We start from the raw sequence: 113,569 nt of genomic DNA on the forward strand, positions 1-113,569 counted from the left end.
CCATGCGTGAGCGTTCTTCCAAGGGCGGCCGCGGTGAGCGCGGGAGCGAAGAATCCCCCCAGCGCGCCAGCCGGGGCGAGCGGGGAGGCGGCGAAGCCTCCCGTTTTGTCTACGGGGTGAATCCAGTCCTGGCGGCTCTTCGGGCCCGGCCGGACGAGGTGGAGCGCTTGTTCCTGGTGGAGGGGCAGCTCGGCGCCCGAGCGGCGGGAGAGCTACTCAGCCGGGCTCGCGAGTTCGGCATTCGCGTGGAGAAGGTGACGCGCGAGCGCCTGGGTGCGCTGGCGGAGGGCGGCGTTCACCAGGGCGTGGTGGTGGAGCTTCGAGGCTTCAAGTACGCGGAGCTGGAGGACCTTCTGGAGGCCGCGAAGGCCCAGGGACAGCCTCCGCTGGTGGTCGTGCTGGACGGAATCCAGGACCCGCACAACCTGGGAGCCATCATCCGCTCCGCGGATGCACTGGGGGCTCATGGCGTGGTGATTGCCAAGGACCGGGCGGTGCAGGTGACGGGCACCGTGGCCAAGGCGTCCGCCGGGGCCGTGGAGCACAGCCGCATCGCGCGGGTGGTGAACATCTCCCGGGCCCTGGAGGAACTGAAGGAAGCCGGCCTGTGGGTCGCCGCGGCGGACGTCGACGCCAAGGAGCCCATGTGGAGTGCCCGGTTGGATGGGCCGTTGGCGCTCGTCGTGGGGGCCGAGGGGGCAGGCGTCCGGGACGGAGTGCTCAAGCACTGCGACTTCCGCCTCCGGATTCCGATGGCGGGTCAGGTCGGTTCATTGAATGCGTCCGTTTCGGCCGGCATTCTGCTATACGAGGTCGCCCGCCAGCGGGGCACCGTCTCCGGCCGGTAGTTGAAGTTTGGGATCAATCTCCTTGACTTGGGCGAACGGGAATTCTAGAAGGGCGCCCCTCTCAGGGCGGTGACGGGTGGTTGACGGAGTCGCTGGGGCGGGGTAGGGCGGCAGTCGCAGTACCGGATGAGTGCCGGTGTAGCTCAGCTGGTAGAGCAACTGATTTGTAATCAGTAGGTCGCGGGTTCAAATCCCGCCGCCGGCCAGGTAGGACGGGGCCGCGGATGAGGGCCCGGGATGTGGTAGTAGGACAAGTGAATATCTGGAGGGATACCCAAGCGGCCAAAGGGAGCAGACTGTAAATCTGCCGGCTCTACGCCTTCGATGGTTCGAATCCATCTCCCTCCACTCGGCAATTGCGGGAATAGCTCAGTTGGTAGAGCGTCAGCCTTCCAAGCTGAATGTCGTGGGTTCGAATCCCATTTCCCGCTCCAAATGTTGTAGTCACAGCATCGCCAAGCCCTGATAGCTCAGTTGGCAGAGCGCATCCTTGGTAAGGATGAGGTCACCAGTTCAATCCTGGTTCAGGGCTCCATTTATTTTTGAGGAGTGTCATGGCCAAGGAGAAGTTCGAGCGTAACAAGCCCCACGTGAACATCGGCACGATCGGACACGTGGACCACGGCAAGACGTCGCTGACGGCCGCCATCACCAAGGTGCTGGCGAAGACGGGCGGCGCCACGTTTCTGGCGTACGATCTGATTGACAAGGCGCCGGAGGAGCGTGAGCGCGGTATCACGATCTCCACCTCGCACGTGGAATATCAGACGGCGAGCCGGCACTATGCCCACGTCGACTGTCCGGGCCACGCCGACTACGTGAAGAACATGATCACGGGCGCGGCGCAGATGGACGGCGCCATCCTGGTGGTGTCGGCGGCGGACGGCCCGATGCCGCAGACCCGTGAGCACATCCTGCTGGCGCGCCAGGTCGGTGTTCCGTACATCGTGGTCTTCCTGAACAAGGTGGACATGCTGGACGACCCCGAGCTGCGCGAGCTCGTGGAGATGGAAGTCCGCGACCTGCTGAAGAAGTACGAGTTCCCTGGCGACGACATCCCCATCGTCCCGGGCTCGGCGCTCAAGGCGCTCGAGGGTGACACCAGCGACATCGGCGAGCCGGCCATCCTGAAGCTGATGGAGGCGGTGGACAGCTACATTCCGACGCCGCAGCGCGCGACGGACAAGCCCTTCCTGATGCCGGTGGAGGACGTGTTCTCCATCTCCGGCCGCGGCACGGTGGCCACGGGCCGCGTCGAGCGCGGTATCATCAAGGTCGGCGAGGAAGTGGAAGTCGTCGGTCTGCGGCCGACGCAGAAGACGGTTGTCACGGGCGTGGAGATGTTCCGCAAGCTGCTGGACATGGGCATGGCGGGCGACAACATCGGCGCGCTGGTGCGCGGACTGAAGCGCGAGGACATGGAGCGCGGTCAGGTGCTGGCCAAGCCGGGCAGCATCACCCCGCACACCAAGTTCAAGGCGCAGATCTACGTGCTCTCGAAGGAAGAGGGTGGTCGTCACACCCCGTTCTTCAAGGGGTACCGGCCGCAGTTCTACTTCCGCACCACGGACGTGACGGGCACGGTGAAGCTGCCGGAGAACGTCGAAATGGTGATGCCGGGCGACAACATTGCCATCGAGGTGGACCTCATCACCCCTGTGGCCATGGAGAAGGAGCTGCGCTTCGCTGTTCGCGAGGGTGGCCGCACCGTGGGCGCTGGCGTCGTGGCGGAAGTCATCGAGTAATGCCGGGTCGGCCGCAAGGCCGCCGGGCTCACTGTCCCGATTCCGAGGGGAGGGCTGCGTTGTGGTAGCCTTCCCTTCTCGTATCTGGTGAGGTAGGTCATGCCGAAGGGCAATCGTTCCATCATTTCGCTCGAGTGCACTGTGTGCAAGGAGCGGAACTACACGACCACGAAGAACAAGCGGAAGAGCCAGGACAAGCTTGAGCTGAGCAAGTTCTGTCCTCGTTGCCGCAAGCACCAGGACCACAAGGAAGGTAAGGTCTAGGTCGGTAGTTCAGGGAAGGTTCTAGGCCAGTAGCTCCAACGGTAGAGCAGCGGTCTCCAAATCCGCGTGTTGGGGGTTCGAATCCCTCCTGGCCTGCCAACTCTCAGTAGTCGCGGGGCCCCCGGTACCTGGAGGTGCCGGGGGTTCCTGTGTTTTCGCAGTTCCGCGAATTCGCATCCGCAGTACCTCGTGAGGCACCATGGCGACGGCATCAGAGGCCAGCCAGCAGGCTAACCGCTCGGCGATGGATCCGAAGCGGCTCGTGGTCATCTTCTATCTTCTCGTCGGCATCGTCCTGGCCCTCTTCCTGGAGCGCCTGCTCGGGTTGCTGTGGGCGAGGTTCAGCTGGAGCGACCCGGTCCTCATCGAGGGCTTGGACTGGAAGGTCTCCACCCTGGTGAGCTACGTGCTGTCCGTGGGATTGGCCGTGGGCGCGTACTTCCACCCGCGCACCCATGCGCTGTCCATCGACGTCGCTTCGGAGTTGATGAAGGTCACCTGGCCCACCTGGTCGGAGACCAAGGCGTCGACCATGGCCGTGGTCGTGGCGTCCCTGGTGGCCGCCGTCATCCTCTTCTGCATCGATACCGCCGCCTACAACCTGATGGTGGAGTGGCTGCCGGCCGTGTGGGGGAAGCTGTAATGGCGATGAAATGGTACGTGGTCCACACCTACTCGAACTTCGAGAACCAGGCGAAGAAGAGCCTGGAAGAGAAGGTTCGTCTGGAGGGCCTTCAGGACCAGTTCGGTGAAATCCTGATTCCGATGGAACAGGTCGTCGAAATGGTGAAGGGTGAGAAGAAGACCTCTCGCCGCAAGTTCTTCCCCGGCTACATCTTCGTGCAGATGGAGCTGAACGACCGGACGCTCCACCTGGTGAAGAACACGCCGAAGATCACCGGCTTTCCGGGAACGGCGCAGCACCAGAACCCGCTGCCCATCTCCGACCAGGAGGTTGCGCGGCTGACGTCCCAGATCTCCGAAGGCACGCTCAAGCCGAAGCCCAAGGTGCAGTTCGACGACGGCGACACGGTGCGCGTCATCGACGGTCCGTTCGCCAACTTCAACGGCACCGTGGAAGAGGTCAACGCCGAGAAGGGCAGGGTGAAGGTGCTGGTCAGCATCTTCGGCCGCGCCACCCCGGTGGAGCTCGACTTCATGCAGGTGGAGAAGACCACCGGCTAGCAGTTGATGCCACGCCGTGCACCCCTGTATGGAGTGCGCGGCGTTCGCATTTCTGGTCCCCGTATCGGGGCCGGACTCATGGGTGGGAGGGCTTCCCCGTCTGGTAGCCCGCTCGCACCACCCACTCGAAAGGCAGTTGTCGTTCGATGAAGAAGATCACAGGTCAGGTCAAGCTGCAGATTCCCGCCGGTAAGGCGAACCCCGCTCCGCCGATCGGCCCCGCGCTCGGTCAGCAGGGCGTGAACATCATGGAGTTCTGCAAGCAGTTCAACGCGAAGACCCAGGCGGAAGCCAAGGAAGGTCTCATCATCCCGGTGGTCATCACCGTGTATGCGGACCGCTCCTTCACCTTCATCCTGAAGACCCCGCCCGCCGCCGTCCTCATCAAGAAGGCCGCGGGTCTCCACACGGAGAAGAAGAAGGGTTCGGGCGCGAAGAAGCCGGGCAAGGAGAAGGTCGGGCAGATCACCCGCGCTCAGCTCGAGGAAATCGCGAAGAAGAAGATCCAGGACACCACCGCCGCGTCGCTCGAGGCCTGCATGAACACCATTGCTGGCACCGCACGCTCCATGGGCATCGACGTCGTCGGCTAGGCCGCCGCGCACCCACTCACGACAAGGATTTCTGTCATGGCTAAGACTGGGAAGAAGTTCCGTGCGGCCGCCGCTCTGGTTGACCGCGATAAGCGCTACGCCATCGGCGAGGGCTTTCAGCTCCTGAAGAAGACGGTGGAGGCTCGCTCCACCAAGTACGACCAGACGGTCGACGTCTCCATCAACCTGGGCGTGGACCCGAAGCACGCGGACCAGATGGTCCGTGGCGCCGTGGTGCTCCCGCACGGCACCGGCGCCACCGTGCGCGTGGCCGTGTTCGCCAAGGGCGAGAAGGCCACCGACGCGACCAACGCCGGCGCGGACGTGGTCGGCGCCGAGGACCTCCAGAAGCGTATCGAGGAGGGCTTCCTCGACTTCGACACCGTCATCGCCACCCCGGACATGATGGGTGTCGTCGGTCGCCTCGGTAAGGTGCTCGGTCCCCGTGGCCTGATGCCGAACCCGAAGGTCGGCACGGTGACCATGGACGTCGCGAAGGCCATTCGTGACGCCAAGGGTGGTAAGGTCGACTTCCGCGCCGAGAAGGCCGGTATCGTCCACGCGAAGCTGGGCAAGTCCTCCTTCGAGGTGGAGAAGCTCGAGGCCAACTTCAACGCCCTGGTGGACCTGGTGATGAAGCTGAAGCCGGCCGCCGCGAAGGGTGTGTACCTCCAGGGGATCGCCATCTCGTCCTCCATGGGCCCGGGCATCAAGCTCGACACCACGGAGATCAAGGTGCGCCACGGCTAATCGCCGCCCGGACGCACGGACAGGGGGGCGCAGCCCTGGCTTTGGGTCAGGGTTGTCACCTGTCTGACGTCACAGGTTCGAAAGTTCTGGATCTTTGCTGAAGCCGGGGGTATAGGCCCCCGGCTTTTGCAATTGGGGCGCCACGTCGTGAGGCGCGGCGTCCCGACACCTGGTTCATGACAGCAGGGACCTGGGTGGAGAGGGTGCATGTTCCGTTGGCAGCCGGGCAACCGGCCGGACGGCACCTTCGACCCCTGGTTCAAACGACCGCAAGGTCAGCCCTGCCGAGACTGGAGGTGCGGTGTGGTGCCTCTCGAGGCTCCTCTCGCTCTGCCACTTTGGCCCAGGCATCACGCCCGTCCTGAAAAGGCGGGCCCAGTAAGGAGGTGAGTCAAAGTGCTGAAGAGCGAGAAGGAAGAGATGATCAAGGAGCTCCACGAGAAGTTCTCGAGGACGACCTCCGCCGTCGTCGCCGAGTTCACCAAGGTGGACGTGGAGACGGTGACCAAGCTCCGCAAGAAGTTCCGCGAGGGCAACGTCGAGTACAAGGTCATCAAGAACACGCTGGCGCGCCGTGCCGCGCAGGGCACGTCCGTGTCGGTCATCGCTGATGACTTCACGGGCCCCGTGGCCCTGTGCATCAGCTACGGCGACGTGGTGGCTCCCGCGAAGATCCTGGTCGAGTTCACGAAGGACATCGAGGACAAGATCAAGATCCGCACCGCCGTCGTCGAAGGCCGCAAGGTCGACGTCGCTGGCGTGAAGGCCCTGGCGAAGCTGCCGGGTCTGCCCGAGCTTCGCGCGCAGCTGCTGGGCGTCATCAGCCAGCCCGCGAGCAAGCTGGTTCGGACCATCGCGGCTCCGGGTTCGCAGCTCGCCCGAGTCGTCCAGGCCAACGCGGACAAGGCGCAGGGCTGAGAAGCCCTCATCTGTTCGAGAAGTTTTTCTACCGCAACCTCTCCGGCCGGAACTCTCCAAAGGGGAGTTGGCCGTTAGTCGAAACCAGAAGGACACATTTCAATGGCTGACCTGAACGCGATTGTTGACCAGCTCTCCTCTCTGACCGTCCTCGAGGCGGCCGAGCTCGTGAAGCAGCTCGAGAGCAAGTGGGGCGTTTCCGCCGCCGCCGTGGCCGTTGCCGCGGGCCCGGCCGCCGCCGCCGCTCCTGTCGAGGAGAAGACGGAGTTCACGGTGGTGCTGGCCAACGCCGGCGCCAACAAGATCAACGTCATCAAGGAGATCCGCGCGATCACCGGCCTGGGCCTGAAGGAGGCCAAGGACCTGGTCGAGGGCGCTCCGAAGAACGTCAAGGAAGGCGTCAACAAGGACGACGCCAAGAAGATCAAGGACCAGCTCACCGCGGCTGGTGCGACCGTCGACATCAAGTAGTTTCTACAGGGACTGTCCGGTTTTCCGGGAAATTTCGGGCAGCCTCCTGACCGGATGTGCAGGCCGGCGCTCCCTGAGTGGGGGCGCCGGCTTTGCCCATTTGACCGTTGCAAATTTCCCGGCGCCGCCGCGCGTTACTGAAGTTTGCCCGCCCGAGCAGTCGTCCCCGGAGCCAGAATGCCGACGCAGATCCAGAACAATTTCCGCGTGCGGAAGACCTTCGCGAAGATCGCGAAGATCATCGACATTCCCAATCTTATCAACATCCAGAAGCAGTCCTACGAGAAGTTCCTCCAGGCGGACATTGCCGCCGACAAGCGCGAGGACCTCGGTCTTCAGGGCGTCTTCAAGTCGGTGTTCCCCATCCGCGACTTCAACGAGACCTCCTCGCTGGAGTTCGTGAGCTACCACCTGGAGCGCCCGAAGTACGACGTGGATGAGTGCCACCAGCGTGGCATGACGTATTCGGCGCCCATCAAGGTCGTCGTGCGCCTGGTCGTGTGGGACAAGGACGAGGAGACCGGCGCCCAGTCCATCCGCGACGTGAAGGAGCAGGAGGTCTACTTCGGCGAAATCCCGCTGATGACCCAGAACGGCACCTTCATCATCAACGGTACCGAGCGCGTCGTCGTCAGCCAACTGCACCGCAGCCCGGGCGCCTTCTTCGACCACGACAAGGGCAAGAGCCACTCGTCTGGCAAGCTGCTCTACAACGCCCGCATCATTCCCTACCGCGGTTCGTGGATCGACTTCGAGTTCGACCACAAGGACCTGCTGTACGTTCGCATTGACCGCCGCCGCAAGCTGCCGGCCACGGTGCTCATCCGCGCGCTCGGCGCCGTCCCGGACACCGCGAAGAAGAACCCGCTGGAGTTCAAGGGCTCCACCGAGGAAATCCTCAACTACTACTACGCGACGGAGACGATCTACCTCCACAGCGCGGAGGAGTTCGAGAAGAGCGTCGAACTCGAACTGCTGCCCGGTCAGCGCGCGACCCGCGACATCAAGACCAAGACGGGCGAGCTGATCGTCAAGAAGAACCGCAAGTTCACCCGCGCCGCCATCAAGAAGCTCGAAGCGGCGAAGATGAAGACGCTCCCGATCGATGCGGACGAGCTCTTCACCAAGGTGTCCGCCTACGACGTGGTCGAAGAGACCAACGGCGTGGTGCTCCTCGAGTGCAACGAGGAAGTCACCCAGGAGAAGGTCGACGAGCTCCTCAAGCACGGCATCAAGGAGTTCAAGGTCCTCTTCATCGACAACCTCAACGTGGGCCCGTACCTGCGTGAGACGTTGATGCTGGACAAGCTCGAGACCCCCGAGCAGTCCATCATGGAGATCTACCGCCGCCTGCGCCCTGGCGATCCGCCGACGCCGGAGACGGCCATCAACCTGTTCACCAACCTGTTCTTCAACCCGGAGCGCTACGACCTCTCCAAGGTCGGCCGCCTCAAGCTGAACTTCAAGTTCGGCCTCGAGGAGCCGCTCGACGGGCAGATCCTCACCAAGCGGGACATCCTCGAGGTGATCCGCTACCTGATCGATCTGAAGAACGGCAAGGGGACCATCGACGACATCGACCACCTGGGCAACCGCCGCGTCCGCGCGGTGGGCGAGCTGCTGGAGAACCAGTACCGCATCGGCCTGGTGCGCATGGAGCGGGCGATCAAGGAGCGCATGAGCCTCCAGGAGATCGAGACGCTCATGCCGCACGATCTCATCAACGCCAAGCCTGTCACGGCGGTCATCAAGGAGTTCTTCGGGTCCAGCCAGCTGTCGCAGTTCATGGACCAGACGAACCCCCTGTCCGAGGTCACGCACAAGCGGCGCCTTTCGGCGCTCGGGCCCGGCGGCCTCACCCGTGAGCGCGCCGGCTTCGAGGTGCGCGACGTGCACCCGACGCACTACGGCCGCATCTGCCCCATCGAGACGCCGGAAGGTCCGAACATCGGCCTCATCGCGTCGCTGTCCACCTACGCGCGCGTCAACGAGTTCGGCTTCGTGGAGACGCCGTACCGCAAGGTCGAGGCGGGCGTGGTGACGAACGACGTGGCCTTCTACTCCGCCCTTGAGGAGGAGAAGCACACGATCGCCCAGGCGAACGCGGAGACGGACAAGAAGGGCAAGTTCGCCAACGCACTGGTGTCCAGCCGCCGGGGTGGTGAGTTCGTCCAGGCGCGCGCCGAGGACGTCGACCTGATGGACGTGTCCCCGAAGCAGCTGGTGTCGGTGGCCGCGTCGCTCATCCCGTTCCTGGAGAACGACGACGCCAACCGCGCGCTCATGGGCTCGAACATGCAGCGCCAGGCCGTTCCGCTGCTGCGCACCGCGGCGCCGCTGGTGGGCACGGGCATCGAGGCCATTGTCGCCCGCGACTCCGGCGTCACCTGCGTGGCCCGGCGCGACGGCATCGTGGAGAGCGTGGACGCCGGCCGCATCGTGGTGAAGGCGGACGTGCCGGCCTCGCTGAGCGATGTCACGAGCGAGGTCGACATCTACAACCTGCTCAAGTACCAGCGCTCCAACCAGAACACCTGCCTCAACCAGAAGCCCATCATCAGCAAGGGCGACCGGGTGACGAAGGGTGACGTCATCGCCGACGGTCCGGCGACGGAAACGGGCGAGCTGGCGCTGGGGCAGAACGTGGTCGTCGCGTTCATGCCGTGGCAGGGCTACAACTTCGAGGACTCCATCCTCATCAGCGAGCGCATCCTCAAGGACGACGTCTTCACGTCGATCCACATCGAGGAGTTCGAGTGCATCGCGCGCGACACCAAGCTGGGCAAGGAGGAGATCACCCGCGACATCCCGAACGTGGGTGAGGAGGCCCTCAAGGACCTCGACGAGAGCGGCATCATCCGCATCGGCGCCGAGGTGAAGCCCGGCGACGTGCTGGTGGGCAAGATCACCCCGAAGGGCGAAACGCAGCTGTCTCCCGAAGAGAAGCTGCTGCGCGCCATCTTCGGCGAGAAGGCCGGCGACGTGCGTGACAGCTCGCTGCGCGTCCCGCCGGGCGTGGTGGGCACCGTCATCAACGCCAAGGTGTTCAGCCGCAAGGGCGTGGAGAAGGACGAGCGCGCCAAGCAGATCGAGTCCATGGAGGAGGCGAAGCTCCTCAAGGACCAGAACGACGAGATCAAGGTCCTCCAGGACAGCGCGTTCGGCCGCATCCGCGGCCTGGTGCGCACCAAGGAGGTCCAGGGCAAGCTCGTGGACGACAAGGGGAAGATCCTCCTGAAGAAGGGGGACATCCTCGACGACGAGCTGCTGTCCACGGTGCCCTACAAGTACTGGGGTGAGATCTCCGTCGGCGACCCGCTGGACTCCCGCCTGCGCGACATCCTCCGCAACCTGGAGGAGACGAAGGAGGCCGTGAAGCTGGCCTTCGGCGAGAAGATCGCCCGCATCAAGAAGGGCGACGAGCTGCCGCCGGGCGTCATCAAGATGGTGAAGGTGTACGTCGCCATCAAGCGCAAGCTGGCCGTGGGCGACAAGATGGCCGGCCGCCACGGAAACAAGGGCGTCGTGTCCCGCATCCTCCCCGAGGAGGACATGCCGTACCTGGAGGACGGGCGTCCGGTGGACATCGTCCTCAACCCGCTGGGCGTGCCCTCGCGCATGAACATCGGGCAGATCCTCGAGACGCACCTGGGCTGGGCCGCCAAGGGCACCGGCGAAGCGCTGCAGCGCTACGTCGAGTCCAACTGGAGCTCGGACGCCATCAAGGAGCGCCTCAAGGTCATCTACAGCGACCCGGCGTTCGGCGAGTTCCTCGACAAGCTCGACGACGAGGAGATCAAGCAGCTGTGCCGCCGCTCCAAGCGGGGCATCCACGTCGCCACGCCCGTCTTCGACGGCGCGCAGGAGACGGAGATCCACGCCTTGCTGGACGAGGGTCAGCTGCCCCGCACGGGCCAGATGGTGCTCTTCGACGGGCGCACCGGTGAGCCGTTCGACCAGAACGTCACCGTGGGCGTCATGTACATGCTGAAGCTGCACCACCTGGTGGACGAGAAGATCCACGCCCGCTCCATCGGGCCCTACTCGCTCGTCACGCAGCAGCCCCTGGGCGGCAAGGCGCAGTTCGGCGGTCAGCGTCTGGGCGAGATGGAAGTCTGGGCGATGGAGGCCTACGGCGCGGCGTACACGCTGCAGGAGTTCCTCACCGTCAAGTCGGACGACGTGGTGGGCCGCACGCGCATGTACGAGGCCATCGTCAAGGGCGACAACGTCCTGGAGAGCGGCCTGCCCGAGTCGTTCAACGTGCTCCTCAAGGAACTCCAGTCGCTCGCGCTCGACGTGGAGTTGCTGGAGAGCGCCCCGCCGGAGCGGCAGCGCAGCTTCGGAGGCGACTTCCTCGGCGGTGGTGACGGCGAGGAGCGCAAGACGGGAACCGAGGCCTGATTGCACGGAGCGCCCGCCTGACCGGCCGCCCGCCGTCCCGAAAGGGGCGGGCGCGGCCGGAACGGGGCGGGGGCCCGAATCAGCTGGCGGCCCCCCTTGGAAGAGGGGGGCGCCCAACGAGATTTCGGAGGCAACGTGAAGGACATTTTCAACTTCTTCGAGAAGCCGAAGGACCCGCTGTCGTTCAACGCCATCCGCATTGCGCTGGCGTCGCCCGACAAGATTCGCCAGTGGTCCCATGGCGAGGTGAAGAAGCCGGAGACGATCAACTACCGCACGTTCAAGCCGGAGCGGGATGGGCTCTTCTGCGCCCGCATCTTCGGACCGGTGAAGGACTACGAGTGCAACTGCGGCAAGTACAAGCGCATGAAGCACCGCGGCGTGGTGTGCGAGAAGTGCGGCGTGGAGGTCATCCAGTCCAAGGTGCGCCGTGAGCGCCTGGGCCACATCACCCTGGCCACGCCGGTGGCCCACATCTGGTTCCTCAAGTCGCTGCCGAGCCGCATCGGCAACCTGCTCGACATCACGCTGAAGGAGCTGGAGAAGGTCCTCTACTGCGAGAGCTACATCGTCCTCGATCCGAAGGCGACGCCGCTGCAGAAGGGCGAGCTCATCAGCGAGGACAAGATGCACCGGCTCTACCAGGAGCACGGTGAGGACTCCTTCACCACGGGCATGGGCGGCGAGGCCGTCCGCGAGATGCTCAAGTCGCTGGACGTGGAGAAGCTGTCCGAAGAGCTGCGCAAGGACATGCGTGAGACCACCAGCGAGGCGAAGCGGAAGAAGTACGCCAAGCGCCTGAAGGTGGCCGAGGCGTTCCGCGTTTCCGGCAACAAGCCGGAGTGGATGATGCTGGACGTGATTCCGGTGATTCCGCCGGACCTGCGTCCGCTCGTTCCCCTGGACGGTGGCCGCTTCGCGACCTCCGACCTGAACGACCTGTACCGCCGCGTCATCAACCGCAACAACCGTCTGAAGCGCCTCCAGGAGCTGAACGCTCCGGACATCATCATCCGCAACGAGAAGCGGATGCTGCAGGAGGCCGTGGACGCGCTGTTCGACAACGGCCGTCGCGGCAAGACGATCACGGGCCCCAACAAGCGCCCGCTGAAGTCGCTGTCCGACATGCTCAAGGGCAAGCAGGGCCGGTTCCGCCAGAACCTGCTCGGCAAGCGCGTGGACTACTCGGGCCGCTCCGTCATCGTGGTGGGCCCCGAGCTGCGCCTGCACCAGTGCGGTCTGCCGAAGATCATGGCGCTCGAACTCTTCAAGCCGTTCATCTACAACAAGCTCGAAGAGAAGGGTTACGTCACCACCATCAAGTCCGCGAAGAAGATGGTGGAGAAGGAGCGTCCCGAGGTCTGGGACATCCTCGAGGACGTCATCCGCGAGCACCCGGTGCTCCTCAACCGCGCCCCCACGCTGCACCGTCTGGGCATGCAGGCCTTCGAGCCCGTGCTGATTGAAGGCAAGGCCATCCAGCTGCACCCGCTGGTGTGCGCCGCCTTCAACGCCGACTTCGACGGCGACCAGATGGCCGTGCACGTGCCGCTCTCCATCGAGGCTCAGATGGAGGCCCGCGTGCTGATGATGTCGACGAACAACATCCTCAGCCCCGCGAACGGCAAGCCCATCATCGTCCCGACGCAGGACATGGTGCTCGGCATCTACTACATGACCCGCGCCCGCGAATTCGCCAACGGCGAGGGCCGCGTGTTCGCCTCGCCGGACGAGGTGCGTGCCGCGTACGACCACGGCGAAGTGCACCTCCAGGCGAAGGTCGTCTGCCGCATCGACGGCAAGCGCAAGGAGACCACCGTCGGCCGCGTCCTCCTGTGGGAGGTCGTCCCGCGCGCGGTGGGCTTCGACGCCATCAACAAGGTGCTCGACAAGAAGTCGCTCGGCGGCCTCATCGACCTCTGCTACCGCCTCACGGGTGAGAAGGAGACGGTGCTCCTCGCGGACCGCGTGCGCAGCCTCGGCTACTACAACGCCACCCGCGCCGGTATCTCCATCGCGCTCAAGGACATGATCATCCCTGCGAAGAAGCAGGAGTTCCTGGACTTCGCGCGCAAGGAAGTGTCGGAGATCGAGAACCAGTACCTCGAGGGCCTCATCACCGACGGCGAGCGCTACAACAAGGTCATCGATATCTGGGCGGAGATCACCGAGAAGGTCGCCCAGGAGATGATGCAGCAGATCTCCCAGGAGGAGACGTCCGGGGACCGCGACGGCAAGCGCGAGACGCGCAAGCAGCCGTCCTTCAACCCCATCTACATCATGGCCGACTCGGGCGCGCGTGGTAGCGCTCAGCAGATCCGTCAGCTGGCGGGTATGCGTGGCCTGATGGCGAAGCCCTCCGGCGAAATCATCGAGACGCCCATCACGGCCAACTTCCGTGAAGGCCTCTCCGTGCTGCAGTACTTCATCTCCACGCACGGCGCTCGTAAGGGTCTGGCGGACACGGCGCTCAAGACGGCCAACTCCGGTTACCTCACCCGCCGTCTCGTGGACGTGGCGCAGGACGCCATCATCAACGAGTACGACTGCGGCACCATGGACGGCCTGTTCATCGGCGCCCTGGTGGAGGGCGGCGAGATCATCGAGCCGCTCGGCGAGCGCATCCTGGGCCGCGTGGCCCTGGACGACATCCTCGACCCCGTGACGGGCGAGGTGCTGGTGCGCGCCAACGAGGAGATCGACGAGGACCGCGTCCGCCGCATCGAGAACAGCGGCATGGACAAGGTGAAGATCCGCTCGGTGCTCACCTGCCAGGCCAAGCGCGGCATCTGCGTGGAGTGCTACGGCCGTGACCTGGCCCGCGGCCGCAAGGTGTCCGTGGGTGAGGCGGTCGGCGTCATCGCGGCGCAGTCCATCGGTGAGCCGGGTACCCAGCTCACGATGCGCACCTTCCACATCGGTGGTGCGGCGACGCGGCGCGCGGAGCAGTCCAGCCTGGAGAACCGCTACGCGGGTAGCGTGAAGTTCGCGGGCCTCACCACCGTGCAGAAGACGGACGGCACGCTGGTGGCCATGAACCGCAACGGCGAAATCGTCGTCGTGGACGACTCGGGCCGCGAGCGCGAGCGTTACCAGGTCATCTACGGTGCCCGCATCCTCGTGAAGGAAGGCCAGCGCATCGAGCCGGGCGTCCTCATGGCGGAGTGGGACCCGTTCGCGATTCCGCTGCTGACCGAGGTCGGCGGTGTCGTGCGCTACGAGGACATCATCGAAGGCGTGACGATGTCCGAGGCGCTGGACGAGGTGACCGGTCTGTCGCGTAAGACGGTCATCGAGTCCAAGGACCCGGAGGCGCGTCCGCGCGTCACCATCCGCGACGCCAACGGCAACGTGAAGGACCTGCCCAGCTCCCGCAACCCGGCGAGCTACTTCCTGCCGCAGGGCTCCATCATCACCGTCAACGACGGCGATGAGATCCACCCGGGCGAGGTCATCGCCAAGGTGCCGCGCGAGACGACGAAGACCAAGGACATCACGGGCGGTCTGCCTCGCGTGGCCGAGCTCTTCGAGGCGCGCAAGCCGAAGGACGCGGCGGCGATCGCGGAGATCGACGGCGTGGTGTCGTTCGGCAAGGACACCAAGGGCAAGCGCAAGCTCATCATCACCCCCGAGGTGAACGGTGAGCAGCGCACGGACCTGGCCAAGGAGTACCTGATCTCCAAGGGCAAGAACATCAGCGTCCACTCCGGCGACCGCGTGAAGGCCGGCGAGGCGATGATGGACGGCTCGGCGAACCCGCACGACATCCTCAAGGTGCTCGGAGAGAAGGAACTCGCGCGCTACCTGGTGGACGAAGTGCAGGAGGTCTACCGACTGCAGGGCGTGAAGATCAACGACAAGCACATCGAGACCATCGTGCGGCAGATGCTCCGCCGCGTGCGCGTCACCGATGTGGGTGACACCAACTTCCTGGTCGACGAGCAGGTCGAGAAGTGGGTGTTCGAGGAGGAGAACGAAAAGGTCATGTCGGAAGGCAAGCGTCCCGCCGTTGGCGAGCCGCTGCTGCTCGGCATCACCAAGGCCTCGCTCTCCACCGAGTCCTTCATCTCCGCGTCGTCCTTCCAGGAGACCACCAAGGTGCTCACCGAGGCCGCCATCAACGGCAAGGTGGACTACCTGCGCGGCCTCAAGGAGAACGTCATCATGGGCCGGCTCATCCCCGCCGGCACGGGTCTGCCGAACTACAAGCACCTGGACATCGCGGTGGAGAGCCCCACCGACGAGGTCAACGAGATGGAGGCCGCCCTGGCCGCCACTCACGGCGACACCGGCCCCCTGGGCGAGCCTTCCCGCCCGGTAGGCGCGCAGACGACCGGCGCGGCCTAATCCGCGCCCCAGCCGTCCTCAAAGCGTTCGCTGAGAGACAACCGCCGCTCCCAGAGCTTTCTCTGGGGCGGCGGTTTTCCTTTGTTTATGGCTAATCGCGTTATGGGCTCGTCGTTGGCTTGACGCTTATGGCGCGCTGCGTTAGCTGTTGAACGTTGAAGTGACGCACCTGGTTACCGCCCGGCGAAAGCCGGGATAGGGGAGGACGGTATGGCCACGACGAAGACCGAGACCGAGGCGACGCAGAACGAAGTTCAGAGCTCCGAGGCCGCTGCAAAGAGCGGACTGGCGCAGAACGTGGAGAGCTTTCTGAAGGCCCAGCTTTCCCAGGCGCAGAAGCGCATCGAGGAACTGGAAGGCGAAGCGGGCAAGGTGGTGAAGACCTTGGAGTCCCGTGGGCAGGAGGCCGCCAAGGAGGCCCAGGCGCTGTGGACGAAGTTCCAGGCCGGTGAGCTGCTGACAGACCCCCGCGTGCAGGAGCTGAGCAAGCGCGCCAACGAGGCCAGCACCGAGCTGGGCCGGCGCGTGGACGCCGCGGGCACCGAGCTGCGCAAGCGCTTTGACGGTATCCAGACGCGCGTCGTCGAGGCCGTGGGCGTGGCCAGCCAGGCGCAGCTGAAGGACCTCAACAAGGAGCTGGCGAAGCTGTCCCGCAAGGTGGACTCGCTCCTGAAGCCGGTCCGCCGGGTGAACGGCGCGAAGCCCGCGAGCAGCCCCTCGTCCTCGCCGCGCGCCTGAAGTCCCGTCGAATCCCGACAGATAGTGCGACCTCTCCCCTTCTCGGAGTACGAAAGAGAAGGGGGAGGCACATCGCCGTCGTTCCCTTCACATCGGGGGTGTGCTTATTTCGGCCGTTCCCCGACCGGGTCGGGCCTGAACGTCTGGCCCGTACACCTCCCGGAGAGACCCCATGGACAACAAGCCCGAGGCCCCCCGAGAGAAGCACCCTGTGACGGAGACGTTCGAGCGTCTCTGGAGCCAGGCCCTGCTGGCGGTGAATACGGCCGAGGAAGAAGCCTCGCGGGCCGTGCAGCGCGTGGCCGCGGTGGCGGGTTGGAGCCAGGACGAGGTGAAGCGCCAGGCCCGGGAGTTCAGTGAGCGGCTGGTGGGCCACCGCAAGGACCTGGAGCACAACGTGGAAGAGCGGGTGCGCCAGGCCCTGACGAAGATGAAGCTGCCCCGCCGCGAGGAGCTGTCGGCGTTTGGAACCCGGCTGGACAAGCTGGCCGAGCGCATCCAGGCCCTGGAGCACCGGAAGTGAAAGCTCCCGCCCCCTCGGGCGGGAGGTCTTTCGGTACGCGGCTCTTCGAACGTCTCCACGCCTTCAGCTCGGGTTGTTCCCGGCTCCCGCTGCTCGCGGGGGCCGCGCTCGTCGTGTCCGCGCGGCTGGTGCCGTTGCTGGAAGAGCGGCCGGTGCAGCCCGTCGTCCCGGGCGTCGTGGCGGCGGAGGTCATCTCCCCCGAGGCGTCGCTCATCGACGCGGTGCTGGCGCGCCGGGCCCCGGACCTGGGCCTGACGCTGCGCCGGCAGCTCATCCAGGCCATCGCCGAGGAGGCTGGGCGGCTCGCGTATGATCCGCTGCTGATCCTGGCCATCATCGACGTGGAGTCGGACTTCACGGAAGATGCAGTGTCCGTGAAGGGCGCGCGCGGGTTGATGCAGATCAAACCCAGCACGCTGCACTTCCTGGCGGAGAAGGAAGGCCTGCGCCTGTCCCGCGAGGAAGTGACTGCGGACACCGCGCTTTGCGTGCGGCTGGGCATCCGTTACCTGCGCTCGCTGCAGGAGCGCTTCGGTGGGGACCTGGACCTGGCCCTGATGGCCTACAACGCCGGCCCCACCCGCATCCGCAACGCCATCAAGCAGGGCGAACTGGAGCGCTTCCGGCGCTATCCGCGCGCCGTCCGCCGGGACTTCCGGCGCTTCCGTGAGGGCCACGGGCTGGGCGGTGACTGGGCCCTGGCGCAGCGCGAGGTGCCTCCCGAGCCGATGCCCTGAGTGGGTGGGGTGAATCTCCGGGCAGTTGGGACGCTCCAACGGGGTGTACGCGCGCCTTGTTCCGTCCCGCCGGGTGCGCTAAGCGTTCCAAGTGCCCGGGACTGTTGGAGATTCTCAGGAGTGACCCGCATGAAGAACCCCCTGTTCCCCAGCGCCGCGCTTGCCGCCGCCCTGACCCTGGCCCCTTTCGGGGTGCACGCCGGCTCCGTCTTCCTCAACGGCGTCAAGATTGACGGCGTCACCAACCAGAAGTTCGAGAAGGCCACCGTCCGCATCGACGAGGCCGGCAACGTGCACATCGACGCGCCTGGCTACGCGGCCCGCGTGACGGCGGTGACGCCTCCAGCGCCCTCGGCCCAGGCTCCGACGCCCGGTGCCGCCGCTCCAGGGACGGCCGCCCCCGTCGCGAAGGCGCCTCCCGCGGCGCAGCAGGCGCCTGGCACACCGACGGCCCCCGGGCGCCTCACCCAGCGCTACTGGCTGGTGACGGAGCAGACGGTGCCGGGGATGACGGGGTACGACATCGACGTGTTCATCAACTCCACGTGGCTGCGCAAGCTGCGCGGCAACGAGGACCAGGTGGTGGTGGACATCACCCGCAACCTGCAGCCGGGGGCGAACAAGGTGACGTTCATCGCCCGGAAGGGGAATGCCGGGGACGCGCGCAGCAGTTCGCCTGCCCACGTGTTTCGGGTCATCATTGGCGAGGGGAACGAGGGCGGCGGGAACGTGATGATCGACAATCCCATCCTCCGCTTCCAGAAGACGGCGGCGGACACGCAGGATGCGACGCAGGAGTTCACCCTCACCACGCGCTGACTGGTGCGGGGCTTCGGGTAACGGAGACAACCGTGTTCAACCTCGACGAGCGCTACCGCGGGCTGCCCGCCACGCGGGAACAAATCCTGGCGCTGCATACCTCCCTCAACACGCCGCACGTGGCCATTCCGGGCAAGCAGGCAGGTCCGGCGCAGGCCTTCGTCGTGGGCCTCCGGGGAGGGCAGGGGACCGCGGCTGTCTTCGTGTACCTGTATCTTGCGGAGGCCGCGGACTGCGCGGTGTACCTGTCCGGCCGGCGCAACGTGTCAGCGGATGAGTACCGCGACGACGAGGGGGACGCGCTGGCCTTCGTGGAGTCGCTCGGGTTCATGATGGACGACGCCAACTGGCGCGCGATGGCCCCCGAGCAGCAGGACGAGCAGCTCAAGACGTTGCCGGTGTTCTTCAAGGACCCGACGCTCGTGCCCGCCGTGGTGGCGCGCGCCGAGGAGAAGAAGAACGTCACCACCACCCTGGGCCGCTTCCTGGCCGCCTTCTGAGTCACCGCCCCCTCACCCTCGTCGAGAGCCGCTCCCCATGTTCCGCCTTTCCACCGCGTCCTGTTCGCTCGCGCTGCTGCTGGTGTCCTCCGGTTGCTCCCACACGCCCACGGAGAAGGAGAAGCGGAGCGCCGAGATTCACTACGACCTGGCGTTGCAGGCCCAGCAGGCCGGCGAGCTCCAGGAGGCGCTGCGCGAGCTGCAGCTGTCGCTGAAGAACGACCCGGACTACCCCGATGCGAACAACGCCATGGGCATCCTGCTGCACCTGGCGTTCCGCCGTCCCGACGAGGCCGTCAAGCACTACACCAAGGCGCTGGAGGTTCGCCCCGACTTCTCCGAGGCGCGCACCAACCTCGCCAACGTGCACCTGGACCAGGGCCGCTACGACGACGCCATCAAACTCTATGAGTTGGTCCTCAACGACATGCTCTACCCGACGCCCTTCATCGCCCAGGGAAACCTGGGGTGGGCGTACTACAAGAAGGGCGAGCCGGAGCGCGCGGTGGAGAGCATCAAGGCCGCGGTGACGACCAACCCCAACTTCTGTTTGGGCTACAAGAACCTGGGTCTCATCTACGACGAGACGGGGCGCACCTCCGAGGCGTGCCGCCAGTTCACGCACTACCGCGAGAATTGCCCGGACGTGGCGGAAGCGTACATGCGTGAGGGCGTCTGCCAGGCGAAGCTGGGGCAGGTCGATGCGGCGAAGGCAGCCTTCGCCACCTGTGAGACCAAGGCGAAAGCTGGTGAACAGGTGCTGAAGGACGACTGCCGGAGGCTGCTGGAAAAGCTCTAGCGCGTTGGGTATCTGGGGACCCGTGGACCACGTCGATTTCGGCAAATACCTGAGCCAGCAGCGAGAACTCCGAGGGCTCTCGCGTGACGACGTCGCGCGGGAGACCAAGATTCCTCCCACACTCATCACCGCGCTCGAGGCCGGTCAGGTGGAACGGCTGCCCTCGCGCATCTTCGTGGTGAACTACATCCGCGCGTACGCGCAGGTCATCGGCATGTCTCCGGAAGAGGCCGTGCTGCGCTACGAGGAGGTGGACAAGTCCGTCCCGGCGCCATCTCCCGTGCAGTTGGAGCAGGAGCGGCGCAAGCGGGCCTACGTGGGGCTGTCCGTGCTGCTGGCGGCCCTGCTCCTGGGCGTGTACCTGTTCCTGGTGCTGAGCGGAAAGCTTCCCAGTCCGCTCGCGCGTTGAAGCATCTCCATGGAGCGATACGACGACGACGCGCTCGTGCTGTCCTCGGTGGACTATGGCGAGTCCGACCGGCTCGTCACCTTGCTGACGCGCGAGCATGGGAAGCTGACGGCCTTCGCTGCGGGCGCACGCAAGAGCAAGCGGCGCTTCGCCGGCGCGCTGGAGCCGTTCATGCGGCTTCGCGTGCACATCGTCGAGACGCGCGGCAGCACGGTGCGGCTGGACGGCACGGACATCGTCGCGGGCTTCTATGCGGCGCGCGAGGACCTGTCCCTGATTGCCCGGGCCCTGTACGCGGTGGAGCTGTGCCGCGAGCTGACGCGGGACCATGAGCCGCAGCCGGAGCTGTTCGCCCTGCTGGAGTCGTACCTGACGCGACTGGATGCGAAGGAGGCCGGGCCCACGTCGCTCTTGGCTTTCGAGCTGTCCGCGCTGGCGCACGCGGGGTTGATGCCTCGGTTTGATTCGTGCTCGCTGTGTGGCGGCGCTCCAGGCGAGCGTCCTCGTTTCGACCAGGCCCATGGCGGCGCGGTGTGTGAGCCGTGTGGAGCCCGTGCGCGAGAGTCCGTGGCGGTGCCGCTGGCGCTGCTGTCGGGCCTGCGCGCGCTCCAGGAAGGGGCGCGCACGCCGCTGCCGCCGGACCTGCGCGCGCGTGCTCGCGGCCTGCTCAATGTCTTCATTGCCCATCACCTGGGTCGCCGCCTCAAGAGCGTGGACTTCATGGCCCAGGTGGGCCTGGATTGACGAAGTTCGGAAGCGAGGGGCTCATGCCGCCGCTGGATGTCGTGTGCTTTGGCGAGACGTTGGTTGACTTCCTCCCGGCGGCTCCAGGGCACCGCGTGCGTGACGTACCCGCGTGGCATCCGTGCCCCGGTGGCTCGCCGGCGAATGTCGCGGTGGGGCTGGCCCGGTTGGGGCTGCGTCCGGCCATGCTGGGCGTGGTGGGCGCGGATGAGTTCGGGCACTTCCTTCGCGAGCGATTGGCGGCGGAAGGCGTGGACGTGAGTCACCTGCGCCAGACGGCGGAGGCCCGCACCGGGCTGGTGTTCATCTCCCTGGATGGGAAGGGCGAGCGCAGCTTCACCTTCTTCCGGACACGCTCCGCTGAGTTCCTGCTGGGACAGGCGGATGTCGACGCGGCGTTCCTGTCGGGGGCGAAGGCAGTGCACTGTGGCTCCAACTCGCTCCAGTGGCCGGAGGCGCAGGAGGCCGCGGTGCGGATGCTGGGGCTGGCGCGCGACGCGGGGCTCATCGTGAGCTGTGACCCCAACTTGCGGCTGCATGCGTGGGAGGACACGTCTCTCCTGAAGGGCCTGCTGGCGCGGATGCTCCCGCTGTGCACCGTGGTGAAGCTCTCCGAGGAGGAGATTGGCTTCGTCACGGGGACGGAGGTGCCCCACGAAGCGCTGACGCGACTGGCCGCGATGGGCGTTCCGCTGCCCGTGGTGACGCTGGGCGAGCGTGGCGCGCTGCTGCTGTGGAAGGGGGAGCGCATCCACGTCGAGGCGCCGCAGACGCGCGTCGTCGACACCACCGGTGCTGGCGATGGTTTCGTCGCGGGCCTGTTGCAGGGGTTGGTGCGCTGGTACGGCGGCGCTGAGGGGCTGCGCGATGCGACAGGTGAGGAGTTGGTGGCGCTGGCCACGTTCGCGTGTGAGGTCGGGGCCCGTGTCGTGGAGAAGCTCGGTGCGGTGGATGGGCTTCCCCGGGCGGAAGTGCTGGCTCAGGTCATGCCGTCGCGTCCGGACAGTTCTCGCGCGTAGCGCCGTGACGGTGGTGTCGTCGCGTCCGACGAACAATCGTCTGTTGTCATGCACACGGTTTGACGCGGGCACTTGCTCGGTGCCCGCGCCCGCGCTCCTCGTTGGCGGTGCCTGGGAGAAGTCGCTCAGGGCGTCAGGGGCGTGAGCAGTTCGTAATCGAAGCGCTGGTACGGCGGCGTCACGGGCTGTCGACGCTGGTCGTATCGCTCCAGCACGTAGGCGGCAGGGTCTGAGCGCCTGCTTTCCGCCCGAAGCCAAGTCGCCAGCCGACCGTAGGCCGCGTTGATGGCGTCCGCCGTGCCCTGCACCGGCGTCATGGCGTAGTCGCGCGCGGGAATCGTCAGGGCCTTCAGGCCTTCTGGGACCGCGTCGAGGCCTCGGACCTCGGTGGTGACCCAGTACTGGTAGACGGGGTCATCGCCCGGTTGCTCGTGGTCGCTGCCCGGCACGCAGCCATGGAACACGTCGCGGTCGACCACTCCGGACAGCCCATCCATGCGAGAGAGGAGCTCCAGCCACGCCAGCGGGACGCGGTGGCTCAGTTCGCTGCGCCGGCCGACCACCTTGATGCCCACCAGCTTGATTTCACCTCGGGAGACGATGGAAACGTTCATGGTTTCCGAACCCTCCACCTTGAAGCTGGTTCAACCTCAAGGGAAAGCCGCCGGATGCTGACGATTTCCCAGTTCGCGGACCGCTGTGGCCTGGCACCGAGCGCGCTGCGCTTCTATGAGCGCAAGGGCCTGCTGCTGCCCTCCGCACGGCGTGCGAATGGCTACCGCGCCTATTCTCCCGGGCAGGTCGGCGAAGCACGCTTCATCAGCAGCCTGCGCGCCGCGGGCATCTCCCTCTCCGCCATCCGTGAGTTCCTCCGAAAGGACGCACGGACGCGCGAGACGATGCTCACGTCGTGGAGGCAGGACCTGTCCGCGCGGCTGCTCTCGCTCCAACTGGCTGACCAGTACCTCCGGGGGCTCGGCGCGTCGTCGGGGCCGCGGGTCCATCTGGAGCACTGGGCCGAGCCGTCCGTGCTCGCGTGGTTCCCCGTCACTGCTCCGCCCGGGCCCCCGGCGTTCCGCGCCGCGGTGCCGGGGTGGAAGAAGGAACTCGAGCGCCGCGGCATCCCCGTGCTGACGAGTGGTTACGTCCGCACGCTCGACGTGGTGGACGGGCAGCTCCTGGGCGAGGTGGGCTTCCGCATCAAACCCCGCAGGCGGCTGCCTCCCGGGAGCCGGCGGCAGGAGATGACGCCGACCCTGTTCGCGACGCTGGAGTGCGCCGTTCGCGATGACCAGCCGCGCACCGTGTGTTCCGCTTCCTGGCCGAGTTGGGATTCCGTCCCGATGGGCTTCACCTGGAGCGCTACCTGCCCGGTGTCGCCGACCGGTACCTCCTGATGCTGGGTGTACAGCGCCTGCGTCCCGTGGTGACGAATGGGGAAGGGGGCTCGTCCCCAATGGCCTCGGAATGAAAAGATGGAACGGCCCATGTCTCAGCCCGTCCCCCAAGCTGCCTCCGAGGAAGTGACACCGGCGCAGGCACCGCTGACGCTGCTGCGAATCCCGGGGGATTCCCCCGAGGCCCTGGACACCTTCTGGCTGCGCGAGGTCTTCCAGGGGGACCGGGTGCCGCAGCTCACCCTGCGGGCGGTGCTGCTCGGAAGTGGCATTGGTGCCATCACCTGCGCGACCAACCTCTACGCGGGCCTGAAGATGGCCGTGGCCTTTCCCGTGGCCATCACCGCCGCGTTGCTCGCGCACACGGCACACGGAGCGATGCGGCGCGTGGCGCCGGGCGTCGCGGGTGCTCCGCTTTCGCCGCTGGAGACGTGCTCCGCGCAGGCCGTGGCTTCGTCCGCGGGCTATGCGACAGGCGGCGCCCTGGTGTCCGTTCAGGGCGCGTGGTTGCTCACGACGGGCAGTCATCCCCCCGGGTGGGCGTTGCTCGCGTGGACCTTCCTCCTGTCCGCGCTGGGCGTGCTCTTCGCGGTGCCCCTCAAGCGCAAGTTGGTGGACCATGAGCAGCTTCCGTTCGCCACGGGCACGGCCGCGGCGGCGACCATCCGTGCTCTTCACACCACGGGCGCGTCGTCCCGTCCGCGGCTGTCGATGTTGGGTCTGGGCGGAGGTGTCGCCGCGCTCGTCACCCTGGTGAGGGATGGGCTGGGCCGCCTGCCCTACGTGTTTCCTTTCCCCGGAACGCTGAGCGGGATGTCACTGGAGCGCCTGGGCTTCGGCTTCGAGACGAGTCTGCTTCCGCTGGGCGCGGGCGCGCTGCTGGGACTGCGGCTCACGGCGTCCTGGTTCCTGGGCGCGCTGCTCATCCACGGAGTCGTGGCACCGCGCGTGTTCGCTTCGGGGCTGCTGCTTCCAGATGGAGACTTCCTCGCCTGGAGTCTCTGGCCCGGGACGGCGGCGCTCACCACCGCGTCGTTGCTGCACTTCGCGCTGGAGGGCCGCGTCCTGGGGCGCGCATTGAAGGGACTCTTCAAACGTCCCTCCGTGGCGCCCCATCCGGTGGACGCGCTTCAGGTGCCGGGACGCTGGCTGCTGGCGGGCCTGGTCGTGTTGATGCCCGCCACGCTCGCCGTGGCCAAGGTGGGCTTTGGCGTTCCGCTGCCACACGCCGCGCTCGCGGTGGCGTTGTCATTCGTGCTGTGTCTCATCGCCTGCCGCGTCACGGGGGAGACGGACGTCACGCCCGTGGGCCCGCTGGGGCAGGTGACGCAGATGACCTATGGCGTGCTGCTGCCGCGCAACGTGGAGGCGAACCTCGCCACCGCGGGCATCACCGTCAACGCTGCGTCGTCCGCGGCGGACCTCCTCAGTGATGTGAAGACGGGACACCTGCTGGGGGCCCATCCCCGCCGCGTGTTCCTGGCGCAGCTCGTGGGTTGCGCGGTGGGGGCCGCCGCGGTGGTGCCGCTGTTCTTCCTGTTGGTGCCGGACCGTTCGGCGCTGGGGGGCGAGCGCTTCCCCGCACCCGCCGCCACGGTCACCGCCAGCATCGCCCAGGTGCTAGCTTCGGGCCTCTCGGGGTTGGAGCCGGGCACGCGCGCGGCGCTCGGTTGGGCCGCGCTCGCCGCCGCTGTCCTCACACTGACGGAGCGACTGCTTCCCGAACGGGTGCGGCACTGGGTGCCGTCGCCCCTGGGCATGGGCCTGGCCTGCCTGTTGCCGGCGTCCACCGCGCTGGGGTTCTTGCTGGGCGGGGTGGCGGCGGCCTTGGCCCGCAGGGCGAATCCAGGGGCCCAGGAGGGGCGGGTGGTGACGCTGGCCGCCGGCCTCATCGCGGGCGAAGGGTTGATGGGGGTTGTCATCGTCCTGAGCCAGGCGCTCTGGTAACGTTCGTTTCACCCCATGCGCTGTCCGGTCTGCCACCGCCGTCTCGCCACCGGCGCGGTGTGTCCTGTGCATGGCCAGCGCGCTTCGTCGCCTGGCCCTGACGCGGAGCCCTTCCCGCTCCCGGACGTGCCAGGTTTGAGCCCCGCGGCCTTGCTGGGCTCGGGCGGCTTCTCACACGTCTTCACCGCCTACCGCGAGGAGGATGGCCGTGAGGTCGCGCTCAAGGTGGGACGGCCGCCTCACCGCGACCGCTTCGCCCGGGAGGCCGCCGCGCTCCGCCGCATCGGCGCGCCGACGACGCCCACGCTCCACCACTCGGGAGTTGTCCGAGGGCGGCCGTTCCTCGTCATGGAGCGGCTGCATGGCCAGACGCTCGCCGCGTGGATGGCGGCGTTGCCGGGCTCGGGCGCGGCGTCCGTGCCCAGCGTGCGCGAATTGCTCAGTGGCCTCTGCGCCGCCTTGGAGCGCGTCCATGCCGCGGGCGTGGCCCACCGCGACCTCAAGCCGGAGAACATCTTCCTGCGTGAGGGTGGGGCGCTCAGCCTGCTGGACCTCGGGCTCGCGCGCTTCCTGGACGCACCTGACGACGGAGAGCGCCCGGAGTCCGAGGGCTTGACGCTCGTGGGGCAGCGGCTGGGCACGCCATATTACATGGCACCTGAGCAGTGCCTGGACGCGCGCGAGGCCGGCGCCGCCGCGGATGTCTACGCACTGGGCGTCCTCCTGTACGAGTTGCTCACCGGCGCGCCGCCTTTCATCGGTGGCGCCGAGGAGATTCGCCACGGGCACGTCAGCCTTCGCCCAGCCCGGGTGTCGGAGCGCGCGACCGCGCCGACGGCGCTCGACGCGGTGCTGTCGCGGTGTCTGGCGAAGGCGCCCTCCGAACGTTTCTCGCGGGCTTCGGATGTGCTCGCCGCTTTCGATGCCGCGTGCAGCCAGTCCCTGTCCATGGCTCCACCGGAGGGCGCGCCCGCCGCGGTGCCCACGTCGTCCGGGCCGGGGGCCGGCGAGCGGTGGGTCGCGCTGCTGGGCGTCCGCGCGGACATACCGGTCGATGTGCTTCGGCTGACCTTCGAGCCTCAGGGCGGCACGCTCGCGCGCGTCCGCGCACGGGGCTATCTGGTCGCGTTCTCCGAGTCCCTGTCCGCCGAGGCCAACCTTCGCGCGGGCGCACTGGTGGCGCGCAAGCTGATGGAGGAGGGCAAGGCCGCCACCGTCCTGCACCTGTCGCGGCTGCACGTTCTTCCGGGCGCCACGACCACGCGGGTCGCGGGGCCTGCCTTGGAGTCCGCGGGAGACTGGTGGTCGGAAGACCTCGCCCTGGGAGAAGCGCGCGTCACTGCCTCCGCCGCGGCGAGGTTGGGGCCGGGCGCCACGGAGCACTCGCCCGATGGCGCGCGCCTGCGATTGCACGACGGGGGCGCGGCCACGTCCTCTGCGGATGCACCGCCCCTGTCCGGCCGCGATGCCGTCCTGGCGGCGCTGGAGGCCGAGGCATCACGCTGCATCGAGGAGGGTGTCCCAGGGCTGTGCGTCCTCACGGGTGACGTGGGGCACGGCACGTCCCGCGTCCTGGAGGCACTGGCCACCCGGCTGGAGGCCGCGGGGCGGTGTCTCGTGGTGCGGCTCCGTGCGCCCGCTCCGGACGCCGCGTCCTCGGAGTCGCTGCTGGACGCGCTGCGGGCCACCGCCGAGCCGGCCCGCGTTGTCCAGGCACCAACGCTTCCACTCGCGGATGAGCGACACGCAGCCGCGCGCTGCCTCGCCGAGGGACTCCAACGGCAGGCCCAGGCAGCCCCTCGCGTGTTGCTCGTCGACGACGCGCACCTGGCGGACCCCACCAGCCTGGATGCACTGGAGGTCGCCACCTTGGCGGGTGTGCGTGCACCGCTCTGGGTCTGCGTCGCCGCGAGACCCGCGTTGCTCGGGTTGCGACCGCACCTGGGCGAGCGCAGCGCCCGTGTCGCGCGAATCGCACTGCCGCCGCTGACGCCCGAGGCGAGCCGTTCCCTGTTGCTGCATCTGCTGCGCCCCGCCGAGCACGTCCCCGAGCCGGTGCTGGCGCGGTTGGAACAGCTGGCGCAGGGCGTCCCCTTGTCGTTGGTGGAACTCGCGGGCGCGCTGCGGGCCGCGGGGGCACTGCGGGCGTCTCCAGGAGGCGGGTGGTACATCGCGCCGGACGCGTTGCTGGACGTCTCCGTGACGCCGCTCTTCGAGCGACTCGCCGCGCGGGCGTTGGCCGGGCTCCCCGCGGCACACCGAATCCTGGCGCGGCTGTGCGCGGTGCTGGGCACGGAAGTGGAGGTGGCCCGTGTGGATGCCGCCCTGCGACACCTGGAGCCGAGCGAGGAGATGGCGCGCGTGACGTCGCTCGACGCGGGGGCCGGACTCCATCGGCTGGCGCGCTCGGGGCTGTTGCGGCCCACGGCTCCGGGCCACTTCGCCTTCCGTCACCCCTTGCTGCGCGAGGCGCTGGAGGCGTTGCTGCCGGCTTCCTCACGTCGCGTCCTCCACGCCGCGGCGCTGCGTGCCACGCCCCGGGACGGGATGGCCGAGCGCCGTCGCTGGGCCCACCATGCCGCGGCCTGTGGTGCTCATACGGAGGCCATCACCGCGTTCCTCTCGCTCGCGGAGTCCGCGCGCCGTGCGCACCTGTCTGTCGAGGCGGAGCAGCACTACACGCGCGCGCTCGCGTTGTTGCCGGAGGGAGATGTGGAGCGCCGGGCCCTGGCGTTGTCGGGACGTGGGCGCGTCCGTCACCGGCTTCAGCGCTTCCGGGAGGGGCTGGCGGACCTGGGCGCGGCGCGGGCACTGGCCGTGGCTCGCGGTGACGAGGCCCAGCAGGTGGAGTTGCTGCTGGAGGAAGCCACCGCGCGCGACTGGATGGAGGACGTGGAGGGCTCGTCGGCCTGTACACGTGAGGCTTTGGAACGCATCGAGCGGCTGGATGAGCCTCGCCTGTCCCTGCGCTGCTCGCTGGCCCGGGGCAGGCTCCACGTCCGGCTGGGGGAGTGGGGCGCCGCCGTGCGCGTTCTGACCGGCGTGGTGGAAGGCGCGGAGCGGGCGAAAGACCACGAGACGCTCGTGGTGTCGCTGGCGCTGCTGGGCTCGGCGCTCACGTTCCTGGACCAGACCGACGAAGCCGCGACCCGCTTCGACATGGCACTGCTGCGCTGCGAGCAGGCCGGGGACGCGCTGCACCGGGCCGCTACGCTCATCAACCGTGTGCTGCTGTGGTTGCGCCTGGGGAATGTGGCTCGGATGGAAGAGGACCTGCGCCGCGCGATGGCGCTGGGCCGCGAGCTGGGCCATGCGCAAGTGGAGCGCTGGTCCACCTTCAACCTCGCCGAGGTGCTCTACATGCAAGGACGTCTGGAGGAGGCGCTGCCGCTGGCCCGGCGTGTTCACGAACTGGGCGTGCGCTTCTTCCGTGAGCACCCCGTCCCGGTGGATGCGTTGCTGCTCGCGCGCATGGCCGCCGCGCTGGGCGACCTGGAGGAGGCGACGCGGCAGCTCCGGTGGATTGACTCCCACTGTCCGCCCGAATCGCTGCCGCCCACCGCCGTCATCCGGAGGCTGGTGGAGCTACAGGTCCGGGACGCACAGGGCGGCGGCTCGGCGCGGGAGGCGTGGCTGGCCCTGGCGGACGACGCGGACACCCTGGCTTCGGCGGATGAGAAGGCGGAGATTCTCCTCCAGGCTGCCCGGGGCGCGCTCCAGGCGGGACGTGCCGACGAGGCGCGCACCTGGGCGCTCCGGGCCGAGCGCGCGGTGGAGGAGGGCGCTCCCCTGTGGCGAGCCCGCCTGGAGTCCCTGCGGGCTGCCCTTTCCGAAGTGTAGCGAGAAATGTCACTGTCCGGCGGCGGTGTGACGTGAAGCGCTACGCGAATGCCGCCTGCAGATCTGCTCTCATGGCACCTCATACAACCTCCCAGGCTGGCTCGGCACATGCTTGCTGGGAGGAGGCAGCTCTCCTTCCTTCCGTCGTTCTTGGAGGACGTCTCATGGCCCTTGGTTCGCCTCGCCTGTTGGCGGTTTCCTCGCTCGTGTTTTTCGCCCTGTCGGGCTGCGGAACCGGGCCCCATGAAGAGGAGACGCCCAGGGTAGGGGCGCAGGCGTCGGAGATTCGCATCGCCAACTCGCTCACGACGCAGGCGCTGGTGCTCAACGCCATCTCCACCAACGCCGACTCCAACCAGTTGCTGGGGACCTCGGCGCTCGTGCAGCTGTTCCATCCCACGCTGGGCGACGCGAACACGCGCCGGCGGCTGCATGACCCCAATGCGCAGCGGTTCATGGAGTACCTGGTGGGCTGCGCGCTGACGGTCGAACAGGAGATTGCCTATTACGACCCGCGATATCCCAGCCCCGGTGTCCGGAAATGGCTTGGACAGGCGGGGCTCTGCCCCGATTGGGCCGACTCCCCACCGACCCGGAGCTGCCTGGAGCGTGTCTCCGCCTGTGTGCTGGCGCGCAACAACGCGGAGGGACGGCGCGTGGAGTTGTCCATGCGCGGCGAGCACCAGTTCGACTCGTCGGGACCCAACATCTACACGCTGGATGCGAAGACGCGCCCAGCCGCACACGTCCCCATCACGGGCGATGCGCTGGCCAGCTTCGGGGACTGTGTCCTGGGCGAATCAGGCGAGCAGCGTGACTGCGGTTGGACGCCGGATGGCATTGGCAGCTGCACGCCTTCCACGACCGTCGTGGTGGGCGCGGGCGGTCCGCTGTCCTGCGCGGGGCCGTCTCCCACACTGGGCTCCAGTGTGAATGGGCCCGCTGTCCTGCGCGTGTGCGAGGGCATCGCGGGGTGTGACCATTTCGACGCGCGCAACCTGGGCGAGGCGACTGGGACCTGCGCGGGGTCGCCCGCCGTGCCGGTGGTCTCCTTCACCTGCCCGGCCGGGGGCTACTACAGCGTGATGACCGCGCCGGCTTCGAGCACGACCGTGGAATGGCTGGCGAACGTCGAGGCGCATCCGGACTCCGCGTCCATCTATGGCCTGTCCGAGCAGCAGGTCTATTCCGTGCGCGAGGGCGCATTCTACGGAAACATCTTCCTGCCGAAAGAGCTGGGGGCGGAGGTGGACGTCGTGGAAATCGGTGAGGGGGACAAGAAGCAGTACGTGGTGGTGGGCGCCGACGTCATCGTGCGCGGCTCCATCTACCGGAAGATGTTCTCCTGCTACGACCCGGCCTGGTCGAGCGGGGCGGCGTACGCGGCGAACCGCGTCTGCGCGCTGCCCTCGTCGGGCGCCAACTGCGCCGCGCGCGTGACGGGGCCCTGCTTCACGTCCCTCAGTTCGCCCGTGGCCGGTAAGTGCGCGATCCAGGACGGGCCCCTCACGCCGGGGGATGGCGACTACGAGGCGTGCCGCGACCAGGCCAACGTGCTGTGGACGCAGTCGGTGACCACCTACCTCCATGCCCCGTGCGATACGGTGGCGAAGGAGCAGCGCACCCAGTCCTGCGGGCGTGCATCGGTGCCCGTCAAACCGCTGCCTCCGGTGGAGGAGCTGCCCTTTCCCTTCCCTCGGAAGAAGTAGGCCTTCTGCCGCATGGCGTCGGGTGACGAAGAGGCCCTCTATGGCGAGGAGCTGGGTGTCGGCGCCCTGGTATCGGACTGGCTGGTGGAGCAGGTCCATTACCGGGGGCCTGTCTCCACGCTCTACCGTGCCCGACATGTCCGCACGGGGGCTCCCGCGGCGCTGAAGGTCCTGCTCCCGCAGCCCTCGGACGTCGCCCTGCGGCGCTTCCATCGGGAGGCGGAGACCCTCCAGCGGTTGCGCCATCCGCACATCGTCGACGTGCTTGGCTACGGCACGCTCGCGGACGGGCGGCCCTTCATCGCGATGGAGTGGTTGGAGGGGAGGGACCTCGCGGCGGAGCTGGCTTCGCGCGGGCCGCTGTCGCCGGGAGAGGCGCTGGAGGTGCTGGAGCAGGTGGGCGGCGCGCTGCGCACCGCGCACCAGGCCGGTGTCGTGCACCGGGACTTGAAGGCCCAGAACGTGGTGCGCATGTGCACGGGCGGTGGAGCGCCGCGCGTGAAGCTGGTGGACTTCGGCGTCGCGAAGGGGCTGACGCCGGATGCGCCGGGCGCGTCCACTCTCACGCTGACGGGCGTCTCCCTGGGAACGCCGTTGTCCATGGCGCCCGAGCAGATTCGCGGCGAGCCGCCCGACGCCCGCACGGACCTGTACGCGATGGGCGTGCTGCTCTTCCAACTCGTCACCGGGCAGCCGCCCTTTCAGGGCGCCACCCGGCACGAGGTGGAGGACCTGCACCTGAATGCGCCGCCTCCTCGGCCCAGTGAGCGCGCCCCGGTGCCTGCCGGGCTGGATGCCGTGGTGCTGCGCAGCATGGGGAAGCGGCGCGAGGACCGATACCCGGACATCGATGCCTGGATCGACGCGCTCCGGCGCGCGGTGAAGGGCAGTCCCACGGAGGACCAGCCCACGCTCGCCGTGGCGCTGTACGCGGAAGCCCGGCTCCACGGCGCGGTGGAACCTTCGTCCTTGGAGCGGCTGGATGCGTTGCTGGAGCGCGTGGGGGGAGCCGCGCGCTCCGCGGGGCTGGACGTGCGGCTGGAGGGGAGCGGTTGCCTGCTGGCCTTCGCGCCGCTGCCGCCGGAAGCAGGGGCGGAGCAGGCCGCGCGAGCGCGAGTGCTGCACGCCGCGCTGGCCCTGGTGGAGTTCGTGGCGGCGAGCGAGGCGCCGCGCCCGGTGGACCTGGCCATCACCGTTCACGTCGCGGAGCTGCCTCGCGAGGACGGCGGCGGCGGGTTGTTGCACCTGCCGGGCTGGGTCGCGGAGCCACCAGGAACGGAACTGGTGGCGACCGCGCGTGCGCTCGAGGGCCTGGAAACGGGCTTCCTGGCGACACCCGTGTCCGCCGCGGGACTGGGGTGCTGGCGCGTCAGCCGCCCGCGGTGATGCTCACGGCTTGATGCCGTGGCGTCGCAGCAGGCGGTAGAGGTGGACGCGGTCCATGCCAGCGGTGACGGCGGCCTGGGCCACCTTGCCCTGGTGCTTCTCCAGGAGCGCGCGCAGGTAGCGGCGCTCGAAGTCGTCGACGACGTGACGGCGTTGGTCGGCGTACGGCTGCGAGGGGTCCACCTCGGGTGGGCCGGAGCGGTGGGCCTCTTCCTCGGAGAGCTCTACTGCTTCCTCGAAGACGAGGCATCGCTCCAGGTAGTTGCGCAGCTCGCGCACGTTGCCGGGCCACGCCGCGTGCCGCAGCCTGGCCAGGAAGTCCTGCGTGCGCAGCGCGGCCGTGCGCTCGCGGTCCGCGCCGAGCAGGTCGAGGATGCCTTCCACCAACATGGGCAGGTCCTCCGGACGCTGACGCAGTGGCGGAAGCAGCAAGCGCAGCACCGCGAGCCGGAAGAAGAGGTCGGAGCGGAACCGGCCCGCGTTGACCTCCGCGCGGAGGTCCCGGTGCGTGGCGGCGATGAGGCGCACGTTCACCGGCTGATACGTGTTGCTGCCCACGCGGCGAATCTCGCGGTTCTCCAGCACGCGCAGCAGCTTGGGCTGCAGTTCCGGAGGCAGCTCGCCAATCTCGTCCAGGAAGACGGTGCCTCCGTCGGCTTCCTCGAAGACGCCCGCGCGCCGCTGGACGGCGCCGGTGAACGCGCCCTTCTCGTGGCCGAACAGCTCGCTCTCCAGCAGGTGCGCGGGGATGGCGCCGCAGTCCACGATGAGGAAGGGGGCGTCACGCCGGGGACTGGCCTGGTGGATGGCCAGCGCGGCCTGGCTCTTGCCGGTGCCCGTCTCGCCTTCGAGCAGCACCGTCACGTCGCGGCCCGCCGCGCGCTCCATCATCGCGAAGCAGCCCCGCATGGCCACGGAGGCGCCCACCAGCGTGCCGAAGCGCGAGTTCTCCGACAGCGGCAGGCGGTTGTTCTCCGCGCTGAAGTCGAAGCGCAGCACCACGCGGCCCAGGCGCAACAGGCTGCCACTGCGCAGCACGCCCTCCACCACCTGCACGCCGTCGACGATGACGCCGTTGAGGCTGTCCAGGTCCTTCACCTGGGGGCCCCGAGGCCCGATGCGCACCTCGCAGTGGAACCGGGACACCGTGGAGTCCTCCACGGCGAAGTCGTTCAGCGGGTGCGAGCCCACCGAGCAGGTGTCACCCGTGGACTCCCACGTCGTCCCCATGTTCGGGCCTTCCGCTACCGTGAGCCGGAACCGGCGCACCGTGGAGGCGTCATAGCCCCGGCGTGCGTGCTCGTAGGGCAGCGTGACGTGCAGCGGCGTGTCACTCCCACCTTCGACTTCCATCCTCCATTGCGATTCGCCCTTCACGTCCGGCGAGGAGGGTGCGGCCCGAGCCCGATCCAGTGCAGACATGGAAGTCAAGATATCACGGGGGCCGACATCCGAACGGTTCTCTCCCGGGCTCATTTTTTTGGGGGGTGGTTGTTGGCCGCCCGCTCTGGGAGCGAGGCAGGTCCCGCGCGGAGGCGCGGCGTCTCCGGGATTACCGCTAGTCGAGGCTGTTTGGACCTTCTCGGCTGAGAGGTGCTGTGTCACAGCGGACTCGGAGTGTCGCGGACCCCACATGTCGGCGCGGGCGGTCGTGCTGATGAAATGACAGACATGACAGCGCGGGTCATCACGTCGCCACATCCGCCCGGGGATGAAATCATGTCTGTCATTTCACGGGGCGGTTCGTTCGCGGTGTTTCAACACGGCGCGCTACCTGCCGTGTTTGCCTGGGCCTCTGGTAGGAATGCGCCATGGCGACACGGGGTAGGCGCCGCGCGATGCGCGGTGGTGGTACGCAAGGGCTGACGTTCGACGCGGTGCGCGCGCTGGTGCTGGCCCTACCGGGGATGGAGGAGGGCACATCCTTCGGGACGCCCGCGTTCCGCGTGCGCAAGAAGTTCATCGCCCGCTTCCACGAGGATGGTGAGTCGCTGGTGGTGAAGGTGGAGCCCGGCGTGCGGGACGTCCTCATGCAGGCCGAGCCGGACAGTTGCTACATCACCGAACATTACGCGGGGTACCCCGAGTACCTGCTCGTGCGCGTTGCCGCGGCGCGTCCGGCGCTGGTCCGCCAGCTGTTGGAGGACGCGTGGCGGAGGAATGCCTCCCAGCGGCAACTGGCGGAGCGGGCGCGGGACGCGGACTGACGCCTGCGTTTTCGCGGCAGGCGTTGGCAGGCCCGGCATTCAATGCGAGGCTCTGGGCGAAGAGGGGGCAGGCCGGGAAGGGGCGCAACGCTTTGGCAGCACCCCTGCTGGCCGGTCTCACCGGCACGGGAGACCCGACATGTCAGAGTCAGCAGGTGGCCAGGGCGAGGGGAGCGGGCGACTGCGCACGCCCGTGGAGGGTGCCCTCCGCGCGGTGCGCTCTCTGGTCGAGTTGGAGGACACGGACCGGGCGGCACAGCTCTACGAGGAGCTGGGCGATGCGCAGCGCGAGCGCATCCGTCACGAAGCTGAACGGGGACCGGCGAAGGAGCGCCGTGGCTTCGTCGAGGTGCTGCGGCGCGCGCGGGACTTCCTGGGCGCGGCACGGCTGATGGATGGTCAGGGCGAGGACGCCACCGCCGGGGACCTCTACTTCCAGAGTGGCAAGTACATGGCCGCCGCGGAGAGCTACCTCCGCGCGGGTGAGGCCGAGCGCGCCGCCGCCGCCTTCGAGCGAGGTGGTGCGCTGGAACGCGCGCTGGCCATCTATCGGGAGATGGGCTCGCGCGAAGCCATGGCGCAGTGCCTGGTGCGCCTGGACCGTCCCTTCGAGGCGGCCACGCTCTACCAGGAGCTGGGGCAGGCGCACGCGGAGGTGGAGGCGCTCGGAGGCGTGCGCGCGGAGGACCCGCGCTTCGTGGAGGCGGTGCTGCGCATCTGCCAGTTGCTGGACGCGGAGGGCTTCACGCACCGGGCGCTGGCGGTGCTCGCGGACGCGGTGAGCAGCTCGGAGGAAGCGCGCGGGGACCCGGCGCTGGTGACGGAGAAGGCCCGGCTGCTGCGCCGCATGGGGATGGAGGCGGAAGCGGAGGCCATGCTCATCCGCCGTTCCGGAGGCGCGTCGGCGCCCGCGGCGAACGGGTACCGGTTCCTCAAGGACATCCCCATCTTCGGTGAGCTTTCCCTGGAGGACATGAAGGACCTCTACCGGCTGGCGCGTCAGGTCGTCATCGCGCCCGGCGCCGTATTGCTGGAGAAGGGCGCGCCCGGCGTGGGGCTCTTCGTCCTGATGGACGGCTCCGTGGACGTCTTCAGCGGACCCGAGGAGGACGCCCGGCACCTCAACACGTTGGGGCCAGGGGCGTACCTGGGGGAAATCTCCCTGGTGCAGGACGGGCCCGTGTCCGCCCATGTCCGTGCGCGGACCTCCGTGCGGGCGCTGCGCATCAGCCGTGTCGACTTCGAACGCTTCGTGGATACGCACGAGGCGGCGGCGCTGCGCATCTACCGCCTCTTCACCCAGAACCTCGCGGGCCGGGTGCGTGCGCTGAGCACCTGACAGGGACGTCCCATGGCGTGTGTCTACGTGGGGCCGAGCGGGAGCCGGACGCTGAACGTGCTCCCTTTTTCCGGCACGCTGGACACCTGGATGTCGCCCCCGTGCGCCGAAACGACCTGGTGGGTGATGAAGAGGCCGAGCCCCAGGCCACTGTAGTTGCGGCCGGACACGGCTCGCATGAACCGGTCAAAGACGTGGGGCAGCGCTTCCGGTGCGATGCCGATGCCCTCGTCGCGAACGTTCAGCAGCGCCATGCCGCCTTCCGCGCGCAGGCTGACGTGAATCGGCTTGCCCCCTCCGTACTTGAGCGCGTTGGAGAGGAGGTTGGTCATCACCTGCTCCACCCGGCGGATGTCCCATTCGCCTTGCACGGGCTCCGGCGCGTCCAGTTCCACGATGCTGCCGAGCTGGCTGGCTTGTGGCAGGTAGCGGGCGATGACCTCTCGAAGCAGCGTCGCGAGGTCCGCGGGCACGCGCTCCAGGGTCAGCTGGCCCACGCTGATGCGTGACACGTCAAGCAGGTCGTCCACCAGCTCCACCAGCTTGCGCACCTGGCGGACGGCGACGTCGAGGTCGCGCTCCACGCGCTCGCTCGGCAGCATGCCTCCCGGGGCGCTGCCGACGGCGCGGCGCATGGCCGTCAGCTTCAGTTGCAGCGGGGTGAGTGGGGTGCGCAGCTCGTGGGACGCCACGGACAGGAAGTCGTCACGGATGCGAAGCGCCTCCCGTAGGCGCTCCATCTCCCGTTGCTCCTGGGCCTGGTAGCGGGCGGTAAAGTCGCGCGTCACCTTGCCGAAGCCGCGCAGCTGCCCTGTTTCGTCATACAGCGCCGTGATGACGACGTTGGCCCAGAAGCGGCTGCCGTCCTTGCGGACGCGCCAGCCGTCCTCCTCGAAGCGGCCCTCACGCGTCGCCACGTCGAGCCCGTGCCGCGGCCGGTTCCGCGCCACGGCTTCGGGCGGATAGAAGCGGCTGAAGTGCTGCCCCAGGATTTCGTCCGCGCGGTAGCCCTTGATGCGCTCGGCGCCCGGGTTCCAGCTCGCTACGTACCCATCCAGGTCGAGCGTCAGGATGGCATGGTCAGTGACGCTCTCAATCAACAGCCGGAGCTGGTCCGCGGTGTCCTGCTTGGATTCGCCTTGCCCGGAGTATGCGACGCGCCTGGCACGTCCGGGGCAGCCGTTGGTGTCTTCCATGAGCCTCCTGCTCTGACTTGCTGGTATGAGAACACGCCCCCCTCCGTCACGGGGAATCGCGCGATGTGGCCATCGGCCATCGGACACTCCGGCCGGCGTACGGGCTGGCGGCCAGCCGGTGCCAGTCCCGGACGCGGTGTGCCGGAGCCCCCCTCCAGCCTGTCGAGGAAGGGGTCGTCACGAAGGTCGACTCGGACCCATGCGGGGGATAACATGCCGCGCCGAATGTCCATGCAGGGTGGCGCCGGTGACGATCCCGATCGGGGGCGGCGCATCGGGAAATACGAAATCCTCACGCGCCTCTCGATAGGGGGGATGGCGGAGCTGTTCCTGGCCTACACCTCGGGGCCTGGGGGATTTCGCAAGTTCGTCGCGGTGAAGCAGATTCTCCCGGACATCAAGAAGGACGAGCAATTCGTCCAGATGTTCCTGGACGAGGCGCGCATCACCGCGGCCTTCTCGCACGCGAACATCGGTCAGGTGTTCGACCTGGGCGAGGAGGGCGGCGAGCTGTACCTCGCCATGGAGTTCCTGCCCGGGCAGAACCTGGAGCAGGTGGTGAAGGCCTCCACGCGCCAGGGCTACCCGTTGCCGCTCGGCTTCGTCGGGCGGGTGATTCGGGATACCTGCCTGGGTCTGCACTACGCGCACCACTTCACGGACCCGTCGGGCCGGCCCGCGGTGGTGGTGCACCGCGACGTGTCTCCGAAGAACGTGATGCTCACCTACGACGGCGTCGTGAAGGTGATCGACTTCGGCATCGCCAAGGCGCGCGGACGGTTGGGCCGCACGCAGGTGGGGACGGTGAAGGGGACCAGTGGCTACATGTCCCCGGAGCAGGTGCGAGGCGTGGCCACCCTGGATGGCCGCAGTGACTTGTTCTCCGTGGGTGTCATGCTGCACGAACTGCTGAGTGGCCAGCGGTTGTTCAGCGGGCCGCACGAAGCGGCGGTGATGATGCAGATCGTGGAGGCCGACGTGCCTCCGCTGCGCGGCATCAACCCGGACGTCCCCGAAGCCTTGGAAGCCGTGGTGACGCGAGCGCTGTCCCGGGACGTGTCCCAGCGCTTCACCAACTGCCGGGAGATGGCGCGCGCCATTGAGGCGGCGCTCGGCTCGGAGCTCTTCGACGAGGACGGCATGACCGCCGTCATGGGCGACCTCTTCGCCGACAAGCGCCAGAAGACGCGCACGTTGTTGGAGCTGGCCAGCCGCGCGGAGGATGCCCGCGTCAGCGAGGCGGCGGGTGCCCTCCAGCAGGAGGACAGCGCCGACTCCGCCCCCACGTCGCAGGTACCGGCCCCGCGCGCCCGGCCTGGTTCGCCCTCGGCTCGGCCCTCGAGCGCGCCCAAGCCTGTGCCCCAGCGCCGTCCGGCGGAGGGCGGCGTGGCTTTGCGTGGCCCCTCAGTCGCCGGCAACGGGAGCGCGCCCAAGCCTGCCCCCCAGCGCCGGACCAGTGAGGCGGCTCCTCTATCTTCGCGCACACCGCGCGGAGGTCAGGACAGCGCGCCGGCCGCGCGTACACCTCGGCCGCGGCCCACTGCCCGGCAGGAGGCCCCGGCCGAGTCCGAATCCTTCGACGAGCCGAGCGATCTCCAGACGCAGCGCTTCCGTTCCCGGCCCCAGCGGCCCGGCGCGGACGGTGAGCGGGCCTCCGGACGGTCGGCGCGCCCCGAGACGTCCCGGGCCTCGGACACGCCGGTGGAGACGCCCGCCGCCCGTCCGCCGTCGCGCTGGGCCAGTCGGCTCTTCCTGCTCTTCCTGCTGGGAGGCCTCGGTTGGGCTGCGACGCTGCCCGCCGTGCGCGCGCAGCTCCGGCCGGGCCTCGAAGCCGCCAAGGCGTGGGTGAGCGCGGAGCTGAATCCGCCGCCGGCGGAGGACCCCGCGAACCAGCCCTGGCCACCGCAGCAGGCGGGCCCGCCGCCGGGCTTCCGTCGGGCCGAGCAGGAATCGGCACCTTCCGAGCCTTCCCAGGCTGTCGCCCAGGCCGAGCAGGCCGCTGGTGGCGAGGAGGCGGTGGAAGGCGCGCCTGAAGCCAAGGCTCCGACGAAGGCCCCGCCCGGGCGGAAGGTGAAGGAAGGCGCCTCTTCGCCGGCGCGGTGGGCGGCCACCTCCAAGGCAGAGGCCGAACCTGTCAGTGCCAAGGCCGCGCCGCCCGCGCAGGCCAGCCCACCTCCGCGTGAGCAGGCGCCTCGCGTGGCGGAGGCCCATCCAGCGGCCGAGCCCGTCACCACGGTGACGCAGGATCCCGAGGGAATGGCGGAGGTGTTGGACACCAGCACGGCGAAGGGGGCCGCGAAGGCGGGCCTGGGGTGGATGACCCTCTACACGGTGCCGCGGGCGGCCGTGTTCGACGGCGCCACGGAGCTGGGCACCACGCCCCTGAAGAAATTCCCGCTGCCCGTGGGGGTCTACCGCCTGCGCGTGGTGGACCCGACGGGGGTGGAGTCGGTGAGCCGGCTCCTGTCGGCTCCCATCAAGCCGGGCGAGGAGACGAAGATTCAAATCCGGCTGGCGGATCTCCCACCGTACAAGGAGTGAGCGCCGTCCTTGACGCTCCGGACCCCCGTCACTAGGGTCCGCGCGCTATGTATTTTCAGGACCTTATCTTCACGCTCCAGAAGCACTGGGCCGACCAGGGGTGCATCAACACGCAGCCCTACGATGTCGAGGTCGGCGCGGGCACGATGGCCCCGTACACCTTCCTGCGTGCCCTGGGCCCGGAACCCTGGAACGTGGCGTATGTGCAGCCCTCGCGGCGTCCCGCGGACGGCCGGTTCGGAGAGAATCCCAACCGCCTGTTCCAGCACCACCAGTTCCAGGTCATCCTCAAGCCGGCGCCGAAGAACGTCCAGGAGCTGTACCTGGAGTCGCTGCGGAAGATTGGCATCGACCCGTTGGAGCACGACATCCGGTTCGTCGAGGACGACTGGGAGTCGCCCACGCTCGGCGCCTGGGGTCTGGGCTGGGAAGTGTGGTGTGACGGAATGGAGGTGACGCAGTTCACCTACTTCCAGCAGTGCGGCGGCTTCGACTGCAAGCCCGTCTCCGCGGAGCTCACCTACGGGTTGGAGCGCATCTGCATGTACCTGCAGAACGTGGAGAACGTCTTCGACATCGAATGGGTCAAGGGCGTGAAGTACCGCGAGGTGTTCCACCCCAACGAGGTGGAGATGAGCAAGTACGCGCTCCAGGAGTCGGACGCGCAGATGCTCTTCGCGCTCTTCGACGCGTACGAGAAGGAGTGCAAGCGCCTCATCGAGCGCCAGTTGCCGCTGCCCGCGTACGACTTCGCGCTGAAGTGCTCGCACGCGTTCAACCTGCTGGACGCGCGCGGCGCCATCTCCGTCACGGAGCGCGCCAACTTCATCAAGCGCGTGCGCGACAACGCCAGGCTGTGCGCGGAGGGCTACCTCCAGATGCGTGAGCGGCTGGGCTACCCGCTGCTCAAGTCGCCGTGGACGGTGGGTGAGCAGCTCCCGGTGCTGGAGGGCAAGCCGGCCAGCGACTACTGGAAGACGGTCGTCCTCAACAAGCCCGTGGAGAAGAAGCAGAAGGCGGAGGTGGCCCATGGCGCGTGACCTGCTCCTGGAAGTGGGCGCGGAAGAGATTCCGGCGTCGTTCATCGGCCCCGCGCTGGACGACCTGAAGCGCATCATCACCGAGCGCATGGCGGACGCCCGCCTGAAGCATGGCGAGGTGCGGACCTTCGGCACGCCGAGGCGGCTCGCGGTGTGGGTGAGGGACGTGGCGGACGCGGGCGAGGACATCACCAAGGAGGTCCTGGGCCCCAGCGCCAAGGCGGCCTTCGACGCGCAGGGCAAGCCCACCAAGGCGGCGGAGAAGTTCGCCGAGAGCCTCAAGCTCACGGTGGACCAGCTGGGCCGCGCCACCACCGCCAAGGGCGAGTACCTCTCCGCGCGTGTGGAGGAGAAGGGCCGCCCGGCGGCGGACATCCTGAAGGACACGCTGCACGCGGCGGTGCACGGCATCAACTTCCGCAAGTCCATGCGCTGGGGTGACGTGGACACGTCCTTCGCGCGCCCGGTGCAGTGGCTGGTGGCGCTGCTGGGAAGCGACGTGCTGCCCGTGGTGTTCGGTGACGTGACGAGCGGCCGGACCACGCGGGGGCACCGCTTCCTGTCGCCCGACGCCATCGAGCTGAAGGCTCCGGCGGACTATGAGGCTGCGCTGGAGAAGGCGCACGTGGTGGCGGACATCACGAAGCGCCGCGCGCAGCTGGTGGAGAAGGTGAAGGTGGCTGCGAGCAAGGCCGGCGCCCAGCTGCTGGAGGACGAGTCGCTGGTGGACCAGGTGACGAACCTGGTCGAGCTGCCCAGCCCGGTGGTGGGCACCTTCGAGGAGCGCCACCTGGACCTGCCTCCGGAGGTGCTGGTGCAGGAGATGAAGAGCCACCAGCGCTACTTCTCGCTGGTGGACAGCGCGGGCAAGCTGCAGCCGAAGTTCATCGCCGTGTCCAACACGCCGGTGCGCGACGAGCAGCTCAGCCTGCGCGGCTACCAGCGCGTGCTGCGCGCGCGACTGGCGGACGGCCGCTTCTTCTTCGACGAGGACCGGAAGACGCCGCTCATCGACCGCGTGGAGAAGCTGGGCCGCGTGGTGTGGCAGGGGCAGCTGGGGAGCTACCTGGAGAAGGTGGAGCGCTTCCGCACGCTGGCGGTGTGGCTGGGCCAGCAGACGGGGCGGGCAGGGGAGGCGGCCACCATCGAGCGCGCCGCAACCCTGGCCAAGGCGGACCTCGTCACCGGCATGGTGGGCGAGTTCCCAGAACTCCAGGGCGTCATGGGCCGCGAGTACGCCCGCGCGGGTGGTGAGACGAACGCCGTGGCCCTGGCCATCGCGGAGCACTACCTGCCGCGCGGCGCCGAGGACGCGCTGCCCACTCAGGACGCGGGCGCGCTCATCGGCATCGCGGACAGGCTGGACTCGCTGTGCGGTATCTTTGCCATCGGCAAGGCGCCCACGGGCGCGGCGGACCCGTTCGCCCTGCGCCGCGCGTGCATCGCCATCATCCGGCTGGTGCTGGGGCGGGGCTACCGCTTCAGCCTGTCGGCCGCGGTGGACGAGTCGCTCCGGTTGCTGGCTCCGAAGATTGCCAACGCCAAGCGCAAGGCCGGCGAGCCCGCGCCGCGTGAGCAGGTGCTGGAGTTCTTCCGCGGCCGCCTCAAGGCGCTGTGGGGTGAGCAGCACCGCACGGACGTCGTGGAGGCGGTGCTGTCCGCCGGCTTCGACGACCTGGTGGCCGCGCAGAAGCGCCTGGAGGCCCTGAGCCACATCGTGGGCCGGGCGGACTTCCAGCCCCTGGCCGTGGCCTTCAAGCGCGTGGTCAACATCGTGGAGAAGCAGGGCCGCGACGTGCAGGGGGGGGAGACCAACCCCCAGAAGCTGGTGGACGAGCCGGAGCGGAACCTCCACACCGCCTTCACCCAGGCCCGGAGCACGGTGTCGGGGTTGGTGCGCGCGGATGACTTCTCCGGTGCTCTCCGGGAAATCACGGGCCTGAAGCCCGCCGTGGACACCTTCTTCGACAAGGTGATGGTCATGGCCGAGGACAAGGCCCTGAGGGAAAACCGCATCCGCCTGCTCGTGGAGATTGGCGCCCTGTTCAACCAGGTGGCCGACTTCTCGAAGATCCAGGCTGAAACGGCCGCCGCGGCCTGATGCGTGGCCTGCCTGCCCTCCGGGGGATGAAGCACCCCGGGGGGCACGGCTGCGTCGGGCGCAAGGCGCATGGGAATGGCGCGCCGCGTTTCCGGTTGCCCGGGGGGAGACCCCTTCCTACACTCCGCCCCCCTCTGATGCGCGCCTACCTTCTTACCTCCGCGCTGCTCCTCGTGTCCTGCAACGTCGGCACCGAGAGCAAGCCCCCTCCGTCCACCCGGCTCGTGTACCCGAGCGGTCTTGCCTTCTGGCGCCCCGAAGCGGGTCCGTCCACCAACGGATACCTCTACGTGGCGAGCGCCAACTTCGACAAGTGCTACGACTCGGGTTCAGTCGTCGCGCTGGATTTGGACGCCGTGGGGGTGCGGCCCTTCGGCACGGACTTCGACCCGGGGGAGTCGCTGCCCAACGACGTCACGTCGCTTGGCATCGGCGCCCAGTCCTACGTGCAGATTCAAAGCTTCGCCGGGGAGATGGCCATGTGGAGCCCTCCGGGGCGGCCGCCGCGGCTGTTCGTCCCGTCGCGGGCGGAGGGCAGTCTGCTTCACGCCATCGACGTGGGCGATGACGGCCTCAGCCTGAGCTGCGTGCAGGGCGGCGCGCGCGACTGCCGCGTCAACGCGCTGTCGCTGCTGGATGTCCCAGGCGCCTCCAACGGATTGCCTTCGGCTCCGGGGCCGCTGGGTGTCAGCGTCGCCGGCAACGGCGAGGACGCTCGCGTCTGGGTGACGCACACGGAACTGGCCGGGCCGCCGACGACCTTCACCGAAGCGGACCTGGCGGGCTACGTGCTTCACCTCCCCGCGGCGAACCCCACGCGCGACGCGCTGAACACCAGCGAGTTCGTGACGCTGGGGACCAATGACCGGCTCTCCGGCGTCGCGCACGCGACGGCCATTGGCAGCCGGTATGTGTACGCCTCGGGGCGCAACTCTTCCTCCACGCAGTTGGGGGCGCTGCCGGCGCGCTTCATCCTGCGGCTGGTGGACCGGACCGTCGCGGGCCGCGTGCTGGAGACCGACCTGGAGCTGTCGTACTCGGTGCGTGAGGCGCGCGGCGTGGCGGTGGTCCCGTCGGCCACGCGCGTGCCCGACCCGGCATCGCCCGAGCTCACCATCGTGGACGAGCGCGTCTACCTGCTGGCGCGCGGTCCGGACACGTTGCTCATCCTGGACGTCCTGAACGCGGCGGGCACGGCGCCCGACGCGGGGACGACCCCCAGCGTGCGCATCGTGTCGGCGCTGCCGGTGCCCGCGGGCGCCAGCGAACTGGAAGTCATTCCTCGCGGCCCTGGCCGCGGCAACCTGGTGGCGGTGACGGGCAGCGGCGACGAAGCCGTGGCCATCTTCGACGAAGAAGTAGGGCAGCTCGTCGCCCAGGTGCAGGTGGGCGACAACGACCCGAACCAGCCCAGCCAGCCCTTTGGCCTGGCCGCGGACGTCCGCGGCAACAGCGCTCGCATCTTCACCAGCACCTTTGGTGACGGCCGCGTGGCCATCATCGACATTCCCGACCTCGACCGGCCGCAGAACGCCCGGTTGGTGGCGCGGCTCGGCGCCCGGCAGGGAAGAGACCCGCGCCAGGGCACCAGCCTGTGCCAGGAGACCTCCCCGTGAAGCGCGGTACCCTTGCTCTGCTCCTCGTGAGCGCCGGCCTGACCGGCAGTTGCTCCTCGACTGACGTGACGACGGGCTTCGCTGGCCTGTCCGGCACCTTCGACGTGACGCTGGCCAACAACTTCGTCTTCGTCACGTCGTCGGACCGGGACGAATTGCGCGTGCTCGACCTGGCGTCGAACCCCCGCACCTTCGTGCCCGCGCCCAACCCACTGGAGGCGCTGTCCATCCCCGTGCTGGACCGGCCGGACGCGCTCACGCGCGACGTGGCGTACAACGCGGAAGGTAACGACGTCCCGGGGCCGTACATCTACGCGCGCAGCTCGGGTTCGTCGGAGGTTTCGGTGGTGGCGTCGGCGCGCGACCAGCTCCGGCAGGTCGCCCGGCTCCAGGCGGCGAGCATCGTCACGGCCTTCGCGGCGCGCTCGCCCGCCGAGGGCAGTGGCGGACCCAGCACGCTGTACTACGCCATCCAGGATCCCGACGGCATCTTCAGCGCGGACACCGGCGGTGCCCGGGTGATGCGGCAGGAACTCCCGGGGCCAGACGCACTGCAGGCCGCGGAGCCCGCGGCGATTCCTGAACCGGTGACGGTGTTCTGTCTCCAGCCCGGTGAGTCCATCCTGGCCATGACGATGCTGGCCGGCCAGGGCCAGTTCGCGGTGGCCACGCGGCAGGCGTCGGGCCGGTCGGGCCGCACGCTGCTCGTCACCGATTTGGGGCCGGTCGCGGACTGCCTTCAGCCTTCCGCGCCCACCCATGATTTGTCCGAGGGCTTCGGCAACGTGCCGGTGCGGCTCCTGGTGAGCCACCCCCGGATCGTCATCCCCAACGTCGAGGCCATCAACGCGGGCCGCTACATCTTCGGCATCCGTGACGAGGCCTCTTGCTCCGCCGCGCGCGAGTGTTCCGGAGTGCTCGCGGTGGACACCGAGTCATCCCCCCCCGGGCAGACGGCGCGGGACCTCAGCGGTGCGCCGATGCTGCCCATCTTCCCCGCGGGCGGCTTGCCGACGGGACTGGCCCTGGTTCCGGACGCGCCGCTTCGCATCGTGCTCGACGATGGCTCGACGCCCCCCCTCACGGTGCCGCTCCTGGGCGTCATGCCGTCCTCCAACGGCTACATCTCGTTGTTCTCCGCGAGCGACCTGCGCCAGTTCGACCTGTCGGGGGCGAGCGCACGCTCCTCGGTGGCGCTGCTGGACAGCAACGAGCAGCCGGTCGTCATCGAGACGGCGGACCTGGTGACGGTGACCCAGGACCAGACGCTCCAGTCGACGGTGCTCTACGAGGGCTCCGTTCCGAACGGCTTCTACCGGATCATCTACCAGGGCGCGTTGCCTGGGCTGAGCGGCCTGCCTCGGGACCTCTCCACCCCGCGGCTCTTCGAGGCCGAGGCCAGTGCGGCCGCTTCGGCGCGGGCCGGGGACATCATCGTCCTGGAGGGCCCGGATGTCCTGTGCGCCGTCGACCTGCCCATCGCGTCGGTGGAGCCCGTTGCGGGGACCACCCGGGTGCGCTTCGCCATCGCGGACTCGCAGGAGATTCCGACGGACTGTGCCAGCCTGACGCGTTTCACCGTCCGTGTGGGTGGAGACCAGCCCTTCGTCCTCTTCAACGAGGCGGGCACCTTCCTGTCCCGCGATGTGACGGGGGCTTCGAGCTACAGCATCCCCACGGAGTACTTCTTCCACGCCGACACCTTCTACTTCGACGACGACTCCAACCCTCAAACGCCGCCAGTGCCGAACCTGTCCAAGTTCCCCCAGCCGCCGCCGCCGCTGCGCATCCGGGTGGCGGCCGTGGGCCGCGAGGTGCGTCGGGGAGACCGCTACGCGGTGACAGTGATTTCCGGCATCCGCAACTACATCTTCACCCCGGACTCCACGGCGGGGACGGGGCTGGCCTTCTACACGCTGCCAGGGCCTGTGGTGGCCGCCCAGGACCGCAGCGCGAAGATGGCTTACATCGCCTACCCCTCGGCGGATGGCATCCTCCAGGTCGGCTTCGAGGGGCTCACCGACAACCGGGCACAGTCATTGGCACTGGTTCCCTTCGAGTAACTGGGCGGGAGTGGAGGCCTCTGCTATCGTCCGGGGCTTCCTGGTTCACGCGAGTCAAGACCGATGATCGATCAGAACTCCCGTCCTGCCCGCAAGGTTGGCATCGCCGACCACCTGTGGGAGGCGTTCGAAGACATGGCCCAGCAGATGGGCTCGGATCGCGATGCCCTGATCAACCAGGCGCTCTTCATGTTCGCGCGCCTGAACGGCTTCCTCGAGGTGAAGTCCCGCTCCGAGGCCGCCGTGGCACCCGTGGCCGCAGCCGCCGCTGCGCCGGTGAAGCCCGTTCAGGCCGCAGCCGCCGCGCCGCCGCGTCCGTCCGCGCCTCCGGTGCTGGCGCCCGCGCCCCGTCCGGAGCCCACGCCCGCGCCCGCGCGTCCTCCCGTGCGCGCCACGCCGGAAGAGCGGGCCTCCGCCAATGGCCTGGACAATGACCCGGTGCGCCGCGAGGTGGCCGAGCGCGTCCTGGAGACCGCCGCGGAGCTGGAGCGCCTCATCAAGGGCAAGAACAGCGAGCCGCCCCCGCCCGCCGACGACATGGTGGAGGAGGACGAGGAGCCGCTGCCCGAGGCCGAGGATCCGGGCCTCATGGACGAGGAGCCGCCCCCCGATGATGTCGAGGAAGAGCCCGCCGACGACCTCGCCGAGGAGGAGGAGGAGTCCGGCGCGCTGTACCTGGTGACCGAGTCCGGTGATCAGGAGCAGATCGTCAAGGAGCGCTTCGTCATCGGCCGTGGCAAGCACTGCGACTTCGTCATCAATTCCGGCAAGGTCTCCCGTGAGCACGCTGTCATCGTCCACGAGGGCGACGACTGGATCATCGAAGACCTGGGCTCGTCCAACGGCACCTGGTTCAACAAGCAGCGCATCAAGCGCCGCAAGATTGAAGACGGGGACGAGTATTTCATCTGCAGCGAGAAAATCCGTCTCTTGGTCCGATAATGAGGTGACCCAGGCCCCGTCCCGCGGGGCTTCTGGTTGTTCGCCAATTGACGGGCTCCAGGCGTCCCTGGTTTGATACCGGACGCCTGCCACGAAGAGGACAGGCGCTGATGACGCCTGTTCAAATCGCGTTGTGGACGGTTCTTGGAGTGGCCCTCGTGATCTCCGTGGTGACGGATGTGCTTCGCCGCGAGATCCTCGACGCGGTCACCTACCCGCTGATGGCGGTGGGCCTGGGCGTGCGCTTGGCCACCGAAGGGGTGGGGGACCTGGAGCATGGGCTCATCAGTGGTGTGGTATCGGGGGTAGGGCTCGCGTTGATGCTGCTGCCAGCGGCGCTTCGCGGGCGGATGGGGTGGGGCGACGTGAAGTTGATGGGCGGGGTCGGAGCCGTGCTGGGCTTCCCGGCGGTGCTCGCGGCCGCGGCCTTCATCTCACTGGTGGGCGCGCTTCAAGCGGTGGTGACACTGCTCTGGCAAGGCGCGGTTTGGGACACGCTGGCGGCAGTGGTGCGCCGGTGGGCGGTGCGGGTGCGTTTGGCCAGCGCGGACGCGCAGCCGGCGCCCCAGCGCCACATTCCCTATGGAGTGGCCATCGCGCTCGGCACCGTCTGGGCGCTGTGGTGGCAGCACGGAACGTTGGGTTAGCTCGGACTTCTGGAAGAGGGGACACGGACGATGTTCACACGCATCACGCATGCCGCGGCGCTAGGCGCCCTCATCGCACTGGTGGCGGGCGGCAGCGCCCTGGCGCAGGATGGCACCACCGTCAGCCTCGGCGTGGGTTCCCAGAAGGTGATCACCATCCCTGGCCTCAGCCGCGTGGCGCTCGGTGATCCGAGCGTCGCCGAGGTGAAGACGCTCGGCTCCGGCCAGCTGCTCATCACTGGTCAGGCTGAAGGCAAGACGACGCTGCTCGTCTGGAAGTCCTCGGGCCAGCGCGTCAGCTACCTGGTGGCGGTGCGCAAGCAGGACCCCAACGAGGTCATCTCCGAAATCAAGCGCCTGCTGGGTGAGATTGAAGGCGTCTCCGTCCGCATGGTGGGTGATCGCATCTACCTGGACGGTCAGGCCTACACCACGCAGGACGCCGACCGCATCGAGCAGGTGGTGGGCCTCTACCCGAACGTGAAGTCGTTCGTGAAGATTGCCCCCAACGCCAAGAAGCTGGTGGCCCAGAACCTCAACGCGGCCTTCCAGAAGGCGGGCCTGAAGAACGTCCAGGCCAACGTGGTGGGCGCCACCATCTTCCTGGAGGGCTCCGTGGAGAGCCAGCAGGACCTCCAGAAGGCGGAGCTCATCACCAAGGCCATCGGTGAGAAGGTGGAGAACCTCCTCGTCGTCGGCATCAAGCGGATGATCCTCTCCGAGGTCCAGTTCGTCGAAATCCGCCGCAACAGCCGTGACCGCTACGGCATCCGCTACCCGACGGACATCACCGGTACCGCGACGGCCATCGCCAGCATCTCCCAGGAGCTCTTCCCGGGCACCTTCGGCTCGGGCGTGTCCACGCTCACCCTCAACGCGGGCGCGGACTTCTCCTTCGGCTTCCAGGGCAACGACGGTTACGGCCGCCTGCTCGCGCAGCCCAAGCTGGTGTGCGCCAGCGGTGAGAAGGCGGAGTTCCTCGCCGGTGGCGAGGTTCCCATCCCGCTCATCACGAACAACCAGTTCACGGTGGAGTTCAAGAAGTACGGCGTCATCCTGAACCTGCGCCCCACCGCGGACCGCAACGGCAACATCCAGACGGAGATCGAGGCGGAGGCCTCCGAAATCGACACCTCCGTGGCGGTGTCCTTCGGTGGTTCGTCCTCCATCCCTGGCTTCCGGACCCGCAAGGTGAAGACGAACGTCACCGTGCGCCATGGTGAGACCATCGTCCTGTCCGGCGTGTTCAGCCACGACGAGCAGAAGTCCGTGTCGAAGCTCCCCGGCCTGGGTCACATCCCGATTATCGGTGAGCTCTTCAAGAGCCGCGGTTTCGACTCCACCAAGCGCGAGCTGGTCATCTTCGTCACCCCGCGCATCGTCAACCCGGACTCGGACAAGGTCCGCACCATCATCGAGGACGTGAAGAGCCGCTACAAGCAGGCCCGGTCCGAGGTGAACTTCAACATCTTCGACTGAGGCGGGCGCCCCGGGCGCCGCCTGAGACGGGCCTTTGGGGCCCACGGCACGGGCCGGCTTCTTCCCTTTCGGGGGCGGTTGCCGGCCCGTCGCCTTGCGGGCAAGCATGCAACCCGGTTCTCACGCTTTGAGGACGAAGGGGGGCTTGCTAGCATCCGTCCCCATGTTTCTCATCACCCTCGCGGAAAAGGGCGGCGGGACCGAGCAGCGCGAGTATCACAAGAATGAAGTCACCATCGGCCGTCTGCCGGGCAATGACATCATCCTCGCGAAGGGCAACGTCTCCAAGTACCACTCGCGAATCGTTGCCAAGGACGGGAAGTTCATCATCGTGGACATGAAGTCCACGAATGGCACGTTCGTGAACGGCAAGAAGATTGCCGCGCCCCAGGTTCTCAAGCCGACCGACCAGGTCTACATCGGCGACTACATTCTCAACGTCGAGGCGCTCGAGGACGAGGGCCCGGTGATGACCCGCGCGGGTCAGCCCGAAGAGGAGTACGACGACGAGCAGGGCGAGGAGCCCTACGAGGACGAGGAAGGGGCTTACGAAGAAGACGAGCCCTACGAGGAGGAGGAAGAAGAAGAAGCGCCGCCTCCCGCGCCCGCACCCAAGGGCATGCCGGCGTCGCTGGCGTCCGCCCTGGCGAAGAACAAGCGCAAGGTGGATCCGCGTCAGGAGCGCTACACCCGGCTCCAGAAGGAAATCCATGACCGGCTCATCGAGTACCTCGATCTGCGCCGCATGGACATGGACCGGCTCGGCGACGATGAGCTGTGGCGCCGCACCGAGAAGGCCATCCGCGACATCATCGACCAGATGGAAGCGGACGGAGAGCTTCCGGAGGACGTGGACCGCGAGGAGCTGCTCACTGACGTCATCAACGAGGCGCTGGGGCTCGGGCCCCTCGAGGCGTTCCTCGCGTCGGATGACATCAGCGAGATCATGGTGAACCACGCCAACCAGATCTACATCGAGCGCAAGGGCAAGCTGACCCTGTCGGAGAAGACGTTCTCCTCCAACCAGGCGGTGCTCGGCGTCATCGAGCGCATCGTGGCGCCCATCGGCCGCCGCATCGACGAGTCCAGCCCGCTGGTGGACGCGCGCCTCAAGGACGGCAGCCGCGTCAACGCCATCATCCCTCCGCTGGCGCTGAAGGGGCCCTGCATCACCATCCGCAAGTTCAAGAAGGACTCGCTGAAGATCGCGGACCTCATCAAGTACAAGACCGTCACGGCGCAGATGGCCGAGTTCCTGGAGATGTGCGTCAAGGCCCGGCGCAACATCGTCATCTCCGGCGGCACCGGTTCCGGGAAGACGACGACGCTGAACATCATCAGCTCCTTCATCCCGGAGGGTGAGCGCATCATCACCGTGGAGGACGCCGCCGAGCTGCAGCTGCCGCAGGACCACTGGGTGCAACTGGAGAGCCGGCCGCCCAACCTGGAAGGCAAGGGCGCCATCACCATCCGCGAGCTGGTGAAGAACTGCCTGCGCATGCGGCCCGACCGCATCGTCGTGGGTGAGTGCCGCTCCGGTGAGACGCTGGACATGCTCCAGGCCATGAACACCGGCCACGACGGTTCGCTCACCACGCTCCATGCGAATACGCCGCGAGACGCCATCGCCCGCTTGGAGACGATGGTGCTCATGTCCGGCATGGACCTGCCGGTGAAGGCCATCCGTGAGCAGATCGCCAGCGCGGTGCACATGATCGTGCAGCAGACGCGCTTCTCCGACGGCACGCGGAAGATCTGCTACATCACCGAGGTGTCCGGCATGGAGGTCGACATCGTGACCCTCCAGGACATCTTCTATTTCAAACAGGATGGCTTCACGGAGGACCACAAGGTCCGTGGCCGCTACGTCGCCTCCGGCTTCGTGCCGAAGTTCTACGACGAGCTGCAGCGTAAGGGCATCCCCGTCAACATGAGCATCTTCCGCGAGGACTGACGCGCCCATGGCCACCCTGGTCGTCCGTCACCCTGACGGCACTGAGAACGAATTCGCCATCACGGGCGAGCTGAAGATTGGCCGCCAGCAGGGCAGTGACATCCTCATCACCGAAGGGGGCGTGTCGCGTACGCATGCGCGCGTCTTCGACGAAGGCGGCACCGTCTTCATCGAGGACGTGGGCAGCGCCAACGGCACGTTCGTCGACGGCCAGCGCATCATGGAACCCACGGCCCTGACGCCGCAGTCGGAGGTCCTCCTCGGGGACTACGTGCTGCGTCTCAAGGCGGCCGCGGCGCGGGGCTCTGGGGCCCGGCGCGCGGCGGCCAGGCCCGCGGCGGGGGGCGATGAGCCCATGCCGGTGGGCGGTGAGGGCGGCGGTGCACGCGCCACCCGGGCCATGCCCAGCATCAAGAAGGGGCCGGGCGCGGCGAAGAGCGAGCCCGGCGCGGCGCTGGCGAAGCGGCCCGCGCGGCCGGCACGTCCCGCCCCCGGAGCCGGCGCACGTCCGGCGCCGGCGGGTGGCCCGGTGCTTCGCGGCATGGTCGGTCCCTGGGCCGGCCAGACGTATCCGCTCAAGGGCAAGGTGCTCGTGGGGCGGCAGCCGCCCGCCGGCATCATGCTGGATGACGACTCGGTGAGCCGTCGCCACGCGGAGCTGGAAGCGACCAGCTCGGGCGTGACGGTGCGGGACCTGGGCAGCGCCAACGGGACGCTGCTCAACGGCGAGCCGTTGGAACAGACGCCGGTCCCGCTCGAGCCGGGGGATCAGCTCCAGTTCGGCGTGGTGGAGATGACCTTCGAGCCCGAACCGTCCGCGGCGCCCGTGCGCCGGGGCGCGGGGCGTGGGGCTGTGGACGAGGATCCCGCCGCCAAGCGCAAGAAGCTCATCATGGTGGCGGCCGGGCTGGTGGGCGTGCTGCTGATGGTGGGCATGGTGTCCTCCATCCTGAACCCCACGCCGGTGGACGTTCAGGGGTCGGGAGCGGCCGCGCAGATGGATCCGACGCAGAAGATCCAGGAGCTGCTGAGCGAGTGCCGCTCGTACGCATCCAGCGAGCTGGGCGCCCCCAACTGGGAGAAGGCCCACGAGGTCTGCACCCTGGCGTTGGACCTGGACCCCATCCACCCGGAGGCGAACACGCTCATCCGGCGCATCAAGCTGGAGAAGGAGTCCTTCGAGTACTACTCGCAGGGCGAGCGGCTCCTGCAGCGCCTCAAGCCGGAAGAGGCCCTGGAGTCGTTCCGGAAGATCCAGAAGGAGAGTGAGTACTTCCGCCGTGCCCGCGCCAAGGCGCGCGAGGCCGCCGAGGCGGTGACGAAGCGCGCACAGGAGGACTGCAAGCTGTACCTGCGCGACTCGCAGTGGAGCGCCGCCGTGTCACGCTGCGAGGTGTTCATGGCGGTGTGGTGCCAGTCGAAGCCGCGCGAGGACCTGCAGCCGCCCCTGGGCTTCACGCTGAAGCTGGAGGGCCGCCTGCGCCGCGACGAGTGGCGGCCGAAGGATCCGATGTTCGTGAAGTTCCTCATCGCGCGGCAGAAGATGGACGCCAACGCGGCGCCCTGGGAGTGTCCGGTGGCGGAGGTGCTGGCCGGTGACGAGCGGGCCGTGGACCCGCGCACGTTCGTCATGGAGGCGGCGAAGAAGCGCTTCCCCAACAAGCTGATGCAGGCCGCGCTCCTGGACTACTGGGGTGGCCGTGGCAGCGAGGCGTTGGCCACCATGCAGAAGCTGCGCGCCAACTACGAGGCCGCGCAGTACCACGCCCAGGCGGACGAGCTGATGAAGATCATGTCCACCGTGGATCAGCTCTTCAAGGTGGGCCAGAGCTACCTGGCCGCCGAGGATCCGGAGAAGGCCGCGGAGCCCTTCCGCGAGGCGCTGGCCACGGACAAGGCGGTGATGCTGGAGCTGGCCGAGTCCAAGCCGTCCTTCTACCGGCGCAACATCCTCCAGGACATCGCGGAGAAGTCGTACCAGCGCGGCAAGCACTGGGCCGACCGAGAGGACCGCCGCCGCGCCTGCCGCGTGTGGAAGCTGGGCTTCAGCTTCTACGCGGGCAATCCGAACCTGAACAAGGCGGCGGCCTTCTGCTCCTCGCGGGCCCTGGAGGCCTTCCGCGCGGCGTCGAGCTGCGGCGACATGGCGGTGGCGCTGGACTACGCCGTCAAGGGCGATGGTGTAGAGGAGATGGTCGTCGCGAAGCAGGGGGAGCTGGGCTGCAAGTAGCACGCGTCGTGGACAGGGCCGGGCGGGCGCGCTAGGCACGGGGGCATGGTCGACACCAGCCCTTCGCGCTCAGCGCCCACCCTGGTCCTCATCGACGCGTCCGGCTTCATCTTCCGCGCCTACCACGCCATCCCTCCGCTCACGACGAGCAAGGGTGTGCAGACCAACGCCGTGCTGGGCTTCACGCGCATGGTGCTCAAGGCCCTGCGTGAGCTGAAGCCCACCCACGTGGCGCTCGCCTTCGACAAGGAGAGCCGCACCGAGCGCCAGAAGATTGATCCAACGTACAAGGCGAACCGCGAGGGGCCCCCGGAGGACCTGGTTCCCCAGTTCGCCCTCATCCGCCGCGTGGTGGAAGCCATCAACGTGCCCGTGCTGGAGGTGGCCGGCTGGGAAGCCGACGACGTCATCGGCACGCTGGCCGTGAAGGCGAAGCAGGAGGGCTTCTGCGTCCAGGTCGTCACCGGCGACAAGGACTTCGTGCAGATTGTCGACGACGACGTGCGCCTGTACGACCCGATGAAGGACGTGCACACGCTGCCCGCGGACGTGAAGGTGCGGCTGGGCATCGAGCCAGGGCAGATGCGGGACTATCTGGCCCTCATTGGCGACGCGGTGGACAACGTCCCCAAGGTGCCGGGCATCGGCCCGAAGACGGCCACCGAGCTCATCCAGCAGTTCGGTGACGTGGAGACGCTGCTCTCGCGCCTGGATGAGGTGAAGAAGCCGAAGATCCGGGAGAACATCGCCTCGCACCGCGAGAGCCTCCTGCGCGCCAAGGTGCTCGTCACCTTCAAGACGGACCTGTCGCTGGACGTGCGCATGGCGGACCTGGCCCGCCGGCCGGTGGACGCGCAGCGCTCGCGCGAGCTGTTCACCGAGCTGGAGTTCTTCGCCCTCCTCAAGGAACTGCCCCAGCAGGACGGTGTCGCCGGGGCGCCCGAGGAGGTGAAGGAGAAGCCCGCGCCGCTGGCGGTGACGCCGCGGCTGGTGGGCGCGGACGCGGAACTCGCCCAGCTGGCTGGCGCCGTGCGCGAGGCGGGCGCCGTCACCCTGATTCCCGCCTACGAGGGCTCGCCTTTCGGCGCGAAGCTGGTGGGCCTGGGCGCGGCGCTGCCGGACGGGCAGACGGCGTATGTGCCGCTGCGGCACGCGCAGCTCGGCGTCACCCAGGTGCGGCCGGAGGCCTTCACCGCGGCCTTCCGCGAGGTGCTGGAGGACGCGGCGGTGAAGAAGGGCGGGCATGACCTCAAGGCGCTCAGCCTGGTGCTGGCCAACGACGGCATCACCCTTCACGGCGCGCACGACGACGTGGAGCTGCTCAGCTACCTGCTCAACCCGTCCCGCCGCGAGCACGCCCTGGTGGACCTGTCGCGCGAGCGGCTGAACACGGAGCTTCCACCCCTGCCTCCCGCCGCGGAGGGCAAGCGCGGGAAGAAGGACCGCGCGCTGGCGGACCACACGGTGGAGGAGGTGGCCACCGACTTCGCCATCCGCGCCGAGGCCGCGCGCCGGCTGGCGCCCGAGCTGTGGAAGGAGCTGGAGGCGGCGAAGCTGGCGGCGCTGGCTCGCGACATGGAGCTGCCGCTGTTGCCGCTGCTGGCGCAGATGGAGCGCCGGGGCGTGCTGCTGGACACCGCCGAGCTGTCGCGCACCTCGGTGAAGGTGGACGCCGCCGTCGAGGCGCAGGTGAAGGAGGTCTACCGGCACGCGGGCCGCGAGTTCAACATCGGCTCCAATCCGCAGCTGGTGGAGGTGCTCTTCACGGAGCTGAAGCTGCCCATCATCAAGCGGGGCAAGACGGGCCCGTCCGCGGACCAGGAGGTGCTGGAGAAGCTGTCCGAGGAGCACCCGCTGCCGGGCGCCATCATCGAGTACCGCAGCCTGTCCAAGCTGAAGAGCACCTACCTGGACACGTTGCCTACGCTGGTGGCCGCCGACGGGCGCATTCACACCACCTACCACCAGGCGGCCACCGCCACCGGGCGCCTGTCCTCCACCGACCCGAACCTCCAGAACATCCCCGTCCGCACCGACCTGGGCCGGGAGATTCGCCGCGCCTTCGTGGCCGCGGAAGGGCACCAGCTGGTGAGCGCGGACTACAGCCAGGTGGAGCTGCGGCTGCTGGCGCACATCGCGGACGACCCCGTGCTCATCGAGGCCTTCCTCCATGACGAGGACATCCACACCCGCACCGCGGCCGAGGTGTTCGGCGTGGCCAAGGAGCAGGTGGACCGCGAGCAGCGCCGCGTCGCGAAGATGGTGAACTTCGGCATCGCCTACGGCCTGTCACCGCACGGCCTGGCGGCGCGGCTGGGCATTGCCCAGGACGTGGCCCGCGACATCATCGCGCGCTACTTCACGCGCTACGCCGGCATCCGGCGCTACCTGGAGGAGACAGTCGATAGGGCGCGCAAGACGGGCTACGTGGAGACGCTCTACGGCCGCCGCCGCTACATGGCGGACCTGAACTCCAAGAACCGCGGCGTGGCCCAGGCCGCCGAGCGCGCCGCCATCAACATGCCCATCCAGGGCACCGCCGCGGACCTCATCAAGAAGGCCATGCTGGCGGTGGACGAGGCGTTGACGGCCCAGAAGCTGCGCACACGGATGCTGCTGCAGGTCCACGACGAACTCCTCTTCGAGGCGCCAGACGCGGAAGTGGAGCAGGTGAAGGCGCTGGCGGTGAAGGCCATGTCCTCGGTGGCCGACCTGAAGGTGCCGCTCAAGGTGGACGTGGGCGCGGGGCGCAGTTGGGCGGACGCGCACTGACGCGCGGGCAGGGCGGCGCGGCGCGGGGCGAAAAAACACGGGAGGAGCGCCCACCCCCGTAGGCGCCCCTCCCGCATGCTCCACCCGCGGCCCCCACAGCCGCTGCTGCACTCACTGCGACAAATGCGCCGACCCGTCCGACCGGCGAGTCGCGTGGACCCCCATCCACGCGTCTTGCCAGCGGCTCGCGGTGCGCGCTCACCACTCCCCAGCGGGAGCGCGCCTTCCCACAAAGCGCGCCATGGGCCCCCACCCAGGCACACTCCCTCCCGCCGGTCTCGGACGCGCCCGTTTCCGGGCACGTCAAGTCGAACGGGCCGGCCAACCCCTGCACGCCCTCAGTGCATTGCCGTACGTCCATCTCCCGTGTCCGGGGACACGCGCCGCGTCCGGGAAGGACGCTCGAAGTATTCGACGACCAGCCCACCGAAAGGCACCCGCGGGCCATCCGCGCGCGGGTCCTTCATCCGTTGGAGGAGCGCCACCGCGGAGTCCACGGCTTCGTCCACGGCGCGGTTGATGCGCTCGCGCTCCCAATCCCCGCCACCGAGCACCTCGGAGGCATCCACCAGGCAGCGCCGCAGCGCCGCGAATTCGTCATAGAGCGAGCGGGCGCCCCGGTGCGCCGACAAGCGCAGCACCGCGCGCGTGCGGCTCCAGGGGCTGGACTCCTCGCCCGCCAGCGTCCGGCCCAACTCGCGGATGAAGGGCTCCACCAGGTTGTCCAACTGGGTGGGCGCGCCCTGCGACGCGTCCGAATCGGGCGCCGCCAGCACCATCCGTCGCCACAGCGCGGAGATTCGATCCGGCTGCTGACGGAAGAACCGCGCCAGCACGGCTGCCTTACGTCCACGCTCGCTCATGTCCAGTGCCTTCCGCATCGCGTACGGAAGCCAAAGCAATCCATCGGCCAACGCCCCAGGGATAGGTCTCCCCAGTGAAATCAGCCATTTGCCTTGAAGGGATGGGCAGGCAGAGGAGCAGCACGCCCGTAGAAACTACAGGCCCCGCCCTGTAGTCATGTCAGGACGGAAAGGGCGGCGTTCAGTGGAGGGTGGGCTTCGGCGGCCGGCCGCCGGGGCCGTCCTCGTCGTCCAGTTCACCCGGAAGGTCGCCAATGGCGCTGTCCGCGGGCGCCTCGCCGTCCTGGGCCTCCAGGTGGGCTTCCGTGCCCTGTGAGCCCGCGGGCCAGTCCGGCCAGGTGGAGTCCCCGGCACTCACGGCGGTGCCCTGCGCCTGGGCTTGCGCGGCCTGGGCGGCCAGCAGACGCAGCGCGGCGTCCTCCGCGGCATCCTGGGCGGCCATCTCCGCCAGCTTCGCGGCGCGCTGCTGGCGGCGGCGGGCATAGGCGGCCACGCAGAGGAAGGACGCGCCCAGCCAGACGAGCGCGGAGCTGGTGGTGAGTGGGAGCCAGCCGTAGCGCGCGGCCAGGCCTTCACGCCAGTCCGTCTCCTCCACCAACAGCGAGGTGCGGAAGGCCTTGCCGAAGGCCGTCTCGAAGGGCTCGCCGCGCGCCACGCCGTCCACGAGCGCGGCCATGGCCTGGGGGCCGAACTTCGCCGACAGGTGCGCGACGAAGGCGGCGCTCTGCGCGTAGGCGATTTCCACGTCCGACGGCACGTCCGGCCAGGCCCGGTCGAGGTGCTCGAAGTGGAACACGCGCTCCTGGGTGACGGCCCGGAAGAGGGCGGAGTAGTGCGTCAGGGAGTAGCGCTCCCCGGTGACGTACTGCGCGACGCCTTCCTGGAACCAGCGGGGCCACGACGGGGCCAGCTGCCCCAGGGCCACGTGCGCCAGCTCGTGCCGGAGTGTCTGCTGGCCCTCCGGCTCGTGGAGGCTGAGCGCGTCCAGCAGGATGATTTGATGGGCGGGGTAGGCCAGCGCCACGGCCCAGCCCGGGGGCTTGCCGCCGGGCAGCGCCAGGGCCTCGAACTCCGTGCGGCCCACGCCCAGGCGAATCTCGGTGACGCCCGGCCAGTCCTTGCCGAGGATGGTGCCGAACCGGTCGCGGACGCCTTCAATCTGCCGGGACAGCTCGTGCGCGGCGGCGGTGGCGGCGGCGGTGTGGAGGATGCGGAAGCGCTTCGTCGTCACGTCCCCGCTGACCTGGGGCGGACGCGTCAGGGGCACCAGCGCGGCGTCATTCACGACGTCATGGGCGTGGGTGCCATGAGGGCCGCCCGGCTCCTGGGCCCAGGCCCCGGGAGCGGCGAGCAGCAGGAGCAGGACAAGCAGGTGGCGCATGTGCGGCGGCCTCACGTTCCCACTGACATAACAGCCTCGCCCCAGGTTGCAGCAACCTCACCGTGCGGCGCGGCGCGTCAGGAGTCGCCGTTGGCCTTCTTCTGGGACAGATACGCCACGTTGTCCTCGACGCGCGCGTAGTCGCGGTCCGCGAACGTGGGGCTCTTGAAGGTCTCCAGCAGCTTCTGGTGGGCATCCAACACGGAGCGGACCTGCGACTCGAACTGGGTGCGCTGGCGCTTCAGCTCGTTGATGTCCTCCACCACCTGCACCAGCCGCTGGTGGGCGCCGTGGACGATCTTCTCCGCCTGATGCTCGGCGTCCGCGATGATGATTTCCGCTTCCTTCTTCGCGGCGTCCTTCAGGTCCTCGCTGATGCGCTGGGCGGTGACCATGGTCTCCTGGAGGGTGCGCTCCCGTTCCTGGTGCTGCTCCACCTTGAACTGGGTGCGCTTCACTTCCTCCTTGAGCGCGATGTTCTCCTTCACCACCTCCTCGAATTCACCGGCGATGAGCTCGAGGTAGGCCTCCACCTCACGGCGAGAGAAGCCGCGCAGGGCCGTTTCGAACCGCTTCTGCCGGATGTCGAGCGGAGTGATTTTCATGACGCCGCAGTGTAGCGCAGGGGCGTCACATCTCCAGGAATCGGCCCTTGACCTGAGCGCCGGCGCTGGCGGGTGGTGCCCGCATGGCTGCCCGGCGGGCGGGCGTCAGCGGCGCGTCGCGTCCCACTGAGACACGACGGTGCGCGCGGCGTTCTGCACCCCCGCGGTGAGCCGCGAGTCGACGGCGGCGTCCTGGACGGCCCGGCGCGCGGTGGGCGTGCGCTGGAAGACGAGCCCGTTGAGCGCCTGGATTTTCAGCGCGTCCGGCAGCCGGGGGTGGCGCACCACGTTGGCCAGAATCTCCTCCGCCCGGGGGTGCTGGAACAGCGTGACGGCCCTCAGCGCCGCCTGCTGGATGCGGGGATTGGGGTCCCACAGGAGCGTGGCCAGCGCGTCCAGGGCGCGGGCATCTCCCAGCAGCGCCAGGTCTTCGATGGCGATGGCCCGAATCTCCTCCGGCGCGGGCCGCACCGCCCCCAGAAGGCCCCGCAGGAGGGCTGCGTCGTCCGTCGCGGGCGCCGGGGCGGCCTCCACCGGGGGCGTGGGCGCCGGACCCGAGGGGGCCGGGGCCTGGGCACGGGCGGCGGTGGCAAGGAGCAGGCCAGCGAGAAGCAGGGGACGCATGGAGGCCCTTCTAACCCGGGGCGGAGAGATTTTCTTGACGCGATCTCCCATCGTGGGACCTTCCCCGCGCTACAGGCGTGTTGCAAACGGGAGCAAGGTTCGATGAACGCGGCGGCAGCGAACTGGCAGACACTGGAAAACGTCGATGTGGAGTGCACCCACTGCGGCATCCGGATGACCCAGCAGCCGGGGACCCGGGTCCGCTACTTCCGGTGTTCCGGGTGCCACCGCTGGGTGTCCAGCGTGTACTCCGACGTCTTCCGGGCGGACGCGAAGGTGCGCACGCACCCCGTGAAGGACACCGGCGCCCAGGACGAGCAGTTCATCGAGGTCAAGGACCGGCTGGACCGGTGGCTGTCCGCGCTGGAAGAGCAGGACCCGTACCGGCTGCTGGGTGTGTCGCCGCTGGACTCGGCCGACACGGTCCGCGCGCGCTACCACGCGCTGGCCATGGAGCAGCACCCGGACCGCGGCGGCTCCGCTGAGAAGATGCGCGAGCTGAACGCGGCCTATGAGCGCATCCTCCGTCACCGCCAGCGCAAGCGTCAGGAGGCGCTGTCGGCCGGAACGCCCGTGGCCTCCGCGTCCGTCCTTCCCGCGCGCAGCAGGTAGGCCCAGAAGAGCGCCCCCAGGACCAGGCCTAGCCCCGCCTTCAGCCAGGTGGGGAACAAGTCCCCTGGGGAGACGTAGCCCTCCACCACGCCGATGAGGGCGAGGAAGGGCGCGCAGCCCAGCACCAGCTTCACCGCTTCCCGTCCGCGCACCGCCAGCGCCTGTCCCCGGGGCAGCTCCCCCGGGTCGATGAGCGCCTGGCCCACCATCAGTCCCGCCCCGCCAGCGATGACCAGGATGGACAGCTCCACCGGGCCGTGCGCGGCGATGAAGTCCAGCAATCCCCCCAGCATGCCCTCGCGGGCGCACAGCGCGCTGATGGCGCCGATATGCACCCCGTTGTTCACCAGCAGGAACAGCGTGCCCAGGCCGCCGGTGAGGCCCAGGGCGAAGGTGACAATGGTGACGGTGAGGTTGTTGGTCGCGATGCTGGACGCCACCGAGTTGGGCGGCGCCACCGACAGGATGTCATCCGTCCACATGCGGCCCTGAGCCACGTAGTGGCGCACGCCGGAGGGCACCAGCAGCTCGGCGCCCCGGGGCTCCCACAGCACCACCAGGGCGCCCAGCAGGATGCCCAGGATGAACAGCACGGCGCTGGCGCCCACGAAGCCACGCTCGCGGCGCAAGGTGGCGGGGAACTCGCGGCGGAAGAACTCCCGCACCGCGGGCCAGCGCTCGCGCGGCGGCTGGTAGATGGACGCGTAGGCCTGGCCGCACAACTGGTTGAGGAAGCGGTGGACGTCCGTGCCTGCGTAGAAGGTCTGCGCGTGCGCCAGGTCGGCGGACGCGCGGCGGTACAGCGTGTCCAGCGTGCGCAGCTCGCCCAGCTTCAGCGTGCCGGAGCGCTGCTTCGCCAGCAGGGCCTGGAGCGCATCCCAGTCCGTGCGGCGTTGGGCCACGTAGGCGGGCAGGGGCGTGGCCATGTCAGCGCTCTCCCTGGACGCGGGCGCGAAGGAAGGCCTCGGTGCTCTCCGCGGACGCCAGCACCGCCGCGCGTGCTTCCGCGTCGTCAGGCCCCACGCGCTCCACCAGCCGCGCGCCCAGCCGCTGCCGCACCTCCGGCGCCAGCCCCGGCGCGCGCGACAGGAAGGACAGCACCAACTCCACGTCCTCCGGAGACAGGGGCCGCGCGCCGGTGCCCTGTGGCAGTGGCACGGACGCGGCCGGAGCGGCGGTGTACTTGTCCAGGTCGATGCGCTCCTCGCGCACCAGCAGCGTGCCGGCCAGCAGGTCTCCCAGGCGCCGGTGCTGGCGGGTGAGCAGCATGCTGACGCAGGCGGCGGCGTACAGCATGGGCAGGAAGTCCACTGCGCGGCAGAGGTTGCGCACCGCGCTCTCGTAGACACCCACGGGCGAGCCGTCCGTCCGCACCACCCGGATGCCCAGCACGCGCTTGCCCACCGTCTGGCCGTGGAAGAAGACCTCGCTCACCGTCCAGTACAGCCACTGCGTGGCGAAGACGCCCACCACCATCAGCGTCTGCCCCACGCCCGACAGCGCCTGGAAGACGCCGAGCACGTCCGACACCAGCAACGTGAAGGCGAAGTAGGCCACCAGCCAGAAGAAGAACAGCAGGCTCGCGTCCACCAACCACGCGAGGCAGCGGTAGCCGATGCCCGCGATGGGAAGCGTGAGCGCCACGCGCTCGGGCGTGGCCACGTCGAGATGGGGTGTCGGAGCGGAGTGCATGCGGGGTAGGCAGCATACACGTCTGCCTTCCTCCCACGCCTCCATGTCGCACCCCCTTTTCTGCTTGGACTTGCGGGATTTTCAGGGCCCAGACGCATGTGTCACGGTTGACAGTCCGCGCCGTGCGGGAGGGGGCTTTCATCAACTTGTGGACGCCCGGGCGTGTCCGGCTCCGGACAGCGATGACGAACCAACGGATGAAACCCCTGTAACGGGCTCTGATTCATGCACACTGGACACTCCCGTTAGGGCTGGTTCGCGTCTGCGCTTTCCCAGTGATAGGGTTTCTGCGTTGGACCATGAACCTGGGCCGAAGGAGGTGCGGCCCGCAGGGATGTCAGGAGTAGCTGAAAGTCAAAAACAGTCAGGAGTCGAGTCGTACATCGGTAGGTCGACTCCGGAGTGGCTCAGCGGACGCGCTCGTTCTTCCCTGTCATGCAACCCACTGGCCCAGGTGGTACCGGAGCCGGCTGTGGTCAGTTGTCTGTTCATGCAGTTTTCGCCATGACGGCTGGGGGGCCTTCGCATGGCAACCAATCAAGCAGCGATTCGTGTATCGATTCTCGAAGGACCGTGGGCGGCCTGGCAGGGCCTGGCCGACGGGCTCCGTGGTGAAGGCGTGCAGGTCTCCTCGGTGACGAGGGACGTGCGCCTGTTCCTCGACAGCCTGGGGACAGACCCGCCGCAGGTCGCGGTGATGGACGTGGAGGGTGACAGCGAGGCCGCCGTGGGCTGCTCCGTCACGGAAGGCATCAATCTCCTGCGGGAGGCGCGCAAGCGCCGGCTGGAGGTGCGGATGCTGCTGCTCTCCGCGGTGAGCACACCGGAAATCATCTCGCAGTGCTTCGACGAGGGTGCCTCCGGCTACCTGTTCCGCGCGGGCCTGGGCACGACGGCGGTGGCGTCCGCCATCAACTCCCTGGTTCGAGGCGAGCGGCTGTTCCCGGTGCAGCTCCTGAGGAACGACTTCGAGCATCCACCGGTGACGTCACCCACCGCGAGCGTGCTGCTGGCGCTCACGCAACGCGAGCGCGAGGTGCTGGCGTATGTCGCGGGCGGCGCGGACAACCTGAAGATTGCCGCGCACCTGCAAATCGCCGAGCGCACCGTGAAGTCCCACGTCACGCAGCTCTACCGGAAGCTGGGCGCGGAGAACCGCACGCAGTTGGCGCTGAGGGCGTGCCACCTGGGCGTCCGGCCGCCGCCGGACCTCTAGGCGTCGCTGTCGTTCCGCTCATGCAGCACGCCCCCCGGACCTTGGCGCCGTTGCCAGGGGTCGCGAGGGGCGTGCGCACGGACGGTGCCGTGACTACGACTTCAGCTCTTCCATCTTCTTGCGGAGGCTCAGCGGACGCATGTCCGTCCAGACCTCCTTGATGTACTCCAGGCACTCGGCCTTGAGGCCCTGCTTGCCTGCATCCTTCCAGCCGAGCGCGTTCTCGCGGTCGGCCGGCCAGATGGAGTACTGCTCCTCGTGGTTCACCACGACCTTGTAGACGGTCGTGTCCTCTCGCTCATCCGCCATGGATATCTCTCCTGGAACGGGGCGTATTCTGGCCACAATCCAGGAAAAGGGGTCAAGACACGGAAGGCGTGGGTGCGGTCGGCGTCTGAAGCCCGCATATACTCGCCTGCCATGCAAAGTGTCTTCCGTGTCATCACCGCGCTCCTCCTCGCGCTGGGCGTCACCTGGGCGGCGCTGGCCCTGGCGCTGACGGGGGCGGGCCCCGAGGGCGCGCATGGGGGCCGAGCGCTGGGGGCCGTGCTGCTCGCGGCGGGCGCGGTGGTGGCCTGGCGGCGCCATTCCCAACGGGCCGCCCTGTCCGTCATCGGCGCCGGGTGTGTGGCCATCTGGGGGTGGACCCAGACGGTACGGCCCGCGACGCAGGCGGACTGGGCGCCGGACCTGACGCGCTCCGCCCGGGCGGTGGTGGAGGGCCCCCATGTGACGTTGCATGACGTGCGTGACTTCCGCTACCGCACCACGTCGGATTGGGATGCGTCGTGGTACTCGGCCACGTACGACACGCGTGAGCTCACGGGCGCGTGGTTCATCGTGGAGCCCTTCTCCGGCGTCTGGGGCGCGGCCCACACCATGGTGAGCTTCGGCTTCGCGGATGGGCGCTACCTCGTCTTCTCCGTGGAGGTCCGCCGCGAGAAGGGGGAGACGTTCTCCGCGCTGGGCGGCCTGTTCCGCCAGTTCGAGCTCACCTATGTCGTGGGGGACGAGCGGGACCTGGTGCAGCTGCGCTCCAACCACCGCAAGGACGACGTCTACCTCTACCCGGTGGATGCGTCGAAGGAGCGCATCACCCGCTTCTTCCTCGACATGGTGGCGCGGATGAACGCGCTGCACGAGAAGCCGGAGTTCTACGACACGCTCACCAACAACTGCACCACCAACCTGGTGCGGCACCTGGAGAAGGTGAGCCAGAGTCAGGTGCCCTACGACCACCGCACCTTGCTGCCGGCGTTCTCGGACGCCCTGGCGTATGAGCTGGAGCTCATCGACCGGGACGCGCCGCTGGAGCAGGTGCGCGAGCGCTACCACATCAACGCACGCGCGCAGGCGGCGGACGGGCGCCCGGACTTCTCGCGGCGCATCCGCGAGCCGCTGGCCGCCTCCACCGCCGGCACCGTGCCGTGACACGCCAGGCCCCTTACGGGGTGTGGCGTGCCTTCAGGTGCTTGTCGTAGTGCTGTTGCAGCGCGACGAAGTAACCGCGCTCCTCCCAGAGCGCGGCGATGAGGCGCTCCGTCAAGGTCTTCACCTCGGCGCTCTCGCCCGGCTCGGGCGTCCGGGGGCCGAGGGCGTCGGAGCTGAAGAAGGCGCGAGTGGCCTCGGCCATGAGCAGGCGGCTGCCCGCGAAGAGCCGGCGCAGGGCCTGATTGACGGGGCGCGGGTCCAACTCCGCGCAGGCGGCGACGATGGCGTCGTGAATCTTCCAGGGCAGCGGGCCCTCCATGTCCTCGGGCCTCAGGTCGCCACGGTCCAGGGCATGGTTGAGCAGATAGCCGTGATGCAGCGCTGATGACGCCACGTCCACGCAGTCCTTCACCCACAAGACGAAGAAGAACTTGCGGAACACCTTGCGCACCGGGAAGAGCGCCAGGCCCTTCATGTAGCTCATCAGTCGGCCGCCCGCCGTCCGGCCAATGTGTGAGCCGGCGAGGACCTCCACCGCCCGGGCCGGCCTGGGGAGGCCGTGCTCGGAGAGGATGGTGAGGACCATGCTCTCGCGGGCCTGCCGGAGCGCGTAGTCGTCCAGGAAGGGGACAGGGATGAGCGGCGTCAGGCCGGACACGACGGCGAGAAAGGCCACGCGGCCCAATACGGGGGGCAGCTCGTTCTCGGAAGGACGGGGCTTCGGCTCGGTCATATGACGTTCATATGCCCATCGGGCCCGGCGATTGCGCGGGCCCTGAAGGCGGGAACGGTGTTGGCTGGCCTCCAGCCGGGCGTCGTGGCTCAGGCCTTTCGTTCACCCTGGGCGTGCGGCATCAGCAGCACATAGAGGGTGCTCATTACCGGCGTGGGGACGCCCCGCGCGCGGCCCCGGCGCACCACCGAGCCCTGGAGGTATTCGACCTCCAGCGGCTTGCCGTTCTCCAGGTCGCCCAGCATGGACGGGCGCATGTGGGCGGGCAGCCCGTCCATGTACTGCACCAGGGCGTCCGGCGTGCGCGTGGTGGTGACGCCCTCCGCGGCGGCGACGCTGAGCACCTCGGCGGCAGCCTGCCGGAACACCTCGCGGAAGGCTGGATTGTCCCGGAGGGCGCCCACGGGCAGCCGGGACGCGGTGCTGAACGCGGACATGCAGGCGAGGAAGGACAGCTTGTCCCAGAGCGCTCCGCGCGCATCCGCCACGGCCTCCACGGTGACGCCCGCGCCGGCCAGCGCGTCCCGCAGGGACTGTGCCCGGTCGGAGATGCGCGAGGTGTCACCGAACACTTCTCCGAGCACGATTCGGTGGTTCGTTCCGGTCTGGGTGATGACGCCGGGCTCGCTGATGGCGGTGGAGATGTACGTGGTGCCGCCCAGGACGGCGGCTTCGCCCACGGCGGCGGCCACTTCGGAGGGGATGTCCACGCCGTTCTGCAAGGTGAGCACGAAGGGCGCCGTTTCGCCCGGCGCCGGTGCGCCTCGCGCGGAGAGCAACGTCTTCACCGCGGGGAGCACGGAAGCGACGTCGTAGTTCTTCACCGCGAGGACCACGACGTCCACGGGGCCGAAGCGCTGGACGTCATCGTCGGCCTTGACCGCGACGGTGAAGTCTCCTTCGGCGCCGTGGATGGTGAGCCCGTGTTCCTGCATGGCGCGCAGGTGCGCTCCGCGCGCGAGGAACGTCACGTCATGCCCGGCGCGGACCAGCTTCGCGCCGAAGAAACCACCGACGCCTCCAGAGCCCAAGATGGCGAATCGCATGGCGCGGAAGATAACCGCACATCCCCAGCGGGGCAGGGTTGAATCACGCGCTCGCACTCCGCGAATCAGCGAGCAAGACAGCTGTGTTGGAGCACAGTCGCACGACGAGGCGGCCGTCTGGCGCCGCCACGTTGTGACGACTTCAACGGCACTCAGCGCGTCAGCGACACAGTGACCTTCGGCTCCTCGGGAGGCGGGTGCCACGCCAGGGGGCTGGGAGGCGGCGCGGCCTCTCGGACGAGCGGGCGGTGCCTCGCGATGAACGCCGCCGTGCTCTCCGGGCTGGCACATGCGGAGAGGATGAGCTCGGGCGTCACGAAGGCGGTGGCGATGGCGTCCGCGACCCGGGCGTCCTTGCTGCCAGCGGCCAGCAGGTCGATGACGTGCGGAGGCGGCGGCTGCAACAGCGCGTTGGTCCAATGCGTTGCCGGCGCGGTGGCGGCCCACGAGCCCGCTTCGGCCTGCCGACAGAAGACCTCGTCGAAGGGACGGTTCTCCGCCAGCGCGGTGACGATGTGCTCCGCCAGCGCGAAGGCGGAAGCAGACCCCGCGTTGGCGCCCTGACCCGCGACGGGGTCATTCGTCACGTGCGTGTCGCCCACCGCCATGACGAAGCGGCCACCCGAAAGAGGCGCCCAGCCCTGGCGCACCGTCGGCGTGAAGGAACCTTGCAGGTAGTCCATGGGACCTCGCACGCCGAAGCTCGACGGATCCACGCGCTCGTAGGTGGTGGGTGCGAAGCGGCGCAGGAAGTCCATCAGCATCGCCTCGAAGGCGCGCGGGTCTTCGTCGTAGCGCTGCGTGCTGAGCCGTGACAGCTCACTGCCGGGCAGCGCCTCGATGAGCACGCTGGGCACGCGCCCGTTCGCGGTGACGACCTGAGACTCGAAGATTTCGCCCTGACCGGGAATCAGGTTGGCATTCATCCCAATCGGCTCCTGCATGCGCACGCCCTTGAGCAGCGCGGCGAAGAGCATGCGCGGCGGCTGCGTGTGCGGCGACAGCTCGGGCACGCGGGGGAACAGGCGCGTCAGGCCATTGCGCCCGGTGGCGACCACCATCAGCGCGTGTTGCCGCGCCAGGCGCTCCAGTACGTCGACGTCCACGGGAAGCACCTCCAGCTTGCCGCCGCGCGCGACGAAGTCCTCCGCGAGGCGCGGCTGGTACTGCCGGTAGTCCACGAAGATGGAGGGGGAATCCAGGCGGCCCCGGAGGCTGAATGGGTGGGGCCCGCCGTTCACATGGATGCCGATATAGAACATGTCGGCGTTGGGGCCGCTCCAGTGGTCCACGCCCAGGACGCGCTCACGCATGCGCGTGGGGGCATGGTGCGCCACCGTGTTGAGCAGACGGGAATCCCGTAGCCTGCTCGGCTCCTGCTCCGTGTAGATCGTCACGGGCACACCGTGGGACAGCAGCTTCAGACCCAGGTGAAGTCCCGCGGTGCCGGCGCCAACAATTCCAATGCGCTCCATATGACTCTCCTCCGTGTCCCCTGCCGTCATGGCTGTGTCGGGATGGACCCCCCAAGGGCCAGGGGCGTTCCTTAACACAACACAAACGGAGATCTTCAGACAGGACGTACTTGATAGCCGAGAAAAAGAGAGGCGCATTGCGTCATGCCTTGATGGGCAGACGTAGACGTCGGGTTGGGAACAGCAGGCGCAAGGCTTTACAGTGGGACGCAATGGCCCAGTTCCTCGACGTGGCGTTGAAGGTAGGAGACCTGACCGAGTTCACCGCGGACGCGGTGCTGTTCAAATACGCACAGAGCTTCTATGGCGCGACGGGTCAAGCAGCGCGGCGGCTGGAGCTGGCGGGCGTTCCCTTGGCGCAGCTCACGCTTGCGCCCGGTGCGAACCGCCTCGTGGAGACGCGGGGGACGCTGACCTCGCCACGGGCGCTCTTCCTGGGCACCGTTCGCCTGGGCGAGTTCGGCTACCACGAGATTCGGCAGTTCGCGGTGCGTGCGCTGGTGGCGCTGGAGAACCACTCTGGCCTCGCGCATGTCGCGGGCACCGTCCATGGTCCCAACTATGGATTGGATGAGGACGAAGCCGTGCTCGCCTTCGTGGGCGGGCTCGTCGAAGCCTTCCAGCGTGGCTCCGGCCCCCAATCCCTGGCGCGCTTCACGGTCGTGGAGCGGGACGCTCGCCGTGCGCAAAGACTGGTCAAGGCATTCGCACGTGGCTTGAGCGCAACGCCTGGCGTGGAGCCGCTTCCGGACGGTGGCTTCCGGGTTCGGCGAATGTCAGCCGTGACGCAGGCGCCGCCTCTGGCGACGGCGGGCACCGTGTCCATGGCAAAGCCTCACGCCTTCGTGGCCATGCCTTTCGCACCCGAGTTGGAGGACACGTACCACTACGGCATCCAGGGGCCGGTGAAGGCCGCGGGCATGCTGTGCGAGCGCGTGGACCAGGAGCTGTTCGACGGCCCCATCATCCAGCGCATTCGCGAGCGCATCGAGACGGCGAAGGTGGTGATTGCCGACCTGTCCCTGGCCAATCCGAACGTGTACCTGGAGGTCGGCTATGCGTGGGGTCGGGGCCGGCCCACGCTGTTGTTGGTGCGTGACGTGAAGGAGCTCCGCTTCGACGTCGCGTCCTATCGCTGCATCGTCTATCGCAACATTCGCGAGCTGGAGCAGTTGCTGACGAAGGAACTCCAGCGCATGGACGACTGAGTGGCGCGCGTCACCAGCCGCGTGCGGTGATGGCGTGCGTGCCGGCCCAGGTGCCCTGGCGCAGCAGGTGCAACCGGTCGTGCAGGTTGACGGAGGCACAGGCGTGGTTGGGCACCACGCGCACGCGGTCGCCCACGCGGGGCCGCCAGGAGGTGCTGGAAAGGTCCAGCAGGCCGTGCTCCTCGGACAGGCCTCGCACCAGGACGTCTGGCCGGTCGAGCAGGGCGCCGTAGACGCCCGTGTCGGTGAAGCCTTCCTCCTTGGCCAGGGCCTTGGAGCCCGCGTCGATGACCGCCTGGCCCGGCACGGTGGTGCTCACCACCGTGGCCAGCACGGAGTAGGCACATTCCTCCCACGGGCATGCACCCACCGATACGGCGTTGCGGTCATTGAAGATGTTGATGCCCGGGCGAATCTCCGTGAGCCCGGCGACTTCATGCGAGCGCCACAGCGTCGGCGTGGAGCCGCCGCTCACGGTTTCGGGCCGCAGTCCCGAGTCCGTCAGGGCCTCGATGAAGGCCGCCAGCCGCTCGGACTGTGCGCGCATCGCAGAGCCCAGCTTCTCCTGGGGAAGGCGCAGGTGTCCGGCGTAGAAGGTGATGCCCCGGTACTCCAGGCCACTGCCGAACGCCACGTTACCGGCCAGGGCGATGGCGTCCCCGGTGGACTGGAGGCCCACGCGCCGCATGCCCAGGTCCAGCTCCACCAACACGCCCACCGTACGGCCCGCCCTCCGGGCCGCGCGGCTCAGCATCTCCAGCGCCTCGCCCGAGTCCAGGGCCACGGTGAGCCGGACGTGTGGTGGTAGCGCCATGAGCCGGGCAAGCCTGTCGTCGCCCACGGGAGGATAGGCGAGCAGGATGTCGTCGCAGGCGGTGGCCATGACCTCCGCCTCGCGGACGGTGGCCACGGTGACGCCCTGGGCTCCGGCGGCGAGCTGGAGCGCGGCGAACTCCGGTGTCTTGTGCGTCTTCGTGTGGGGCCGCCACCGCAGGCCGTGCTGGCGGGTGTACATGGCCACTCGCTTCAGGTTGGCGTCCACACGGTCCAGGTCCACGAGGGCGGCGGGTGTCGTCATCATGTCGAGCCGGTCCACATTCATGCCGTGCAATGTGGCACTCCGGTGTGCCGGGCTCCAGGAGTACCGGGCATGTTCGCCCTTCGTTCGTGAAGTGCTACACCTCCGCGACTCGCGCGGCGCCACGACCCGCCAGGTGCACCCCGCGAGCGAGGCCACATGCCAGATTCCCCGTTGACCCTCAGGGCCCTCAACCGCGCGACCTTGGCGCGGCAGATGTTGCTGGCGCGTGAGCAGACGTCCGTGCTCGGCGCGGTGGAGAAGCTCCTGGCGCTTCAGGCCCAACAGGCGAAGCCGCCGTTCATCGGCCTGTGGTCGCGTGTCGCGGGCTTCGAGCGAGACGCGCTCCAGGTGCTGCTCCAGCGCAAGGAGGTGGTCCGCGCCACGTTGATGCGCGGCACGTTGCACCTGGCGAGCGCGGAGGACTACCGGCACCTGCGAGCCAGCTTCACACCGCTGCTCGAAGCCTCTGTGGCGTCGGTGCTGCGCGAGCGCGCGAAGGGGCTGGACGTCGCGCCGCTCGTCAAGGAGGCGCGCGCCTTCTTCGATGAAGCGCCGCGCACCTTCGAGGCGCTGCGCGACCACCTGGTGGCCCGGCATCCCCAGAACGACGAACGCGCCATGGGCTTCGCGGTGCGGATGTTCCTACCCCTCATCCAGGTCCCCACGGAGACGGAGTGGGGCTACCCCGGCACCACGGACTTCGCGGTCGCGGAGTCCTGGCTGGGCGCACCGCTGCGCGCCGAAGCGGACCTTCCCACGCTGGTGCAGCGCTACCTCGCGGCCTTCGGTCCCGCATCGGTGACGGATGCCCAGACCTGGTCCGGCCTCAAGGGCCTGAAGTCCACCTTCGAGGCGCTTCGGCCTTCGCTGCGCACGTTCCGGGACGAGAAGGGGCGGGAGCTGTTCGACCTGCCCAAGGCACCCCGGCCGGACGAGGACACGGCCGCACCCGCGCGCTTCCTCCCGGAGTTCGACAGCCTGGTGCTCGGCCATGAGGACCGGGCCCGGCTGGTGGATGACGCGTACCGCTCCAAGCTCATCACCAAGAATCTGCGAGTCCCCGCCACCTTCCTCGTGGACGGCTTCATCGCCGGGACGTGGACGGTGGAGCACAAGCGCGCGGCGGCTACGCTCGTCGTCGAGCCCTTTGCGCCCATCAAGAAGAAGGACCGTGACGCCCTGGTGAAGGAGGGCGAGGCGCTCCTGCGTTTCATGGAGCCCGAAGCCCGCACGTTCGAGGTCCGCGGGCAACTTGAGCATGATGTCCGCCCGGAAGCGGACGAAGCTCACTCGTCCTGAAGCCCCCGCTCAGGTGCCCGAGCCGCGCTCTGCGGCGAGCACCCTCTCCAGCGCCTCCGGGCTCCGCCCCACCACAGTCGTCCCGTCGCTGGCGGTAACGATGGGCCGCTGAATCAGCTCTGGGTGCTGGACCATGGCTGCAATCCAGTCGGCACGGTGTGTCGCGTCTCTGGGCAGCATCTCCAGCGTGGCCTCGGTCGCCGCGGCCTCACCCATGCGCACCAGCTCCCAGGGCTCCAGCTCGAGCCTCCCGAGTACGGCCTCCAGCTCCGCAGCGGTGGGGGGCGACTCCAGGTAGCGGCGGACGACGTAGGCTGCACCGGACGCATCCAGCGCGGCCATCGCGGCGCGGCACTTTGAACAGGCAGGGTTGATCCAGAGCTCCATCCGGCCAGTCTCGCACGCTGCGAAGCCGCCCGTCCGCACTCTTGCCGGGCTGTCAGTGCTGCGGCAGGCAGAAGCGAGGCGCGCCCCCGCTTCGCCTGCCCGTGGAGGTGCCCACGCGCCCCGCATCACCCCGCGGGCGGCGGGCCCACGCACTTGCCGCTGACCTTGTTCCCCCAGCCGGTGGTGCTCGCCTCTCCCTCGTAGGTGCTCCCATCCCCTCTCAGCTCGAGATGGACGGTGCCGGACGTGCCCTCACGACTGACCCAGGTTCCATCGAAGGCCTGGCCCGTGACCTTGCCGTTGATGGCGCCGGGCGATGTCGTTCCGGAATAGGTGCCACTGGCGCTCTCGCCAATCTGGACCAATTGCATGGTCCCGAAGATGTTGTCCGACCAGGTGCCGGAGAATCCCCAGCAGCCGGCAGGGGTGGGGGCCCCCGGCGTCGGGCCTCCCGGGGCAGAAGCGGGTGCACAGGCCGCCCCGACCGCCTCTTCAAAGGCGGCGAAATCGCGTCCGCCGATTGGCTGGCTCCAGTCGGGTGGCCGGATGGCCCGAACTCCCGGGCGGTTGACATATTGGTAGATGTAGAACTGGCCGCCGTTCTCACCCGGGCCATTGCAGTTGATGATGCTGACGACCGACTCCTCGACGATGAGTTTTCCCGTCGCATCGCGCGACTCGGGCTGGCGAAACTGCTGAATGACCGCGGCGGCATTCGCGCTTCCTCCGAAGAGGACCAGCGACGACAGCAAGGCCCGCACGCTGAGGAACTCCAGGTGGGGGCGCGCCGCTTTGGACTGATTCGAATTCATTCTCAGCTCTCCAGTGGTGGTGCGGCGTCGATTGGCCGCACGCCGCCGGAGTTTGTGTACGTCGCGCCTGCGACGGGAGGCACGGCGCTCTTGAGCTAGCAGCGGGACGCCGGGCCCTGTACTCCAGACCGCTGGTGGGGCCAGGCATGGCAGCGCGCGTCCTGCTGACACGCGGCCGCACACGCAGTGGCGTTCTGCGTTGAGGCCTTGAGGAAGCGCTCGCCTGGCACGCAGGCTTCACGTGGCTCGCGTGAACACATGCCTGTGGCTCACCGGATAGGCCCGCGTGCGGACGAGCTCGCGGAGGGAGCGCGGCGCGGCCATCCAGCGAAGGACCGAGACCGGAGACGTCTTGTCCGTCGAGATGAGGGCGACGCTGCCGATGCCGAGGAGTCGGTCCAGCAGGCTCTGCGCGACTTGCGTATCACCGACATTCCGGAGGTCGATCTCCCCCACGGTTTTGGAGAGGGCTCCGGTCTCGAAGTATAGGACGGATAGGAGCCCTGTTGAGGGCGGCGGGCTGGTGAAGAGGTGCCAAGAAGGGCCGCTGGAGGGTGACACGCGGGCTGTGCGCCGGGCCGGAGCAGAGGCTGTGCCGCCCCTCGGGGCACATGCCGCCCAAGCAGCCCATCCAGGCGGCAGGCCGCAGGGGCGTGGGCTTCCAGGTAACTCCACGGGTTCAAATCCTGTCTCCCCTGCCATGAATGGCCCAGGACTCATGTCGCGACCGGGCGCCGAGTCCAAGGAGTGGCGGGGACGCTACCGCTGGGGCGTGGTGCGCACGCTGGCCCGGGAGAACCAACTGCGCCGCCTCTGTACCGTGCCGTGCTTTTCCGCTTTTCCACGGACTAGGCTGCCCATGCAGCTTGCTCAGGAAAGGTGGTTTCGCATGCGTGGTTCACTGAAGCGGTTCGCGCTGCACGGTGCCGTGTTGCTGGCCGTCGCAGGGCTCACGGGCTGTGGCGTGGTGGATGAAGAAGGCGCGGCGTCCGACGGGGTGAGCGAAGAGGCGGCGCTCAATACGGGGTGCTGCACGGCGCTTCCGGGGACGACCCAGGCCTTCTGTGACTCGATTCCCCAGACGCCGGGGCGCTGTAATCAGGTCAACCAGGGCACCTCCTGCATCTGGACGTGCACCGGGTGCTGCCAGGCGCTTCCGGGGACGGCGCAGAGCTTCTGCGACTCGCTTCCCCAGACGGAAGGGCGCTGCAACCAGGCGTGGGGCGGCACGGCCTGTACCTGGACCTGCTGAGAGGCAATGCCGTACCTCATCCACCGCCGCGCCAGCGTCCGGGCGGCGGTGGATGCGGTTTTCACACGGCTACTGCGGCTTGGGCGCCGCGACCTTCTTCGCCGGGGGCTGGTACTTCATGCCCAGGGCGTTGAACACGAACGAGTACACGTCGACTTCTTCCTCGATGCGTGCGTTCAGCGGCGTGCCGGCGCCGTGGCCCGTCTCCGCGTTGGCGCGCAGCAGGATGGGGTTCTTCGCCTTGGTGGCCTCCTGCATCCGGGCCACCATCTTCCGTGAGTGGAACGGGTCCACGCGCGGATCGTTCGCGCCGGACGTGAAGAGCACTGAGGGGTAGGCCGTGCCGTCCTTCACGTTGTGGAGCGGCGAGTACGCGTGCAGCGCCTTGAACTGCTCCGGGTTCTTCACGGTGCCGTACTCGGTGATGTTGAACTGGCCGTTGGGCGTCAGCTCCACCCGGAGCATGTCGTAGATGCCCACGCGCGCCACGACGGCGCCGTACATCTCCGGGTGCTGGGTGACGGCCGCGCCCATCAGGAGGCCGCCGTTGCTGCCACCCTGGATGGCCAGCTTCTTCGGCTGCGTGTACTTCTGGTCCACCAGCAGCTTCGCGGCGGCGTGGAAGTCGTCGAAGACGTTCTGCTTGTTCGTGAGCGAGCCCTCGGCGTGCCACTTCTCGCCGAACTCCGAGCCGCCGCGCAGGTTGGCCACCGCGAACACGCCGCCCTGTTCCAGCCAGAAACCGGCCAGCGAGTTGTAGCTCGGGCTGATGGAGATGTTGAAGCCGCCGTAGCCCGTCAGCAGCGCCGGGTTGTTGCCGTTGAGCTTGGTGCCCTTCTTCTTGAGGATGCTGACGGGAACCTTGGTGCCGTCCTTGGACGTGGCGAACGCGCGCACCACTTCCACGTCGCTCAGGTCCAGCGGCGACGTGCGGGCCAGCGCCGTCTTCTTCACCGTGTTGTCCTTCGCCGAGTACCGGTACCAGGCCATCGGCTGGGTGAAGCTGGTGTTGATGAAGAGCACGTCGTCATCGCCCTGGCTCACGAGTCCGCCCACGGAGGACACGGGCAGGGTGGGCACCATCCCCATCGCCTTGCCCTTCAGGTCCACCATGCGCAGCTGCGAAGGCCCGCCGAGCTGCTCGCTCACGTAGAGCCGCGACTTCGTGGGGAAGAAGCCCTGGATGCTGGCCTCGCCCTCCGGCACCACCACCGTGGCCTTGTCCAGCGTGGGCGTGGCCAGCGGCAGCCGCAGCACCTTGCCGCGCGGCGCGTCCTTGCGGCTGAGCAGGTACATGGCGCCGTCGTGGCCGAAGCGCGCGCGGATGACCTTGTCCTCGAACTTCGACACCTGCGACCACTTCCCGGCGGCGTCGCGCAGGTACAGCATGTACTCGCCGCCGTCGCCGTTGGCCACGACGGCGGAGATGTGCTGGCCGTCGTGAGACGTGTCCAGTTCCGTCATCGCGATGCGTGGGAAGTCCTTGCCCAGCACATACGTGTCCTTCTCCGTGGGCGTGCCGAGCTGGTGGAAGTAGACCTGCTGGAAGAAGTCACGGTCCGCCTCGGGACGCTCCTCGCCGCGCGGGTAGCGCGTGTAGAAGTAGCCCTTGCCGTCCGCCGTCCACGTCAGGCTGCCACCCGCGGTGCCTCCATTCACGCGGGGCACGGTCTCATTCGGCAGCGGCTTGCCGGTGGCCACGTCATAGACGGTGACGTCGCCGCTCTCGGTGCCGTTCTTCGACATCGACACGGCGATCTTCTTGCCGTCCAGCGTGGGGACGTACCAGTCGATGGTGGTGTGGCCCGAGGGGTCCACCACCATGGGGTCCACCAGCACGCGCTCCTTGGACGTGTCATCCACCGAGCCGAGCACGACCAGGAAGGACTGCTGCTTGGGCGGCTGGGCCTTCATGGCGAACAACGTACCGCCGGCCTCGTGCAGCCCGCCGTAGCCAGGGGACTTCCAGCTCAGCAACTCGGAGACGCGCTGGCGGATGGCCTCGCGTCCGGACAGCTTGTCCAGGAGGGCGCGGGTGTACGCGTTCTGCGCGTCGTTCCACTGCTTCACCTGCGCGTCGGACGAGTCCTCCAGCCACTGGTACGGGTCCTTCACCGCCGTGCCGTGGTAGGTGTCCACCGTCTCCTTCTTCGGCGACGCGGGCGCCTTGGAGGCGGCCTTGCGGGGCGCCGTCGCGGCCGGCGCGGGGGCGGGGGCGGCTGGCGCAGCCAGCGGCAGGGTCAGCACCGCCGCCGTCAATGCGGTCTTCAGCTTCACGGTTCACCTCGGGGTTGGGAAACGCGCACGCAGCCTGCCACGTCCCTTGGGACGGGAAACGGCTTCGTTGCGTTGGGAATGCCGCCGTGCGCCGGGTGTTCGCCCGCACCTCCGCCGTGCAACCGTTGGGAATGAGACGGTGCGTCCTGGCGGTCAGCGCAGCGGCAGTGTGACCAGCCCCGCGGCGAACCGGTCGAACGCCTCATTGGCGGGCAGTGCGGTGCCGTCGTCCATGTTCCCCAGCATCAGCGCGAAGACGACGCGTGGGTGCCGCGCGTCTCCCGGCCGGTCCACCACCCCCACGAAGCACCGCTGACCGGACAGCGTGCCCGTCTTCGCGCGGATGTGGCCCGCGGTGTCGGCGGTGACGGGGCGGGCCGCGAGCGTGCCGTCCTGGCCGGCCACGGGAAGGCTGTCCAGCAGCGCGGTGCCATAGGCTTCACGCAGGCTGGTGAAGATGACGCGCACCAGTCCCCGCGCGGTGGCCAGGTTGTACCGGGACAGGCCACTGCCATCCACCGGGCGCAAGTCACGCGAGGGGATGCCTCGGCGGGTCAGTTCCTCCGTCAGCGCGGTGCGCAGGGCGCCATAGCTCTCCGTGCCCGTGAGCTCGCGCGCGAAGCGCAGGCCCAGGCGCTCCGCGTACAGGTTGAGGGATTCCTTGTTCGTCACCTTCACCAGCTCGGACAGCGGCGGGCTGACCAGGGTGACCAGGGGCGCGGGCACGGACGGTTGCCGCGGCGTGGGCGCCTCCAGCGTCATGGGCAGTCGGGGGATGCCGCGCGTGAGCAGGGCCGCCTCCACGCAGGCGGAGAAGAGCTGCTCGGGTTCGTCGACCGACAGCCTCACCGCGGCGGAGCGGGGGCAGGTGTCCGCAGTGGAGCGCCACAGGCAGCGCACGCCGGGCCCGCCACGCTGGCGCACGCAGGCCAGGGAGGGGCGCTCCGCGTTCGTGTCCACGCCCACCACGGCCGTCAGCGTCGCGAAGGCGGGGGTCACCTGGATGGTGGCGGGCTGCGCGCAGTCCGCGCCCGCCGCCCGGGACAGCGCCACGTCCACCACGTTCTCCCGGAAGACGAAGGCCGTTGGCGCCGCGCTGTAGGCATACGCGGCGTCATCCCAGGCCCAGCCGGGGCCGAAGGGGAACTCCGCCTCCTTCGCGCCGCGCACGCGCACCTGCCCGCGCCACTGGCGGATGCCGCGCGCCTGGAGGGCATCCGCCACCTGCTCACACGCCAGCGCCGTCTCGGGGAAGCGCCATGAGCCCAGGGACGGGTCCCCCGTCGGGTCCACCACGATGTCGCCCAGGAAGAGCCCGCCATCCAGCGTGCCCTCCAGGGCCACCGGCGTCTGGAAGCGGAAGTCCGCGCCCAGCGCGGAGAGGACCGACGCGGTGGAGACGACCTTGAGCGTGGAGGCGGGCAGGAGCCGGACGTGCTCGCGGTGGGTGAAGAGTGGCTCGCCCGTCTGTGCGTCCACCACGTAGGCGCTGGCCAGGGCGCCTTCGGCCTCCAGGGTGTCGAAGAGCGCGCGGGCCAGGGAGGGAAGGGTGTCGCCCTCGGGCCGCGTCTCGCGGAAGCAGCCGGAGAGTACCAGGGGGGCCACGAGCAGCAGCAAGGCGGACAGGACGCGGCGCATGTCGCCCGGCACGCTACCGCCGCGGGGCGGACCTGTCATGCGGCCGGGGACAGGTTGCCTGGAAAGGGAGCGCGGCCACGAGGAAGGCGCCGTCAGCCACGCCGAGTGCCTTGACGGCACGGCGCTCGCACCCCATCCTGCCGCGCCCCATGCCTGTCCTTCGTGGTGCTGTCACGCTGTCGCGCTTCCGGGTCGAACCGGCGAAGGAAGCGCCTTCGGATGTCAAACGCTGGCTGACGCGCGGCCTCAAGGCGCACGCGTTCGAGCCCATCGACCGCCGCTCCGAAGAAGAGCGCGCCGTCGGCTTCGTGGAGCTGGAGAACGAGGAGTCCAGCGAGTTCTCCGCTGGCCGTCTCTACTATGGCGAGTACGCCCTGTTCGCCTTCCGCATCGACACCATCAAGGTGCCGGCCGCGGCGCTCAAGGCGGAGCTGGCGAAGTGGGCCGCCGCCTTCGAGAAGGAGAATGGCCGCCCGCCCAGCCGGGGCGAGAAGACGCAGAGCCGCGGTGAAATCCGCCAGATGCTCCGCACCCGCGCCACGCCCCGCACGTCGACGGTGGACGTGAGCTGGAACCTGAAGACGCAGCAGGTGCAGATCTGGTCCGCGTCGCGCAAGGTGGTGGACGAAATCACCGTCGCGCTGGAGGGCGGGCTGAACGTGAAGTTCTTCGGCATGACGCCGTCGGCCATGGCGCAGACGGCGGGCATCGATGAGTCCCTGCTGGGGCCCACCACGGAGCTGATTGGCATGGACCTGCCGGCGACGGCGGAGGTGGCACATGGCGAGGCGTGACGAGGCGCGGGCCGAAGCGGCCTTCATGCGCGGTGATGTCGGCGTGGACGGCGGCGCCACCGAGGAGACGAAGGACGAGGCCGAAGTCGAAAAGGGCAAAGCGCAAGATCAGCTGCTGCGTGGCCGCGCCTATCTGGGCCGCGAGTTCCTCACGTGGCTCCTGTGGCGCACCGAGGCCGGCGGGCCGCTCGTCGAGGTGGAGGGTGAAGGCGTCAGCGTCCTCTTCATGGGCCGCGTGGTGCTGCGCGGCGTGTCCGGTGAGGTGACGGAGATGAGCGCCAAGGGCACCCTGGCGCCGTACTCCGAGCAGGTGAAGCACTCGCTGGACCGCGGGCTGCTGGTGGCCCAGGCCCGCCTGCGCTTCACCCAGGGCGAGAGGGAGTTCGAGGCCACGGTGGACTCCGAGTTCCTCGACATCCGCGCGGGCAAGCTGCCGGCGCTGATGAGCGAGGAGGAGGATGACCAGCTCTCCGAGCGGCTCTTCCTGATGGAACAGCTGGCCGCCATGGTGGACGCGCTGGTGCAGGACTACCTGTCGGTGCGCGCCAGCAAGGGCTGGAGCAAGACGGTCGTCCCCGCGATGAAGGAGTGGATGCGCGGCGACGAGAAGGGTGCGGACGCGCTCGCCAAGGCCGCCCGCGCCCGGGGCCGTGACGCTCGCACGGCGCGGAGCTGAGCGGGCCGTCTAGCGTGTCGCGGGGTCCGGATGCGGTGGTGTCCTTCGCCGCATCCAGGCCAGCGCCAGGCCGGGCAGCAGCACCATGCCCGCGAAGAGCAGCAGGAACGACTCCAGCCGCGCGGCGCTGGCGCCCAGCGCGGCATAGGTCACCGACACGCCCAGGTTGGCCAGGGCGCTCACGGTGAGGAACGTTCGGGGGCGCATGCGGCTGGTGCCCGCGAAGAGCACGGACGTCTCCGCCAGCACTGGCACCGCGCGGAAGGCGAGCAGGAACCAGGGCCCCATCCGTTCGGCGGCGCGGGTCAGCCGGTCCAACTCGGCGTCACCCGCCATGCGCCGCAGCGCCGCCGTTCCGGCCCGCGCGCCCAAGCCATAGCCCACCGCGCAGCCCGCCATCATCCCCAGCCAGGACGTGGCCGCGCCGACCCAGAAGCCCAGCAGTCCCCCTGCGGCGGTGCCCACCAGGCTGGAGGGCACCGGCAGCAGGGCATCACCGGCCAGCAGTCCCCCGAGCAGCAGCGCCACCTGCCAGGATGGTGGCCGCGTGGCCAGGAAGTGTCCGGCCGCCGCCTCCAGGCTGTCCCCGAACCAGGCGAAGGGCAGCAGGATGGCGGCCAGCAGCAGCCCGCTGAAGGCCGCCCAGCCCATGACGGCGCGACTGAACAGCCGGCCTTCGCCCGCCGCCGTCAGGCCCGGCGTGGGCTCAGCCATCCGCGATGGGGAGCCGGGACGCCGCGGCCATCAGGGACGTCTCGCGCTCGGCGGCCAGCGAGCCTTCCTCGGTGAATGCGATGCCCACCACCGCGCGCACACGGCCTGTCGCATCGAGCACCGGAATCGCCACCGCCGAGCGCGCGTCCACCGCCTTCGCGCCCGGCTTGATGTCGCTGGACGTGTCCTCCTTCAGGTTGCACGTCTGCACGGGTTGCTTGCGCACCTGGGCGAGCCCCGCCATTCCCTTGCCGTGCGGCACGTGCTGGACGGCCGTCATCAACGGCGGCGGAATGTTGAGGGCGGCCACGAGGAAGAGGTCGTCTCCCCGCTGAAGGTGGACGGTGCCCGCGATGGCTCCGTGCTCGCTGGCGAACGACTCCAGCCACGACTGGTAGGACGCGTTCTTTTCGTTCATGGCGCGGAAAACTGTGCGCCCCGGCTTCGCCCGCAGTCAACGCGCCGCGGCCTCAAGTCGACGTTCGAACCCATCCTCCGTGAGACTGTTCAGCCCACGTCACTCCAATGTACTGGAGGGCACCCCGTACTCCCGCCCGTGCAGGATGTGGCGCGATGCTCCGCTGGAAGGCCGCAGGTCGATGAAGCCGCGCTCGCTTCGCTTCTATCTCGGGTTGCTCGCGCTCGGCCTGCTGGTGCCGCTCGTGCTCTTCGCGGCGGGGGCGGTGAACCGCTTCGCGGCGTCGCAGCGCGAGGCCCGGGCCCAGGGCATGCGTGAGACGGCCCGCGCGTTGGCGCTCGTCGTGGAACGCGAGCTGGGGCAGTCCGTCCGGGCGCTGGAGGTGCTGTCGCATTCGGCCCCGCTGGCGCAAGGCGACCTGAAGACCTTCCATGCCACCTGCCAGGCCGTGGTGGAGTCCCAGGCACAGTGGGGCTCGCTCGTCCTGCTGGATGTGGAGGGCCGGACGATGTTCACCACGGACCAGCCCTTCGGAACCGACCTGGCGGCGCTCGTGGATGAACGGCACTTCGTGCGCGAGGTCGTGAAGACGGGACGCGCGGTCATCTCCGACTTCCCCTACCAGCGCTTCCAGGGGCCGCCCACCGTGGTGGTCGCGATGCCGGTGCGGCGCCAGGGCGTGCTCGCGGGCGTGCTGGTGGCGACGTACGCCATGCAGCACTTCGACAAGCTCTGGGACGAACAGCGCATCCAGGGGGACTGGGTGGGCACGCTGGTGGACGAGGAGGGCGTCATCCTCTCGCGCAGCCGGGGCCGCGCCCGGTTCGTCGGAACGAAGGCCCGGCCCGAATACATCGAGAACATCCGCGTGGGCCGCGAGGGCTTCTTCGCGTCGCAGACGGTGGATGGGATGAAGTCGTTCGCGGCCTACGCGCGTTTGCAGTTGGTGCCTTGGACGGTGTCGTTCTCGGGGCCTCGCGAGGTGTTCACTGCGTCGGTGAACCAATCCCTGGTCGCGTTGCTCATCGCGGGGCTGGGGTGCTGTGTCATCGCCACCGCCTGGGCCGCCTGGGTGAGCCGCCGCATGACGCGTCCGCTCCGCGCCCTGGCCCGCGCGGCCCGGGAGCGCCCGGACTCTGCGGATGCCTTCACCAACGTGGGGCCCACGGGCATCTCCGAACTGGAGGACCTGCGGGCGACGCTCGCGCTCACCGCGGCCATGGTGATGGAACGCGAGGGCGCGCTGCGGACGAAGATGACAGAGGCCGAGGCGGCCAACCTCGCCAAGGACCAGTTCCTGGCCATGCTGGGCCATGAGCTGCGCAATCCGCTGTCCGCCATCACCAGCGGCGTGAAGGTGCTGTCGGTGACGGAGGACGCCGCCAGCCGCGAGCGGGCGCGCGCCCTGGTGGAGCGGCAGGCCTTCCACCTGGCGCGACTGGTGGATGACCTGCTCGATGTGGAGCGGGTCAGCAGTGGCCGCATCCTGCTCCAGAAGCAGACCATGGACTTGTCGGAGTGCGTGCGGCGGGCCGTCGCGGCGCTGGAGTCCTCCGGACGGACGCAGGCGCACCAGGTGGAGGTAGAGGCCCCGCGGGCCTGGCTGGAGGGGGACGCGAGCCGCCTGGAGCAGGTCGTGACGAACCTCGTGTCCAACGCGCTCAAGTACACGCCGCCCGGCGGTCGCATCCGCGTGGTGACGCGGGAGGAGCCCGGCCACGTGGTGCTGGAGGTGTCCGACACCGGAGATGGCCTGTCACCGGAGCTCCAGGAGCGCGTGTTCGAGCTCTTCTTCCAGGCGGAGCGCACCCTGGACCGCGCGCAGGGAGGCCTGGGCATTGGCCTCACGCTGGTGAAGCGGTTGGTGGAGCTGCATGGCGGCTCCGTGCGCGCGCAGAGTGACGGGCTGGCGAAGGGCAGCACCTTCACGGTGCGGCTGCCGCGCGGCCAGGTCGAACAGGCGCCTCGGCTTCAAGACGCTCCCATGGCGCCGGCCTCCGGACGCCACGTGTTGCTGGTGGATGACCACACCGACAGCCGGCAACTCGTCCGCGAGTTGCTCGAACTGGAGGGGCATACCGTCAGCGAAGCGGAGGACGGTCCCTCGGGTCTGGCGCGGGCGCGCGAGCTGCGTCCCGAGGTCGTGTTGCTGGACATCGGCCTGCCCGGGCTCGACGGCTACGAGGTGGCGCGCGCGCTCCGCTCGACGGACGAGGGGCGCGACCTGCTGCTCATCGCCGTGACGGGCTACGGCCTGGAAGAGGACCGGCGCCGCGCGCTGGAGGCGGGCTTCGACGAGCACCTGGTGAAGCCGGTGGACCTCACGCGTCTGCGTGAGTTGCTGCGGCCGAGGAAGCGAGCCGCGCCGGCTCACTCCACGTAGCCGGGACAGTTCTGGACCGCGGGCTGGCACAGCTGCAACACGCGCGCTGCGTCCGTGAAGGTCTGCTTCCGGGCCTGGAGGTAACAACCCGCGGGGTCTTCGTCGGGCGCGGCGAACTGACACAGCTGGACGGCCTGGCTTTGCGTGAGGGAGCCTTCCTCCTGGGCGCGCACGAAGCAGTCGGCGGGCGTGGATGAACGGGCGCCGCGGCAGAGCTGCGTGGCCAGGGAGTCGTCGAGTCCGCCATCGGTCGCGCGCTGGTAGCAGGACAGTTGCGGCACGACGCCCTGGGCGGCCGCGGCCGCGGGCACTCCCAAGAGGCCGAGCACGGCGGTGAGCGCAGCGCCCGCGAACGGACGAAAGAATCGGGATGTCCCACTGCCTGTCTTCATGAGGCCTCCTTTCCGAGCAATCTAGGGGCTTCCGCGCGGTGAGGCCGGCCCCCGCACGGCCGTCCGCCCCGGGACAATGCGGCAAGGGAAGGGGTCGTTCCGCCGCCTGTCCTATGCGGGAAGATTGTCGGATGACGCGCCGTGTCCGGGGGGAGACGTCCACGGAACGATGCGCGGGCCTACTTCACGACGACTGCCACCCACGCGGTCCGGCATCCGGCAGAGGACGCCTTGGACGCGAGGTCCAGTCCCCTGGCGTTCCACGCCTTCCCGAACCACCACAGCAGCGCCATGAAACAACGACGACCGTCTCTCTTGATGCTGCTGGGCGTTGTGGCGCTCGCGATGGGCCTGCTCGGCATTTCGCTCGCATGTCCTGGCTCCTCGGGAGACCGTTCCGGTCGCCCTGGGGACGAAGATGAAATCATCGACCCCCCATCCGAAGGGGGGCCGGGCACGGACGGAGACGGGAGCACTCCGATGGTGCCAGATGGTGGGGGCCCGGATTCCCAGGTGCCCTTCGGGCTGGACGCGCGCCCCGCGAACCCTACGTGTGTAGCGCCTCCCCGGCCCCCGGACCCCGCGGGGGCCACCATCTCGCGCGCGTTCCCGGACGTGAGCTTCACCCAGCCCTTGTTCGCCCTCCAGGCGCCGGGGGACAGCCGCCGCATCTACGTGGTGGAGCGAGGGGGACGGGTGCGCGTGTTCGACAAGGACGCCACGCCGCCCGTCAGCTCCGTGTTCGTCGACATCTCCAGGCAGGTGATCGTGGAGCATGACGAGACGGGCTTGCTCGGGATGGCCTTCCACCCGGCGTTCGCCACCAATGGCCAGGTGTTCCTCTCCTATGTCGGAAACACCGCCATGGGTGGTCTACGCTCGTTCATCGTCCGTTACCGCAGCCCGGATGGTGGGGCCACCCTGGACCCGGCGAGCGCGGAGGTCGTGCTCGAACAGGACCAGCCCTTCTCCACCCACAACGGCGGCCATCTCGCGTTCGGACCGGATGGCTTCCTCTACTTCGCCTACGGTGACGGCGGCGGACGCCTGGACCCGAACCGGACGGCCCAGAATCCGGAGCTCCTGCTGGGGAAGATGCTGCGGCTCGACGTGGACAGCGCGCGGCCATATGCCATTCCGCCGACCAACCCCTACGCCACCGCCGGCGGGCGAAAGGAAATCTACGCCACCGGCTTCCGCAACCCGTGGCGCTGGAGCTTCGACCGGAGCACGGGCGCGCTCTGGCTGGGCGACGTGGGCGAAAAGCTCCTCGAGGAGATCAACCGCGTCGAGCTGGGAGGCAACTACGGCTGGAGCATCCTGGAGGGCACCGAGTGCGCGCGCGGTAGCGGCTGCCGCGCCACCGGGTTGACGCCGCCCGTGGCCGTCTATGGCCGCACCGAAGGCGTCTCCGTCACCGGCGGCTACGTGTACCGCGGCACCGCCGTGCCGGCGCTCGCGGGCAAGTACGTCTTCGGTGACTTTGGCTCGGGCCGCATCTGGACGTTGCCAGGAGACGCCCTGCCGGGTGCGGCCGCGGTGCCCCAATTACTCGTCACCACGGCGCTCAGCATCTCCTCGTTCGCCGAGCTCAACGACGGCGAGCTGCTGGTGGTGGACTTCACGGGGGGAGGACTGCACCGCATCCACGCGTCTCTGCCTCCCGCACCGGGTGGCGAGGCGTTCCCCACACTGCTGTCCGCCACGGGCTGCGCGGACCCGACGAACCCGAACCTCCCCTCGGCGGGCCTCATCCCGTATGGCGTGAATGCCCCGCTGTGGTCGGACGGCGCGCAGAAGGAGCGGTTCATGGGCGTTCCAGACGGGGCGGTGATGACGGTGGGGCCGGAGGGCGTGCTGGACGCGCCCCCCGGCACCGTGACGGTGAAGACGTTCCTCCTGGGCGGGAAGCGTGTGGAGACGCGCCTCTTCATGCGCCATCCGGACGGCGTCTGGGCGGGCTACTCGTACGAGTGGAATGATGCGGGTACCGACGCGACGTTGCTGGAGACGGGCAAGGTGAAGACGGTGGGGGCGCAGACGTGGACGTACCCCAGCCGGGGTGAATGCATGCAGTGTCACACCGCCGCCGCGGGCTTCGTGCTGGGCCTGGAGGTCGCGCAGCTCAACGGGGATTACACCTACCCGGGCGGGCGCATCGCGTCGCAGCTCCGGACCCTGGAGCACATTGGCGTGCTGAAATTGCCGGCCCCGGTGGAGCAGCTGCCTCGGATGCCTGCCTACGCCGGACCGGAGCCCGTGGAGGCGCGCGCGCGGGCCTACCTGCACGCCAACTGCGCCGTCTGTCACCGGCCCAATGGCCTGGGCCGCGGTGTGTCGGACCTGCGCTACTCCACGCCGCTCGCCGCAGCGAAGATTTGTGGTGTGGCGCCAGAGCACGGTGAGCTGGGCGTGGCCGGAGCGATGCTGGTCGCGCCGGGAGACCCGTCGAAGTCGGTCCTGTCGCGGCGCATGCACTCGCTGTCGACGACACGCATGCCGCCGCTGGCCAGCGCGGTGAAGGACATCGAGGGCACGGGGCTCGTGGACGCGTGGATTACGTCCCTGCCCGCGTGTCCCGCGGGGCCCTGAGGCCTCGCGGGACGGGAGCGCCAGCATCTGTGCGGCTGGCGCCTCAGGTGGGCCGCTGGACGGTGTCGGGAGCGGGCTTGCCGTCCTTCAACCCTGGCGTCCGCACGTCGTAGTGGGCCACCACGGGTTGGTGGTCGGAGGACTCGGTGCTGCGGTCCACCTCGAAGAGGCGGGGGACCAGTCCAGGGCTGGCGTAGATGTTGTCGAAGCGCTTGCCCGTCGCGGGCACCACGCCATTCTCATCCGGCAGCGAGGTGAGGGTGGCGCTGTCCGCGATGTCCTGGAGCCGCAGCCATTGCTCGCTGCCGCGTTGCACCCGGCCGGAGCGCAGCTCGGCGCACGCCTGCTTCGGCGTCATGAGCGAGCCATCCGGCAGGCGCACCTGTGCGGTGGTGGCATGGGCGATGGTCTCCGGCATGCTCTGCTCCAGCACGTGGAGCTCGTGCCGCAACCGCGGGTCGGCGATGTTGCCCACCCCTTCGTCCCCCACGCTGGCGTGGGGCGCGCCGTAGCGCACCTCGTATTCCTCCACCGTGTCGGTGTCGTCGTACGTCCTGAGGTGGGCCATCAGCCAGGAGCCGCCTGTCTTGATGGCGGTGTTGGCGTTGAAGTCCCCCAGCACCACCGCGTGCATGACCTCACGGTGCTGCAGCAACGCGTTGAGCTGGCGGAGGTTGCGGGCGTTGATGCCGGAGTCGCCCAGGGTGTGGTGCACGTTGTAGAGCACCACCGGGTGACCCTCCACCTCCAGGCGCACGTACAGCGCGCCCCGGTCTTCGGGTATCTCGCAGGGGTCTCCGCCACGGCGCATGATGGCCGCGTCCCGCTCCGCGTCGGGGGTGGCGTACGTGAAGTGCGCCGCGTCCACCAGCGGGTGCCGGGTGAGGAAGGCCTTTCCGTTCACCAGCCGCGCGCCGGGGCCGCCGTCATGCCCCTGGTACGCCAGGTGGAAGCCGTAGCGCTCCGCCAGGAGCACGGCGATGGGGACGTTGGCCTCCTGCAGGCCCAGCACGTCCGGCAGCCGTCCCCGGGCCTCCAGGTTGTCGAAGTAGTCCAGCAGCGCCTGTCGGCGCTGCCCACCGAGCAGGATGTTGTACGTCATCACCGTGAGCCCTGGCCCGCGCGGCGAGCGCACCGCGGGGTTGCGGACCACCAGCGTGCGGCCGTCGCCCAGCGCTCGCTCCGTATTGGGCAGGGACACAGCGGCGAAGTCCGGAAGCGTCACGGTGGTCTCCCGGCGCGGAAGGGCGCCCTCGTGCCCGTGCGCAATCCGGCCAAGCAGGGGGCCGACCCCCGGCAGGTGCTCCAGCATCTCCGGAACCTTCATCGGGGCTCCTTCCGCGGGAGCGGCTGCGCGGGTTGAGGGCGGAAGGTGTCTTCGTGAAAGGCAACTGGCGCCACAGGTCCTCCTCGATGCCCTCAAGGTCTGTGCTCGCCCTCCCCATGACCAGGGGGCTCCCAGGGAATGGAGGGCTGGCCGGGCTGCTCCGTTCGGATGGAGGGCGGCCAGGCCTCCGGGCGCGCCGTCCCGGGCTTGGATACCGAGGAAGCCCGGGCGCGCTTGTGGTTGAATACCGGACATGCGGCGATTGGTGTTCCTGGCGGTGATGGCTCCTCTCCTGGTGGCGTGTGCCACGACCGGCCAGGTGGTGCCCCGAAGCGCCTCCTGTGAGAAGGGCAAGCTGTGGGCGTGCAACGAATGGGGAGAGCAGCTCCTCCAGGACGGAGACCGGAGCCAGGCGGAGACGGCCTTCTCCAAGGCGTGTGACGGTGGCTCGACGCAGGGGTGCCTGGCCCTGGGGCGCCTGCGCATGGCGGACGGCAACCTCGCGGGCGCCGAGGCGCCGTTCGTCACGGTGTACGAGACGGACAGTGAGGAGGGCGCCCTGGCGCTCGCGGACCTCTACGACGCGCGCGGTGGCGAGGCCCACGCTCGGGCAGCGGCCAAGCTCCGGAGGGAGGCACCGGCGCTGGACAAACCGGCCTTCGACTTCGCCATGCAGTACCGGGTGGGGGCCTGGCGGCCGACGGCGGACCTCGCCCTCAACATCCAGCCCATGGCCTTCCTGGAACGGCGACTCAACATCGGCTCGAACCTGGCCTACACGAGCCGGGGCATCTCCGAGTTCAACGGCTTCGTCGGCTACCAGCACTTCGTCAATGCCTGGGTGGTGCCCTACGGCCGGTTGATGATGGGCACGGCGACACGCGCATCACGCGACCCGGGCTTCAACGTCGGCGCGGAGGTGGGCACGCGGCTGGCCTTGGGGTACTTCGGCCACGTCAACGTCGCGGCCGGCATGTCCCGGGCGAGCGGCAACTACATGTCCGTGGGCGTGGGCCTCAACGGCCTCTTCGTGCTGCTGATGCTGCTGCACGCACCTTGACACTTCAGCGCGTGGGCCGCCCGAGCACGTACGTGATGGCGGCCTTGCCCGGGGCCTTCGCCTCGCCCACCTCCCAGGTGTAGCCCTCGCGCGCCAGGGCCTCCGTCATGCGCCGGAGCTCGTCGGGCTGATGCGTCCTCAGCGCGGACACCAACCCGTCCCAGCAGATGATGAGCGGCGCCACCGGCACCACGTAGGTGAGCAGCAGCCGCAGCGGCGTCAGCGGCTTCACCAAGGGCGTGAAGAGCAGCACCAGCAGGGGCACCAGCAACATCGACAGGAGGGCCGGGGGCGTGCGGCGCACCGTCTCGAACGCGGCGATGGGAACGCCGCGAGCCTGGGCGTCCTCGAGCACGGCGCGGGCCTCGTCCGGCCGGAAGTGGTGCAGGGCGTTGAAGAGGGTGCGCATGCCCCGCAGGTCGGCCGGGACCTGGAGCGCGTCCACCGAGCGCTCCAGGTACTGCACGCCCTCTGCCCGCGCCCGCTCGGCGGCCTGGGCATTGGGGAACTTGTCGGTGAGCACCACGCGCGCATCGATGCCGTGCTTCTCCGCGAGCAGTTGTCGCAGGCGGGGCAGGGGGCCCCGGCCGCCGGAGCCCACGTCCACCAGCTCCTGGCCCTGCGCCGCGTTCAGTCCGCGCGCCAGGATTTCCGCGGCCGCGTCGAAGATGCCCATGCGCGTGCTGATGGTGTGGAGGTAGTCGGTCGTCAAGTCCCTCAGCGCGTCGGGGAACCACGTCTGGTCGGTGAACTCGAAGAGGTGCAGCCGGGGGAGCAGCGAAGGCGTGTCGTCCATGGTCCGAGCGTGCAGGCCCCTCGCCGTCCGCGCACTGACGGATGGCGACAGAACGGCTTGCTGTCCGCGCCAACGCGCCATTAGCGTCCCGTTCGTGGCGCAGTCGCCTCCGTCCTCATCCTCCGAGCCATCCTTGTCCGCGCGCATGGCGCGGCAGGCGCTCCGGCTCGCGGCGACGCTGGGCCTGCCGGTGGAGGCGCTCTGCCGGGAGGCGGGCTTCCGGATGGAGGACCTGGACGACCCGGAGCTGCGCATCCCCTACGCCGCGCTGGACGGCCTGCTGGAGCGGGCGGCGGAGCTGTCCGGGGACGCGAACCTGGGGCTGCACATCGCCCGCGTGGACGTGGTGGACCTGGATGACCCGGCCACCTTCGTCGTCCTCACTTGCGCGACGCTGCGGGACGCCATGGAGCGGGGCTGCCGCTACCAGCGCGTCTGGGGAGACGGAGAGCGCTTCCTGATGGAGGAGACGGAGCGCGGAGTTCGCATGCGCTTCACGCCCGTGGGCGCGCCCCGGCCCGCGCACCGGCACCTGGTGGACGCGGCGCTGGTGCAGTTCGCCACCGGAGTGAGGGCCTTCACGGGCGTGGACGTCCGGCCGCTCGTCGTGCGCTTCACCCACACCGCGCCCGCGGACCGCCGCGAGCACGAGGCCCTCTTCGGGTGCCCGCTGGAGTTCGGCGCGCCCTTCAATGCCATCGAGTTCTCCCACGAGGACGCCCAGCGGCCCTTCATCCACGCGAACGCGCTGCTCAACGCCATGTTCCAACGTCAGGCCCAGCGCGCGTTGGAGCGGCTGCCGGACGTGTCCACGACCACCGAGCGCGTCCGGGAGCAAGTCCGGCGCGAACTGGCCGGCGGGGACTTCTCCTTCGTGGCCGTCGCCCGGGCCCTGCGGCAGCCGCCGCGGACGCTCCAGCGCCGGCTCGCGGGCGAGGGGCAGAGCTACGCGGCGATTGTCGAAGCCCTGCGCCGCGAGCTGTCTGAGTCCTATCTCCAGCGCCGCATGTCCATCGCCGAGGTGTCCTTCCTCCTCGGCTACGCGGACCCGGTGGCCTTCCACCGCGCCTTCAAGCGCTGGTGGGGTGTGAGCCCGGAAGGCTTCCGGAGGGCGCGGCTCCAGGCCCCACGCTGAGCCTGGACCGCCGTTCGTCCGAGCGGCGTCTCAGGCCGCCTCGCGCCCGCCCTCCGCCGCCGCGCGCGCCAGCCGCTTCTGGATGGCGAGGAACAGCGCCTCGTGTGTGGCAGGGGACGCCAGCTCCACGTCGCCACCGGCCTGGCCGAACGCTGCCACCGCCTCTCGCAGGGCCTCACGCGCGGACATGGCCAGCATCAGCGGCGGCTCGCCCACGGCCTTGCTGCCGTGGATGGTGTTGTGCTGGTGCGCCCGCTCCAGCAGCCGCACCCGGAAGTCGATGGGCGCGTCGCTGAAGGCCGGCACCGCGTAGGTGCTTGCGGAGTGCGTGAGCAGCCGGCCATTCGCGTCCCAGCGAAGCTCCTCGCCCGTGAGCCAGCCCAGGCCCTGGACGAAGCCGCCTTCAATCTGCCCGCGGTCCACTGCGGGGTTGAGCGAATCGCCCACGTCCTCCAGCAGGTCCACGCGCAGCACGCGCTTGACGCCCGTGTGGCCGTCCACCTCCACCTCGCACACCGCCGCGCCGTAGGCGAAGTAGAGGAAGGGGCGTCCGCGGCCCTTGGCCTTGTCGTAGCCGATGCCCGGCGTCTGGTAGTAGCCCGTCGAGGACAGTCCCACCCGGGACAGGTACGCCGCCTCCACCACGTCCGCGAAGGGCAGGGCGAGCTCGGGCTCACCGCGCAGGCCCACCTTCCCGTCGCCGAACATCAGGGCATCCGGCGCCACGCTGCGCCCGTGCCGGTCCGACAGCAGCCGCACGGCCACCGGGGCCAGCCGCTCCCTCAGGGTGACGCAGGCCACGCGCACGGCGGCGCCGTTCAGGTCGGAGCCGCTGGAGGCCGCGGTGGCGGAGGTGTTGGGCACCTTGTCCGTCGCCGTCTTCGCCATCCGCACTGCGTCCGCCGTGACGCCCAGCTCGCGCATGACCACGCCCAGCACCTTGGTGTGCAGGCCCTGGCCCATTTCCGTGCCGCCGTGGGACACCATGACCGAGCCGTCCCGGTACACATGCACCAACGCGCCGGCCTGGTTGAGGAAGGTGGCGGTGAAGGAGATGCCGAACTTCATCGGGGTGATGGCGAGTCCCCGCTTGATGAAGGGGGATTGGGCGTTGAACGCCGCCACGTCGCGTTGCCGGCGCTCGAACTCCGAGGACTTCTTGAGCTCCTCCCAGACGCGGAGGATTCGCTCGTCCTCCAGCTCCTGGCCGTAGTGCGTGGTGTTCGTCTCCCCGGTGCCGCGGTAGAGGTTGCGCTCGCGGACCTCGTCCGCCGGCACCCCCACGGCCCGGGCCACGCGGGCCAGGACCTCCTCCGTCACCAGCATGCCCTGCGGACCACCGAAGCCGCGGAAGGCGGTGTTGGAGACGAGGTGTGTCTTCGCCACCCGCCCGGAGTACGCCAGCGCCGGCACGTAGTACGCGTTGTCCAGGTGGAACAGCGCGCGGTCCAGGATGGACTCGGACAGGTCCAGCGACCAGCCGCCGTTGGATACCAGCTGGACGCGGAGGGCCAGCAGCCGCCCCTGGTCGTCGAAGCCCACCTCGTAGGAGGCATGGAACGGGTGGCGCTTGCCCGTCACCGCCATGTCCACGTCGCGGTCCAGCATCCACCGCACCGAGCGTCCCGTGTGCCACGCGGCCAGCGCGACGAACGCGGCGGGCGCGTTGCCCTGCGTCTCCTTTCCGCCGAAGCCGCCGCCCATGCGTGGTGACTGCACCACCACGCGGCTGCGCGGCAGGTGCAGCACGTGGGAGATGATGGCCTGCACCTCGGACGGGTGCTGGGTGGAGGACACGACGGTGATGTCGCCGTCGTCACCGCGCTCGGCGAAGGCGGCCTGCGTCTCCAGGTAGAAATGCTCCTGCCCGCCAATGGCCAGCGTGCCCGATAGGCGGTGGGGGCTGCTGTCCAGCGCGGCGTCCACGTCACCCCGGCGGATGACGTGCGGCTCGGTGTGGTAGCTGCTCCGCGCCACGGCGTCCTCCAACGTGAGGATGGCGGGCAGGGGCTCGTACTCCACCTCCACGGCGCGTGCGCCCGCGCGGCAGGCCTCCACGGACTCGCCCACGACCAGCGCGACAATCTGCCCGTGGAAGAGCACCTCGCGGTCGGCCAGCAGCGGCTCATCGTGGCGGATGGGGCCGGTGTCGTTCATGCCGGGGATGTCCTCGGCCATGAGCACCTTCACCACGCCGGGCACCTTGCGCGCCGCGGTGGGATCTCTCTTGAGGATGCGGGCGTGCGCATGGGGCGAGCACACCGGCCAGACCTCCAGCATGGGCCGCTTCTGCGCCATGTCGTCCACGTACCGCGCGCTGCCCGTCACGTGGCCCAGCGCGCTCTCGTGCCGCAGCGCGCGCCCCGCGTCCGCGGGGGCCTGGGCCTCACCCGCGTCGAAGCCCGGCGCGGCGTCCAGGGCCGGGCTGTGCGAGCCGGAGAAGAACTTCTCCAGCAGGCCCGCCACCAGTCCCCGCCGGTACTCCGCGCTGCCGCGCAGGTCGCTGATGGGCGTGATTTCCTCCGCGAGCACGGGCAGCGCTCGCGCCACCGTCTCGGCCGTCCAGGGCTGCCCGGTGAGCTCCGCCTCCGCGCGGCGCGCACGCACTGGCGTGGCCGCGACGCCGCCGTAGCCCAGGCGCGCCAGCGTCACCACGCCGCCCGCGTCCAGCTCCACGCGGAAGCCCGCGGCGACGATGCTGATGTCCAGCTCGCGCCGCTTGGACACCTTGAAGGAGTCGGAGAGCCGCCGGCCGCCCTTGGGCACGGCGGCGTGGGGGATGATGATGTGGCGGACGACCTCGTCCGATTGGAGCGCCGTCTTCCGGTAGGCGAGGAAGAAGTCGGACAACGCCACCGTGCGCTCGCCCCGCACCGAGCCCAGGACGAGCGAGGCATCCAGGGCAAGCAACACCGGCGCCATGTCGCCAATGGGCGACGCGGTCACCAGGTTGCCCGCCAGCGTGGCGCGCTGGCGAATCTGCCGGGAGGCGAAGACGTTGAGCATCTTCTTCACCTCGGGCAGCTCGTCACCCAGGGCCTCTTCCAGCGCCACCAGTGAGGCCGCGCCGCCCACGTACCAGCCATCCTCCCCACGGTGGACCGCGCGCAGGGACTCCACGCCCTCGGTGGAGATGAGGAAGGGGTAGCGGCGGGCCTTCTTGGTGATGTCCACGCCCAACTCAGTGGCGCCCGCCACCAGGTGGGCCTCCGGGTGCTTCGCGCGCAGGTCGAGCAACTCCTCCCACGACGTGGGGCGCAGGAAGGTCTGTCCACCGGCCTCGTAGCGCAGCGGGGACAGGGGCTCGGCGGGACCTTCGAGCGGCGCGGAGGGAATCGCCGTGGCGGGCGCCGGTCCTTCGTCGCGCTGGGCCAGCGCCTCCATCATCGCGTCGCGAATGGGGCGGTAGCCGGTGCAGCGACAGAGGTTGCCACAGAGCTGGTCCGCCACGGCTGACGGGGTACAGACATCCTTGCGGGAGTACGCCTCCGCCATGGAGACGATGAAGCCCGGCGTGCAGAAGCCACACTGCGAACCGTAGTGCTTCACCATGGCCTGCTGCACCGGGTGGGGCTTCTCGCAGCTGCCCACGCCTTCCACCGTCACCAGCTCACGGCCGGCCACCATGGGCACCAGGGCGATGCAGGCGTTGAAGGCGCGCAGGCACCGGTTGCCCTGGGCGTCCCGATCCACCAGGGCCACGGTGCACGCGCCGCAGTCGCCTTCGGCGCAGCCCTGCTTGGTGCCGGTGAGGCCGCGGGCACGCAGGAAGTCGAGCAGCGTGGTGTTGGGGGAGACGCCATCGACGCGGACCGTCGCGCCATTGAGCTGAAACTCGAACATGTTGCTCACTCTCCTGACGAGCCCCCGCGCAGGCGGGGCGTCTCCGAGGGCGGGGCCTCGGCGGTAGTTTCGGTGTCTGCGCCCTGGTGATGGAGCTGAAGGAGTCCAGCGGCGATGCTCACCGCGACTTCCTGAGGCGACTTGCCGCCAATCTCCAGCCCCATGGGGCAGCGCACGCGGGCCAGCTGCGCCGCCGTCGCGCCCCGGGCCTCCAGGCGCTGACGGAAGCGGGCCCACTTGGTGTTGCTTCCAATGAGGCCCACGTAGCGCGCGGGCTTCTCCAAGGCGAAGGCGATGATGTCCTGGTCCAGGTCATGCCGGTGCGTCATCACCGCGATGTACGTGCGGCGCACGTCCCAGACAGCGCGCGAGGCGAAGACGTCCCACGGCTCCTCGTGGCGGATGACCGAAGCGGGGATGCGCTCGCCGTGGACCCATTCGGGGCGCTCGTCGACGAGGTGGACCTGGAAGGGGGTGCCGTCCAACGTGCGGCACAGGGCCTGACCCACGTGGCCGGCGCCGAAGAGGTACAGGCGCGGGCCGTGGTTCAACGGCTCCATGAAGACGTCCACCACGCCGCCACAGCATTGGCCGAGCTTCGAGCCCAGCGGATACCGGTACGCACGGGGTTCCCCTTTCTCCAGGCAGGCGCGGGCGTCCGCGAGGACGAGCTGCTCCAGGTGGCCACCGCCCACGGTGCCGTGGAACGTCCCGTCCGCGCGGACGAGCAGCTTCGCGCCGGGCCTGGCGGGGGTACTTCCCTGACACACCGTCACGGTCGCCACGGCGAACGGAACATCGTCCCGCGACCACTCCGCCAGCTGGCGGATCCAATCCCACATTGTCCGGCAGAGTCTGCCACATGCCGGGCCGCCCACGTCACGTCCATGAAACGGAGTCCGGTTCAAAACCCGTAGCGCACCTGGCGGTCGGGCAGGCGGCGGGCCCGCATTTCCTTGAATTCAGCGATCAGGCGGCCCTTGAGTCCGGTGCGGTAGCGCACGTTGTGGCCTCCTCCCGCTGTTGTGCGGCGACGGGGAAAGTGCTCACTGCTCGCGCAGGGAGAAACTCCAGGCCGTCTCACGCGTCAGGAAGGGCTGCTGAGACTTGAGCTCCGCGAAATACGTCCCGGACGATGGGGCCGTGAAGGTCTGGTTCCCCGTTCCCGCCTCGTACGGCAGGGGGACCTGCGCGCCATGGGGATCAAGGATCCGGATGGTCGTTCTGCCGCCGCTCACGACGTAGGTCCGGCCCGCCTCCAACTCGAAGGAAAGGACGTCCACGTCCGAGCCCAACTCGAAGACGCCGGCCACGTTCACGGGAACGGTCTGCGGCGTAGCGTGTTCGGCGTCGTCGCCGTAGTCATCCGTGCTCGCCTGGTCCAACTTGAACGTGAAGGGGTAGGGAATGGACCTCGAGCTGACGATGAACGTGACGAGCCCCGAAGCCGGCGTATGGACGTGCCACAAGCCGTCCTCGACCTTCAGCATGTAGAGGGGGGCGCCGGAAGTGCGCGTCGTCAGCGTACATGCCCGGGTGCAGGACAGCCGGTAGAACACATCCGCGTCGAGCGGAACCGAGATGGCGTCCAGGTCCGTCTCCTTGTGGATGAGCCCGGTGACGGTTTCCCCCACGTCCGCGCGGGTGGCCGTTTGGGGGGTACCGCCATGGTCATCCGTCCCCAGGTCGTCGACCCGCACCTCGATGTCGCTCCCCCAGGATGAATTTGGCAGCAGATGCACGTAGTACGTCCCCGTCGACGCCGCTTCATGGACGATTCGGTTCCACTGCGTCTCCGCCAGCGTCTTGCCGTCCGCGTCCGTGAGCCTGAAGCGCCACTCATTGACGGCGGGGAGGAAGCGGATGTCGTAGATGTGCCCCGCGGTGGCGAAGAAGGAGAAGACGTCCACGTCGTTGGGGCCGTGGAGTCGTACGGCCACGGGGGTGCCCGCCGTCAGCGGAGTCGCCCCTTGAAGCGTATTGGCGTGGTCATCCCGGCCCAGGTCGTCCAACTGGCACTGGGTGGCCAAGGTCGCGTCGAAGCTGCTGTAGAATGCGCAGATGCGCATTCGCTGCTCCGCTGAGCGGACGTGCAAAGGCAGCAACCTTCGCTTCGGCCTCCAGGGGAACTACCACTGGAACCCAGCGGGCCCCATCGACCTCTGGTCGGGGGTGGCACTTGGCTACGATACGAGCTCGTTCTCGGTGCCCGCGGCTGAAGTCACCTACTCAGGGCCCGACGTCACGCTCCAGGCCGGGTTCGACAAGAACTTCGGCGGGAACTTCTGGGCCGGGCTCTTCGTCACTGGCACTGGTGGCGAGTACGACAAGCTGGATGTACGCCTGCTCAACGGTTCGGGGAGCGAAAGCCTCCGCGAGCGCGCCTTCCATCTCTGGATCGGCTTCGGTTTCCGGGTGAGGGTGGCCGTTCCTCACCCGGCGGTCACGAACTGACGTCGCCAGGTCGAGCCCGTCACGCCGTCAGGGGCGCGGGCGGCGTGTCGGACACGGCGCGCCGCATGGGCTGTGCCTTCCCGTACGTCAACGAGCGCCACGCCCACTCCACTGGACCAAAGCGGAAGCGTGACAGCCACAGGTGGCTCCACAGGACCTGGACGCAGAAGATGCCGACGCAGATGACGACACACGCGAAGGGGCCCCGCTTGCCCACCTGTCCCAGGCCATAGCCGTAGAAGATGAGCAGGCTGATGACCGTCTGCGACAGGTAGTTCGTCAGCGCCATGCGTCCCGCGGGCGCGAGCAGTCCCAGCGCCCGCTGCCAGGTTGCGCGCTGGAAGAGCAGGGTGATGCCCGCCAGATACACGCCCGCGAGCCCCACCTGTGCCAGGTTGCGCAGCGGCGCCAGCCCCAGGGGCAGCCACACGGGCATCGTCTCCGGCGTGAGCACCTTCTTCTGCATGAGCACCGTCACCACGACGCCGGGCACGGAGCCCACCACCGCGGCCACCAGCCCCCAGCCGAGCAGGCGGCGAAAGAAACCCAGGTGGGCGGGGACGTCCTGGAAGATGCCGCGCCGTCCCGCCCAGAGTCCGAGCGCGAAGCGGCCCAGACAGGTCAGCAGTCCGGCCAGCATCATCGTGAAGAACTCGTCGCGGTAGAACCCGGCGCTGGTCTTCGTCACGTCCCACCAGCTTCCCCCGGTGATGGCCGTCAGCATCCGCGTGTGAATGGCGGTGGACTTCTCGCGAGCCGCGGCCATGACCGCGGCACCGGCCTCGGGTGAGTCCGCCAGGAGCTGCGGCAGCCGCCAGAGGAGGGTCATGAGCAGCGGCCACACCAGGACGAGCACCGCCGCGATGATGAGCAGCGTCCGGTCCGAACGCCGCCGTAGGAGCAGCAGGCCGAAGCCCATCAGCGCGTACGAGGAGAGGATGTCGCCGTACCAGAGCAGGAACAGGTGCAGGACCCCCACCACCAGCAAGACCGTCAGCCGCCTCGCGTAGAGCGGGACGAAGCCGCCACCTCGCGCTTCGGCCCGGCCGAGCTGAACCGCGAAGCCCAGGCCGAAGAGGAAGGCGAAGAGGGTCATGAACTTCCCAGAGACCAGCACCTCGAAGGCATACCGGGTGATGGTGTCCAGGAGCGAGGCATTGGCGATGGACGCCTCGAATTGTTCCCGGGACAGGAACACCCTGCCGCTGAACCACATCTGCACGTTGGAGATGAGAATGCCGAAGAGCGCGAAGCCACGCAGCGCGTCGAGCAGCTCCAGGCGCTCACCTGCCTCGACCGGGCGGGCTTCGGCGAGCGGCGCGGATGCAACGGAGGAAGGGACGTTGGGCATGATGACTGAACAACGTCATACAGCCACATCGATTGCGAATTCCTCCGTTTTTGATGCGTGTCTTTTCGCGTCCCAGGAGCGGACGCGAAAAGGCATTCATATCCCACAAGCGGACAGGGATGCGGTTACACGCCGATACGCGGGCACACATCCTTCACGATGCAGTCGTCGCATTTCGGCTTCTTTGCGGTGCAGGTGTAACGCCCATGGAGGACGGTGGCGGGGCCGAAGAAGGTCCACTGATCCTGGGGCACCAGCTTCATCAGGTCTTCTTCAATCGCCTCGGCTTTGTCTTTCTTCGTCAGGCCCAGGCGCTGGCTGACGCGCGCCACGTGGGTGTCGACGATGATGCCGGAGGGGAGATTGAAGGCGGTGTTGAGGACGACGTTGGCCGTCTTCCGCGCCACGCCCGGGAGCGTCACCAGTTCGTCGATGGTGCGGGGGACCTCACCGCCGAACTTGTCGAGGAGCGCGCGGCTCATGGCCTGCACGGACTTCGTCTTCTGCTTGAAGAAGCCGGTGGGCTTGAGGTCCTCCTCGAGCGCGGCGGTGTCCGCGTCGGCGAAGGCCTGTGGCCCCGGGTACTTGGGGAAGACAGTGGCGGTGACGCGGTTGACGCGCTCGTCGGTGCACTGCGCGGCCAGGATGGTGGCGACGAGCAGCTCGAAGGGCGTGGACCAGTTGAGTTCGTAGCGCGCATCCGGATGGGTTTCCCGAAGGCGCTCGAGGAAGAGGGCGGCTTTCTCGGCGGGATTCATGGTGGCGTGAGTGAGCACCACCCTACCTGGAGCGTCTGACATGTGCCACGAGCGTTTGGGCGCCGCCCAGCAGGCGCCTGGTCGAGAAAAAGCCGAATACGTAGAGGTCGCGGTGCTTCTGTTCCGCACTGGACAAGTGAGGGGGGCGTGGCTCCCAGGCCGGCAGTCGTTCCAAACATCTTCCCTCTTCAGCCCTGTTCACAGGACCACTTCATGAGTCCGAGTGCAACGACAGTTCTGTGCACAGCCCTTTGCGCGCTCCATGTCGTCCGCTGGTTCGAGTCATGCGTTGCTTCGAAGACACACCATCTCGCCGAGAAGGTTCTGGCACTGACTGTGCAGTTCAAACAGGCACCAGGATGAGACAGTAGGACAAGAAGTGTCTTGGTGTCGGGCCTGGCGAAAGGGGTGGGGCGTATGTGCAGCGGTCAATCACCTGTCGAGCGGTTTTGCCGCGTTCCTCCAAGTCCAGAGCTCCGGAGCAGGATGAAGGAGCGTTTCCAGGGTATCCAGGCCGTATCGGAAAGCCTCTTCGGCCGACGGCTCCTCCTTCGTGAGACGCACGCCATGGGGTTGAACGACGGCCTTATCATCCCAGGCTCGTATTTCCCGCTGGGCACCGGGCCGAATCGCGTCCGCAACTTCGCCCTTGAGCGCCAGCCACTTCGGGGGCAAGTGCGCGTCATCGTCGTTCTCGTCGACTTCGAAGACAGGCCCATGAATCGAAGCCGGCAGCAATTCGAGGACCTTTTCTTCTCACAAGGCAAGAGCCCGACAGGAAGTGTGCGGGAGTATTTCGCCGAGGCGAGTCATGGGCTCGTCGACATCGTGGGGCAGGTCGTCGGTCCGTATCGCATGCCTCTGAAGCTGGCCCAGTACGCTGGGGGCGGTTCCGGCACTGACAATCCGGAGCCTAACGCGCGGACCATGGCGAGGCATGCCGCCGAAGCCGCGGCCAGCGTGGACTTCGCGCCCTACGACAACGATGGAAACGGCTTCGTCGACGCGTTCATCGTGGTCCACTCAGGCGGTGGCGCCGAGCAGACCGGCAGCGCTGGCGACATCTGGTCGCACAAGTGGGTTCTTTTCGGCGGGGAACACAATGCGCAGGGGGCCAAGATCTTCGGGTATCTGACCATCCCGGAGGATGCGAAGATCGGCGTTTGTTGCCATGAAATCGGGCACCTCGTGTTCGGCTGGCCGGACCTGTACGACGCGGATGGCACCTCGGAAGGGCTCGGGAACTGGTGTTTGATGGCGGGTGGAAGCTGGAACAACAACGGCGATGTCCCGGCCCATCCATCCGCTTGGTGCAAGGCCAGGCAGGGATGGGTCTCCATCGTCAATTACACCGCCAACAGGAGCGTGAACTTCACCGACGTCAAGACGGAGCACTCGGTGCACAGGCTTTGGAAGAACGGGGTGCCGGGCTCCGAGTACTTCCTGGTCGAGAACCGCCAGCAGAACCAGTACGACAGATTCCTGCCTGGTTCGGGACTGCTCGTGTATCACGTGGATGAGTCCATTCCGGACAATACGAACGAAGTCCATCCTCGAGTTCGCTTGGTTCAGGCGGATGCCTTGGAGGATTTGGACCGTGCCGTCAACCGGGGCGACGACGGGGATCCATTCCCTGGTAGCTCTGGTAATTCGCGCTTTGAATTCGGCACCCGTCCGAGTTCCCGTGCGTATTCCGGGCGTGACAGTTGCGTGTCCATTTCCGACATCAGCCCTTCCGGGATGTCAATGACGGCTCATGTCGAAGTCAGCAGGGCGCAGAAAACCAGAGACGTCCTGCAGCAGCTGGTCAATGACTGGCCTGAGTGAGCGCGCAGTGCTGGCCGCGAGGGGCGACGCTTATGGTGCAGATTCAGGAGAACTGGGCCGACGTGAGGGGGCAGGTCCTCTCATGGCGGCCGCAGAGTGACGTTCCACACCATGGTCTTCTCGAACTCGCCGTCACACACGTGCAGGCCGTCGAGGGCTTCGCCAATCTCTTGAGAGGCATCGAGGGCTCGTCGATTCGAGTCTACGTCCCGGCGGAGCCGGGCCAGTCCCGCGAATTGGCGGCAGGAGACTCGGTCTCCTGCCGCATCCGCAAGTCTCAGCACGCTCGGTACTTCTCGCGCCCAGGAGGCTTGGAGGTCCTCCGCCTCCCGGATTCCTGAGACACCTCTCTCAATCCATGGTGGCGAGGGCGCCCCGAGTCAGTAGGCGATGTCGCTGGCGTACTCACTCGGGGCGAAGGTGGGGCGGCTTCGCGCGCTATTGCTCGACCAGCAGGTCGATGAAGCGCCGCACCTTGGCTGGCAGGTGACGCTTGCTCGGGTAGAACGCCATGATCCGGACGACCTCCGTCTCGCATGACGGCAGCAGCGCCTTGAGGCGTCCACGCGCGAGGTCTTCGTCGACCAGAAAGCTGGGAAGAAAGGCGATGCCCAGTCCCGCGACAGCCGCGTCCCGGATGGCCTCGCCACTGTCGAGTCGTAGGCGGCTTCGACCCTCCACCGTCACATAGGCGCCATCCTTCGGGCGCAGTCGCCAGCGCTGTCGTCGCCCCCGGCTACTGAAGAGCAGGCAATCATGCGTCGCGAGCTCCTCCAGCGTCTGGGGTTCGCCGCGCGCGGCCAGGTACGAGGGGGCGGCGCAGACGAACACCCGATGTTGCGCCACGAGCCGGGACACCAGTCGCGTATCGGTGCTGGTTACATTGATGCGCACGGCCAGGTCGTAACCTTCCTCGATGATGTCCGCGACGCGATCGGTGAAGCTCACCTCCACCTGCACGTCGGGCCAGGTCTGCAGATATTTCTTCAGCACGGGCAGGACATGCAGTCTGCCGAATGCGTCGGGCACGGTGAGCCGCAAGACGCCCCGGGGCGTGCCCGTGCGATCTCCGACGCTGGCTTCCGCTTCATCCAAAGCCGCCAGGACTTGTTGGCAATGCTCATGGAAGACACGGCCATCGTCGGTGAGACTCAGGTGGCGCGTCGTGCGATTGAGCAGACGCACCCCAAGGCGGGATTCCAGCCGGGCCAGGGCCTTGCCAGCCGCCGAGCGCGTCAGCCCGATGGCCCGGCCACCGCTGACGAAACTGCCCGCGTCCACGACGGCCATGAAGGCGAAGATCTCATCCAGATGGGCGCGTTTCATGGCGGGCGCTCGATTGTAGCCCTCGCATCGCTGGAGTGGGGAACGCCGTTCGTCAGTGGGCTCGGTATACGCGTTCGGCAATCGCTTCTTCCCTCACGCCCGCTCATTGGAGAGCCCCCATGCCTGTCACCCTGATGAACCCCGAAGGAATGATGAAGCCCGACGTGTACCGACAGGTGGCGATCGCCACCGGAAGCCGGCAGGTGCACATCGCAGGTCAGGTCGCGTACGGCCCGGATGGGCAGCTCGTCGCTCGGGGCGACCTGGCTGGACAGGTGGCGCAGGCCTACCGCAACGTCGCCATCGCTCTCGCGGCGGCCGGGGCGACGTTCAGCGACGTCGTTCGACTGACAATCTACGTGGTCGACTGGAAGCACGAGCGGATGCCCGACTTTCTGGCCGGCATCGAGCAGATCTCCAAGGAGTTGAACATCGTGCCGGCGCCGGCCTCGTTGATTGGCGTCTCCGTGCTCTTCGAGCCGGACGTCCTCGTTGAGATTGAAGCCACCGCGGTCGTGGGCTGACCCACGCTGTACCCCGCGCATGAGCGCCCCACGGCCGATGAACCGAGGGACGCTCGGTGGCAGGACTGCATCCACAACTGGCAGCACGACGCGGCGTTTGATGGCTCGCAGCCGGTGTGAGTGGCCACTACCCGGGGCGGAGCGTCTGACTCACGTCGCTGCCCCCGGACGTCACCCGCCCTGGGGCGTCAGTTGCTGAAGCAGCCGCACTGTCTCCGGCGCGGCCAGCGCGGGCGCATACGCAGTGAGCGCGACCCCGGACACCACGCGGGTGATGTTGTGGTCCACCTTGCCGGGCTGCGACCAGACGGCTCCGGGAGGCGCGGTGATGTACGCGGAGAAGGTGTGGTGGCCGGTGCCGGGCCGCTCGCCAATGACGTGGATGAGGGCCCGGTGCCGGGCCGCGTCCTCCAGGCCCGCGTACAGCGCTTCGCCCACCCGGTACCCCGCGCGCACGCGCCCGGACGTGAGCACCAGGTGCTCCGGAGCAGGCTGGTACCCCTCGGCAATCAACGCCGCGCGCAGTGCCTCCAGATAAGGCGCGAGCTGTCCCTCGTCCATGATGGCCAGCGCGTTGAGCCCGTCGGACACCATCAACTGCACGTCATACCGTCCCGCATGGCGTGCCCTCAGCGCGCGCACCGCCTCCAGGGACGCGGCGTCGAGCTGTTCGCCCGTCTCCGGGTGGAGGATGTACTCCGTCCGATCTTGCGACTTCGACTCCAGCCGCACACCCTCTGGCATGGCGTTGATGAAGGCGGGCGTCAGCTCCGTCCACAGGCTCTTCTTCGAGTCCGCGTAGACACGGCGCATCTCCGCGTCCAGCGCGGGCTCCAGGTCCCACGGGTGCGTGCCGTGTCCGCGCGCCATGGGCAGGCCGCGCGCACGAATCGCCGACAACTGCTGCTCCGCGTCCGCCCGGATGTCCGACTCCGGCCGGGTGTCGCCCTTCGCGCGCAGGTACTGGAGATAGACCCAGACCGGGTCTCCGAAGTGGCGAGTGGGCTTGCCCTCCACGTCGATGACGCCCAGGCGCTGGAAGAAGGCCCACATCCGGTCATCCACCTTGTAGCCGAACTGCTCGCGGATGCGGACGTGGTCCTGGAACCCGGTGGTGAGGTAGCCCAGCATCGGGTCGTTCTTCGTGGGCAGCGCCATGAGGTACGCGGGATTCGCCGGCATGATGCGCTCGATGCACCAGTCCAGGTCGTCCAGCGACACGTCCATGTGAAGCGTGGAGCAGACGTCCAGGCCAATGGTGAGCCCGTGCAGCTTGCCCATGGCGATGTCTTCCAGGCAGCAGCGCACCAACTGCTCGCGGGTGCGGAACACCTCCGGTCCGATGAAGCCCGCAACGTCGTTGAGGTGCACCCATGGCGCCGCGCCCTGCCGCGCCCGGGACACACGTTGGGACAGGGCCCTCGCGAAGCCGTACTTGCGCGACTCGTGGAGGACCATGTCGTAGCCGTGGCCGTGGCCGTTGGTGAAATCCGCGCCCTGGCCCGTCTCGAAGTAGAGCCCGTAGGGCCCGGTGCGCCCGTCCGCGTAGGCGAGCATCTTCTCCACGGAGATGTCGAAGGTCGCGTTGGCGCTGTCGCTGCCAGCGATGCTCTGGAACCAGACGCCCGTGGTGCCGGGCTGCCGCCGCTCCACCTCCGCCTGCACGTCGATGTGGGACAGCACGCAGTGGGGCAGCACGTCCGTCAGTCCGAAGGTCACCAGCACCTCGAGCAGGGCGGACTCGATGGCGGCCACGGACTCCGGCGTGGAGGACACCGGGTTGCATCCCAGCACCACGTCACCCACCGCGTATGAGAAGCCGTCGAACACCTGCCAGCGGATGTCGTCCACGTTGTCAGTGGGCGAGTTGGGCTGGATGCGCGCCCCCATGTAGCCCCGCGCGCCCACCTTGCTGCCCGGTAGCGGGTTGAACACCTTGCTTCCCAGCGCGATGAGCTCCGCGTCACTCATCAGCTTGACGACGCAGCCAATGGCGTCGCTGCCCAGCCCGGGGCTGATGGCATGAATGGCCGCCTCGTCGGACTCCAGCAGGAACCGCCTCAGCCGTCCCAACGTCCAGTCCGCCGTAAGCGCCGCGGCCTGCGGGTCCTCGGCCTCCAGGCTCAGCGCGTGCAACGCATCCTGGTGCAAAGGGTAGCGCCGCACGTCCGCCAGCCGCGTGTGCCCCAAGAGCCTGCGCGCATTCGCACGCGAGTTCTCATCCGCGGCGGCGACGCCCACGAGCGCGTCGCCTTCCTTGAAGGTATTGGCCGCGCCCAGCACCTGCTTGTAGAGCGTGTCGTCGAAGCCGCCCCGGAGCCGCTGGACGTAGCCGAAGACGTCCTCGCCCGACTTCACGTCTGGGATGTAGACGCCTCCCGGCGTGGGGGTGGACGTCGGTTTTCTCCGGCAGCCCAGGACGGAGGCGGCCGCGCCTCCCACCATCGCGGTCAGCACTGCGCGTCGGTGCAGCAGGAACCTCGGGTCCAGGTGCATGGTTCTCCCTCGCTCAGGACTCGCATGGCGGAAGGGAACACCCGTCTTCCCGCCGCGCACAAGCAGGGCCCGGGTGGTGCGGCGTGTCGCTGTAGGGCGCCCAACGGAGAGCTCCGGCCGGAGTCTGAGCACTTCCGCGAGGTTCGGACAGATGGCGCCCGTGCGGGCTGCGCGCGCATCCCTGGACGGGCGCTGCCGCTGCGCCTAGGGTCCGCGCGCATCCACTTCTCTTCCCCCCCGAGTGAGAACACCATGGTCTCGGACATCTTCAATCCGGCGCGCTGGAAGGCCGTCGAGGGCTTCAAGTTCAAGGACATCACCTTCCACCGCGCGGTGGACCAGGGCACGGTCCGCATCGCGTTCAACCGCCCCGAGGTCCGCAACGCCTTCCGGCCCCGCACCGTGGATGAGCTGTCCCGCGCGCTGGAGGCCACGCGCTTCATGACGGACGTGGGGTGCGTGCTGATCACGGGCAATGGGCCGTCGCCCAAGGATGGCGGCTGGGCCTTCTGCTCCGGCGGAGACCAGCGCATCCGCGGCAAGGACGGCTACAAGTACGAGGGCGAGGAGGGAGAGTCCGACCCCGCGCGCCTGGGCCGCCTCCACATCCTGGAGGTCCAGCGGCAGATTCGTTTCCTGCCCAAGGCCGTCATCGCCGTGGTGCCGGGCTGGGCCGTGGGCGGTGGGCACAGCCTCCACGTCGTCTGTGACATGACCATCGCCAGCAAGGAGCACGCGGTGTTCAAGCAGACGGACGCGGACGTGGCGTCGTTCGACGCGGGCTACGGTTCAGCGCTGCTGGCTCGGCAGATTGGTCAGAAGCGGGCGCGGGAGATCTTCTTCGTGGGCGCCAACTACTCGGCGGAGGAGGCCTTCCAGATGGGCATGGTCAACGCCGTGGTGCCCCATGCGCAGCTGGAGGAGTTCGCGCTGGAGTGGGCGGCGGAGATCAACACGAAGAGCCCCACGGCCATCAAGATGTTGAAGTACGCGTTCAACCTGCCCGACGACGGACTGGTGGGCCAGCAGCTCTTCGCGGGCGAGGCCACGCGCCTGGCCTACGGCACCGATGAGGCGCAGGAAGGCCGCGACGCCTTCGTCCAGAAGCGCAAGCGCGACTTCAAGCGCTTCCCCTGGTCGTACTGAACCCGCGGACGCCGAGGCGGCGCGGACGCCCTGGGAATACCCATCCAGGGTGATGGTCGGTGGAAGGGGCCTCGTGTTCTAGGCCTCTTCCATGCCGAACCCCTCCGCGTCCCTCCTCATCGTGCTCGTGAGCCTGTCGCTGGGCTGCGCCAGCGGCACCACGGGCGCTGTCAGCCGTCGCGAAGCCTCCACGCCCGCCACGGCGTGTCTCGACACCATCTCGTGTTGCCTCCAACGTCATCCGGCGCAGCCTGAGTTGTGCGGCCTCTCCGCCTCGGAAGCCGTCGTGTACCTGGCGGAAATCCAGGCCGTGGCGAAGGAGCACGAGGCGAGTCGGGACGTCGGCGCGAAGGCGGGATGGAAGCGGCGCTGCGTGGACACCCATGCCCGGTGCAAGGACGCGGGGAGGGGACGATGGGTGGGAGACTGCTACGCCTGTTTCGTCCGCTGTGAGCGCGAGCGGGAATGGCCCTACGACAGCTGCCACCGGCGATAGCGCCGTCACACCGGCGTCAGGCGCTGCCGACGATGTCCAGGATGACGGCGTAGTGCACGCCCGCCGCGGCCACGACGAGCAGGTGGAAGATTTCGTGGTAGCCGAAGACGGTGGGAATCGGGTCGGGCCAGCGGCGCGCATAGATGACCGCGCCCACGGTGTAGAGCACGCCGCCCAGCACGAGCCACGCGACGCGCCCGGAGCCAATCACCTCGGGTAGCCGCAGCATCACCGGCGCGGCCACGGCGCCCAGCGCGACGTAGAGCGCGGAGCGCAGCCCTCGCGAGGTGTGCACGCCCAGGAGCGTGAGGCCCGCGCCCGTCAGCGCGGCGATCCACATCAACCAGAGCAGATACAGGCTGGTGTCACCCGTGGTGTCCAGCGTGGCCATGGGCGTGAATGAGCCCGCGATGAGGATGTAGATGGCCGCGTGGTCGAAGCGCTGGATGCGCCGGTACGCGTCCATGCCCCAGGTGAAGCGGTGGTAGGTGGCGCTCACGCCGAACATCAGCACCAGGCTGCCACCGAACACGAGGTCGGCCAGGTACTGGGGGCCGCGCACCGGCATCAGCGCTAGTTGGATGCACCCGAGCAGCGCCGCCACGAAGGCCACGGCGTGGGAGACGCCTCGGAGCCGGGGCTTGACGCTCTCGATGAGGAGCAAGGTGTCAGTGCCATCTGGGGACGCCATGACCTGCTCGTAATCATCGCACGTCACCCTCGCGTCAGCGCGCGGTACATCCCGTCCAGCTTCTGACGCCCCGAGCGCCCGAGCGTCCAGCGGCGTACGGCCGCGGGTGCGAACCGGAAGACACCACCGCCGGTTCGCGGCCAGGCATATGCTCCGCGTCAGAACGCTGGTTTCATCACCACGGAATCTGACGAGCGCGTCACCGGGCCATGGAACACGGCCTCGATGTTGTTCCCATCCGGGGCCAGGACGAACCCCGGTCGACGAACAGTTCGTCGGCGGAGAGGTGGTGTGGACTCTCGCTGAAGAAGGGCACGCCCAACACGACCAGCACCGCGCGATAGAATTGCTTGCTGGCATCGAGGTCCTGGAGGCGCAGATGGACGTGATCGAACAGCCGGCCCTTGTGGAACTCCATGTTGCTCCTTCACGGTGGTATGGCTCACGGACGTCGAGCGGTGCGCGGGGAGGCGCGAGGCTGACATGAAACCTCACATGCTGACCTTCTTTTGCGAGCTGGAGGCGGAGCCTCTGCGTGAGCTATTCGCCACTCCTGGCGTCGAGGAGGACCTGGTGGCGCTGGATGCCGGGGTGAGCCTGGGCCTGCTCGATCTGGGGCCGGAGCGGGCCCAGGTGGTCCAGCGGCTGAACCGGATGGGCATTCCCGTCACGGCGTGGCTGCTGCTGCCCACCGACGAGGGCTACTGGTTCCATGCGGGCAATGTGGCGCAGGCCACGGCGCGCTACGAGGCCTTCCAGGCGTGGACGGCCGAGCACCACTTGACGTGGGAGGGCGTGGGGCTGGACATCGAGCCGGACATCCGCGAGCTGCGACGGTGGATGGAGGGCGGGTGGCGGCAACTGGGCGAAATCCTGCCCAGGCTCGTGCAGGGGCACCGCATCCGGGACGCGAGGGCAGGGTACGCGCGGCTGATGGAGCGCATCCGCGCGGACGGCTATCGGGTGGATGCCTACCAGTTCCCCATCATCGTGGACGAGCGGGAGTCGCGCTCCACGCTGGTGCAGCGGCTGGCGGGGGTGCTCGACCTGCCGGCGGACCGCGAGGTCCTCATGCTCTACACCAGCTTCCTGCGGCCCCATGGCCCCTCCGTGCTCTGGAGCTACGGGCCCGGAAGTCAGTCCCTGGCGGTGGGCGTCACTGGCGGGGGCGTGGAGCTCCCCGGCGCCTTCGCCGCGAGGCCCCTGGATTGGACGGAGTTCTCACGCGACCTGCGTCTGGCGGTGCGCTGGACGCATGACCTCCACGTCTTCAGCCTGGAGGGCTGCGTCCAACAGGGCTTCCTGAACCGGCTCCGTACCTTCGACTGGGATGCGCCGGTCACCCCGCCAGCGACCGCGGCGCGCCACGTGGACACCGTGCGGCGCGCGGCCCGGCTGCTGCTCCGCACGAGCGCCTGGGTCCTTCGCTGAGGGACGGACATGCGGACAGCGCGGTAGCCGCCGTGCGTCATCGCCGTGTCGTGGTTCATCGCGATTGACGCTCGGGGAGGGCGGGGGTGTCATGCGCCCCGGCCACCTCCACCCGTCGCCCGGTATCCCTTCCGGGCTGGGAGCCTCATGTCCGCCTTTCGCATGACGTCCAAGCTGCTTGGCGCGCTGCTGCTGTCCGCGAGCACGCTCCATGCGGCACCCTCATGGGCCGCCGCGCCCGCCTCCACGCCCGTCGCCGTGCCCAACGGGAACTTCGAGATTGCAGGCGGCTCCGGCTCGCTCCCTGCCTTCTGGAAGTCCCGAGGGCAGGGGAAGGTGTCCGGCAGCGCCGCGGCGAAGGTGGAGGGCGCTCGCGGCCTGGCCATCGAGAACCCGGTGGGCGGCGCCGAGACAACGGTGGAGTCCGAGGCGATGAAGCTCCAGGTGGGCCAGCTCTATCGGCTCAGCGCCTGGGTGCGCACGCGAGGCGTCCAGGCGGACCCGCAGGCGCGCTACCCCACGGCGCACGGCGCCTGCCTGTCGATGAAGAGCTTCCCCTTCACCAACTGCTCACCCGCGCCCGCAGCGGAAGCGGGAGGCCGCGCGTCGGTGCTCTTCTTCGCCACCCAGTCCTCGGACCGGGTGCAGCTCCACCTGGGCCGCAACGGCAAGGCCACGGGCACCGCCTGGTTCGACGACGTCCGCATCGAGAAGGTGGACGACATCACCGCTTACATTCCGCTGGAGTCGGTGCGCTGGGCCGGCAAGGGCTTCCGCTATGACGAGGGCGGGTGGATCTACGTCCACATCGAGGGCGAGCCCTACGAGCGGGGCCACCAGTTCGGCCAGCTGGTGCCGCAGGAAATCGTCCGCTACATGGAGAAGCTCGGCATCGAGAAGGACAAGACGGATGCCTCCAAGGGGTGGAACCACCAGCGGCTGCTCGCGGATGCGCTCTTCCTGCGCAAGTACGACGCGGAGTTCCTGGAGGAGATGAAGGGCATCGCGGACGGCGCCAACAAGGCGGGCGCGAAGTTCAAGGACCGCGAGCTGGACCTGCTGGACATCGTCACGCTCAACTCCGCCGTGGACGCGGGGCAGCTCGCCGAGGCGAACCGGGCCACGGGCACGCCGCTCACCGGTCGCACCTTCCTCAAGGCGGAGGAGGACGCGGAGCGGGCGGGGAAGGGGGACCATTGCTCCTCCTTCGTGGCCACGAAGTCCGCCACCCCGGATGGCCGCGCCATCATGGGGCAGATTTTCATGTGGGGCGGCTACACGGGCGTGCACTGGGACGTGGTGCTGGACGTGAAGCCCACCAAGGGCCACCGCTTCGTGATGCAGACCTTCCCGGGTGGCATCCACAGCGGCTCGGACTGGTACGTCAATGCCGCCGGCATCGTCATTGGCGAGACGACGGTGGGGCAGTCGCCGTTCGACATGAATGGTACGCCCCAGAGCAACCGCATCCGCAAGGCCGCGCAGTACGCGTCGTCCATCGACGACGTCGCCCGCATCATGAAGGACGGCAACAACGGCCTCTACACCAACGACTGGACGTTGGCGGACACGAAGACGGACGAGGGCGCGTGCCTGCTGCTGGGGACGAAGAAGACGCGCCTGTGGCGCACCGGCGGCAAGGGACAGGCCGGGGACACGCCGGGCAACCTCAAGGACTTCATCTGGGCCAACAACAACAACCGGGATTTGGAGGTGCGCAAGGAGTACGTGCCCAACCCGGACAACGCCCCGGTGGACCTGTCCTTCAACACCTGGAACCGCGACATCGCCTTCTGGGAGTACTACGCGAAGCACGGCAAGAAGGGCTTCGACCTGGACACCGCCATCCGGATGATGGCCTCCAGCCCCATCAACCGGCCCCACGCGTGTGACGGCAAGGTCACCACGTCGGAGATGGCCCAGAAGCTGATGTTCCTGGCCCACTACGGCAAGACGACGCTGCGCGAGAAGATGGTGGGGGGCCGGTGGATTCCCGACCTGCCCGGCGCCACGCCGCACCTGTCGCTGGGCTACACGGCCTTCAGCCCCGTCGTCGTCGCGGAGAAGCTGGAGGCCGCTCGCAAGGGCTGGACGCCTCCTGCCGAGCCCGCCGCCCTCAAGCGCGACGTGTCGAAGGTGAAGGACGCGTTCGCCTTTGGCAGGCCCCTGCTGTGGGCCAACACCGTGTTTCCCGCGACGGATGGGGAGAACTGGCTGGTCAGCGGCACCGCCGCGTATTGGAAGCTGCTCAAGGACCTGCCGGCGGACGGAGACACGTCAGACAAGGCCTTCGAGTACCAGCGCAACGCGCTGGCCGACCTCAACGCGCGCTACCTCTTCACCACCTCGCGCGAGACGGACGTGGTGCCGGCCTCCGCGAAGACGGACTACGGCCGCTACGGCGCCTACATGCTGCCGCGCATCAAGGGCACCTTCCTGCTGCACCAGCTCCGGCTGCTGCTGGGCAACGCCCACTTCTCCAAGGCGATGAACGCCCTGCATGGCCGCTACGCCAACAAGAACGTCACCACCGCGGACTTCAAGCGCGCGGTGCTGGAGGCCACCGGCAGGGACGTGGGCCTCTTCGTGTCGCAGTGGGTGGAGCAGACCGGACTGCCGCAGCCGCGCATCCGTGCCAGCGCCGCGCAGGTGAAGGACGGCTACGAGGTGACGCTGAAGGTGGAGCAGCCCGGCTCGCGCCCCTGGCACTTCGTTGCGATGGTGGAGGTGCGCACCGCGAAGGGCGCCACGCTGGAGCGCGTGGAGGTGAAGGGCCTCAACGAGACGTTCACCTTCCGCACTGCGGAGCCGCCCGTCCGCGTGGTGTTCAACGCCGGCAATGACATCCCGGTGCCGCGCGAGCACCACCAGACGCTGTCGAACCAGCTCGACGCCTGGGAGAAGCTGCTCCTGGTGCACGGCACGGCGCGCCAGACGGAGTCCATGCGCACGCTGGCGCTGGGCTACCGGGAGGTGCTGGCGGACGCGTTCGTGGAGTACCTGATGCCCATCAAGCCGGACGCCGAGGTGACGGACGCGGAGCTGGCGGACCGGGACCTGGTCCTCTTCGGCGGCGCGGAGGACAACGCGCTGCTGGCGCGGCTGGCGACCGAGAAGAAGCTCCCCGTGGAGCTGGGGCGGCGCTACTTCCGCTGGCAGGGCAAGACGTACGGCCGCCCGGATGATGGCCTGGCCGTGGCGCTGCCGAACCCCTGGAACCCGAAGCGGTCGATGTACCTGTTCGTTTCCAACAGTGGACTTCAGCTCTGGCACATGACGCGCGCCTACCAGCGCGGCCTGCCGGGCTGGGCCCTGTACCGGGGCGCCGAGGTGAGCGCCAAGGGCTTCCACGACGTGGACGCGCTGGCCCAGGACGTCGCGGTGACGCCCGCTGCCCCGCCCGCCGCGCCAGCGCCCACGCCTGTACCGGCGCCGGTGCTGGGCCAGCCGCAGCGTTAGCGCACGCTGCGAGGGGCCCCACCGCGGGGAATGTGCGGGTGGGGCCCGCTCCAAGGAATAGGGGACGGGCCCGGGTGTTTTTCCCGCCTGCCCGGAGGGACGACGACCCTCCGCGTCTGGCAGCATTCGCCGCCCCTCATTCCTCTCGGAGCCGCATTGAGCCCCCTGAAGACCTTCTCCCGCCGTGCCTGGGCCCGCAGCGCCTTGGGCACCCTGCTCCTCACCGGCTGTGCCACCACGCAGCAGCCGGCCCCCTCCGATGACGCGCCCCCTCCGGCTGTGCCCGCCGCCCAGGCCGCTTCCACGGAAGCCGTGCGTTCGCTGGGCGTGGAGCTGAAGCACCTGGACCGCGATGTCCGGCCGCAGGACGACTTCTACACCTTCGTCAACGGCAACTGGCTGAAGACGACGTCCATCCCCGCGGACCGCGCCCGGTACGGCACCATCATCGAGTTGGTGGACAAGGCCGAGCTGGCCATGCGCGCCATCATCGAGGAGTCCGCCACGGCGAAGGAGCGCCACCCGGGCTCCACCGCGCAGAAGGTGGGTGACCTCTACAACAGCTTCATGGACACCCAGCACATCGAGTCGCTGGGCCTGAAGCCGGTGCGCGACGAGCTGGAGCGCGTGAAGGCCGTGAAGCGCGCGGACGCGCTGCCGGAGCTGTTCGCGACGCTGCTGCGCGAAGGCGTGCCGGTGCCGTTCGGCATCTTCGTGGGCCAGGACCAGAAGCAGGCCACGCGTTACACCGTCTACGCCACGCAGCTGGGCCTGGGCCTGCCGGACCGGGACTACTACACCAAGCAGGAGCCGCGCTTCGTCGAGGTCCGCGCCGCGTACGTGGCCTACATCGAGAAGCTGCTCACGCTGGCCGGTGAGAAGAACGCGAAGAAGGCCGCCCAGGACGTGATGGCGTTCGAGACGGCGCTGGCCGCGAAGCAGTGGGACCGGGCACGCAACCGCGACCGCGAGAAGACGTACAACCCCAAGACGGTCGCGGAGCTGGACGCGCTGACGCCGGGCTTCTCCTGGGGCCGCTTCCTCAAGGCGTCCGGTGCGGAGGCCACGCCCTCCGTCATCGTCCGTCAGCCGGACTACCTGGAGGCCCTGGGCGGGTTGCTGAAGTCCACGCCGCTGCCGGTCATCAAGCAGTACCTGGCGCTGAAGGTGCTGGACACCCGCGCGCCGCTGCTCAGCAGCGCCTTCGACCAAGCGCACTTCGAGTTCCGCGGAAAGACGCTCCAGGGCCTGGAGGAGAACCGCCCGCGTTGGAAGCGCGGCGTGGCCCAGGTGAACGAGGTCGTCGGCGAGGCCGTGGGCCAGCTCTATGTGGAGCGCCACTTCAGCCCCGACTCCAAGAAGCGCATGCAGGAGCTGGTGGCCAACCTGCGCGAGGCCTTCCGCAAGGGCATTGACGGATTGGACTGGATGAGCCCCGCCACCAAGGCGCAGGCCCAGGCCAAGCTGGAGAAGTTCGGCGTGAAGATCGGCTACCCGGACAAGTGGCGGGATTATTCGTCGTTGGACATCGTCGCCGGTGATTTGGTGGGCAACGTCCGCCGGGGCGAACTGTTCGATCACCAGCGCGCGGTGGGCAAGCTGGGCAAGCCCATCGACCGCGAGGAATGG

The 113,569-nt window shown here is 68.6% G+C and carries 92 protein-coding genes and 5 tRNA genes (1 of these 97 running past the window's edge); 63 read left to right on the plus strand and 34 right to left on the minus strand.

What is annotated here, in order from left to right; genetic code table 11:
* The first annotated feature begins 2 nt into the window (after positions 1-2).
* From rlmB to BHS09_RS15205, 25 genes are all read left to right on the plus strand, one after another.
* Positions 3-848: a 23S rRNA (guanosine(2251)-2'-O)-methyltransferase RlmB gene (gene rlmB / locus BHS09_RS15085; protein WP_140790778.1), complete on the plus strand. Its 846-nt coding sequence runs from the start codon at positions 3-5 to the stop codon at positions 846-848.
* A 132-nt stretch (positions 849-980) separates the two neighbouring features.
* Positions 981-1,053: transfer RNA gene (locus BHS09_RS15090), tRNA-Thr, on the plus strand.
* A 59-nt stretch (positions 1,054-1,112) separates the two neighbouring features.
* Positions 1,113-1,196, plus strand: a tRNA-Tyr gene (locus tag BHS09_RS15095).
* A 10-nt stretch (positions 1,197-1,206) separates the two neighbouring features.
* A tRNA-Gly gene (locus tag BHS09_RS15100) sits at positions 1,207-1,282 on the plus strand.
* 25 nt (positions 1,283-1,307) lie between these two features.
* Positions 1,308-1,383: transfer RNA gene (locus tag BHS09_RS15105), tRNA-Thr, on the plus strand.
* 19 nt (positions 1,384-1,402) lie between these two features.
* Positions 1,403-2,593: an elongation factor Tu gene (tuf, locus tag BHS09_RS15110; protein WP_140790779.1), complete on the plus strand. Its 1,191-nt coding sequence runs from the start codon at positions 1,403-1,405 to the stop codon at positions 2,591-2,593.
* A gap of 99 nt (positions 2,594-2,692) precedes the next feature.
* Entirely contained in the window at positions 2,693-2,857 is a 165-nt protein-coding gene (gene rpmG / locus BHS09_RS15115; protein WP_011553120.1) for a 50S ribosomal protein L33, read from the plus strand.
* Positions 2,858-2,880: 23 nt separating this feature from the next.
* Positions 2,881-2,956 (plus strand) — tRNA-Trp (locus BHS09_RS15120).
* A 100-nt stretch (positions 2,957-3,056) separates the two neighbouring features.
* Positions 3,057-3,500 carry a preprotein translocase subunit SecE gene (gene secE / locus BHS09_RS15125; RefSeq protein ID WP_140790781.1) on the plus strand — a complete coding sequence of 148 codons (444 nt, stop codon included), beginning with the start codon at positions 3,057-3,059 and terminating at the stop codon, positions 3,498-3,500.
* Positions 3,500-4,042, plus strand: a complete 543-nt coding sequence (nusG, locus tag BHS09_RS15130) for a transcription termination/antitermination protein NusG (RefSeq protein WP_090494984.1) — start codon at positions 3,500-3,502, stop codon at positions 4,040-4,042. Before secE ends, nusG begins: the two co-directional genes overlap by 1 nt.
* A 146-nt stretch (positions 4,043-4,188) precedes the next feature.
* Positions 4,189-4,635, plus strand: a complete 447-nt coding sequence (gene rplK / locus BHS09_RS15135; protein WP_140790783.1) for a 50S ribosomal protein L11 — start codon at positions 4,189-4,191, stop codon at positions 4,633-4,635.
* Positions 4,636-4,671: 36 nt separating this feature from the next.
* Positions 4,672-5,385, plus strand: coding sequence for a 50S ribosomal protein L1 (gene rplA / locus BHS09_RS15140; RefSeq protein ID WP_140790785.1), 714 nt, complete (start codon positions 4,672-4,674; stop codon positions 5,383-5,385).
* 396 nt (positions 5,386-5,781) lie between these two features.
* Positions 5,782-6,303, plus strand: a complete 522-nt coding sequence (rplJ, locus tag BHS09_RS15145) for a 50S ribosomal protein L10 (protein WP_140790787.1) — start codon at positions 5,782-5,784, stop codon at positions 6,301-6,303.
* 102 nt (positions 6,304-6,405) lie between these two features.
* Positions 6,406-6,774: a 50S ribosomal protein L7/L12 gene (gene rplL, locus BHS09_RS15150; RefSeq protein ID WP_011553126.1), complete on the plus strand. Its 369-nt coding sequence runs from the start codon at positions 6,406-6,408 to the stop codon at positions 6,772-6,774.
* A 177-nt stretch (positions 6,775-6,951) separates the two neighbouring features.
* Positions 6,952-11,178, plus strand: coding sequence for a DNA-directed RNA polymerase subunit beta (gene rpoB / locus BHS09_RS15155; protein WP_140790789.1), 4,227 nt, complete (start codon positions 6,952-6,954; stop codon positions 11,176-11,178).
* A 135-nt stretch (positions 11,179-11,313) separates the two neighbouring features.
* Positions 11,314-15,525, plus strand: coding sequence for a DNA-directed RNA polymerase subunit beta' (gene rpoC / locus BHS09_RS15160; protein ID WP_140798224.1), 4,212 nt, complete (start codon positions 11,314-11,316; stop codon positions 15,523-15,525).
* A 210-nt stretch (positions 15,526-15,735) separates the two neighbouring features.
* Positions 15,736-16,263 (plus strand): hypothetical protein, encoded by a 528-nt coding sequence (locus tag BHS09_RS15165; RefSeq protein ID WP_140790792.1) that lies wholly within the window; start codon positions 15,736-15,738, stop codon positions 16,261-16,263.
* 172 nt (positions 16,264-16,435) lie between these two features.
* Positions 16,436-16,786, plus strand: a complete 351-nt coding sequence (locus BHS09_RS15170) for a phasin family protein (RefSeq protein ID WP_140790794.1) — start codon at positions 16,436-16,438, stop codon at positions 16,784-16,786.
* A complete protein-coding gene (locus BHS09_RS15175; RefSeq protein WP_011553131.1) occupies positions 16,783-17,523 on the plus strand; it encodes a lytic transglycosylase domain-containing protein in 741 nt (246 codons plus the stop codon). Before BHS09_RS15170 ends, BHS09_RS15175 begins: the two co-directional genes overlap by 4 nt.
* Positions 17,524-17,652: 129 nt before the next feature.
* Positions 17,653-18,342 (plus strand): hypothetical protein, encoded by a 690-nt coding sequence (locus tag BHS09_RS15180; RefSeq protein WP_418764019.1) that lies wholly within the window; start codon positions 17,653-17,655, stop codon positions 18,340-18,342.
* A 32-nt stretch (positions 18,343-18,374) separates the two neighbouring features.
* A complete protein-coding gene (locus BHS09_RS15185) occupies positions 18,375-18,842 on the plus strand; it encodes a social motility and stimulation tgl protein (RefSeq protein ID WP_140790797.1) in 468 nt (155 codons plus the stop codon).
* Between the two features lie 37 nt (positions 18,843-18,879).
* A complete protein-coding gene (gene tgl / locus BHS09_RS15190) occupies positions 18,880-19,641 on the plus strand; it encodes a social motility TPR repeat lipoprotein Tgl (protein WP_140790799.1) in 762 nt (253 codons plus the stop codon).
* A gap of 22 nt (positions 19,642-19,663) precedes the next feature.
* Positions 19,664-20,050 carry a helix-turn-helix domain-containing protein gene (locus BHS09_RS15195; RefSeq protein WP_002640879.1) on the plus strand — a complete coding sequence of 129 codons (387 nt, stop codon included), beginning with the start codon at positions 19,664-19,666 and terminating at the stop codon, positions 20,048-20,050.
* A 9-nt stretch (positions 20,051-20,059) separates the two neighbouring features.
* Positions 20,060-20,794: a DNA repair protein RecO gene (gene recO, locus BHS09_RS15200; protein ID WP_140790800.1), complete on the plus strand. Its 735-nt coding sequence runs from the start codon at positions 20,060-20,062 to the stop codon at positions 20,792-20,794.
* Entirely contained in the window at positions 20,791-21,813 is a 1,023-nt protein-coding gene (locus tag BHS09_RS15205) for a carbohydrate kinase family protein (RefSeq protein ID WP_140798226.1), read from the plus strand. The genes recO and BHS09_RS15205 overlap by 4 nt, the downstream gene beginning before the upstream one ends.
* Positions 21,814-21,938: 125 nt before the next feature.
* On the opposite strand, the gene BHS09_RS15210 is transcribed toward BHS09_RS15205, so the two are convergent.
* Positions 21,939-22,427, minus strand: a complete 489-nt coding sequence (locus BHS09_RS15210) for a GyrI-like domain-containing protein (RefSeq protein WP_140798227.1) — start codon at positions 22,425-22,427, stop codon at positions 21,939-21,941.
* 54 nt (positions 22,428-22,481) lie between these two features.
* Between BHS09_RS15210 and BHS09_RS15215 the strand changes: the two genes are divergently transcribed.
* The 5 genes from BHS09_RS15215 (at position 22,482) to BHS09_RS15235 (ending at position 32,092) form a co-directional block, all read left to right on the plus strand.
* Positions 22,482-23,210 (plus strand): MerR family transcriptional regulator, encoded by a 729-nt coding sequence (locus BHS09_RS15215; protein ID WP_237080366.1) that lies wholly within the window; start codon positions 22,482-22,484, stop codon positions 23,208-23,210.
* Positions 23,211-23,300: 90 nt separating this feature from the next.
* Entirely contained in the window at positions 23,301-25,157 is a 1,857-nt protein-coding gene (locus BHS09_RS15220) for an OPT family oligopeptide transporter (RefSeq protein ID WP_174258784.1), read from the plus strand.
* Positions 25,158-25,172: 15 nt separating this feature from the next.
* Positions 25,173-28,997 (plus strand): serine/threonine-protein kinase, encoded by a 3,825-nt coding sequence (locus BHS09_RS15225; RefSeq protein WP_140798228.1) that lies wholly within the window; start codon positions 25,173-25,175, stop codon positions 28,995-28,997.
* Positions 28,998-29,161: 164 nt separating this feature from the next.
* The gene (locus BHS09_RS15230) at positions 29,162-30,706 is read left to right on the plus strand and encodes a hypothetical protein (RefSeq protein ID WP_140798229.1); all 1,545 of its coding nucleotides are present in this window, start codon (positions 29,162-29,164) and stop codon (positions 30,704-30,706) included.
* Between the two features lie 12 nt (positions 30,707-30,718).
* Positions 30,719-32,092 carry a serine/threonine-protein kinase gene (locus BHS09_RS15235; protein WP_140798230.1) on the plus strand — a complete coding sequence of 458 codons (1,374 nt, stop codon included), beginning with the start codon at positions 30,719-30,721 and terminating at the stop codon, positions 32,090-32,092.
* Between the two features lie 3 nt (positions 32,093-32,095).
* Here the strand turns inward: BHS09_RS15235 and BHS09_RS15240 are convergent, their stop codons facing one another.
* Positions 32,096-33,445 (minus strand): sigma 54-interacting transcriptional regulator, encoded by a 1,350-nt coding sequence (locus tag BHS09_RS15240; protein WP_174258785.1) that lies wholly within the window; start codon positions 33,443-33,445, stop codon positions 32,096-32,098.
* Positions 33,446-33,903: 458 nt separating this feature from the next.
* On the opposite strand from BHS09_RS15240, the gene BHS09_RS15245 reads away from it, so the two are divergent.
* Together BHS09_RS15245 and BHS09_RS15250 are read left to right on the plus strand one after the other, a co-directional pair.
* Positions 33,904-34,299, plus strand: a complete 396-nt coding sequence (locus BHS09_RS15245) for an MmcQ/YjbR family DNA-binding protein (RefSeq protein WP_237078309.1) — start codon at positions 33,904-33,906, stop codon at positions 34,297-34,299.
* 139 nt (positions 34,300-34,438) lie between these two features.
* Positions 34,439-35,638 (plus strand): cyclic nucleotide-binding domain-containing protein, encoded by a 1,200-nt coding sequence (locus tag BHS09_RS15250; RefSeq protein WP_140790818.1) that lies wholly within the window; start codon positions 34,439-34,441, stop codon positions 35,636-35,638.
* A 23-nt stretch (positions 35,639-35,661) separates the two neighbouring features.
* Here the strand turns inward: BHS09_RS15250 and BHS09_RS15255 are convergent, their stop codons facing one another.
* On the minus strand, positions 35,662-36,834 hold the full coding sequence (locus BHS09_RS15255; protein ID WP_140798231.1) for a PAS domain-containing sensor histidine kinase: 1,173 nt from the start codon (positions 36,832-36,834) through the stop codon (positions 35,662-35,664).
* A gap of 225 nt (positions 36,835-37,059) precedes the next feature.
* On the opposite strand from BHS09_RS15255, the gene BHS09_RS15260 reads away from it, so the two are divergent.
* The 11 genes from BHS09_RS15260 (at position 37,060) to polA (ending at position 56,219) form a co-directional block, all read left to right on the plus strand.
* The gene (locus BHS09_RS15260; protein ID WP_140800680.1) at positions 37,060-39,375 is read left to right on the plus strand and encodes a serine/threonine protein kinase; all 2,316 of its coding nucleotides are present in this window, start codon (positions 37,060-37,062) and stop codon (positions 39,373-39,375) included.
* A gap of 47 nt (positions 39,376-39,422) precedes the next feature.
* A complete protein-coding gene (gene glyQ, locus BHS09_RS15265; RefSeq protein WP_140790822.1) occupies positions 39,423-40,415 on the plus strand; it encodes a glycine--tRNA ligase subunit alpha in 993 nt (330 codons plus the stop codon).
* The gene (gene glyS / locus BHS09_RS15270; protein ID WP_140790824.1) at positions 40,405-42,516 is read left to right on the plus strand and encodes a glycine--tRNA ligase subunit beta; all 2,112 of its coding nucleotides are present in this window, start codon (positions 40,405-40,407) and stop codon (positions 42,514-42,516) included. Before glyQ ends, glyS begins: the two co-directional genes overlap by 11 nt.
* A gap of 137 nt (positions 42,517-42,653) precedes the next feature.
* Positions 42,654-44,132, plus strand: a complete 1,479-nt coding sequence (locus BHS09_RS15275) for a YncE family protein (protein ID WP_237080367.1) — start codon at positions 42,654-42,656, stop codon at positions 44,130-44,132.
* A complete protein-coding gene (locus BHS09_RS15280) occupies positions 44,129-46,195 on the plus strand; it encodes a hypothetical protein (RefSeq protein ID WP_237080368.1) in 2,067 nt (688 codons plus the stop codon). Before BHS09_RS15275 ends, BHS09_RS15280 begins: the two co-directional genes overlap by 4 nt.
* Before the next feature lie 63 nt (positions 46,196-46,258).
* Complete coding sequence (locus BHS09_RS15285) at positions 46,259-47,137, plus strand: FHA domain-containing protein (protein WP_140798234.1); 879 nt, start codon at positions 46,259-46,261, stop codon at positions 47,135-47,137.
* A 110-nt stretch (positions 47,138-47,247) separates the two neighbouring features.
* Positions 47,248-47,784 carry an A24 family peptidase gene (locus BHS09_RS15290; RefSeq protein ID WP_140798235.1) on the plus strand — a complete coding sequence of 179 codons (537 nt, stop codon included), beginning with the start codon at positions 47,248-47,250 and terminating at the stop codon, positions 47,782-47,784.
* 30 nt (positions 47,785-47,814) lie between these two features.
* Positions 47,815-49,263 carry a type II and III secretion system protein family protein gene (locus tag BHS09_RS15295; RefSeq protein WP_140790834.1) on the plus strand — a complete coding sequence of 483 codons (1,449 nt, stop codon included), beginning with the start codon at positions 47,815-47,817 and terminating at the stop codon, positions 49,261-49,263.
* A 163-nt stretch (positions 49,264-49,426) separates the two neighbouring features.
* Positions 49,427-51,217 (plus strand): ATPase, T2SS/T4P/T4SS family, encoded by a 1,791-nt coding sequence (locus tag BHS09_RS15300; protein WP_140790836.1) that lies wholly within the window; start codon positions 49,427-49,429, stop codon positions 51,215-51,217.
* A gap of 7 nt (positions 51,218-51,224) precedes the next feature.
* A complete protein-coding gene (locus BHS09_RS15305; protein WP_140798236.1) occupies positions 51,225-53,447 on the plus strand; it encodes an FHA domain-containing protein in 2,223 nt (740 codons plus the stop codon).
* Positions 53,448-53,492: 45 nt separating this feature from the next.
* Positions 53,493-56,219 carry a DNA polymerase I gene (gene polA, locus BHS09_RS15310; RefSeq protein ID WP_140798237.1) on the plus strand — a complete coding sequence of 909 codons (2,727 nt, stop codon included), beginning with the start codon at positions 53,493-53,495 and terminating at the stop codon, positions 56,217-56,219.
* Positions 56,220-56,557: 338 nt separating this feature from the next.
* Here the strand turns inward: polA and BHS09_RS15315 are convergent, their stop codons facing one another.
* From BHS09_RS15315 to BHS09_RS15330, 4 genes are all read right to left on the minus strand, one after another.
* A complete protein-coding gene (locus BHS09_RS15315; RefSeq protein ID WP_140790842.1) occupies positions 56,558-57,100 on the minus strand; it encodes a hypothetical protein in 543 nt (180 codons plus the stop codon).
* A 163-nt stretch (positions 57,101-57,263) separates the two neighbouring features.
* Positions 57,264-58,463 (minus strand): peptidase MA family metallohydrolase, encoded by a 1,200-nt coding sequence (locus BHS09_RS15320; RefSeq protein WP_174258786.1) that lies wholly within the window; start codon positions 58,461-58,463, stop codon positions 57,264-57,266.
* 77 nt (positions 58,464-58,540) lie between these two features.
* Positions 58,541-59,068 (minus strand): DivIVA domain-containing protein, encoded by a 528-nt coding sequence (locus tag BHS09_RS15325; RefSeq protein ID WP_011553162.1) that lies wholly within the window; start codon positions 59,066-59,068, stop codon positions 58,541-58,543.
* A 105-nt stretch (positions 59,069-59,173) separates the two neighbouring features.
* On the minus strand, positions 59,174-59,692 hold the full coding sequence (locus tag BHS09_RS15330) for a HEAT repeat domain-containing protein (RefSeq protein WP_140798238.1): 519 nt from the start codon (positions 59,690-59,692) through the stop codon (positions 59,174-59,176).
* 102 nt (positions 59,693-59,794) lie between these two features.
* On the opposite strand from BHS09_RS15330, the gene BHS09_RS15335 reads away from it, so the two are divergent.
* Positions 59,795-60,304, plus strand: a complete 510-nt coding sequence (locus tag BHS09_RS15335; RefSeq protein ID WP_140798239.1) for a J domain-containing protein — start codon at positions 59,795-59,797, stop codon at positions 60,302-60,304.
* Here the strand turns inward: BHS09_RS15335 and BHS09_RS15340 are convergent.
* Together BHS09_RS15340 and BHS09_RS15345 are read right to left on the minus strand one after the other, a co-directional pair.
* Positions 60,238-61,230: a stage II sporulation protein M gene (locus BHS09_RS15340; RefSeq protein WP_140798240.1), complete on the minus strand. Its 993-nt coding sequence runs from the start codon at positions 61,228-61,230 to the stop codon at positions 60,238-60,240. The genes BHS09_RS15335 and BHS09_RS15340 overlap by 67 nt on opposite strands.
* Position 61,231: 1 nt before the next feature.
* Positions 61,232-61,996 (minus strand): RDD family protein, encoded by a 765-nt coding sequence (locus BHS09_RS15345; RefSeq protein WP_174260549.1) that lies wholly within the window; start codon positions 61,994-61,996, stop codon positions 61,232-61,234.
* Positions 61,997-62,522: 526 nt separating this feature from the next.
* On the opposite strand from BHS09_RS15345, the gene fruA reads away from it, so the two are divergent.
* A complete protein-coding gene (gene fruA, locus BHS09_RS15350; RefSeq protein ID WP_011553167.1) occupies positions 62,523-63,212 on the plus strand; it encodes a response regulator transcription factor FruA in 690 nt (229 codons plus the stop codon).
* Between the two features lie 93 nt (positions 63,213-63,305).
* Here the strand turns inward: fruA and BHS09_RS15355 are convergent, their stop codons facing one another.
* Positions 63,306-63,521, minus strand: a complete 216-nt coding sequence (locus BHS09_RS15355; RefSeq protein WP_013939684.1) for an MbtH family protein — start codon at positions 63,519-63,521, stop codon at positions 63,306-63,308.
* Positions 63,522-63,632: 111 nt separating this feature from the next.
* Between BHS09_RS15355 and BHS09_RS15360 the strand changes: the two genes are divergently transcribed.
* Positions 63,633-64,643 (plus strand): Lnb N-terminal periplasmic domain-containing protein, encoded by a 1,011-nt coding sequence (locus BHS09_RS15360; RefSeq protein ID WP_140798242.1) that lies wholly within the window; start codon positions 63,633-63,635, stop codon positions 64,641-64,643.
* Between the two features lie 13 nt (positions 64,644-64,656).
* On the opposite strand, the gene BHS09_RS15365 is transcribed toward BHS09_RS15360, so the two are convergent.
* From BHS09_RS15365 to BHS09_RS15375, 3 genes are all read right to left on the minus strand, one after another.
* Positions 64,657-65,376 carry a hypothetical protein gene (locus BHS09_RS15365; RefSeq protein WP_140790851.1) on the minus strand — a complete coding sequence of 240 codons (720 nt, stop codon included), beginning with the start codon at positions 65,374-65,376 and terminating at the stop codon, positions 64,657-64,659.
* An 89-nt stretch (positions 65,377-65,465) separates the two neighbouring features.
* Positions 65,466-66,422: a ketopantoate reductase family protein gene (locus BHS09_RS15370; RefSeq protein WP_140798243.1), complete on the minus strand. Its 957-nt coding sequence runs from the start codon at positions 66,420-66,422 to the stop codon at positions 65,466-65,468.
* Positions 66,423-66,574: 152 nt separating this feature from the next.
* Positions 66,575-67,897 carry a styrene monooxygenase/indole monooxygenase family protein gene (locus BHS09_RS15375; protein WP_140798244.1) on the minus strand — a complete coding sequence of 441 codons (1,323 nt, stop codon included), beginning with the start codon at positions 67,895-67,897 and terminating at the stop codon, positions 66,575-66,577.
* A 212-nt stretch (positions 67,898-68,109) separates the two neighbouring features.
* On the opposite strand from BHS09_RS15375, the gene BHS09_RS15380 reads away from it, so the two are divergent.
* Entirely contained in the window at positions 68,110-69,105 is a 996-nt protein-coding gene (locus BHS09_RS15380; protein ID WP_237078312.1) for a TIR domain-containing protein, read from the plus strand.
* A gap of 10 nt (positions 69,106-69,115) precedes the next feature.
* Here the strand turns inward: BHS09_RS15380 and BHS09_RS15385 are convergent, their stop codons facing one another.
* A complete protein-coding gene (locus tag BHS09_RS15385) occupies positions 69,116-70,207 on the minus strand; it encodes a D-TA family PLP-dependent enzyme (RefSeq protein WP_140800681.1) in 1,092 nt (363 codons plus the stop codon).
* A gap of 135 nt (positions 70,208-70,342) precedes the next feature.
* On the opposite strand from BHS09_RS15385, the gene BHS09_RS15390 reads away from it, so the two are divergent.
* A complete protein-coding gene (locus tag BHS09_RS15390) occupies positions 70,343-71,485 on the plus strand; it encodes a winged helix DNA-binding domain-containing protein (RefSeq protein WP_140798245.1) in 1,143 nt (380 codons plus the stop codon).
* A gap of 9 nt (positions 71,486-71,494) precedes the next feature.
* Here BHS09_RS15390 and BHS09_RS15395 read toward each other — a convergent pair whose 3' ends face one another.
* The 4 genes from BHS09_RS15395 to BHS09_RS40285 all read right to left on the minus strand — a co-directional run bounded on the left by BHS09_RS15395 (position 71,495) and on the right by BHS09_RS40285 (position 73,404).
* Positions 71,495-71,872 carry an ArsC/Spx/MgsR family protein gene (locus BHS09_RS15395; protein WP_140790856.1) on the minus strand — a complete coding sequence of 126 codons (378 nt, stop codon included), beginning with the start codon at positions 71,870-71,872 and terminating at the stop codon, positions 71,495-71,497.
* Positions 71,873-71,997: 125 nt separating this feature from the next.
* Complete coding sequence (locus tag BHS09_RS15400; RefSeq protein WP_140790857.1) at positions 71,998-72,684, minus strand: hypothetical protein; 687 nt, start codon at positions 72,682-72,684, stop codon at positions 71,998-72,000.
* A gap of 95 nt (positions 72,685-72,779) precedes the next feature.
* Positions 72,780-72,944, minus strand: a complete 165-nt coding sequence (locus BHS09_RS40280) for a PAN domain-containing protein (protein ID WP_140790858.1) — start codon at positions 72,942-72,944, stop codon at positions 72,780-72,782.
* Positions 72,922-73,404, minus strand: a complete 483-nt coding sequence (locus BHS09_RS40285; protein WP_140798246.1) for a PH domain-containing protein — start codon at positions 73,402-73,404, stop codon at positions 72,922-72,924. The genes BHS09_RS40280 and BHS09_RS40285 overlap by 23 nt, the downstream gene beginning before the upstream one ends.
* 169 nt (positions 73,405-73,573) lie before the next feature.
* On the opposite strand from BHS09_RS40285, the gene BHS09_RS15415 reads away from it, so the two are divergent.
* Positions 73,574-73,936 carry a hypothetical protein gene (locus BHS09_RS15415; RefSeq protein ID WP_237080369.1) on the plus strand — a complete coding sequence of 121 codons (363 nt, stop codon included), beginning with the start codon at positions 73,574-73,576 and terminating at the stop codon, positions 73,934-73,936.
* Positions 73,937-74,005: 69 nt separating this feature from the next.
* Here the strand turns inward: BHS09_RS15415 and BHS09_RS15420 are convergent, their stop codons facing one another.
* The gene (locus BHS09_RS15420; RefSeq protein WP_140798247.1) at positions 74,006-76,213 is read right to left on the minus strand and encodes a prolyl oligopeptidase family serine peptidase; all 2,208 of its coding nucleotides are present in this window, start codon (positions 76,211-76,213) and stop codon (positions 74,006-74,008) included.
* A 153-nt stretch (positions 76,214-76,366) separates the two neighbouring features.
* The gene (gene dacB / locus BHS09_RS15425) at positions 76,367-77,851 is read right to left on the minus strand and encodes a D-alanyl-D-alanine carboxypeptidase/D-alanyl-D-alanine endopeptidase (RefSeq protein WP_140790861.1); all 1,485 of its coding nucleotides are present in this window, start codon (positions 77,849-77,851) and stop codon (positions 76,367-76,369) included.
* 149 nt (positions 77,852-78,000) lie between these two features.
* Here dacB and rdgC point away from each other — a divergent pair, with 149 nt between their 5' ends.
* On the plus strand, positions 78,001-78,645 hold the full coding sequence (gene rdgC, locus BHS09_RS15430; protein WP_011553181.1) for a recombination-associated protein RdgC: 645 nt from the start codon (positions 78,001-78,003) through the stop codon (positions 78,643-78,645).
* Positions 78,632-79,321, plus strand: a complete 690-nt coding sequence (locus BHS09_RS15435) for a hypothetical protein (RefSeq protein ID WP_140798248.1) — start codon at positions 78,632-78,634, stop codon at positions 79,319-79,321. The genes rdgC and BHS09_RS15435 overlap by 14 nt, the downstream gene beginning before the upstream one ends.
* A gap of 9 nt (positions 79,322-79,330) precedes the next feature.
* Here BHS09_RS15435 and BHS09_RS15440 read toward each other — a convergent pair whose 3' ends face one another.
* Both BHS09_RS15440 and BHS09_RS15445 read right to left on the minus strand, forming a co-directional pair.
* The gene (locus tag BHS09_RS15440) at positions 79,331-80,035 is read right to left on the minus strand and encodes a TVP38/TMEM64 family protein (protein WP_140798249.1); all 705 of its coding nucleotides are present in this window, start codon (positions 80,033-80,035) and stop codon (positions 79,331-79,333) included.
* Positions 80,028-80,453: a GAF domain-containing protein gene (locus BHS09_RS15445; RefSeq protein ID WP_140798250.1), complete on the minus strand. Its 426-nt coding sequence runs from the start codon at positions 80,451-80,453 to the stop codon at positions 80,028-80,030. Before BHS09_RS15445 ends, BHS09_RS15440 begins: the two co-directional genes overlap by 8 nt.
* Before the next feature lie 181 nt (positions 80,454-80,634).
* Here BHS09_RS15445 and BHS09_RS15450 point away from each other — a divergent pair, with 181 nt between their 5' ends.
* Positions 80,635-82,836 carry a hybrid sensor histidine kinase/response regulator gene (locus tag BHS09_RS15450; protein WP_140798251.1) on the plus strand — a complete coding sequence of 734 codons (2,202 nt, stop codon included), beginning with the start codon at positions 80,635-80,637 and terminating at the stop codon, positions 82,834-82,836.
* On the opposite strand, the gene BHS09_RS15455 is transcribed toward BHS09_RS15450, so the two are convergent.
* Positions 82,824-83,228: a hypothetical protein gene (locus BHS09_RS15455; RefSeq protein ID WP_140790866.1), complete on the minus strand. Its 405-nt coding sequence runs from the start codon at positions 83,226-83,228 to the stop codon at positions 82,824-82,826. The two genes, BHS09_RS15450 and BHS09_RS15455, sit on opposite strands and share 13 nt — an antisense overlap.
* Before the next feature lie 291 nt (positions 83,229-83,519).
* On the opposite strand from BHS09_RS15455, the gene BHS09_RS15460 reads away from it, so the two are divergent.
* Positions 83,520-85,820 (plus strand): PQQ-dependent sugar dehydrogenase, encoded by a 2,301-nt coding sequence (locus BHS09_RS15460; RefSeq protein WP_237078314.1) that lies wholly within the window; start codon positions 83,520-83,522, stop codon positions 85,818-85,820.
* Between the two features lie 43 nt (positions 85,821-85,863).
* Here the strand turns inward: BHS09_RS15460 and BHS09_RS15465 are convergent, their stop codons facing one another.
* A complete protein-coding gene (locus BHS09_RS15465) occupies positions 85,864-87,147 on the minus strand; it encodes an endonuclease/exonuclease/phosphatase family protein (RefSeq protein WP_140790867.1) in 1,284 nt (427 codons plus the stop codon).
* 253 nt (positions 87,148-87,400) lie between these two features.
* On the opposite strand from BHS09_RS15465, the gene BHS09_RS15470 reads away from it, so the two are divergent.
* Positions 87,401-88,207, plus strand: coding sequence for a hypothetical protein (locus BHS09_RS15470; RefSeq protein WP_140790868.1), 807 nt, complete (start codon positions 87,401-87,403; stop codon positions 88,205-88,207).
* A gap of 4 nt (positions 88,208-88,211) precedes the next feature.
* Here BHS09_RS15470 and BHS09_RS15475 read toward each other — a convergent pair whose 3' ends face one another.
* Entirely contained in the window at positions 88,212-89,003 is a 792-nt protein-coding gene (locus BHS09_RS15475) for a hypothetical protein (RefSeq protein ID WP_140798252.1), read from the minus strand.
* A 133-nt stretch (positions 89,004-89,136) separates the two neighbouring features.
* Between BHS09_RS15475 and BHS09_RS15480 the strand changes: the two genes are divergently transcribed.
* A complete protein-coding gene (locus BHS09_RS15480; protein ID WP_237078315.1) occupies positions 89,137-90,138 on the plus strand; it encodes an AraC family transcriptional regulator in 1,002 nt (333 codons plus the stop codon).
* A 30-nt stretch (positions 90,139-90,168) separates the two neighbouring features.
* On the opposite strand, the gene xdhB is transcribed toward BHS09_RS15480, so the two are convergent.
* The 3 genes from xdhB to BHS09_RS15500 all read right to left on the minus strand — a co-directional run bounded on the left by xdhB (position 90,169) and on the right by BHS09_RS15500 (position 96,050).
* The gene (gene xdhB / locus BHS09_RS15485) at positions 90,169-93,981 is read right to left on the minus strand and encodes a xanthine dehydrogenase molybdopterin binding subunit (RefSeq protein ID WP_174258788.1); all 3,813 of its coding nucleotides are present in this window, start codon (positions 93,979-93,981) and stop codon (positions 90,169-90,171) included.
* Positions 93,982-93,986: 5 nt separating this feature from the next.
* Positions 93,987-94,823: a xanthine dehydrogenase accessory protein XdhC gene (gene xdhC, locus BHS09_RS15490; protein ID WP_140790872.1), complete on the minus strand. Its 837-nt coding sequence runs from the start codon at positions 94,821-94,823 to the stop codon at positions 93,987-93,989.
* Positions 94,824-95,027: 204 nt separating this feature from the next.
* Positions 95,028-96,050: a PPC domain-containing protein gene (locus BHS09_RS15500; RefSeq protein ID WP_237078317.1), complete on the minus strand. Its 1,023-nt coding sequence runs from the start codon at positions 96,048-96,050 to the stop codon at positions 95,028-95,030.
* Here BHS09_RS15500 and BHS09_RS15505 point away from each other — a divergent pair.
* Entirely contained in the window at positions 96,043-96,435 is a 393-nt protein-coding gene (locus BHS09_RS15505; protein WP_237078318.1) for a hypothetical protein, read from the plus strand. The genes BHS09_RS15500 and BHS09_RS15505 overlap by 8 nt on opposite strands.
* 19 nt (positions 96,436-96,454) lie before the next feature.
* On the opposite strand, the gene BHS09_RS15510 is transcribed toward BHS09_RS15505, so the two are convergent.
* Positions 96,455-97,786 carry a DUF418 domain-containing protein gene (locus tag BHS09_RS15510; protein WP_140790873.1) on the minus strand — a complete coding sequence of 444 codons (1,332 nt, stop codon included), beginning with the start codon at positions 97,784-97,786 and terminating at the stop codon, positions 96,455-96,457.
* Positions 97,787-97,911: 125 nt separating this feature from the next.
* The gene (nth, locus tag BHS09_RS15515; protein ID WP_140790874.1) at positions 97,912-98,544 is read right to left on the minus strand and encodes an endonuclease III; all 633 of its coding nucleotides are present in this window, start codon (positions 98,542-98,544) and stop codon (positions 97,912-97,914) included.
* A 486-nt stretch (positions 98,545-99,030) separates the two neighbouring features.
* On the opposite strand from nth, the gene BHS09_RS15520 reads away from it, so the two are divergent.
* On the plus strand, positions 99,031-100,371 hold the full coding sequence (locus tag BHS09_RS15520; protein ID WP_140790875.1) for a M6 family metalloprotease domain-containing protein: 1,341 nt from the start codon (positions 99,031-99,033) through the stop codon (positions 100,369-100,371).
* 438 nt (positions 100,372-100,809) lie between these two features.
* On the opposite strand, the gene BHS09_RS15530 is transcribed toward BHS09_RS15520, so the two are convergent.
* The gene (locus BHS09_RS15530) at positions 100,810-101,697 is read right to left on the minus strand and encodes a LysR family transcriptional regulator (RefSeq protein WP_140798254.1); all 888 of its coding nucleotides are present in this window, start codon (positions 101,695-101,697) and stop codon (positions 100,810-100,812) included.
* 119 nt (positions 101,698-101,816) lie between these two features.
* On the opposite strand from BHS09_RS15530, the gene BHS09_RS15535 reads away from it, so the two are divergent.
* Positions 101,817-102,221 (plus strand): RidA family protein, encoded by a 405-nt coding sequence (locus tag BHS09_RS15535; protein ID WP_140798255.1) that lies wholly within the window; start codon positions 101,817-101,819, stop codon positions 102,219-102,221.
* Between the two features lie 171 nt (positions 102,222-102,392).
* On the opposite strand, the gene eutB is transcribed toward BHS09_RS15535, so the two are convergent.
* A complete protein-coding gene (eutB, locus tag BHS09_RS15540; protein WP_140798256.1) occupies positions 102,393-104,717 on the minus strand; it encodes an ethanolamine ammonia-lyase subunit EutB in 2,325 nt (774 codons plus the stop codon).
* A gap of 252 nt (positions 104,718-104,969) precedes the next feature.
* On the opposite strand from eutB, the gene BHS09_RS15545 reads away from it, so the two are divergent.
* Positions 104,970-105,863, plus strand: coding sequence for a 1,4-dihydroxy-2-naphthoyl-CoA synthase (locus BHS09_RS15545; protein ID WP_002640507.1), 894 nt, complete (start codon positions 104,970-104,972; stop codon positions 105,861-105,863).
* A gap of 91 nt (positions 105,864-105,954) precedes the next feature.
* Positions 105,955-106,359 (plus strand): hypothetical protein, encoded by a 405-nt coding sequence (locus tag BHS09_RS15550; RefSeq protein ID WP_140798257.1) that lies wholly within the window; start codon positions 105,955-105,957, stop codon positions 106,357-106,359.
* Positions 106,360-106,375: 16 nt separating this feature from the next.
* Here BHS09_RS15550 and trhA read toward each other — a convergent pair whose 3' ends face one another.
* Together trhA and BHS09_RS15560 are read right to left on the minus strand one after the other, a co-directional pair.
* Positions 106,376-107,050 (minus strand): PAQR family membrane homeostasis protein TrhA, encoded by a 675-nt coding sequence (trhA, locus tag BHS09_RS15555; protein WP_174260550.1) that lies wholly within the window; start codon positions 107,048-107,050, stop codon positions 106,376-106,378.
* A 199-nt stretch (positions 107,051-107,249) separates the two neighbouring features.
* Complete coding sequence (locus BHS09_RS15560) at positions 107,250-107,468, minus strand: VOC family protein (protein ID WP_335929701.1); 219 nt, start codon at positions 107,466-107,468, stop codon at positions 107,250-107,252.
* 14 nt (positions 107,469-107,482) lie between these two features.
* Here BHS09_RS15560 and BHS09_RS15565 point away from each other — a divergent pair, with 14 nt between their 5' ends.
* The 3 genes from BHS09_RS15565 to BHS09_RS15575 form a co-directional block, all read left to right on the plus strand.
* Positions 107,483-108,481 carry a hypothetical protein gene (locus BHS09_RS15565; RefSeq protein ID WP_140798258.1) on the plus strand — a complete coding sequence of 333 codons (999 nt, stop codon included), beginning with the start codon at positions 107,483-107,485 and terminating at the stop codon, positions 108,479-108,481.
* Between the two features lie 147 nt (positions 108,482-108,628).
* The gene (locus tag BHS09_RS15570; RefSeq protein ID WP_140798259.1) at positions 108,629-111,940 is read left to right on the plus strand and encodes a C45 family autoproteolytic acyltransferase/hydolase; all 3,312 of its coding nucleotides are present in this window, start codon (positions 108,629-108,631) and stop codon (positions 111,938-111,940) included.
* 156 nt (positions 111,941-112,096) lie between these two features.
* Positions 112,097-113,569, plus strand: the 5' portion of a protein-coding gene (locus tag BHS09_RS15575; protein ID WP_140790889.1) for a M13 family metallopeptidase. 639 nt of this gene lie beyond the right edge of the window; only the first 1,473 of its 2,112 coding nucleotides appear in the window; it begins with the start codon at positions 112,097-112,099; its stop codon lies off the right edge, out of view.

It is taken from the genome of Myxococcus xanthus, assembly GCF_006402735.1.
GTDB lineage: Bacteria > Myxococcota > Myxococcia > Myxococcales > Myxococcaceae > Myxococcus > Myxococcus xanthus_A.

Excerpts from the sequence above, each read along its gene's own strand:
- rlmB (WP_140790778.1), top strand. The coding sequence starts at position 3 with ATGCGTGAGCGTTCTTCCAAGGGCGGCCGCGGTGAGCGCGGGAGCGAA.
- tuf (WP_140790779.1), top strand. The coding sequence starts at position 1,403 with ATGGCCAAGGAGAAGTTCGAGCGTAACAAGCCCCACGTGAACATCGGC.
- rpmG (WP_011553120.1), top strand. The coding sequence starts at position 2,693 with ATGCCGAAGGGCAATCGTTCCATCATTTCGCTCGAGTGCACTGTGTGC.
- secE (WP_140790781.1), top strand. The coding sequence starts at position 3,057 with ATGGCGACGGCATCAGAGGCCAGCCAGCAGGCTAACCGCTCGGCGATG.
- nusG (WP_090494984.1), top strand. The coding sequence starts at position 3,500 with ATGGCGATGAAATGGTACGTGGTCCACACCTACTCGAACTTCGAGAAC.
- rplK (WP_140790783.1), top strand. The coding sequence starts at position 4,189 with ATGAAGAAGATCACAGGTCAGGTCAAGCTGCAGATTCCCGCCGGTAAG.
- rplA (WP_140790785.1), top strand. The coding sequence starts at position 4,672 with ATGGCTAAGACTGGGAAGAAGTTCCGTGCGGCCGCCGCTCTGGTTGAC.
- rplL (WP_011553126.1), top strand. The coding sequence starts at position 6,406 with ATGGCTGACCTGAACGCGATTGTTGACCAGCTCTCCTCTCTGACCGTC.
- rpoB (WP_140790789.1), top strand. The coding sequence starts at position 6,952 with ATGCCGACGCAGATCCAGAACAATTTCCGCGTGCGGAAGACCTTCGCG.
- BHS09_RS15165 (WP_140790792.1), top strand. The coding sequence starts at position 15,736 with ATGGCCACGACGAAGACCGAGACCGAGGCGACGCAGAACGAAGTTCAG.
- BHS09_RS15170 (WP_140790794.1), top strand. The coding sequence starts at position 16,436 with ATGGACAACAAGCCCGAGGCCCCCCGAGAGAAGCACCCTGTGACGGAG.
- BHS09_RS15180 (WP_418764019.1), top strand. The coding sequence starts at position 17,653 with ATGAAGAACCCCCTGTTCCCCAGCGCCGCGCTTGCCGCCGCCCTGACC.
- tgl (WP_140790799.1), top strand. The coding sequence starts at position 18,880 with ATGTTCCGCCTTTCCACCGCGTCCTGTTCGCTCGCGCTGCTGCTGGTG.
- recO (WP_140790800.1), top strand. The coding sequence starts at position 20,060 with ATGGAGCGATACGACGACGACGCGCTCGTGCTGTCCTCGGTGGACTAT.
- BHS09_RS15210 (WP_140798227.1), bottom strand. The coding sequence starts at position 22,427 with ATGAACGTTTCCATCGTCTCCCGAGGTGAAATCAAGCTGGTGGGCATC.
- BHS09_RS15215 (WP_237080366.1), top strand. The coding sequence starts at position 22,482 with ATGCTGACGATTTCCCAGTTCGCGGACCGCTGTGGCCTGGCACCGAGC.
- BHS09_RS15220 (WP_174258784.1), top strand. The coding sequence starts at position 23,301 with ATGTCTCAGCCCGTCCCCCAAGCTGCCTCCGAGGAAGTGACACCGGCG.
- BHS09_RS15225 (WP_140798228.1), top strand. The coding sequence starts at position 25,173 with ATGCGCTGTCCGGTCTGCCACCGCCGTCTCGCCACCGGCGCGGTGTGT.
- BHS09_RS15230 (WP_140798229.1), top strand. The coding sequence starts at position 29,162 with ATGGCCCTTGGTTCGCCTCGCCTGTTGGCGGTTTCCTCGCTCGTGTTT.
- BHS09_RS15235 (WP_140798230.1), top strand. The coding sequence starts at position 30,719 with ATGGCGTCGGGTGACGAAGAGGCCCTCTATGGCGAGGAGCTGGGTGTC.
- BHS09_RS15240 (WP_174258785.1), bottom strand. The coding sequence starts at position 33,445 with ATGGAAGTCGAAGGTGGGAGTGACACGCCGCTGCACGTCACGCTGCCC.
- BHS09_RS15245 (WP_237078309.1), top strand. The coding sequence starts at position 33,904 with ATGGCGACACGGGGTAGGCGCCGCGCGATGCGCGGTGGTGGTACGCAA.
- BHS09_RS15250 (WP_140790818.1), top strand. The coding sequence starts at position 34,439 with ATGTCAGAGTCAGCAGGTGGCCAGGGCGAGGGGAGCGGGCGACTGCGC.
- BHS09_RS15255 (WP_140798231.1), bottom strand. The coding sequence starts at position 36,834 with ATGGAAGACACCAACGGCTGCCCCGGACGTGCCAGGCGCGTCGCATAC.
- BHS09_RS15260 (WP_140800680.1), top strand. The coding sequence starts at position 37,060 with ATGTCCATGCAGGGTGGCGCCGGTGACGATCCCGATCGGGGGCGGCGC.
- glyQ (WP_140790822.1), top strand. The coding sequence starts at position 39,423 with ATGTATTTTCAGGACCTTATCTTCACGCTCCAGAAGCACTGGGCCGAC.
- glyS (WP_140790824.1), top strand. The coding sequence starts at position 40,405 with ATGGCGCGTGACCTGCTCCTGGAAGTGGGCGCGGAAGAGATTCCGGCG.
- BHS09_RS15275 (WP_237080367.1), top strand. The coding sequence starts at position 42,654 with ATGCGCGCCTACCTTCTTACCTCCGCGCTGCTCCTCGTGTCCTGCAAC.
- BHS09_RS15285 (WP_140798234.1), top strand. The coding sequence starts at position 46,259 with ATGATCGATCAGAACTCCCGTCCTGCCCGCAAGGTTGGCATCGCCGAC.
- BHS09_RS15290 (WP_140798235.1), top strand. The coding sequence starts at position 47,248 with ATGACGCCTGTTCAAATCGCGTTGTGGACGGTTCTTGGAGTGGCCCTC.
- BHS09_RS15295 (WP_140790834.1), top strand. The coding sequence starts at position 47,815 with ATGTTCACACGCATCACGCATGCCGCGGCGCTAGGCGCCCTCATCGCA.
- BHS09_RS15300 (WP_140790836.1), top strand. The coding sequence starts at position 49,427 with ATGTTTCTCATCACCCTCGCGGAAAAGGGCGGCGGGACCGAGCAGCGC.
- BHS09_RS15305 (WP_140798236.1), top strand. The coding sequence starts at position 51,225 with ATGGCCACCCTGGTCGTCCGTCACCCTGACGGCACTGAGAACGAATTC.
- polA (WP_140798237.1), top strand. The coding sequence starts at position 53,493 with ATGGTCGACACCAGCCCTTCGCGCTCAGCGCCCACCCTGGTCCTCATC.
- BHS09_RS15315 (WP_140790842.1), bottom strand. The coding sequence starts at position 57,100 with ATGCGGAAGGCACTGGACATGAGCGAGCGTGGACGTAAGGCAGCCGTG.
- BHS09_RS15320 (WP_174258786.1), bottom strand. The coding sequence starts at position 58,463 with ATGCGCCACCTGCTTGTCCTGCTCCTGCTGCTCGCCGCTCCCGGGGCC.
- BHS09_RS15325 (WP_011553162.1), bottom strand. The coding sequence starts at position 59,068 with ATGAAAATCACTCCGCTCGACATCCGGCAGAAGCGGTTCGAAACGGCC.
- BHS09_RS15330 (WP_140798238.1), bottom strand. The coding sequence starts at position 59,692 with ATGCGTCCCCTGCTTCTCGCTGGCCTGCTCCTTGCCACCGCCGCCCGT.
- BHS09_RS15335 (WP_140798239.1), top strand. The coding sequence starts at position 59,795 with ATGAACGCGGCGGCAGCGAACTGGCAGACACTGGAAAACGTCGATGTG.
- BHS09_RS15340 (WP_140798240.1), bottom strand. The coding sequence starts at position 61,230 with ATGGCCACGCCCCTGCCCGCCTACGTGGCCCAACGCCGCACGGACTGG.
- BHS09_RS15345 (WP_174260549.1), bottom strand. The coding sequence starts at position 61,996 with ATGCACTCCGCTCCGACACCCCATCTCGACGTGGCCACGCCCGAGCGC.
- fruA (WP_011553167.1), top strand. The coding sequence starts at position 62,523 with ATGGCAACCAATCAAGCAGCGATTCGTGTATCGATTCTCGAAGGACCG.
- BHS09_RS15355 (WP_013939684.1), bottom strand. The coding sequence starts at position 63,521 with ATGGCGGATGAGCGAGAGGACACGACCGTCTACAAGGTCGTGGTGAAC.
- BHS09_RS15360 (WP_140798242.1), top strand. The coding sequence starts at position 63,633 with ATGCAAAGTGTCTTCCGTGTCATCACCGCGCTCCTCCTCGCGCTGGGC.
- BHS09_RS15365 (WP_140790851.1), bottom strand. The coding sequence starts at position 65,376 with ATGACCGAGCCGAAGCCCCGTCCTTCCGAGAACGAGCTGCCCCCCGTA.
- BHS09_RS15370 (WP_140798243.1), bottom strand. The coding sequence starts at position 66,422 with ATGCGATTCGCCATCTTGGGCTCTGGAGGCGTCGGTGGTTTCTTCGGC.
- BHS09_RS15375 (WP_140798244.1), bottom strand. The coding sequence starts at position 67,897 with ATGGAGCGCATTGGAATTGTTGGCGCCGGCACCGCGGGACTTCACCTG.
- BHS09_RS15380 (WP_237078312.1), top strand. The coding sequence starts at position 68,110 with ATGGCCCAGTTCCTCGACGTGGCGTTGAAGGTAGGAGACCTGACCGAG.
- BHS09_RS15385 (WP_140800681.1), bottom strand. The coding sequence starts at position 70,207 with ATGAATGTGGACCGGCTCGACATGATGACGACACCCGCCGCCCTCGTG.
- BHS09_RS15390 (WP_140798245.1), top strand. The coding sequence starts at position 70,343 with ATGCCAGATTCCCCGTTGACCCTCAGGGCCCTCAACCGCGCGACCTTG.
- BHS09_RS15395 (WP_140790856.1), bottom strand. The coding sequence starts at position 71,872 with ATGGAGCTCTGGATCAACCCTGCCTGTTCAAAGTGCCGCGCCGCGATG.
- BHS09_RS15400 (WP_140790857.1), bottom strand. The coding sequence starts at position 72,684 with ATGAATTCGAATCAGTCCAAAGCGGCGCGCCCCCACCTGGAGTTCCTC.
- BHS09_RS40280 (WP_140790858.1), bottom strand. The coding sequence starts at position 72,944 with ATGTGTTCACGCGAGCCACGTGAAGCCTGCGTGCCAGGCGAGCGCTTC.
- BHS09_RS40285 (WP_140798246.1), bottom strand. The coding sequence starts at position 73,404 with ATGAGTCCTGGGCCATTCATGGCAGGGGAGACAGGATTTGAACCCGTG.
- BHS09_RS15415 (WP_237080369.1), top strand. The coding sequence starts at position 73,574 with ATGCGTGGTTCACTGAAGCGGTTCGCGCTGCACGGTGCCGTGTTGCTG.
- dacB (WP_140790861.1), bottom strand. The coding sequence starts at position 77,851 with ATGCGCCGCGTCCTGTCCGCCTTGCTGCTGCTCGTGGCCCCCCTGGTA.
- rdgC (WP_011553181.1), top strand. The coding sequence starts at position 78,001 with ATGCCTGTCCTTCGTGGTGCTGTCACGCTGTCGCGCTTCCGGGTCGAA.
- BHS09_RS15435 (WP_140798248.1), top strand. The coding sequence starts at position 78,632 with ATGGCGAGGCGTGACGAGGCGCGGGCCGAAGCGGCCTTCATGCGCGGT.
- BHS09_RS15440 (WP_140798249.1), bottom strand. The coding sequence starts at position 80,035 with ATGGCTGAGCCCACGCCGGGCCTGACGGCGGCGGGCGAAGGCCGGCTG.
- BHS09_RS15445 (WP_140798250.1), bottom strand. The coding sequence starts at position 80,453 with ATGAACGAAAAGAACGCGTCCTACCAGTCGTGGCTGGAGTCGTTCGCC.
- BHS09_RS15450 (WP_140798251.1), top strand. The coding sequence starts at position 80,635 with ATGAAGCCGCGCTCGCTTCGCTTCTATCTCGGGTTGCTCGCGCTCGGC.
- BHS09_RS15455 (WP_140790866.1), bottom strand. The coding sequence starts at position 83,228 with ATGAAGACAGGCAGTGGGACATCCCGATTCTTTCGTCCGTTCGCGGGC.
- BHS09_RS15460 (WP_237078314.1), top strand. The coding sequence starts at position 83,520 with ATGAAACAACGACGACCGTCTCTCTTGATGCTGCTGGGCGTTGTGGCG.
- BHS09_RS15465 (WP_140790867.1), bottom strand. The coding sequence starts at position 87,147 with ATGAAGGTTCCGGAGATGCTGGAGCACCTGCCGGGGGTCGGCCCCCTG.
- BHS09_RS15470 (WP_140790868.1), top strand. The coding sequence starts at position 87,401 with ATGCGGCGATTGGTGTTCCTGGCGGTGATGGCTCCTCTCCTGGTGGCG.
- BHS09_RS15475 (WP_140798252.1), bottom strand. The coding sequence starts at position 89,003 with ATGGACGACACGCCTTCGCTGCTCCCCCGGCTGCACCTCTTCGAGTTC.
- xdhB (WP_174258788.1), bottom strand. The coding sequence starts at position 93,981 with ATGTTCGAGTTTCAGCTCAATGGCGCGACGGTCCGCGTCGATGGCGTC.
- xdhC (WP_140790872.1), bottom strand. The coding sequence starts at position 94,823 with ATGTGGGATTGGATCCGCCAGCTGGCGGAGTGGTCGCGGGACGATGTT.
- BHS09_RS15505 (WP_237078318.1), top strand. The coding sequence starts at position 96,043 with ATGCGCATTCGCTGCTCCGCTGAGCGGACGTGCAAAGGCAGCAACCTT.
- BHS09_RS15500 (WP_237078317.1), bottom strand. The coding sequence starts at position 96,050 with ATGCGCATCTGCGCATTCTACAGCAGCTTCGACGCGACCTTGGCCACC.
- BHS09_RS15510 (WP_140790873.1), bottom strand. The coding sequence starts at position 97,786 with ATGCCCAACGTCCCTTCCTCCGTTGCATCCGCGCCGCTCGCCGAAGCC.
- nth (WP_140790874.1), bottom strand. The coding sequence starts at position 98,544 with ATGAATCCCGCCGAGAAAGCCGCCCTCTTCCTCGAGCGCCTTCGGGAA.
- BHS09_RS15520 (WP_140790875.1), top strand. The coding sequence starts at position 99,031 with ATGAAGGAGCGTTTCCAGGGTATCCAGGCCGTATCGGAAAGCCTCTTC.
- BHS09_RS15530 (WP_140798254.1), bottom strand. The coding sequence starts at position 101,697 with ATGAAACGCGCCCATCTGGATGAGATCTTCGCCTTCATGGCCGTCGTG.
- BHS09_RS15535 (WP_140798255.1), top strand. The coding sequence starts at position 101,817 with ATGCCTGTCACCCTGATGAACCCCGAAGGAATGATGAAGCCCGACGTG.
- eutB (WP_140798256.1), bottom strand. The coding sequence starts at position 104,717 with ATGCACCTGGACCCGAGGTTCCTGCTGCACCGACGCGCAGTGCTGACC.
- BHS09_RS15545 (WP_002640507.1), top strand. The coding sequence starts at position 104,970 with ATGGTCTCGGACATCTTCAATCCGGCGCGCTGGAAGGCCGTCGAGGGC.
- BHS09_RS15550 (WP_140798257.1), top strand. The coding sequence starts at position 105,955 with ATGCCGAACCCCTCCGCGTCCCTCCTCATCGTGCTCGTGAGCCTGTCG.
- trhA (WP_174260550.1), bottom strand. The coding sequence starts at position 107,050 with ATGGCGTCCCCAGATGGCACTGACACCTTGCTCCTCATCGAGAGCGTC.
- BHS09_RS15560 (WP_335929701.1), bottom strand. The coding sequence starts at position 107,468 with ATGGAGTTCCACAAGGGCCGGCTGTTCGATCACGTCCATCTGCGCCTC.
- BHS09_RS15570 (WP_140798259.1), top strand. The coding sequence starts at position 108,629 with ATGTCCGCCTTTCGCATGACGTCCAAGCTGCTTGGCGCGCTGCTGCTG.